General features: G+C 42.7%; 72 protein-coding genes, 1 rRNA gene, 1 pseudogene and 1 riboswitch (1 of these 75 cut by a window edge). Of the genes and pseudogenes, 50 read left to right on the top strand and 24 right to left on the bottom strand.

Annotation, left to right across the window (positions count from 1 at the left end):
* Positions 1–181 precede the first annotated feature (181 nt).
* From rrf to RSX31_RS16255, 4 genes are all read left to right on the top strand, one after another.
* Positions 182–298: ribosomal RNA gene (rrf, locus tag RSX31_RS16270) — 5S ribosomal RNA — on the top strand.
* 182 nt (positions 299–480) lie between these two features.
* Positions 481–1,320 carry a tyrosine-type recombinase/integrase gene (locus tag RSX31_RS16265; protein WP_315635205.1) on the top strand — a complete coding sequence of 280 codons (840 nt, stop codon included), beginning with the start codon at positions 481–483 and terminating at the stop codon, positions 1,318–1,320.
* A gap of 278 nt (positions 1,321–1,598) precedes the next feature.
* Positions 1,599–2,042, top strand: coding sequence for a hypothetical protein (locus RSX31_RS16260; RefSeq protein WP_148995521.1), 444 nt, complete (start codon positions 1,599–1,601; stop codon positions 2,040–2,042).
* 95 nt (positions 2,043–2,137) lie between these two features.
* Positions 2,138–3,946, top strand: a complete 1,809-nt coding sequence (locus RSX31_RS16255; RefSeq protein WP_315635204.1) for a hypothetical protein — start codon at positions 2,138–2,140, stop codon at positions 3,944–3,946.
* A 56-nt stretch (positions 3,947–4,002) separates the two neighbouring features.
* Here the strand turns inward: RSX31_RS16255 and RSX31_RS16250 are convergent, their stop codons facing one another.
* A complete protein-coding gene (locus RSX31_RS16250; RefSeq protein WP_315635203.1) occupies positions 4,003–5,157 on the bottom strand; it encodes a c-type cytochrome in 1,155 nt (384 codons plus the stop codon).
* A gap of 193 nt (positions 5,158–5,350) precedes the next feature.
* Between RSX31_RS16250 and RSX31_RS16245 the strand changes: the two genes are divergently transcribed.
* The 5 genes from RSX31_RS16245 to RSX31_RS16225 all read left to right on the top strand — a co-directional run bounded on the left by RSX31_RS16245 (position 5,351) and on the right by RSX31_RS16225 (position 10,880).
* Positions 5,351–6,181 (top strand): SGNH/GDSL hydrolase family protein, encoded by an 831-nt coding sequence (locus tag RSX31_RS16245; RefSeq protein ID WP_148995518.1) that lies wholly within the window; start codon positions 5,351–5,353, stop codon positions 6,179–6,181.
* 968 nt (positions 6,182–7,149) lie between these two features.
* Complete coding sequence (locus tag RSX31_RS16240) at positions 7,150–8,100, top strand: hydroxyacid dehydrogenase (protein WP_315635202.1); 951 nt, start codon at positions 7,150–7,152, stop codon at positions 8,098–8,100.
* Between the two features lie 121 nt (positions 8,101–8,221).
* Positions 8,222–8,566 carry a UxaA family hydrolase gene (locus RSX31_RS16235; protein ID WP_315635201.1) on the top strand — a complete coding sequence of 115 codons (345 nt, stop codon included), beginning with the start codon at positions 8,222–8,224 and terminating at the stop codon, positions 8,564–8,566.
* Between the two features lie 2 nt (positions 8,567–8,568).
* The gene (locus tag RSX31_RS16230) at positions 8,569–9,726 is read left to right on the top strand and encodes a UxaA family hydrolase (RefSeq protein ID WP_315635200.1); all 1,158 of its coding nucleotides are present in this window, start codon (positions 8,569–8,571) and stop codon (positions 9,724–9,726) included.
* A 77-nt stretch (positions 9,727–9,803) separates the two neighbouring features.
* Complete coding sequence (locus tag RSX31_RS16225) at positions 9,804–10,880, top strand: Ldh family oxidoreductase (RefSeq protein WP_315635199.1); 1,077 nt, start codon at positions 9,804–9,806, stop codon at positions 10,878–10,880.
* Positions 10,881–10,931: 51 nt separating this feature from the next.
* Here the strand turns inward: RSX31_RS16225 and RSX31_RS16220 are convergent, their stop codons facing one another.
* Positions 10,932–11,630 (bottom strand): FadR/GntR family transcriptional regulator, encoded by a 699-nt coding sequence (locus tag RSX31_RS16220; protein ID WP_148995513.1) that lies wholly within the window; start codon positions 11,628–11,630, stop codon positions 10,932–10,934.
* Between the two features lie 181 nt (positions 11,631–11,811).
* Positions 11,812–12,876, bottom strand: a complete 1,065-nt coding sequence (locus tag RSX31_RS16215) for a YeiH family protein (RefSeq protein ID WP_315635198.1) — start codon at positions 12,874–12,876, stop codon at positions 11,812–11,814.
* Positions 12,877–13,310: 434 nt separating this feature from the next.
* Between RSX31_RS16215 and RSX31_RS16210 the strand changes: the two genes are divergently transcribed.
* From RSX31_RS16210 to RSX31_RS16155, 12 genes are all read left to right on the top strand, one after another.
* Positions 13,311–14,309, top strand: a complete 999-nt coding sequence (locus tag RSX31_RS16210; protein ID WP_148995512.1) for a TRAP transporter substrate-binding protein — start codon at positions 13,311–13,313, stop codon at positions 14,307–14,309.
* 14 nt (positions 14,310–14,323) lie between these two features.
* On the top strand, positions 14,324–14,902 hold the full coding sequence (locus RSX31_RS16205) for a TRAP transporter small permease (protein WP_315635197.1): 579 nt from the start codon (positions 14,324–14,326) through the stop codon (positions 14,900–14,902).
* A gap of 18 nt (positions 14,903–14,920) precedes the next feature.
* On the top strand, positions 14,921–16,201 hold the full coding sequence (locus RSX31_RS16200) for a TRAP transporter large permease (protein ID WP_315635196.1): 1,281 nt from the start codon (positions 14,921–14,923) through the stop codon (positions 16,199–16,201).
* A gap of 264 nt (positions 16,202–16,465) precedes the next feature.
* Positions 16,466–19,540, top strand: coding sequence for a cell wall-binding repeat-containing protein (locus RSX31_RS16195; protein ID WP_315635195.1), 3,075 nt, complete (start codon positions 16,466–16,468; stop codon positions 19,538–19,540).
* Between the two features lie 284 nt (positions 19,541–19,824).
* Positions 19,825–20,385, top strand: coding sequence for a competence protein ComK (locus RSX31_RS16190; RefSeq protein WP_315635194.1), 561 nt, complete (start codon positions 19,825–19,827; stop codon positions 20,383–20,385).
* 256 nt (positions 20,386–20,641) lie between these two features.
* On the top strand, positions 20,642–21,541 hold the full coding sequence (gene murQ, locus RSX31_RS16185) for an N-acetylmuramic acid 6-phosphate etherase (RefSeq protein WP_148995501.1): 900 nt from the start codon (positions 20,642–20,644) through the stop codon (positions 21,539–21,541).
* 91 nt (positions 21,542–21,632) lie between these two features.
* Positions 21,633–22,991 (top strand): PTS transporter subunit EIIC, encoded by a 1,359-nt coding sequence (locus RSX31_RS16180; RefSeq protein ID WP_315635193.1) that lies wholly within the window; start codon positions 21,633–21,635, stop codon positions 22,989–22,991.
* Positions 22,988–24,016, top strand: coding sequence for a MupG family TIM beta-alpha barrel fold protein (locus RSX31_RS16175; RefSeq protein WP_315635192.1), 1,029 nt, complete (start codon positions 22,988–22,990; stop codon positions 24,014–24,016). The genes RSX31_RS16180 and RSX31_RS16175 overlap by 4 nt, the downstream gene beginning before the upstream one ends.
* 126 nt (positions 24,017–24,142) lie before the next feature.
* On the top strand, positions 24,143–25,909 hold the full coding sequence (locus tag RSX31_RS16170) for a LamG-like jellyroll fold domain-containing protein (protein ID WP_315635191.1): 1,767 nt from the start codon (positions 24,143–24,145) through the stop codon (positions 25,907–25,909).
* Positions 25,910–26,283: 374 nt separating this feature from the next.
* On the top strand, positions 26,284–26,409 hold the full coding sequence (locus tag RSX31_RS16165; RefSeq protein WP_315635190.1) for a hypothetical protein: 126 nt from the start codon (positions 26,284–26,286) through the stop codon (positions 26,407–26,409).
* Between the two features lie 317 nt (positions 26,410–26,726).
* Positions 26,727–28,193 (top strand): cell wall-binding repeat-containing protein, encoded by a 1,467-nt coding sequence (locus RSX31_RS16160; RefSeq protein WP_315635189.1) that lies wholly within the window; start codon positions 26,727–26,729, stop codon positions 28,191–28,193.
* Positions 28,194–28,371: 178 nt separating this feature from the next.
* Entirely contained in the window at positions 28,372–29,493 is a 1,122-nt protein-coding gene (locus RSX31_RS16155; RefSeq protein ID WP_148995496.1) for a sensor histidine kinase, read from the top strand.
* Between the two features lie 130 nt (positions 29,494–29,623).
* Here RSX31_RS16155 and RSX31_RS16150 read toward each other — a convergent pair whose 3' ends face one another.
* Entirely contained in the window at positions 29,624–31,390 is a 1,767-nt protein-coding gene (locus RSX31_RS16150; protein WP_397548104.1) for a M4 family metallopeptidase, read from the bottom strand.
* Between the two features lie 123 nt (positions 31,391–31,513).
* Here RSX31_RS16150 and RSX31_RS16145 point away from each other — a divergent pair, with 123 nt between their 5' ends.
* The 4 genes from RSX31_RS16145 (at position 31,514) to RSX31_RS16130 (ending at position 33,536) form a co-directional block, all read left to right on the top strand.
* The gene (locus RSX31_RS16145; RefSeq protein ID WP_315635187.1) at positions 31,514–31,639 is read left to right on the top strand and encodes a hypothetical protein; all 126 of its coding nucleotides are present in this window, start codon (positions 31,514–31,516) and stop codon (positions 31,637–31,639) included.
* Positions 31,636–32,322 carry a DUF4047 domain-containing protein gene (locus tag RSX31_RS16140; RefSeq protein ID WP_315635186.1) on the top strand — a complete coding sequence of 229 codons (687 nt, stop codon included), beginning with the start codon at positions 31,636–31,638 and terminating at the stop codon, positions 32,320–32,322. The genes RSX31_RS16145 and RSX31_RS16140 overlap by 4 nt, the downstream gene beginning before the upstream one ends.
* The gene (gene sipW, locus RSX31_RS16135; RefSeq protein ID WP_315635185.1) at positions 32,319–32,864 is read left to right on the top strand and encodes a signal peptidase I SipW; all 546 of its coding nucleotides are present in this window, start codon (positions 32,319–32,321) and stop codon (positions 32,862–32,864) included. The genes RSX31_RS16140 and sipW overlap by 4 nt, the downstream gene beginning before the upstream one ends.
* A gap of 69 nt (positions 32,865–32,933) precedes the next feature.
* Positions 32,934–33,536 carry a TasA family protein gene (locus RSX31_RS16130; RefSeq protein ID WP_148995492.1) on the top strand — a complete coding sequence of 201 codons (603 nt, stop codon included), beginning with the start codon at positions 32,934–32,936 and terminating at the stop codon, positions 33,534–33,536.
* A gap of 113 nt (positions 33,537–33,649) precedes the next feature.
* On the opposite strand, the gene RSX31_RS16125 is transcribed toward RSX31_RS16130, so the two are convergent.
* The 5 genes from RSX31_RS16125 to RSX31_RS16105 all read right to left on the bottom strand — a co-directional run bounded on the left by RSX31_RS16125 (position 33,650) and on the right by RSX31_RS16105 (position 38,544).
* Entirely contained in the window at positions 33,650–34,882 is a 1,233-nt protein-coding gene (locus RSX31_RS16125; RefSeq protein WP_315635184.1) for a helix-turn-helix domain-containing protein, read from the bottom strand.
* A 414-nt stretch (positions 34,883–35,296) separates the two neighbouring features.
* Entirely contained in the window at positions 35,297–35,887 is a 591-nt protein-coding gene (locus tag RSX31_RS16120) for an SCO family protein (protein WP_315635183.1), read from the bottom strand.
* A 65-nt stretch (positions 35,888–35,952) separates the two neighbouring features.
* Entirely contained in the window at positions 35,953–36,948 is a 996-nt protein-coding gene (locus tag RSX31_RS16115) for an aliphatic sulfonate ABC transporter substrate-binding protein (RefSeq protein ID WP_315635182.1), read from the bottom strand.
* A 68-nt stretch (positions 36,949–37,016) separates the two neighbouring features.
* Positions 37,017–37,772, bottom strand: a complete 756-nt coding sequence (locus RSX31_RS16110) for an ABC transporter permease (protein WP_148995489.1) — start codon at positions 37,770–37,772, stop codon at positions 37,017–37,019.
* A complete protein-coding gene (locus RSX31_RS16105; protein ID WP_315635181.1) occupies positions 37,756–38,544 on the bottom strand; it encodes an ABC transporter ATP-binding protein in 789 nt (262 codons plus the stop codon). Before RSX31_RS16105 ends, RSX31_RS16110 begins: the two co-directional genes overlap by 17 nt.
* A gap of 235 nt (positions 38,545–38,779) precedes the next feature.
* On the opposite strand from RSX31_RS16105, the gene RSX31_RS16100 reads away from it, so the two are divergent.
* From RSX31_RS16100 to RSX31_RS16080, 5 genes are all read left to right on the top strand, one after another.
* Positions 38,780–39,301 (top strand): RNA polymerase sigma factor, encoded by a 522-nt coding sequence (locus tag RSX31_RS16100; protein WP_148995487.1) that lies wholly within the window; start codon positions 38,780–38,782, stop codon positions 39,299–39,301.
* Positions 39,285–40,694 (top strand): hypothetical protein, encoded by a 1,410-nt coding sequence (locus tag RSX31_RS16095; protein WP_315635180.1) that lies wholly within the window; start codon positions 39,285–39,287, stop codon positions 40,692–40,694. Before RSX31_RS16100 ends, RSX31_RS16095 begins: the two co-directional genes overlap by 17 nt.
* Positions 40,695–40,921: 227 nt before the next feature.
* The gene (locus tag RSX31_RS16090; RefSeq protein ID WP_148995478.1) at positions 40,922–42,301 is read left to right on the top strand and encodes a Glu/Leu/Phe/Val family dehydrogenase; all 1,380 of its coding nucleotides are present in this window, start codon (positions 40,922–40,924) and stop codon (positions 42,299–42,301) included.
* A 127-nt stretch (positions 42,302–42,428) separates the two neighbouring features.
* The gene (locus RSX31_RS16085; protein WP_113970394.1) at positions 42,429–42,647 is read left to right on the top strand and encodes a DUF1659 domain-containing protein; all 219 of its coding nucleotides are present in this window, start codon (positions 42,429–42,431) and stop codon (positions 42,645–42,647) included.
* Positions 42,648–42,683: 36 nt separating this feature from the next.
* Complete coding sequence (locus RSX31_RS16080) at positions 42,684–42,902, top strand: DUF2922 domain-containing protein (protein WP_282138643.1); 219 nt, start codon at positions 42,684–42,686, stop codon at positions 42,900–42,902.
* 100 nt (positions 42,903–43,002) lie between these two features.
* On the opposite strand, the gene RSX31_RS16075 is transcribed toward RSX31_RS16080, so the two are convergent.
* Genes RSX31_RS16075 through RSX31_RS16060 form a run of 4 tightly spaced genes read right to left on the bottom strand, consistent with a single transcriptional unit; the run spans position 43,003 to position 46,261 of the window.
* A complete protein-coding gene (locus RSX31_RS16075) occupies positions 43,003–43,308 on the bottom strand; it encodes a PTS sugar transporter subunit IIB (protein WP_315635179.1) in 306 nt (101 codons plus the stop codon).
* A 12-nt stretch (positions 43,309–43,320) separates the two neighbouring features.
* Complete coding sequence (locus RSX31_RS16070; RefSeq protein ID WP_148995474.1) at positions 43,321–43,641, bottom strand: PTS lactose/cellobiose transporter subunit IIA; 321 nt, start codon at positions 43,639–43,641, stop codon at positions 43,321–43,323.
* Positions 43,638–44,930 carry a PTS cellobiose transporter subunit IIC gene (gene celB, locus RSX31_RS16065; protein WP_187443403.1) on the bottom strand — a complete coding sequence of 431 codons (1,293 nt, stop codon included), beginning with the start codon at positions 44,928–44,930 and terminating at the stop codon, positions 43,638–43,640. Before celB ends, RSX31_RS16070 begins: the two co-directional genes overlap by 4 nt.
* 23 nt (positions 44,931–44,953) lie before the next feature.
* Positions 44,954–46,261 (bottom strand): 6-phospho-beta-glucosidase, encoded by a 1,308-nt coding sequence (locus RSX31_RS16060; RefSeq protein ID WP_315635178.1) that lies wholly within the window; start codon positions 46,259–46,261, stop codon positions 44,954–44,956.
* Positions 46,262–46,483: 222 nt separating this feature from the next.
* Between RSX31_RS16060 and RSX31_RS16055 the strand changes: the two genes are divergently transcribed.
* The 5 genes from RSX31_RS16055 (at position 46,484) to RSX31_RS16035 (ending at position 51,098) form a co-directional block, all read left to right on the top strand.
* The gene (locus RSX31_RS16055; RefSeq protein ID WP_148970316.1) at positions 46,484–47,209 is read left to right on the top strand and encodes a GntR family transcriptional regulator; all 726 of its coding nucleotides are present in this window, start codon (positions 46,484–46,486) and stop codon (positions 47,207–47,209) included.
* A 20-nt stretch (positions 47,210–47,229) separates the two neighbouring features.
* Positions 47,230–47,931 (top strand): chitin disaccharide deacetylase, encoded by a 702-nt coding sequence (gene chbG, locus RSX31_RS16050; protein WP_148995472.1) that lies wholly within the window; start codon positions 47,230–47,232, stop codon positions 47,929–47,931.
* Positions 47,932–48,410: 479 nt separating this feature from the next.
* Positions 48,411–48,516, top strand: a riboswitch (SAM riboswitch).
* 70 nt (positions 48,517–48,586) lie between these two features.
* The gene (locus RSX31_RS16045; RefSeq protein ID WP_315635177.1) at positions 48,587–49,600 is read left to right on the top strand and encodes a methionine ABC transporter ATP-binding protein; all 1,014 of its coding nucleotides are present in this window, start codon (positions 48,587–48,589) and stop codon (positions 49,598–49,600) included.
* Positions 49,590–50,255, top strand: a complete 666-nt coding sequence (locus RSX31_RS16040; RefSeq protein WP_044338425.1) for a methionine ABC transporter permease — start codon at positions 49,590–49,592, stop codon at positions 50,253–50,255. Before RSX31_RS16045 ends, RSX31_RS16040 begins: the two co-directional genes overlap by 11 nt.
* Before the next feature lie 60 nt (positions 50,256–50,315).
* A complete protein-coding gene (locus tag RSX31_RS16035) occupies positions 50,316–51,098 on the top strand; it encodes a MetQ/NlpA family ABC transporter substrate-binding protein (RefSeq protein ID WP_397548103.1) in 783 nt (260 codons plus the stop codon).
* An 84-nt stretch (positions 51,099–51,182) separates the two neighbouring features.
* Here RSX31_RS16035 and RSX31_RS16030 read toward each other — a convergent pair whose 3' ends face one another.
* Positions 51,183–52,355: an SEC-C metal-binding domain-containing protein gene (locus RSX31_RS16030; protein ID WP_315635175.1), complete on the bottom strand. Its 1,173-nt coding sequence runs from the start codon at positions 52,353–52,355 to the stop codon at positions 51,183–51,185.
* Between the two features lie 267 nt (positions 52,356–52,622).
* Between RSX31_RS16030 and RSX31_RS16025 the strand changes: the two genes are divergently transcribed.
* The 7 genes from RSX31_RS16025 (at position 52,623) to RSX31_RS15995 (ending at position 66,254) form a co-directional block, all read left to right on the top strand.
* The gene (locus tag RSX31_RS16025) at positions 52,623–53,825 is read left to right on the top strand and encodes a M20 metallopeptidase family protein (RefSeq protein WP_315635174.1); all 1,203 of its coding nucleotides are present in this window, start codon (positions 52,623–52,625) and stop codon (positions 53,823–53,825) included.
* On the top strand, positions 53,822–55,144 hold the full coding sequence (locus tag RSX31_RS16020; RefSeq protein ID WP_315635173.1) for an amidohydrolase: 1,323 nt from the start codon (positions 53,822–53,824) through the stop codon (positions 55,142–55,144). Before RSX31_RS16025 ends, RSX31_RS16020 begins: the two co-directional genes overlap by 4 nt.
* Entirely contained in the window at positions 55,141–56,373 is a 1,233-nt protein-coding gene (locus RSX31_RS16015; RefSeq protein WP_315635172.1) for a M20 family metallo-hydrolase, read from the top strand. The genes RSX31_RS16020 and RSX31_RS16015 overlap by 4 nt, the downstream gene beginning before the upstream one ends.
* A gap of 3 nt (positions 56,374–56,376) precedes the next feature.
* Positions 56,377–57,687 carry a helix-turn-helix domain-containing protein gene (locus tag RSX31_RS16010; RefSeq protein WP_397541194.1) on the top strand — a complete coding sequence of 437 codons (1,311 nt, stop codon included), beginning with the start codon at positions 56,377–56,379 and terminating at the stop codon, positions 57,685–57,687.
* 194 nt (positions 57,688–57,881) lie between these two features.
* A complete protein-coding gene (locus RSX31_RS16005; RefSeq protein ID WP_315635171.1) occupies positions 57,882–59,411 on the top strand; it encodes an AbgT family transporter in 1,530 nt (509 codons plus the stop codon).
* A gap of 244 nt (positions 59,412–59,655) precedes the next feature.
* Complete coding sequence (locus RSX31_RS16000) at positions 59,656–63,627, top strand: cell wall-binding repeat-containing protein (RefSeq protein ID WP_315635170.1); 3,972 nt, start codon at positions 59,656–59,658, stop codon at positions 63,625–63,627.
* 173 nt (positions 63,628–63,800) lie between these two features.
* A complete protein-coding gene (locus RSX31_RS15995) occupies positions 63,801–66,254 on the top strand; it encodes a cell wall-binding repeat-containing protein (protein ID WP_315635169.1) in 2,454 nt (817 codons plus the stop codon).
* 564 nt (positions 66,255–66,818) lie between these two features.
* Here RSX31_RS15995 and trhO read toward each other — a convergent pair.
* The gene (gene trhO / locus RSX31_RS15990) at positions 66,819–67,784 is read right to left on the bottom strand and encodes an oxygen-dependent tRNA uridine(34) hydroxylase TrhO (RefSeq protein WP_315635168.1); all 966 of its coding nucleotides are present in this window, start codon (positions 67,782–67,784) and stop codon (positions 66,819–66,821) included.
* Positions 67,785–68,229: 445 nt separating this feature from the next.
* Here trhO and RSX31_RS15985 point away from each other — a divergent pair, with 445 nt between their 5' ends.
* On the top strand, positions 68,230–70,233 hold the full coding sequence (locus tag RSX31_RS15985; protein WP_315635167.1) for a penicillin-binding transpeptidase domain-containing protein: 2,004 nt from the start codon (positions 68,230–68,232) through the stop codon (positions 70,231–70,233).
* Positions 70,234–70,434: 201 nt separating this feature from the next.
* A complete protein-coding gene (locus RSX31_RS15980) occupies positions 70,435–71,505 on the top strand; it encodes an SDR family oxidoreductase (RefSeq protein WP_315635166.1) in 1,071 nt (356 codons plus the stop codon).
* 48 nt (positions 71,506–71,553) lie between these two features.
* On the opposite strand, the gene RSX31_RS15975 is transcribed toward RSX31_RS15980, so the two are convergent.
* The 6 genes from RSX31_RS15975 to RSX31_RS15950 all read right to left on the bottom strand — a co-directional run bounded on the left by RSX31_RS15975 (position 71,554) and on the right by RSX31_RS15950 (position 78,489).
* Positions 71,554–72,345: an SDR family oxidoreductase gene (locus RSX31_RS15975; protein WP_315635165.1), complete on the bottom strand. Its 792-nt coding sequence runs from the start codon at positions 72,343–72,345 to the stop codon at positions 71,554–71,556.
* Positions 72,346–72,360: 15 nt separating this feature from the next.
* Complete coding sequence (locus RSX31_RS15970) at positions 72,361–74,523, bottom strand: TRAP transporter permease (RefSeq protein ID WP_148995543.1); 2,163 nt, start codon at positions 74,521–74,523, stop codon at positions 72,361–72,363.
* Positions 74,524–74,538: 15 nt separating this feature from the next.
* Positions 74,539–75,012, bottom strand: coding sequence for a DUF1850 domain-containing protein (locus RSX31_RS15965; RefSeq protein ID WP_315635164.1), 474 nt, complete (start codon positions 75,010–75,012; stop codon positions 74,539–74,541).
* A gap of 42 nt (positions 75,013–75,054) precedes the next feature.
* Positions 75,055–76,053 carry a TAXI family TRAP transporter solute-binding subunit gene (locus tag RSX31_RS15960; protein WP_315635163.1) on the bottom strand — a complete coding sequence of 333 codons (999 nt, stop codon included), beginning with the start codon at positions 76,051–76,053 and terminating at the stop codon, positions 75,055–75,057.
* 152 nt (positions 76,054–76,205) lie between these two features.
* Positions 76,206–76,895, bottom strand: a complete 690-nt coding sequence (locus RSX31_RS15955) for a response regulator (RefSeq protein ID WP_315635162.1) — start codon at positions 76,893–76,895, stop codon at positions 76,206–76,208.
* Positions 76,879–78,489, bottom strand: coding sequence for a sensor histidine kinase (locus tag RSX31_RS15950; protein WP_315635160.1), 1,611 nt, complete (start codon positions 78,487–78,489; stop codon positions 76,879–76,881). The genes RSX31_RS15955 and RSX31_RS15950 overlap by 17 nt, the downstream gene beginning before the upstream one ends.
* Positions 78,490–78,563: 74 nt before the next feature.
* Between RSX31_RS15950 and RSX31_RS15945 the strand changes: the two genes are divergently transcribed.
* Positions 78,564–79,598 carry a DctP family TRAP transporter solute-binding subunit gene (locus RSX31_RS15945; RefSeq protein WP_315635159.1) on the top strand — a complete coding sequence of 345 codons (1,035 nt, stop codon included), beginning with the start codon at positions 78,564–78,566 and terminating at the stop codon, positions 79,596–79,598.
* A gap of 105 nt (positions 79,599–79,703) precedes the next feature.
* Here the strand turns inward: RSX31_RS15945 and RSX31_RS15940 are convergent, their stop codons facing one another.
* Together RSX31_RS15940 and RSX31_RS15935 are read right to left on the bottom strand one after the other, a co-directional pair.
* Entirely contained in the window at positions 79,704–79,898 is a 195-nt protein-coding gene (locus RSX31_RS15940; RefSeq protein ID WP_315635158.1) for a hypothetical protein, read from the bottom strand.
* A complete protein-coding gene (locus tag RSX31_RS15935; protein ID WP_315635156.1) occupies positions 79,882–80,004 on the bottom strand; it encodes a hypothetical protein in 123 nt (40 codons plus the stop codon). Before RSX31_RS15935 ends, RSX31_RS15940 begins: the two co-directional genes overlap by 17 nt.
* A gap of 174 nt (positions 80,005–80,178) precedes the next feature.
* Here RSX31_RS15935 and RSX31_RS15930 point away from each other — a divergent pair, with 174 nt between their 5' ends.
* The 5 genes and pseudogenes from RSX31_RS15930 to RSX31_RS15910 all read left to right on the top strand — a co-directional run bounded on the left by RSX31_RS15930 (position 80,179) and on the right by RSX31_RS15910 (position 84,346).
* Entirely contained in the window at positions 80,179–81,105 is a 927-nt protein-coding gene (locus RSX31_RS15930; RefSeq protein ID WP_148970296.1) for a manganese-dependent inorganic pyrophosphatase, read from the top strand.
* A 76-nt stretch (positions 81,106–81,181) separates the two neighbouring features.
* Positions 81,182–81,571: pseudogene (gene gloA2, locus RSX31_RS15925) on the top strand (SMU1112c/YaeR family gloxylase I-like metalloprotein).
* A gap of 415 nt (positions 81,572–81,986) precedes the next feature.
* Entirely contained in the window at positions 81,987–82,889 is a 903-nt protein-coding gene (locus RSX31_RS15920) for a helix-turn-helix domain-containing protein (protein WP_315635155.1), read from the top strand.
* 41 nt (positions 82,890–82,930) lie between these two features.
* Positions 82,931–83,818 carry a helix-turn-helix domain-containing protein gene (locus tag RSX31_RS15915; RefSeq protein WP_315635154.1) on the top strand — a complete coding sequence of 296 codons (888 nt, stop codon included), beginning with the start codon at positions 82,931–82,933 and terminating at the stop codon, positions 83,816–83,818.
* 66 nt (positions 83,819–83,884) lie between these two features.
* Entirely contained in the window at positions 83,885–84,346 is a 462-nt protein-coding gene (locus RSX31_RS15910) for a hypothetical protein (RefSeq protein ID WP_148970292.1), read from the top strand.
* Positions 84,347–84,685: 339 nt separating this feature from the next.
* On the opposite strand, the gene murB is transcribed toward RSX31_RS15910, so the two are convergent.
* A protein-coding gene (gene murB / locus RSX31_RS15905; RefSeq protein ID WP_148970291.1) for a UDP-N-acetylmuramate dehydrogenase crosses the window boundary here: on the bottom strand, positions 84,686–85,515 show its 3' portion. The gene runs 91 nt beyond the window's last position; only the last 830 of its 921 coding nucleotides appear in the window; its start codon lies off the right edge, out of view — the gene reads right to left on this strand; it ends in the stop codon at positions 84,686–84,688.

Raw genomic sequence — 85,515 nt, 5'->3', positions numbered from 1 at the left:
ACTAGGTAGATAGGTCAGAGATGGAAGCATGGCGACATGTGGAGTTGACTGATACTAATCGATCGAGGACTTAACCACAAAGAGTCATTTTTTAAATGAACAACAATTGGTCGATATTCGGCTTTCTTGACATCAATTCTTTATCTAGTTTTGAAGGAACAACCCTTCAATTGAATATTCGTCTGGTGACAATGGCGAAGAGGTCACACCCGTTCCCATGCCGAACACGGAAGTTAAGCTCTTCAGCGCCGATGGTAGTTGGGGGATCTCCCCCTGTGAGAGTAGGACGTCGCCAGGCAAATGTGAAGAAAGAGTAGCTCTTAGGAGTTACTCTTTTTTTGTCGCTTGGTTAAATTCTAATTTCAAAAAAAGGATTATTCCTCCCTCATTATACCCTTCTACGTTCGGAGAAGTTGACTTCTTCATCTATAAGTTCTACGATAATAGTAAACAAAGGCTTGATTCGAAAGGGTGGTACTCTTGCAAGGATCTTCTAGTACTACAATTGATCAGTTTTTAACATGGCTTGAACATGAAGGAAAATCATCAAATACCATCTCGACTTACCATCAGGAGCTTAAGAAATTTGAGAAGTGGCTTCAACAGAATCACAGAGAGTTAAAAGACATTACTCATCGTGATGTTCAGGATTACATTCTATTTTTAGAAGAAAAGGGTAAGAGTCCGATCACGACGGATAAAATCTTGGGAGTGATACGTACTTTTGCAAAATATTTAAAAAAACCTGACATTACGTTTGATATAAAGATTAAACAAGGAAGCAAAAAGGATGAGATCGAAACGCTGTCTAAGTATGAATGTGAAGCGCTTTTATCAGAAGTAAGGGAAAGTGAGAATGAAAGAAATATAGCGATTGTGTATATGCTGCTTCATACGGGGATACGGGTATCAGAGCTTTGTGCCCTTAATATAGCGGATATGGATCTGCAAAAGAAACAAGTAAGCGTTTCGGATACTCATGGGGATCAACGGATTATCCCTCTGTCGGAAGAAGCAGTGCATTCTCTTTCTGACTATATGGAAGCTATCCAACCACAGGAAGCATTGTTCGTTTCTAAATCGAATGAGCGATTAACGGAGAGATCGGTCCAATATATGCTTAAGAAGTTCCATATAAATGCGCAAAAGCTGCGCCATACATTTTGCCAGCATCTTATCGATCAAGGTGTCAGTCTTGAAGTGGTATCAAGGCTTGCCGGTCATAGGGATATTAATGTAACAAAGAAATATGCAAGGTCACAGGTACCTGAAGCAGAATTTGAAAATGCGATCCGAAGAACGTTTTCAAAGGATTGCTGACGATGATTTGATTGGAAGTGGCAAACTTGAGGAATCAATTGGCCATTAAAAGGTGGAATGCTCTACCGTAGCATGGAGTACAGTTTGGACTATGATGATCATAATCTGTTTTGTAAGATTCTTGTGAGAAGTATGGTCGGAGTAATTGAGCATTAACGAAAAGGAACTCTTTTATCAAACGAATGGTAAAGGGTTCTTTTTTTATTTGGATATGTGATTCGTTTCACAAGTGGATCTGGTAATATAAACAATATAAAAACAATCTCAGGTGATGTCTAATGAAAGATCTTTACAACAAAGCATTGGCGGCTTTCATATCGCCATTGTTTTTTGCTCTGTTTATGGGGTGGGCAATGTATACCCCTATGGAAGAAAGAGAATATGAATGTTGTTATATGAATTTTATTGATGGTTTTGTCATGACGATCATGCCTTCAATTCCCATCTATCTTGTGTTTGGACTATTAGGGGGTTATCTGATTGATAAGGTGACGGATGCTCTGAGAATTAAGCGTAGAGTATATTTGTTCCAACTCATGTTGTATATAATAGTAGCTGTTTTTCCTGGATTGTTCCTTGGCGTCACGTCAGATGGGTTAGGATTGACTATGGTTTTTGCCATTTATAGTGTTCCAGCTACACTCATCTACTACCATGTCTTTCTCTGCCTTCATCACTTTGAAAAGTTTAGTAACAAAAGAAGAAAAATGGAAGAAGCTTAAACAAGGAGTTTCCTTGTTTGTATGATGGGTTGTGCCAATGAAGAATGGTATAATAAGTGAATCTATTAAACGTTTTATGCGTATCAGGGGGCCTCATGTTTACTTCTATGTTTTTCTTACTCTTATTGTTTCTATCCCTAGCCGGATGGGGATTGTTTTTCCTATATAAGGTGAAGATTCATCCTGCCTTTATACCGTTATTTCTTTTTTCAAGTGTTACGACAGTACTTTTTGGAGCCGGGTTGATGAATGGTATGCCATCGGCGGCAAACTTCGTCTATTATTCCGGTTTACTTTTATGTTTGATTTATCTGCTATTATTCCTTATAAATAAGTTATCATTTAAACCTTTGGCGCATCCTTCGCTGGTGTTTTTCTCTTTGGCTGTTTTGTTTGTGATGGTTTACATGAGGGGGAGCCTCTTTTTAAACTATGATGACTTCAGCCACTGGGGGTTAGTGGTGAAGGAGATTGTAAGGCTTGATGGTCTGCCGGATGCCAGTACGTTGGTGACTTTTCAGAACTATCCACCTGGAAGCGCTGTATTTATTTATTATTTTCTTGAACGATTAGGATTCCATGAGAGTTTGGCGTTGATGGCGCAGGGGTTCATGACGATGGCTGGATTCACTGTTCTTTTCACGTGGAGTTCCTGGAAGAAACCGTGGACGGTTATTCTGCCTTGGGTCATTTCCTTAACACTCCTGTTAGTGAATGCAAAGATCTTCTACAGTTTATTGGTTGATATCATCTTGGGATCAGTCGCTTTAGCTGTTCCTATTATGGCATATTTTTACCGGAAAGATTGGAAAAGAATGTTGCTGGTGAATCTTCCAATCGTACTCTTTTTGATTCTATTAAAGGATAGCGGGAAGGTCTTCCTCCTGTTTAACGGCATTGCTATGTCAGGAATATTGATTGCATCACACCGGGAAGGGATTGAAAAGAGAATCGATAAGGTCATGCCATATGCTTCATTGGCTTTATTGATGGTTCTTCCTTTAGTGATGAATATACTTTGGCATACTTATACGATAAATGCTTATAGCGAGAGTTATGGGGATAATAAGTTTGCAATTACGGAGGATAAACTGAAGGATATCCAAAAATCGGATGAGTTCCTGGCAAGTTTTGATGGGATGATGATGAATGCTGCATTGAACCCCTTGTCTTCTCCTCATGTGATGTCATTATTGGTGATGAATCTGACCGCTCTTATATTAATTGTCAGTATGAAGCGTAAATTACCGAAGGAACTTGTATATTCTGTTGTCCAATTTAATCTCTTCTACCTACTTTATACTTGTTCTTTATATTATATGTATGTATATCTGATGCCGGAAAATGAAGCGTCCAGACTTGCAGGATTTAACCGTTATCAGTCGACCATTACCGTGTATGTAGGCGGATTGCTCATGACATCGATTGTGTATGTGTGGTCCAATTATGCGAAGTCCTTCAGACGGGTGACGGGTATCTTGTTGGCGGCCTGCTTCTTATTGCCCTACATCGGACACCTGGAAGTCCTGGTGACACGTCCGGAAGCACATGTTGAACTTCGGGGGGACGTGAAAGAGTTCTCTTCTCTGATTAAAACATCAGGGGTATCAGAACCTATGATTACGTATTATAGTCCGGGAAGTGCCGAGGACGGGGGATATTTCAGCTATTTGATCAAGTATGAACAATTGTCGATGAACTATTCTTTCATCAAAGGGGTTGAAAAAGAAGATCAGCTCGCTTACTTATTGGAAGTATTGATGAAATCGGATTTCTTGATGGTGCTGGAAAGTGATGCCTATTTGAAAGATGGGTTATCTCCGTATACAGACCATGAAATTTCGGAAGGTGTGTACCGGGTAAAACGTGAGAATGGTCAGTTTGAATTGGTGCCTGTGAATTAAAAAGCCAATCCATTGTGTATTAGACAATGGATTGGCTTTTTTATCCATACACTGGATTAATCATGTCCGTATTCTTCTAAGTTTATTAGGAAATCAGCCAATAGCCTCGCTTCGTCAGGAGATACAAGTCCAGCAGGCATATTATCATTCCCATTTTCCAAAATGGTGATTATGTTTTCTTCTGACATCCTTTGACTTAACCCGACCAAGCCAGGACCTGCTCCGCCTTCCAAGTAGCTTCCGTGACAACTGATACACGTATCTTTTATTATCTCAATTGGCAATCTTTCTCTCTGTGCCTGGACTTCTTCAGAGAACACTTCTTTTACACTGATGGTTTCATTCATGACTAAGCGATTGTTCTCTAAGGCTATAATCCGATAGGAACTAGTAAATCCTTTGATCATTTCTGTGCCGTCTTGATAAGTGATCTTGAATTCTTCATATGTATCGGCAGTGAATTCGGACGGGGTATTTTCCGTGATACGTTGAACTTGAACGGTGAGCACTTCTTCTTTCAAACCCCTTCGATTAATCGTCTTAACCGATTCCTGGCTTTCTTTATACATTTTTCCGTAAGGATCCAATAAAGGTTCGATGGATGAAAAGTCTTCCTTTCTGATTGCCTCCATACCTAATACAACATAATTTTCCACTAGTTCCCTTATGTCCTCATCTTTAACAGGTGGGGCTGCCGTATTTTCCTCTATTGGTTTAGCTTTGACGGGCTTAACGGTTTTCTTTTCTTCTTGAGCAGAGACTGTTTCTGATTGAATGGGTGCCTCGGACATCGGGGTTATATGGTTAGAAAAGTTATCGGATTGACTATCAAATCTTGCGAATATAGATTGAATGGGAGATTCTCCGAAGTTAACACCTCTCGTTTGAAAATAGGCAGTAGGGGAATAAATACTATCCCAATTTGCCGTTACATCTACTTTCACCACGAACCTTTTGTCATCAGGATGTTGATTAAAGAGAACTCTTATCTGCATATCCTTTTTCTTATAATCGGCCAGGTATTCGTTCAAAGTGTCTTCGCTAAAGAATCGATCATTCGCTTCAACATAGGATGCCACATCATAAGCAACTTCTTCAGCAGCGGGTTTTGCCACAAAGAGATAGAGCGACCATTCCAGTGCTTTAAGCATAACGAGTCCAAGGAAGAAGAAGGTAATCAGCCCTTTGGTTATATTCTTCATTATTGTCATCTTACTAGCTCCTGATATTCATAATATATTCCTGTTTAATATCGGCTACTAGTCTAATATGTTTATTTAAAACCCAAATAAAACCAATTATTTTGTCGTAACTTTTCGAACCTCCATCTACACGTATATACAAATTCTGTACTCTATCTCCTCTATCATATGATTCATAGACTTTACGTTATGGGGGATGAGTATGAGGAAGTTTTGGTTGGGGGTTCTGGCCATAGTCACATTATCTACATTAGCGGGCGGTAAGTACCATTGGGATCAAAGGGTTTCGGCTGTTCAGGTGAAAGGTCATACGGAAAAAGTATCGGGTTATCGAACAGGTATGAATATGGAAGAGAAGAAAGAAGAGGATGAGGAAAAAGTTGCGGCTGAAGAAGTGAAGAATAGACTGGTGAAATTAGACAAGTTGAATTATCTTCCGCCAGAATTAAAAGAAACGTTTAAGAAAAAGATTGAGGGAGACGAACCAGTCCACCTGATGCTTCTTGGCTCTTCTTCTACTTCTGGGAAGGAAGGGGCGTGGCCGAAAGAACTAGAAAAGGCACTGCTCGACAGGTACGGCCACGATTTGATAAAAGTGACATTGAAAGAAATCGCCGAAAAAACTTCCCAACAGGTTGTGAAGGAGGAATTACATAAACCACTGGCTGATATGAAGCCGGATATTCTCTTGCTGGAACCATTTCTACTGAATGACAACGGGGAAATAAGAATGTCGAACCGCATTAACAACCTTGAGACGATTCTTGGAGATTTCAAGAAACAGAATCCTGAAATCACATTCATCATCCAACCGGCCAATCCAATTGCAGGTGCTTATTACTACCCTCAGGAAGAAACTGATTTAGAAAAGCATTCCAGAGGGGAAAAATACGTTTATCTTAATCATTGGGATGCATGGCCGGATTACAATAGTAAAGAATTAAAGGACTATTTAACAGAGGAAAATATACCTAACGAAAAAGGAAATAAGGTCTGGCTCGATTATTTAATGAAGTATTTTATAAGGGGATAGCTCTCCGAGGTCTTCAATCCATTGCGGTTGAGGGCTTTTTTATTGATTGAAAAAAGGTCATTATAAGAATTAAAAAGTAGACGAAACAAGCGAGATCTTTCTACGTACTTAATTTTGATTCATGATAGTGTAGTTTCCGGAGCAGGTGTTCTTTCATTTTTTCATCAAGACAGTCCTGTATCAGGGTGTAATAGTAAGTGGCGAGAAACTTATGGATCATCTTCATTATGATCTTCACTCCCCTTATGCTTTTTTATTTTATTTTCCACTATAAAAGATCTCGAATATATAGGGATTGTTATTTATTTTTATTACAAAATTTGCAGGTGTAACGACCGGAACTGACAAAACCACTCCAAAAGGATGAGATTGCGGGTTTTGTCGATTGAAAGTAGGAGGAATATCCTGAAATCTTAGTAAACACCTATAATTGGATTGCCAAAATAGAGAGGTGAACGAACTTGAAAAAATTCTGAAACATTCTTTGAAAGTGTTAACCGGAGCACTGACAATGCATTATTGATGGTAGAAATGATAGCATTTGCTGAAGTGAAGGTCCCATCAAGAAGCACTTCATGGTATTTGGTGGAGAAGGTGCAGTTGAGATGAGAGTGGAGTTGTAGAAAAGTTAGTGGAGTATAAAGATGATTGAATCGATTCGAAAGGGTCCTGTGCTATTTTCACATAGTCCAGGACTTTCTCTTGTATGTTAAACGATCGCTTAACTGTCCTAACATTGCTGTGAGAGGGGTGGATTTGATTAATCAAACGTTTGTTTAAAAATAATTGGGAGGAAAAGTAAAGGTGCATTTATAGGAGGGGTTTTGTATTTAGGTAGAACCGGTCGGGAACATAAAGAATATTCAAAAAATAATTGACCAGGCAAACGCGAAGTGATTAAATGATAAGTAGATATTGGTTGGGTGACCAAACCATAATGTGGTGACTATCAAAAGGGAGGATTCTAAATGAAAGCATTGATCACAGAGTTAATCTGGAGAGAAGGAATTGAAGAGCTGAAGAATCAAGGGTTTGAGGTCGACTATGATGAAACCCTTTGGAACGATAGAGAAAGGTTGCTTCAAGTTCTTCCTTTATACGATGCGGTGATTGTAAGAAACCAGACAATCGTTGACGAAGAATTAATGGAAGCAGGCACCCGCATTAAGGCAATCGGCAGGCTCGGGGTCGGGTTGGATAATATTGATGTTAAACGGGCGAAAGAGAAAGATATTCCGGTAGTGTTTGCCCGTCATGCCAACGCAACTTCTGTAGCGGAATATGTACTCACAGCGATTCTAAGCTCATCAAGACCCCTCCATTTGGCAAGTTCCGATGTTCGCAACGGACAGTGGAATCGAAAGAAATATACAGGTGGGGAGCTTTATCAGAAAACCCTTGGATTGATCGGTCTTGGGGAAATTTCTCACCGTGTAGCGAAGCGCGCCAATGCATTTGGCATGAACATCATCGGGTATGATCCGTTCATCACAGAGTATGATCATGTGGTTTCTGAAACCGGTGTAGATGTAAAAGAAACCCTTCAAGAATTGTTGGTGGAATCAGATTTCATTTCCCTCCATGTCCCTCTTACGCCATCAACGCAGCATCTCCTTTCAACAGCTGAATTAAATAGAATGAAGCCATCTTCTTATGTTATTAATACTTCAAGAGGTGGCATCATTGATGAACAAGCCCTGGCTTCAGCCTTGCAGAATCAACAAATAGCAGGAGCTTACCTGGATGTACTAGAACGTGAACCGATACTGGGCTCACATCCTCTCCTTCTTTGTGAAAACGTCACCATCACTCCTCATATCGCAGGATTGACAGAAGAGTCCCAAGTCCGTACGTCCTTTTTAGTGGCAAAGGAAATTGGGAAAGTATTAAAAGGCGAGCGTTCTCTCTGCACCGTGTAAATTGTCGAAAAACAAATTCTGAAAATTTAAACAATCTCATTGACTAACAGATTGATAGGTGGTTTAATAAAGATATATTAAGTGGTTGGGTCACTCAACCAATATAAAAGGAGGCACCATAATGAGTCACAATAGTCAGGCAGGTACGGTTACGGAAAGAAATGCTCAAGATTCAAAAGCGGTGAGCACTCATAAGTTTCTAATCCATCACAATGGTGATCATGTAGGAGTTGCCACGTCACCGATTGCAGCAGGGGAAAAGGTTGTGGGAATCTTCATGGATGACAATTCAGAAGTGAAAGTCACCTCAAAAGGGGATGTTCCATTAGGCCATAAGATTTCATTGGTTTCTTTAAATAAGGATGAGCCAGTGTTAAAATATGGGGTTCAAATCGGTATTACAACGGAAAAATGGGAAGTAGGCGACTACGTCCACACTCATAACATTAAAACGGCGAGGTGGTAAGGATGGAACAAACATTATATGGTTATCGCAGAGAAAATGGTAAAGTTGGAATTCGTAATCACGTCATTATATTACCGGTGGATGACATTTCAAATGCTGCTTGTGAAGCGGTAGCGAGACAGGTCCAAGGTACAATGGCTTTGCCTCACGCGTACGGAAGACTTCAGTATGGACCTGATCTTGATCTGCACTTCAGGACAATGATCGGAACAGGTTCCAACCCTAACGTGGCGGCTGTGGTCGTGATTGGAATTGAAGAGAACTGGTCGAAGAAAATTGCTGATGGAATTGCTGAAACCGGAAAGCCTGTTTCGTACTTCTCCATTGAAGGAAACGGGGATTTAGAAACGATCCGGGCTGCTTCATGGAAAGCGAAGGAGTATGTTCAGTGGGCTTCGGAGCTTCAGAAAGAACCGGTAGAACTAAAGGACTTAACCGTCAGCATCAAGTGCGGTGAGTCTGATACAACGACTGGTCTTGGATCCTGTCCTACAGTGGCCCAGGCGGTCGATCGTTTGGTAGAAGCCGGTGCTACTGTATTCTTCGGAGAAACATCCGAATTGACAGGTGGCGAACATCTCATCCGCGATCGGATGGCGACGCCTGAGTTACACGAGAAATTCATGGCGGTCTACAATGACTATGTAGGTGAAATTGATTCCAAGGGAGTCGATTTATTAGGATCTCAGCCTACTCAAGGTAATATTGCCGGAGGACTTTCTACCATTGAAGAGAAAGCACTTGGTAACATTGCCAAGACCGGAACGAAAGAGGTTATTGGCGTATTGGATCCTGCTGAAGCACCGGCTAATGGAAACGGGCTTTATTTCATGGATACGTCCTCTGCAGCGGCAGAATGCATTACTCTCATGGCAGCCGGTGGAGCGGTCCTGCACCTTTTCCCGACTGGCCAGGGAAATATCATCGGCAACCCGATCGAACCGGTTGTGAAAATTACGGCGAACCCTATTACGGCGGGTACGATGAGCGAACATATTGATGTGGATGTGCAAGGACTCCTTTCTCGTCAAATTTCCTTGGAGCAAGCGGGAGATCAATTAATGGAAATAATTTGCCGTACGGTGAATGGACGACTCACTTGTGCAGAAGCATTAGGTCATAAAGAATTCGTCATGACGAAGTTATATCGCAGTGCTTGATTTCTTACTCCCTGCACATTTTATGTGTGGGGAGTCCATGTTTATGGAGAAAACATTATGATGAGAAGGAGCAGAAAATGACTACGTATGCTGAATCTGATTTACGTCAATTTTGCAAAAAGCTGTTAGAGGGAATGGGGATGATGGAGGATCATGCTGCAGTCGTGGCAGAATCCCTTTTAAGGGCTAATCTAGAAGGGGTGGATAGTCATGGTATCAGCAGGCTTTCCATCTATGCAAAACGGTTCAGCGATCAAAGGATCAACCTGAATCCAACCATTCAGATGGAGCAAAAAAGTCCTTCTGTTCTCGTAGTGAACGGTGATAATGGGCTTGGTCATGTCATCAGCTATAAGGCGATAAAAAAAGGAATCGAGATGGCAAAACAGAGCGGTGTAACAGCTATCGCGATTAAAAATAGCAATCACTTCGGGACGGCTTCATATTTTTGTCAACTGGCTTGTGAACAAAATCTTGCTTGTATCGGTTTCACAAATTCACCTCCTGGTATAGCTCCATGGGGAGGTAAGGAAGCTTTCTTCGGCACGAACCCTATGGCTTTCGGTTTTCCTACGGGGGATGATCAACCTGTCATTATTGATTTATCCACGAGCGTTGTAGCAAGAGGGAAAATCATTTTAGCAGAAAAACAGGGACAGACGATTCCAGAAGGATGGGCAATCGATGAAAAAGGGGAACCGACTAATGATCCGAAAGCGGCGTTGAATGGTTCTGTCCTGCCTCTAGGGGGAGCAAAGGGGTCAGCCCTGGCACTGGCTGTCGAAATATTGACTGGTCTCTTAACGGGGGCGGCATTTGGTCCGCATGTGAAGAGTATTTATGAGGATGAGGAAAAGGAAAACGCAAATGTGGGTCACTTTTTCATTCTCATGGATATAGAAAAGTTCATCAACCTGAATGTATTCTTTGATTCTATTAAAAACTTATTAGAAGAAATGAAAGCTGTCCCGAAAGTCACAGGAAACGATGAAATCCGTTACCCGGGGGAAAGAAGAAAAAGGGAATGGGATAAACGTCAACGGGAAGGAGTGCAGTTATCCGAAAGTGTAGTGGAAGAATTGTGCTCATTAGGCAGCCAATTTGGAGTTGAACTCCCTGCCCCATTGTCTTCTCAACAACCCATCAACAGATAACCCAAAAGAGCCGGCTTCCCAGGTGGGGAAGCCGGCTCTTTCAATGTGAGGTTAAAGGGAATCTATATTTTCCTTAATGGAATGTTCCACGCTCTCTATATGTTCTTTCATATATTTCTGTGCCAGATTAATATTGTTTTGTTTCATGGCTTCCAGTATCTTGGCATGCTCTTGGACCGACTGTAAGGCTCTGCCGGGAATTTGGATCGACTTGGTACGTGATTCTGATAATAGATCAATCAGGAAATTCATGATTCGGATGAGAACAATGTTATTTGAATTGTTCGCTAATGTTAAATGAAATTTATGGTCAAGCTCTGCCAGTCTTTCATAGTTCACTTCGCCAGCTCTCAGGATCTCATTGGCTTCTTCCAGGATGTGTTCTAGTTCACGGAATTGCTCTTCGTTGGAGTTTTCAATGGACCATTTTACCGTCCATTCTTCGAGAATCTTACGCACAGAGAAAAAATCATTAATTTGATCAGAAGATACAAAAAAGGCTTCTGTCATTTTTTGTATCTGATGTTCAGGTGTTGCAACGAATACACCTGTTCCGTGTTTCGCTGTTATATAACCGTAAGCTTCCAGGATCTTATATGCTTCTCTCACCGTATTCCGGCTGACGGAAAGCTCGATCCCCATTTCCCGTTCTCCGGGAATTTTGTCCCCGACTTTAAATTCCCCATCTTGTATTTTCTTCTTTATGCTATCTGCCACTTGTTCAGATATGCCTTTTCGATTTAATTGCATACAATCGCCCCTATCCATCTGTGAAATGGTAGCTTTTATCAGGTTGAGTAAACCCTCTTAGATTTGAAAATGTTCTGATTCTCATATGAATAGATACATGTCATGACAGGTATTATTCTGTATATTCAGTGTACCATGTCGAGTGGCTCAACCTCTAGTGAAACATTTGGCACTTTCCCTTTTACAACTTAGTAAGGAGAATCCCCAATAGTATTAAAGCAAAAGATCCTAGGACACCTGTGACCAGCACCTTAGAGCTTAGTTTCTTGAATTCCGAGAAATTGACGCTAAGGCCCAAACCGGCCATTGCCATGGATAAGAGTAAAATACTTAATGCGATAAGCATTTGTGTAAATGCGTCAGGAAGGATTCCCACGGTATTGATTAAGCACATGAACAGGAATCCGAAAATGAACCAAGGAACGGGTAAGTCCTTGAATGTCCGCTTTTGTGCAGGGGTTTTCCCGCTTTTTTTGGAGTAGATGGAGCCTAACACTATGGCAACAGGAATAAGAAGGGCAACTCTCCCAAGCTTAACCAGAATGGCTGTATCACTGCTGACGTCTCCACCAGGTGCAGCAGCTGCAATCACGTGGGCCAATTCATGGAGGGTAGCACCTGTCAAAACACCGTATTCATATGGATTGAAGCCGAGTACTGGGTATAAAAACGTATAGAATATCGTTACAATCGTTCCCATAATGGCAATGAATGCCACTGAAATAGCAGTCAGTTCCTTTTTTGCTCCTATCAGCGGCGCAACCGCGACTATGGCTGCAGCTCCACAAACGGCCGTTCCGACTGCAATCAAAGTAGAGAGATGACGATCAATGGACAGAAGCTTTCCCAGATACATCATAAAAACCAAAGTGAACACAATGACTACAACATCAATGATTACAATGGAGAAGCCGGCGGAAAGGATTTGTTCAAAGTTTAATCGTAATCCCATCAGGATTATACCGGCCCTTAATAGAATTTTGCTGCTGAAGGTGATCCCTGAGGCTGCATCTGCAGGTACTTCCATCAATCCCTTCCAGCTCATCCCGAGTAGAATGGAAAGGATCATCACTCCCATGACTGAGAAGATGGGATAATCGGCTATAATCCCCGCAAGTAAAGCAAGCACTAATGTTAAGATAACTCCTTTCATCCAACCCTTTTTCAAACGTAATGATTTACGCATCTTTCTGGATTCCAAGGAAACAGACGATTCTTTCGTCTTGGCAGCTCCAATCGGACTCACTTCAAAACCCCCTTATAGACTTATAAAATACGCGAATGGTACAGTGACCCAACCAATATATTTTAATTAAACCACTTTTAACTTGTTCATTCAACGATTATTTTTTTGTAAATCATGAAAAAGTATTGATTTTTTAGAAAATTGAAAATAAAATAAGTGGTAGTGGTTGGGTGACTGTACCTAAGTGTGGAAAATGCTAAAGTGTTCCCTAAGTCCCATTGTTTTTAAATTTGAAGGACTTGAAATGGACAGTCAAGAATACATAGCATGGAATTCCTTTATTAGGTTAATCTTTGTCACCCTTTGGACTTGAAGAAGTCATGATGATGGCTATGTCATGACTTTATGCTGAGGGTTTTTTAACATCTAGAATGTAATCATTTCATCTACAGAAAATTGTAAGGGTTTACATTTTGTTAGTAGGAGGGTGTTACATGAAAAAGTACGTGGCATTTCTAACCATCATCATGATGATCCTGGTAAGTGGATGTTCAAACATGGCAAAAGGAAATGAACGACCTGCAGAATATGTGCTGAGGCTTGGTCATCTGCAGACGGAAACGCATCCTTATCACAAAGGGGCGTTAAAGTTTAAAGAGCTGGTAGAAGAAAGATCGGACGGAAAGATTCAAATTGATATTTTTCCGAGCAGTCAGTTAGGGAACGGCCGTGATCAAATTGAAGGTGCCCAGATTGGATCCATTCATTTCCACATAGGTTCTGTCGCTCCTGTCACCAACTTTGCACCGAAGTTCAATCTTCTTAATCTTCCATACCTATTTGAAAGCAGGGAACATGCTTTCAAAGTGCTGGATGGTGAGATTGGAAACGAAATTGCCTCCGATTTGGAGAATAGAGGACTCATTAATCTAGGTTATATGGAAAACGGCTGGAGACATATGACAAATAACAAGAAGGCCATTAAAACGAGCGCTGATGCAGCGAATTTAAAGCTCCGTGTTCAAGAATCACCACCCTATATCTCATTCATCAAATCACTGGATTCAACTCCTGTCCCCATCCCGTTCGGGGAATTGTATACTGCTTTAGAGCAGCATGTGGTAGACGGCCAAGAAAATCCACTGGCTCAGATCTACCTTAATAAATTCAACGAAGTCCAACAATACTTATCCTTAACCGCCCACAACTACGATGCCGCCGTATTCATCATGAGTAAAACAACCTTTGACACCCTCCCGGAAAATCTACAAGAAGTAGTCGATGACGCTGCAAAGGAAGCCGTCCAATATGAACGACAGGCAGCTCTTGAAGATGAAAAGAAACTACTCGAGGATTTAAAGAAGACAGACATTCAGATTGAGGAAAATCCTGACAGAGAGTCATTCAGAAAAGCAGTTGAGCCTGTATACAAGGAGTTTGAAGAATCTATTGGAAAAGAGTTATTTGAAAAGATAGAAAGTCTAAGGGAATAAAAGGGGGCTATATGTTGAAACAGTTCATCTCTCAATTGAGTAATAGGGTAGATCGGATCAGTCGATGGGTTATGATAGGGTTCTTTATGGTTGCATTCGTTATCACGGTATATCAGGTTTTTTCCCGTTTTGTTCTTCAAAGCACAATCTTAAATGAAGCTTTGCCCATGGTTGACTTTTCAGTATTTAACTTGACATGGGCGGAAGAACTCATTCGTTATTTATTTGTGTGGATTGTATTTTTAGGTATAGGTATTGTATACAAAGCAAAAGGTCATGCCCAAGTGGAAATCCTGCATCATTATTTATCTGAAAAGCCCAAGAAGTATCTTCATTATTTTATGGAAGCGATAAACTCAGCTCTGTTTCTTTTCCTCATATTTTTTGGCGCGAGAATCCTGCAATATACGAATCTGCAAATCTCTCCCGCAATGGGGATCAACATGACACTCATCTACGTTACAGTACTGTTCAGCTCAATTATCTGCCTTATCCATTCTGTAAACAATATATATGATGTGAGACAGGGAAAAGTTGACGTCCAAGATGCGATGAAGGTAGAAGAAGTTCAGCAGCAAACAAATATAAGTTAATGAAAAGGGGGAGATAGTATGACTGTTGCCGTAGTAGCTCTTGGTATTTTGTTTCTTTTGATGCTGATAGGAGTCCCGATCGCCATTTCTCTCATCTGGGCTTCCGTAGCCGGATTTCTGGCAAGCATTTATTATGTACCACTGGAAGTCATTCCTCAGAGGTTGATCACATCGACGGATTCATTTCCACTACTGGCCATCCCGTTCTTTATGCTGACAGGAGAATTCATGATGTCGGGAAGCATGGGACGGAGGATTGCGGCTTTTGCCTTTGCAACGGTTGGCTGGATCCGTGCAGGCTTGGCACAGGTATCCACGTTAACGAGTATGTTTTTTGCAGGAATTTCAGGTTCAGGGGCTGCTGACACGGCAGCAGTCGGGAAGATGATGATCCCCATGATGGAGCAAAAGGGATATGACAAAGGCTTCGCTGCTGCTACGGTAGCGAGTGCAGGTACGATCGCAGTGGTCATTCCCCCTTCCATTCCCATGATCGTGTATGGAGTTACAGCGGGTGTATCAATCGGGGATCTATTTACGGCAGGGATTGTCCCGGGAATCATTATCGGTCTTTCCATCATGATGTTAAATTATTGGATTACAAGGAAGAATAACTACTCCGAAGAAGCAGGAAAGTTTGAATTCACTACGTTTAGGCGTACATTATTCGAAGGGGCACTTGCTCTCGTCCTGCCGCTGATCATCATTTTCGGGATTCGTGGAGGGATCTTCACTCCAACCGAAGCGGGTGCTGCAGCCGCGGCGTATGCGTTCTTTATTAACAAGTTCGTTTATAAAGATATGGATTGGAAGGACATACCCGAATCATTCCTTAGAGCGGGTAAGATGACGGCGATGGTCGTATTTATTATCGCAGCGGCCAACTTATTCGGATGGCTCTTGACAGCAGAACAGATTCCGCAACAACTAACCCAACTTGTGACAAGCATCTCGGACAATAAGTTACTCATATTACTCATGTTCAATATTATATTCTTTATCGCAGGCTGCTTCTTAAACGCTTCTGCTGCGATTACGATCTTGACACCGCTGCTTCTGCCGATCGCCATGGGAGTAGGAATCGATCCTGTCTTTTTCGGAGTCGTAATGGTTGTGAATCTTTCCATCGGGTTAATCACACCTCCAGTAGGATTAGACCTCTTTATCGTCAAAGGGATCGCAGATGTCTCCTATGATAAATTAATCCGGGCAGTCACACCTTTCATTATTGTCATGGTATTAGACCTATTACTCATCACTTACTTCCCGGCATTGTCCATGTTCCTGACCCAGTTATAAGGAGGGACGGACCTCTATTATTGATAGAGCCAGCCATTGTTCATCATGAACAGTGGCTGGCTCTTTTTTTGAAGGTTGTGCCTCCATTTGGTGTGGCGGAAATAAAATGATGGGTTAAATGGAGTAGATATTATCCTTAAAATAGTGACTTGAAAACCGGACGTGCACGACATATTTTTCCTTAAAATATAAAATATTTCCATTTAATGATTTCTGTGGTTTAATAGATTCTGTAGTTTAATTTTACATTGGTGGAGGTTCTACATGAAAAAGAGGATTCGTAGTTTAGTAGCTTTGGTTTTCGTTTTTTCGTTAATTTTCAGCCAGTTTTCCGTGATGGAAACCAAGGCGGAAGAGTCTGGTGTACCGAATGAGGAAGGAACGTTGACGATTGGGACACCGGTCGATGGGGAATTCGATGTCTCTGAAAACGTTCATTGGTATAAGGTTGATCCTTCTGAAAGTGAAATGACAGATTATACCCATTTACGAATGAAGCTTCAATCAGAACTGGAATTAAATGTGACGGTTTATTCCAGTCTGGAAAATGCTATCGATAATCGAGCCTTTGATCGATATATGGGTTATTCTTATCAGAATGAACCAGCGATCATTGACTTCCCAATTTCCTGGGTCGGTCCTTACTATATTAAGATTGAGTCCTATGGAACAGAAGAAGAGTATGCAGAGTTCGAAGAAGAGTTTGAAGATATGGTGATTCCATACACGATCAGTTACGATGGCATTACGTTACCTCCTTCTGATGAAGCCATTGCTGAGGAGTGTCCAGCGGAGTTAAGCACGAATGAAAGAGAAAATGGAAAAAGTATTTTAAGAGATTTACGTACCGTTCGTGAAACGGTCTTAGCGAAAACGGAAAAAGGTCAGGATTTGTCGGCTCTTTATTACAAAGCGGCTCCCTTTATCAGCTCGAAAATGGTCTTCAGTAAAACACTGCGAGATAACGTCTACCATGATCTTGTTCAATTAAAGGACTTGTTTGCCGATGTTGCGGCTAATGGCAGTGCAAGTTCATATAAAATCACGAAAGAAGATCAAAAAGCGATCAATAACCTGTACAATAATGCAATTGAATCGACACCTGGGTTCATCCAGGAGAAAATAGAGAACACAGGTAAAGAAGTAGGGATTTCAAAGCTTACGAATTCAACGGTTTCTTCGATTCTGACCAAAGCTGGTCTATCACCTACTAAGGCTGTCAGCAATCGTATAATCGTGAAATTAAAAGATAACAAAGATGCAGCAAGTATTCAGGGGAAGACCAAGTCAATGAGTGTTGAATCGATTTCCCCACTTAAGACGAAGGATTCATTCTTCTCCAATCTGTATATGATAGAAGTCGATGGCGACGGTTCCGATAAAGTATCTACCGCCTCATTAAAAGCTACTTCAAAAGAGATTGCAAAGCTGCCTGAAGTCGAGTTTGTTGAGCCTGTCCAACAATACAAAACACTGTCATCCGATGCTCAATATCCTTATCAATGGTCTCTACAAAATAACGGAGACAATGGTGGGAACCCCGATGCCGATATTCAGTACGAGCAGCTTCAGGAGCTTCTGAAAGAAAAAAATCTTGAAGATACAATCATTGCTGTAGTGGATACGGGTGTAGACCACACGCTGGCAGATCTGAGCGATCAAGTGCTAAAGAACGATGGCTATAATTTTGTCAGCCGCAGCTCAGACGCGATGGATGACCACGGTCATGGAACCCATGTATCCGGAATCATTGCAGCAGAAGCGAATAATCACTATTCGATGGCAGGAATCAATCCTCACACGAAGATTCTTCCTGTTAAAGTACTTGATGCTTCCGGAAGCGGTGATACAGAACAAATCGCTTATGGAATCAAGTATGCAGTCGATCACGGAGCCCAGGTCATTAATTTAAGTCTTGGCGGTTCTTACAGCCGTGTCATTGAATACGCATTGAAATACGCTCATGACCATGGAGTGACCGTGGTTGCCGCAACAGGTAATGACGGAATGGAAGAAATTTCGTACCCTGGTTCATCCAAATATGTTGTTTCTGTTGGAGCGACGAACAATATGGACCTTGTTTCAGATTACTCAAACTTTGGAAATGGGATTGATCTTGTGGCACCGGGAACAGATATTCCAAGTCTGGTACCAGATGGAAACGTGACCTATATGAGTGGAACCTCTATGGCGACACCACATGTGGCTGCCGTAGCGGGTTTATTGCTATCCCATGATGCTGCGTTAACTCCCGCTCAAGTAGAGAGAGTATTAACAAGAACATCTGTCGATATTACATTCGACGAAGAAGATAACCCAGGTAACGGCTATTATTACGAAGATGAGTATCCATATCCTGCAGAATTGATTCTTCCGGGTTATGATACTGTATCCGGCTGGGGAAGGTTGGATGCCTTAGGTGCCGTTACAGGAATCGATCAAGCGGATATAGGCAAGGAGAGAATTTTTGGAACTGATCGTTATGAAACGGCAGTGAAGGTTTCAAGTAACGGCTGGGAGCAATCTGATGTAGCGGTCATCGCAACGGGGCGTAATTACCCTGATGCATTAAGCGCCACACCTCTTGCTTATCACCACAACGCACCATTATTGTTAACCAATACGACAACCCTTCCTGAGTCGGTGAAGGACGAATTGAATCGCCTGAAAGTGAAAAAGGTGATTCTGGTTGGGGGTAAATCGGTTATTACAGCCAACGTCGAGAAAGAAGTAAAGGATTTAGGAATCAAGACGATTTCACGCATCAGCGGAGCCGATCGTTATGAAACATCCGTGAAGATCGCAGAACAGTTAGGTTTTACAGATCGAGCAGTCGTAGCAACCGGGCAAAGCTTTGCGGACGCCCTTTCCATAGCCCCGATAGCGGCTTCCTTGGAAATGCCGATTTTATTAACAAAGAAAAGTGGAACACCGGATTCTGTTCGCAGTTATATGGAAGAGAGCATGTTTGAGCAGTTCTACGTTATCGGCGGAGAATCAGCTATTCCGGAAACGGTTGTTGAGGAGTTCATGAACTATGAGCGATTAAGCGGAAGTGACCGTTACGAAACGAATAGCAGCATCATAAGCTATTTCGCTGGTGAATTGAACATGTCCACACCGTTCATCGCAACAGGTAAGAACTATCCTGATGCCCTGGCTGGTTCTGCACTGGCAGCGGTAGAAGGAAATCCCGTGGTGTTGACTCATCCGAAAGAGGCACAGTTTACAACGATGGATACTCTTGCTATGTTTGCTCCGGTTACTGATATGTATTACATTCTTGGTGGAGAAGGAGCTATTTCTGATTCGGTGGTTGAATCACTTTTGGCACAATAGTAAATTAGGAAGCCTCCATTCGATGCATCTATGTATCGAATGGAGGCTTTTTGATGCCTTATTATATCTGAATTAGCACTACTTAATTATACATTTCCATTCACTTTTTTCGACACTATCTCCCAGGAAATAATCCATTTCCTCAAATTATGAGATTTTTCTCAAAAATATACAAATATAAATGGAAATTTTCTGTCATTAGTATATAATAGTAATAAAGTCTCATATATAAGAAGATTCTGATAAATGAGACTTTATTAAAAAGGAAAAGGAAGGTGTTTTGATTGAAAGATTTAGAAGTGCTGGTTACTCGAAGGACTGTGGCGATTTGTCCTGCTTATGATGGGATTCATCGGTCAATTATGTATGACTTCTCGGGGAGAAAGACGTTCAGCAAAAAGTCAGTAATGGAGATTTTAGACGATTCCTGTATGGTTTACCGGTCTACATATGACGGCAGGATCAAAGCCGTCCGCCATGCTACCAAGTATTTACGAAAGACACCTCTTATGATCTGCCCGCAGGAATACATCTATGCGATACCCACAATGGCTCCAACCGACTATGATTGTATCTGGTTATTCTGCCAGCATATTGAGTCCATTTCCACTTCAGAAGGAAAAACATACATCCGGTTTACGAATGGCGAGCAGTTGGAAATCAACTGTTCGGAAAAAGTGATCACCAAACAACGTGAACGGGCGGCTGCCACCATGAATCACTTCGCAACCTTACCATCCCGCAGAGCTATAAGAAGGACCGAAAGCGAACTATATCTTCCAGGATTTCACCCAGGTATGCTTGATTCCACAGACATATCAAATGATTCACAGATCGATTATTGAGGGACGGACCTCTGAGTATAAAAAACGAAATCATTAAATAATGAAAAACAGGAGTAGGGTGATTATACCAACTCCTATTTGTCATTTTCTTTTACCTTTGCCCTTTCTTGAAAACTTCTCCTCTATTACCATAAACATTATTGGTCTATTCTAAAATAAAATTTCATACAATAAAAAATACAATTGAAATTTAATTTCAAACATGATTATAATAGAATTAATGAAAACGCATACAGATTTCTGGGAGGAATAACTTATGAAAGATCAATTTTTTGAATTATCAACAGAGAAGGTTAATCAGAATACGCTTGGAATCGATACAGCGAGTACAGGTGAGATTCTCCGCATGATGAATGAGGAAGATCAAAAGGTCGCTTCAGTTGTTCAAGAGGTGATTCCCCAAGTTGAAAAAGTAGTAGATGATGTTGTGAAATCCATCTCTCAAGGCGGGAGATTGATCTATATCGGTGCAGGTACGAGCGGCAGGCTGGGTGTGCTGGACGCGGTGGAATGTCCTCCGACCTTCAGTGTGAGCAGTGACGTCGTCGTCGGATTGATCGCCGGCGGGGAGAAAGCATTCGTGAAGGCGGTTGAGGGAGCAGAGGATGATGAAGAGTCAGGCGTATCGGACCTGAAAGAAATCGGGCTGACGCAGGCGGACACGGTCGTAGGGATTGCAGCGAGCGGACGTACCCCGTATGTCATCGGCGGTTTAAGGTATGCAAGGGAACTGGGTGCTACAACGGTTGCCCTGTCTTGTAATACAGGCTCGAAAATTTCTGCTGAAGCAAAGCATGCAATTGAAGTAGATGCCGGACCGGAAGCCTTGACCGGTTCCACTCGATTAAAAGCCGGAACTGCACAGAAAATGGTCCTCAATATGATTTCAACAGCGGCGATGATCAAGCTGGGTAAGGCTTATGGGAACCTGATGGTCGATGTGAATATCAGTAATTACAAGCTTGAACAGCGGGCGATCGGAATCATCGAGAGTATCACAGGTGCTGACAGAGAAACGGCAGCAGCAACTTTAAAGAAAGCGAACAACGAAGTGAAACCTTCCATTGTGATGATCACTCTTGGCTGTGGCTATGAAGAAGCAAAGAGCCGATTGGAAGACGCCAATGGTTATGTTCGATTAGCTATTGAAAAATAGGCTTTTTGTATAGGGGTACTTGTCCAGAAATCTTCATAGAAATAGAAGGGGAAACGGAATACAAAGCAAACTTGAAAGGGGAAGGTGAAAAATGACGAATAAAGAATTGGCTGGCTTTATTTTAGAGCGGTTTGGCGGTGCTGATAATATAGCAAGCTATGAAAATTGTATGACCAGACTGAGAGTGAAAGTATATAACGAAGATCTGGTACAAAAAGCAGACATCAAGAAGATCGAAGGAGTATTAGGATTTGTAGAAGACGAAACGTATCAGGTGATTTTGGGACCGGGTAAGGTTAACAAAGTGACAGAAGAGTTTGGCAAGCTGGTATCAGCAGGATCAGGTGATGTTGACCTGAAAGCTCGTGCTGCGGAACAAAAAGCGGATTTGAAAAAGAAGAACAGCACTCCATTTAAATTACTCCTAAGACGAGTGGCAAATATCTTCATCCCGCTGATTCCTGCGTTGATTGCGTCAGGATTGATCACAGGGTTTACGAAGTTCTTCGTTCAAGCCGGCTGGTTAAACGGTGAGTCACAGCTTGTGATGATGCTCTCCATTATAGGTAGCGGATTATTTGGTTACCTGGGTATCCTTGTCGGGATGAATGCTGCGAAAGAATTTGGCGGCTCAGCGGCACTTGGCGGGTTGGCCGGTATTTTGATCATCAACCCGGCCATTGGTGATGTGACGTTATTTGGAGAAAATCTGCTTCCAGGCCGTGGCGGACTGATCGGAGTATTGATTGCAGCAATTTTCATGGCGTTCGTGGAGAAAAATGTACGCAAAGTTATTCCACAGGCAGTGGACATTATCGTTACACCGACCATTGCGTTACTTGTCACAGGATTATTAACATACACGGTATTCATGCCTGTAGGTGGATTTATTTCAGATTTAATTACGAACGGACTCCTTTCATTGATTGAAATGGGTGGATTAGTCGCTGGATTTGTACTTGGCGCCACCTTCCTGCCACTCGTCGTAACAGGACTGCATCAAGGATTGACACCGGTTCATCTGGAACTGATCAACACAATCGGGGACGATCCGCTTCTTCCGATCCTTGCAATGGGTGGAGCAGGGCAGGTCGGAGCAGCTTTCGCCATCTTTATGAAAACAAAGAAGAAGAAGTTGAAGAGAGCGATTGGCGGAGCTCTTCCTGCAGGGATGCTTGGAATTGGTGAACCGCTTATCTTCGGTGTGACGTTACCGCTCGGAAGACCATTCCTGACGGCTTGTTTAGGTGCCGGATTCGGTGGAGCTTTCCAAGCATACTTTGATGTCGCGACATTTGCGATCGGGGTATCAGGATTGCCGCTTATTTTCCTTGTGAATGCAGGAGAAATTCTTTACTATACTATCGGACTTTTAATTGCCTATGCAGCGGGCTTTGCTATCACGTATCTGGTTGGCTTTAAAGACGAGATGGCGAGTGAGTTCGAATGATCGGAATCTCCGTCTATTTATCCGACGAAGGAGCCGAAGAGAGAATTTTTCGCGCTTCTTCATCAGGTATGAAGCTTGCGTTTACCTCTCTTCACATTCCTGAAGAGTCGGCGTATAGCAAAGAGCATGTCAGTCATCTTTTATCCATTTTCAAAAGGGAAGGGTTTGAAGTGTTTGCTGACGTATCGAAGAACACTCCCTCTTTTTTAGGATTGAGCCATTTTGAAGAGTTAAAGGAATTGGGTGTGACGGCTCTTCGGCTGGATGATGGATTTACCACGGACGAAATGATGGAGTTATCCCGACATTTTCAGATTGCCATCAATGCCAGTACGGTTGGGGCGAGGGAGGTTCAAGAGTGGATCTCATGCGGACTGGAAACAGGAAGCATGATTGCGTGGCATAATTTTTACCCTAAGCCAGAAACGGGATTGGATCAGGCTTACTTTATGAAACAGCAAAAACTGTTTGAAGCTCTAGACATCCCGGTTTATGCCTTTATCCCGGGGGACGGGGAAAAAAGAGGGCCGTTATACAAAGGTCTCCCAACTTTGGAGGATCATCGAGATCAAAACCCTTATATGAGTGCCATACAATTGAGGCACTGCGGCATCCAAGGTGTATTCATAGGCGACCCCGGTTGTTCCCAGGAACTAATGTGTAAGCTAGTGGAGTATGATCAAGAAAATGTAATGGAGCTTTCGTATGAGGGCAGCGGTGAAATCGAGGGGGAATATCAACTCAGACCCGATCCGGGAAGAGATGTGTATCGACTACTCGAAACAAGGACGAATGGCGATGTTCCTCCTTCAAATACCGTAGAAAGACCACGTGGCACCATCACCCGGGACAATAATCTGTATGGACGCTATAAAGGGGAAATGCAGATTGTCCGAAATGATCTGGAGAAAAACCCTGCTGTGAACACAGTCGGCAGAATTCGTGATGAAGACCTTGATCTATTGGAATTATTGGAGCCTGGTCAAAAGATCCGGTTGGTAAGAGGGACGGACCTCAGTCTGTGAAATACTTGTATAAAAAATCTTCTAATGATTTGTTCATTAGAAGATTTTTTTTTGTTTCAATAGGATACATCTTCTTTTCGACACGGTCCATACTAATTAAAAAACGCTTGTAAAGGAGGGACGACATTGAGATTAGACAAGAAACACATGCTATTCATAACGGGACTGGCTGGTTTGATGGTTCTACTTTGGGTGTTGTTCCCTCCTGTCATTTCCGGACGGGACATGGAAGAGAGAGGTCCTTCTACAACCATCGCCGCCCATTGGATCTTCTCGAAAGATCATATTCAATCCGGAACCATCACCGGGAAGGATCTGGTGATGAAAGACGTAAGTGGCAACACCAATCATCTCCGGTTAATTAACCTTGAAGGCTCCAATCAAAAGCTTCCTTTCATCCGCTGGTCGGAAGAAGATTACGAACAAAAGGATGCGGTTCAGACCTTGCAATTTACTCACAAAAAAAGTGACGCTGGTGGTCAATACTTTCAAACGGGCAAGGATGCCCCTTTGAATCATAATCGCTTTAAAAACGGATATACGATCGAGGTCTTATTCAAATTGCCGAAACAGTTCTCTCCGAAAGACCACGGTGGAATGGGCATTATGTCAAGGGGTGGAGAGCGCTCCAACTTATCAGTATCCGACTTTAAACAAGTCCAGTGGGAAAGTCATCCCTTAAATCTTCAACGCAGCGAGACAGAATGGTCCCTTGCCCTTGATAGTGAAGAAGACTGGTATCATGTAGCGGTCGTCAATGATGGGAAGAATACCAGCATCTATATAAATGGAGTGGCCGACTTCCGGCACTCAACTGCTGAAATGATCGGGATTGATTTGGCAAAAGGAAAGGGATGGAATATCGGGGCATCAGAAAAAGCAGACGCTTTGTTTGCAGGGAATTTACAGGAAATCCGCATAGCCGATCGATCTCTTCCCAAAAAAGACTGGCTTATCCAACATAAGTCCGGTGACCACGTCAAAAATGGGTCCAATCACTATCAATCATTACGAATGAAAAAGAAAAATTATTCCTTTCTTTTTGTTCCGGATCCACAAAAAACGGTACGTTATAAACCAGAAATTTTCAAAGAACAAATGAGATGGATTTCAAAGAGATATGAAAGGTTAAACATCGCTATGACCGCTTTCCTGGGAGACATGGTCGATCAAAGCGACTCGTTGGAGGAATGGGTCCACTCTTCTACAAGCGTCGCGATCCTCGACCAGAGAAAGGCACCGTATGTGACGATTGCAGGAAATCATGACTATGGTAAAGGAGATCCTTATCTTAAATATTATGGGTCAGGGCGTTTTTCGGACAAATCGTATTATAAACATTCTTCCCCAACTGGTTATAGTTCGTATTCCATCATTAAAGCGGGAAGCTATCATTACTTATTCCTATCCCTCGACATGGAACATATGAAGGAGGATATTCCCTGGGCAAAAAAGGTTCTAAAAGCACATCCAAAAACACCCACCATCCTTCTTTCTCATCAAATCCTCAACATAGAGGGGGGCACTCCCATAGAGACAGAGAGGGGGCTACTTGCCTGGGATGAACTGGTCCATCCTTTTAACCAGGTATTTATGACGGTCAATGGCCATCATCATGGCTCCACTCACAGAGTGAAACAAAATGCAGCAGGTAATCCCGTTTTACAAATGCTTGTCGACTACCAGTCAAGCTATCACGGGGGCAATGGCTGGATGAGGTTTGCAGAATTTGATGAAGCAGACGAGATGATTTCGTTTAAGACCTATTCCCCCTGGGTGGATAAACTACCGAGGCCGCAGAAAACGTATTTTGATGTGGCGTATTTAACAGGGGGGCGTGATCAATTCCAGATACCTTTTGATTTTGAGGAGCGGTTTGATTTTGCCAGGTGATTTACAAAAAGAGGATGAACAATCATCTAATTCATTACTCTATTTTATGATGTTAAATTTACTTAAGGGAAAATCCAAACTATGTAGTGAAATTCTAAATAGAGTTTCGCACTAGTTTGGATTTTTTCACTATATAATTTTCAATAAATGTTCCTGCCTCGAAAAAAATAACGCAACTCTTTAATTGTCCGATTGTTGTTATAGGTGTTTTTCAGACTGGCTAATTCTTCTTCAAGAGTAATGGCCATTTTAATAAAGAATATGAAAAAGTTGTCGATAAGTATTTTGTCTAATTGATAGACTATTCTGAAATTAACTATATAATAGAAGTATAGGAAATATATGTTAATAAGAATATGGAAGGGGGAAGTACTATGACTGGATATTATATGAAAGAAATATGGACACCATTAAAATTAGTAGGGGTGAAAATCTATAAAACTGAAGAAAATCGGATTTTTTTGAAGTTTTTCAAGAAAGCAAGAAAGCGTATTTTCTAAAGACATAGTATGTTATTCAATAGGTTTCTTTAGTAAAAAATAAGTATCATACTGTTACTCGTTAGGTTAGCTGATACTTGCGAATTTTCCAATCGTACATTACACAGTCAACCTTATCCAACTGCTCTTCATTTACTAACCTCACTATTTATACCAAAGCTCGTATATTAAATATTCCATTCTCCAATAAACCATTTTAAGAAGATTATTGAACTGAATTTTCACGTCTAGAATTCACCTTTCCAAAATAATATAGGTTTGTAAACTGCATATTGTTGAACGTTACATAAATTTTCAATCCGAAGGGGGCCGGGATTATGAAGAAAATCAGTATCGGTTTAATTGTATTTCTATTGATCTTCTGCTTTAGTGCTTCACCTTCTCTTGCCGCAGGTTCGTTTGATCACCCAACAATAAAGGAAGAAATTCAATCTCTCTCCAAGAAACAATCTTCAACGATACTTAATAACTCAACCTTCACTAGACTGAAAGAAAAGATGACAGGATTAAAGAAGTCCGATGAAATGAGATTAATGGGAGAGGTGTATGAACAGGAACCCAATGATTATCCTTACCAGGCTGACTATATCCGCCTCGACGACATCGTATATGGCACCTTTGGGTGGGCTGAAGACTTGGATTTTTATAGCTTAGATATTGATGAAACGCAAGATATGTATATTTACGGAACGACATTGACAACTTTCAATGATCTGGGATATTTGCTTTTCACCCTGGAAGGCGAGCCGGTTTATCCTGATGAATGGCTGGAAGATGGAAGCGATAATCTCCAGATTTATTATTCTCTGCCTCCAGGCTCGTATTATCTTGCAGCCACGGATCTTAATATGTTTGGCGGGGACGGAGTATATGGGTTAACCGCATTCACTGGGGAAGAAACCGTAGATAATGTGTATCGGATCTACGGAAAAGACCGGCACGAAACCGCCATTGAAATCTCAAAGGTTGGATGGCCTGACGGGGCCGAAACGGTTGTGTTGGCAAGAGACACCACATTCCCTGACGCTTTGGCAGGTGCCCCATTCGCTTATCAAAAAGATGCTCCGATCCTATTAAATCCAAAGGATAGCTTAAATGGCAAGGTGAAAGAACGAATAAAAGAATTAGGTGCTAAGGAAGTTGTTATCCTAGGTGGAGAGGGTGCAATATCAGCTAAAGTTGCAAAGGACCTAAAGAATAACGGATTGGATGTCCGTCGAATCGGAGGAAAATCACGATATGAGACTGCGGCAAACATTGCAAAAGAATTAGGGTATTACGATCAGGCAGTCATTGCATACGGTGGCAATTTTCCTGATGCCTTATCCATCGCGCCTTATGCTGCCTCCAATGGAATACCAATTCTGTTAAGTCCTACTGATGAATTAGCGAATGAAACGAAGGAAGCTCTGAAGTCTGTGACTGACACGATAATTGTCGGAGGGAAATCAGCCATTTCCGATGGAGTCCAAAAACAACTCGCTAATACGAATCCTGTACGGATTGCTGGTACCAATCGTTATGAAACATCGGTCAACATCGCTACACAGCTTGAAATGCCAGGAGACATCATCACGGTTGCGACAGGTCAAAACTTTGCCGATGCATTGACTGGGTCCGTACTTGCTGCTAAATACTACGAACCTATCATCCTTGTAGAAAAAAATAAAGTTCCCGACCCGGTTCGAAAGTATATTTCAGATAATGGAACGTGGTACTACACTGTTCTTGGAGGGGAAGGTGCCGTTTCTCAAAAAGTTGTAGAGGAGCTCAGCGGTTTATAGGTTATATCAGCAAGACCAATGATCACGCCTAGGGCGGTCATTGGTCTTATTTTTTATCCATTTCAGGAGTCTGCAACTGTATTAAATACCAAATGACTATCATCCTGTCCTTCTTTTTCTGTTATGATGATATCAACGAATATTTCGACAATAACCGGAATGAAGGGACTGCCATTCAATGACTAGTGCTTCTGCCATGCTAATAGAATTTCTTGAAAATCATTCAGACGAATTTTTACATAATTGGCGAAAGAGTATCGTCATTTCAGATAATGATTTATATAAAGAAGAAGTGTTGAATAACGGGGTGAAAATGTTTCAGTTAGTGAAACGTGCGATCGAAACGCCCCTCAGTGAAGAGGAAATCACCTATCTCGCCTATAAGACCGCCCTGGAGCGGGTGAATGCGAATGTGAATATAAGTGAGTTTGTTTATAACGTGAATGTCGGGAAAAGTATCATTATCAAGTGGGTGAGTAATTCCGGAATTGAACTTCGGGACTTGCAGCCCATCATTGAAGAAATCAACGCGCTTTTCGACCGCTTCTCCTACTTGGCCGTTAGAAAATACACGGAAATTAAAGAGCAGCAGCTCCAGGAAAAGGAGTTGTATATCGATCAAACCCATAAAGAACGTTTGACGATCCTGGGCCAGATGAGCTCAAGCTTCGTCCATGAATTCAGAAACCCGCTCACTTCTATTATTGGGTTTACTAAGCTTTTGCAGAACGGCTATCCCGACCTACCGTATCTCGATATTATGCAGCATGAGCTGGAGCAATTGAATTACCGGATCTCCCAATTCCTCCATGTATCGAGAAAGGATTTGATTGAGAGTACAAGGGAAGAGATCATCCTGACAGATCATCTGGAAGAGACCATTGAATTTCTGTATCCGAGCCTACTGGATGGTGATGTATCCATCGACTTTCAATGCGATGCAGCCATAAAGGTACTGGGGAACAGGGATGAGCTTAGACAGGTTTTTCTTAACCTCATCATGAACTCCATCGACGCTCTTCAGGAAGTGGAGGGACAACGTCAAATCACGATTTCATGCGAAGTGGAAGCAGGTAAGACAAAACTTCAAATCTCCAATAATGGTCCCCGGATTAAAGAAGAAACAATAGAAGCCATTTTCGAACCTTTTTACACGACAAAAGACCTCGGAACGGGAATCGGTCTCTATATTTGTAAAAAGCTGATTGAAAAGCATGACGGGGATATCCGCTGTCAGTCGAACGATGAGTGGACGACGTTTACGATCGGGATACCTGTGGAATTTAATGTAGTTATATAATCGTGTACCGGTTAACGGTGCCAGGCTCAAAAGATTGTTTTTGGGCCTGGCACCATTTTTGTATTAAAGTTAAAAAAACTGAACCGGCAGAATCAAGTCCCGCCAGATCAGCTCTAAATTCCACTCTTACTTACTCCACACCCACCGCATCATAAGCCGCTTCAACAGCCTTAACCTCTGCAGAAGACTCACCATTTCGGTCAGGATACAGGTCTCTCGCAGCCTGCACAGCGGCTTGTCTCATTTCACTGAAGCCTGATGAAGCTGTCAAATAAAGAGTCAAAGCTCGGTAGTAGATTTTCTCTGCCTTCGCTTTGCCGACTCCCGTCACCGTTACACCATGGTGTGTTCCACCATCGGTTAACAAGTAAGCAGCTTTATTGTTGATGGAGCTGTTGATATGAACGCCGCCTTTATCCAGTTCCCCTAAATAGCGATCGTCATAGTGATCAGGATAGTAGCCTGACTCTGTATATCCACCGATGTAAACAGAAGCGGGATCCTTCATGTCACGAAGGCCGTCACCTGGTGTGTTCGGCGTCCAAATATCTTCTCCGAGCAGCCACAGGTCGTCGCCTGTTTTGTTTTCTACGAATGCACCCAGGATATCTGCAATTGATTCGTTGATCGCACCGGATTCGTTTTCATATATGAGATCAGCTGTTTTATCGATGACACCGTGAGTCATTTCATGTCCGATGACATCCAGTCCGCCTGAAAGGGAGATCATGCGCTCACCGTCGCCATCACCGTAAAGCATTTGCTTCCCATTCCAGGCAGCATTGCTCCATTTTTCCCCGATGTGAACGGTGGAAACAAGCTTCATCCCATTGTTATCCAACGAATTACGTTGAAATTTAGTCTTGTAGTAATCATATACTTTCCCTGCATTCACATGGGCAGAAACGGCAGCCGGATCATAGAAGAAGTTTCTTGGACTTGTTACTTCAAACCCTGTTAATCCTAATAAAGCTGAAAGGAGGATGAATGTAGTCGGTGGCATCTGATTTGCTTTAAATGTGTGAACACCATTGGCGCGAGTGCCGTCGAATAGATAATGGGATCCATTCGACAGATCCTTTACAGCATTGAACGTATGAAGGTTTCCAAAGATGTCCATCCCTCTCGCTTGAGCCGGTTCTGCGACAGGAGGAAGTGCTCTCGCTGAAGCTTTAACAGAACTTGTTGCTGTAGCTGTTGGGCTCGCTTTAAAATCTTTTGTTGCTTCTTGAATTTTATTGAAGTGATTGATGACTTCGCCGGTGGTCGCATCCACAAAGTAGTGGAAATAGCCGGGAGCCGGTACGGATGTCGATGCTTTTACTAAATAAGATAGAACATATTTTCCTTCATGGGGGTAGATGATCAATTCCGACTCGATTCCATCAAAGGCATCGACTTTACCGATTTCACCATCAATGCTTGCCTTCACTGTTGCCAGTGCTTCTTCTTTAGAGATAGCTGCTTCTGTTGAGACTGCCGACTTTGATAGATTTTTAGAAATTTTACCGAAGAACGCTTTCACATCATTGTTTGAATCAAGTGCGATTGTTTGTTCAGAACCATATACAGGAACCCCGCCCAACTGCTCGACTGTTCTAAAATGATAGGAACCTGTTTGTTTGTCGGCTTCTTGTTGGATGATCTTGAATTGATCCTTCACCGCATCAAGGGATACGATGGTTTTCGCTTGTGGATTGACGACCTTCGCTTGTAGGAATTGATACAGCACATCTTCTTTCGATAATCCTTCAGGGGCATCCCACGCCTCTACCTCTACTATGTAGGAAGGACTGCTCTTCACTTGATCATTCGCCAGCACGTTGTAGCCTGGTGCTGCAAGACTTCCAAATGCAATGGAAGTCGCAATCAACACTGGCAGTGCTCTCTTCTTCATCTTCTTTTGTTTCAAACCAATCACCTCTCCGAAAAAGTAATGTAGAACATCTCCAATTATTCAGAATAATCAAACCTCGGTCAATTGGGTTAATGGGATTGGCTCTATAGAGGGGTTTTTAGATTGAATCTGACATTCTTACTGAAAAAACGACCCCGATTCGACAAGAAAATGACCCGATTTACAATCCTCGCAGGCTCTTATACGATTAGTACCAATGAAGCAGTCAAGGAGGCGTCGGCGAAATGAATGGACGTTTCAGTAAGATCGTCATTACAGGTCTATTAATATTGAATCTATTACTAACCGTTCACTTAATGGGAGAAACGGAAGCTTCCTTTTCGAGTCAGAAGTCGCCTGAAACCATGACGTTTTCTGCGGCATTCGTGTTTCCTTCAACTATTAAGCAGCTCGAGAAAAATGCAAGATACCATGTCAGTGAGATTGAGAAACTTTATAGGGGATATCAGGAGTTGAACCAGGATGAGGCCCTTCTTTTAAAAGAAACATTGGTTTCTCTTGATCAAGAGTTACAAAGGCTCTATAGGGAGTTAGATGGTTATTATCAACAAGCTTTAAAGGACCCGGAAGAGTTCAATTATGCAATAAAAGGATTTGGTCGGGTGGACAAGCTGATAGTGGAATTGGATTCTTCAAAAAGATTGTCCCAACTACAATCATATATAGAGAGTTTGAAAGAGGAATCTCAACAAGAGCCTCCCAAGCAAGTTGAGGAAGAGAAGGTTGAGCCTCCTGAACCCGAGGCCGAAGTTGATCAGGATTTTACTGGTGAAGGAGAGTCTGAGCCGGCAGTCATTGAAACTGAATCCGAACCGAAGACTGACACAAACGAAGAAGGAGTAGAATCAACTATTGAAAACTCTCAAACTACTATCGAAAACAACCATGAACCAGGAGGCGGGTCACTATGAAGAAAGTATTCTTAATACTCAGAAAAATAATAGTCGGCATATCATTTTTCCTATTCTGTTCACTTGCTTTCATCGTTCTATCATCAAAAGCATCAGGTGTTGAGCCTACCATCTTAAACCATCAATTTAAAGTCGTTCTATCAGGTTCCATGGAGCCAACCTTTCAGACAGGATCCATCATTGTAATTGAGAAAGCCAAGAACAATGCTGCCTATAAAAAAAATCAGATCATCACCTTTCAATCCGAGGATAAGTTAATCACCCATAGAATCATCGATACGAAAGAGAGTAACGGGCAAACCTTGTATATCACAAAAGGGGACAACAATGACGCCCCGGATCGGGATTATGTGCTATCTCAAAACATCGTAGGAAGCTACAAGGATTTTACCATTCCATACTTAGGCTACATGGTAAACTATGCTTCATCCAAAATCGGATCTGCCCTTTTGCTTTTTATCCCGGGGTTACTGCTGGTCTTATCAGCGGCAAGGTCCATCTTTGTGACATTAAAGGAAGTCGAAATGAAGACCACTGGTTGATCCTATTATTTGTTGACAGAGGCAAATAGTAGATTAATAAATAGACACCGCAAAGGGAGGAAGAAAAACATGAGTTTTGCAAAGAAGGTAAGCAAGGGAGTATTAACGGCAGCATTAGGATTTTCATTAATGGGTGGAGGTACATACGCATATTTTAGCGATACAGTTGAGACTCAGAATACGTTCGCAGCGGGTACATTGGATCTGGCCGTGAACCCGGAAGTCGTCGTCAATGTGGAAAACATCAAGCCTGGTGATGAAATCCAGCGTGAATTCACATTGGAAAACAATGGAACATTGGATATCTACAAAGTGCTACTGGGGACGAGCTATACAGTTGACGATGCCATGCTGAATGGAGCTGCAAACGCAGATGACATGGCCAAGCATATCAAAGTCACCATCATGTACAATCAGGGAAGCGCGTATTCACCGGTAGTGGAAACCTCCCTATATGAACTGAAAGATCAAACACCGGATCTTACGGCCATGAATACATTCGTAGGCAGTGAAGTCGTTCCTGATGGTATTCCGGCGGGTGGCAAAGAGAAAATCATGGTCCTGTTCGAATTCGTGGATAACGGAGAAGACCAAAATGAATTCCAGGGAGACGCCCTGCAAGTGAATTGGACGTTCAATGCGGAGCAAGGAGAAGGGACGCTTCATGAATAAGTAATCTAAAACCCTGGGAGGGATTCCAGGGTTTTATTTTTAGTGTCTGTACCAGGTTTAAATCCAGCAAGTTGTACCTGGTACACTTGTTATGACATGTGTGCTTGGCGCCGCTATCTCATTAATAGATTCGATAATTGAACCGCTTTTTTAAACTCCTCGGATTCTACGTAATATTCATAGAGTACCTTCCCGAATCTTTCAATCAACAACACATTCTTCGTTTCAAAAAAATAGGGCAGTGCTTTGTTTTCGAGATAAGAAAAGTAGTCATCGCTCTTATTGTCCATACGGAGAGAAAAAAGTTCAAATAAGATAATGAATAGGGTGCTGTTTGCGCTTTTGCTTTCTGATAAACCGTGCTGGATGTGTTTCTTTATCAATTTTGAATGTACAAGATTTCCTTCGATGCAGGCATCCGTATAATTACATAATCGCCGCAAATAAGGCATAGACCCTTTTTCAGCCAGGTCCAAAGCTTCTTTAAAGCATTTTTTGGCAAGGGCATATTCTTCACGATTGTAATACTCATACCCTAAGTTATTTAAGAGAGTCCCTTTTTGATCTGAATACCCAAGTGAATCACTGTCCTGAATCAGGCTCTGATACCTTTCCACCAGATCTTCAAATTCGAGATACATCTCACTGCTGAGCTGAAGGAGCATTAAGGACTCAGCCTTGATTGCACCGGAGTAATTATTCGTCTTTTTAAAATAACTGAGGGATTTACCGGCGTGAAAGTAGGACATTACTTTATTTCCGATACAGTGATAAGCAATCGATATGTGATAATGGCATTCTTCATTTTTGTATTCATCCATATCTATCTTCTTTAAAATTTGCACGGCTTTTTGCTGATTTTCTTCCGTACTGTCTTTAATATAAATAATGCCTTGAACGTGATGGAGCAGATTGGTCTCATAGGCTGTGAGAGGGCTTGAACCCCTTTGGATGGAATCCAGAATGTTCGAAGAAAGGTCATCTTTATTATGTAGAATATAGTACCTCGCCCTAAGTAAGTGATAATAGACTCCATATTTCGAGGACTCAAGAAACGGAGACTTTTCAAGTTCGGATTTCATTTGTTCCACAAGATTCATCCTCCTCATGATGATGCTATTATGCCAGAGCTGAAGCTGCTTTTCGACTTGGTGAAAAGAGGTGATTTCGTGATGAATATCGATTCCCAGACGCTCTGAAAAGAGTGAGATAATGTCGTCTGAATAAGCCGTTTTACCCCTCTCGATCTTACTGACATGCGTCGTTGTGCATATCCCTTCCCCCAATTGAGACTGGGTGAGACCTGCTTTCTCCCTATAAAATCGAATAATTTCCCCTGTGTGCATGGGGAACCCCTCCTTTTAAAAATCCCTTTATAACTAGTATTTGGTAGGGTGAGGTGTTTTTCCTGCTTTGGGCGTAGTGGTGAAACTTAAATGAGTGGTATGGCATGGGTTTTGGTGGAATTTGGGTTGAGGGAGGAGGTAGGGAAGCATCAAGAATAAAGATTAATCGACATGAAGGATCAATTATTCGATAAACGGATCAATTATTCCCAATTCCAGATCAATTATATGAAATAAGGATTGAAAAAACCAGATAAGGATTAATCTACCGTGAAAGTGGATTAATCCTTATGGATATGTGGAATTATCCTTCTAGTTCAGACGGTTTTATCCAGAAATAGTGTTTAATTACATAAGAAACCAACTTAAATACGTCATTCCATATAAAAACCTCCTCGATTTAACTCGAAAAGGTTACTTCAACTTCTCAATATCCTCAATGATCTCTTCATATGGAGGATTGGACACCCCTTCATATTGCTTCAGCAGAACCCCATTTTCACTCACTAAATAAAATGAAGTTCCATGAACAAACTGATCAGAGCCTTCCACTTGGGCAGCAGGAGTTTTAAAGGAGATATTGGCGAAGGATTCAATCTCGTCACGGGAGTATCCCGTTAAAAAACTCCAATTCTCATCATCCATTTCATAGCGGCCGCTATATTCCTTCAACACTTCAGGAGAGTCATGTTCGGGATCCACACTAATCGAAACAAGCTGGACATCATCATCAAATCCCGCTTCACTTATCTTCTTTTGAAGCTTCGACATATTCGCCGTCATAGGAAGGCAAACGGTATCACAATTCGTAAAGATGAAATCAGCAATCACAATCTTTCCCTCATTCAGCTCACCTAAAGACGTAGTCTCCCCATTCTGATCCACGGCAGCCAAATCACCGACCTCTACCTTCATAGGAAAAGACTCTTCAACATTTTCACCCTGGCAGCTAGCCAAGAAGAAAAGAGACAAGGCAACCGTAGCAATCATACATTTAAATCCCACTCCACTTCCTCCTTCTGAAACAGAGGTCCGTCCCTCACACCAGAAGAGGGACGGACCTTGTCAGGTTAGTCTATGAATTGTTTGTCAATCAAATCAGTGAATTCCGGTTTTTCTTTCAGGAACTTCAGTTCATAGGATGAGTCGGCAAATGCTTGAACGGCATCTGAGTCCACTTTGTAAGTGAAACCGATTCGTTCCCATGCCTGATCGACGACTTCTTTGCTTAGTTCTTGGCCGGTTACGTCTTTCACATCTTTAATTGTGATTTCTTTTGCTTCTTCCGGATTTTCTGCGATGAAAGAAGTTGCTTCTTTGTGAGCGTCTACGATTTTTTGAATGGTATCCGGGTTTTCTTTTACGGATTTTCCAGAGGCTACAAGTACTGAAGCAGGAAGTGTTTCACCGAATGAAATTTCGTCATGATCGATGATGATGTTGGCACCTGTTTCCTGTTGAATCACAGCTGCCCAAGGTTCCGGCGCTACGGCAATATCGACTCTCCCTGATTTTAGCATGTTGGCATATTGTGCCGGGTTTCCTGTTACGTGTTTCATGGTCCCACCGATACGCTGAGATTCAATGCCATGTTCTTTCAAGAAGGTTTCGACCTGAACATCATGTGTGCAACCGACTGCGGGGGTGATGAAGGATTTACCTGCGAAATCGTCCACGGTCTTCACGCCGCTTTCCTTACTTGCCAGAACCACCGTTCCACCAGTAGATCCCCCACCGATGATTTTCACGTCAGCCCCTGTCATGTAGTTGTTCATGGCTGGACCAGGTCCGACAAGACCCGCATCAATTTCGCCTGTTTTCAAAGCGGTCATAAACGATGAGCCATCCGGGAAGGTTTTATATTCAATCTTTGTACCGTCACCCAACTTCTCTTCATAAAATCCTTTGTCCTTCGCAACCATAGCGGGAACGTGGTTAATATTAGGGAAGTAACCGATGACGACCTTCTCGCTTACGTCTCCGCCTGAGCTTTTTTCAGTACCGCAGCCTGCCAAAACACCTAGGAATGTAAAGAAAATCGTCATGAGTAGAAATGATTTTTTCATTTTGTAACCTCCTGTTTTTATTAATGAGGCAGTTGATCATTACCTGCCGCAATTTTTTTCGTCTATGATTAAGACTCCAATCCCCAACGCTTTATCACTGATTTTTCAATGCGCTGGAAGATCAGTTGATCCACGATCGCTCCGATGACTCCAATGATGATCATGACGGCAATGACCAGGCTCATGTCACCAAAGTCTGATGCGTATCGGAGAGTGTAGCCGAGTCCGGGACCGGTACTTAATAGTTCTCCGGCCATTAAAGCTCTCCAGGCGAAGGCCCATGCAAGGCGTGAACCGGTGACCACATAAGGAATCGATGCCGGGAAGATGACTCGAATGAATAAGTCCAAACCTCTCGATCCCATCGTTTGAGCCGCTTTCAAAAAGAGGGGAGAGACGTTTTTTATGCCCATTCGAATGTTGAGGGCCATGACAAATGTTCCACCGAGAATGACGACGAAAATGACGGCTTTTTCATTGAGGCCGAACCACATGATGGCTAGTGGCAGCCACACAATGCTCGGTACACTCTGGAATGCCAGCAGTAAAGATCCCAGAGTTTCGTCGGCCGTTTTGGATTTGGCGAGAAGAACGCCGATGCTGGTTCCGATAACGAGCGAAATCCCCAATCCGATGAATAAACGCTTGAAGCTTGCAATAAGGTCAATGATCAAGGTTTGATCGGCAATCCCAGTAAATAGGGCCTGGAAAACGGAAGTAGGAGAGGGGAGGACAACTTCCGTCCATAATCCGAATCGTGATCCCGATTCCCAGAGGCCTATAATGAGGGCAAAAAAGATGATGCGTTTAAGAGCTGTGTTCATAGGCCAATTCCTCACTTATCACTTTATCGATTTCCTTCTTTAAATAGCTCATGATATGTTCTTCGATTTTTACCATTTCTTCTTTATGGGCATCCCGTGGACGGGGGATATCCACTTTGATATCTGCCAAGATCGTACCTGGGCGGGTACCCATGACGATGATCCGGTCTGAAAGCTTAATAGATTCCGAGATACTGTGAGTGACGAACAGGACGGTTTTCTTTGTTTCCATCCAGATCGTTTCAAGCTGATGGTGAAGGCGGGAGCGCGTTTGTTCATCCAGTGCGCCGAATGGTTCATCCATAAGAAGGATTTCCGGGTTCATGGAGAGAGCACGTGCAATGGCCACCCGCTGCTGCATTCCCCCTGAAAGCTCATGAGGGTAATGATCCTGATAGTTTCCCAGCTGGACCATATGTAAGTATTTTGCGGCTTGTTGTCTTGCCTCTTTCTTAGACATTTCTTTTTTCAGAGGGAAGGTCACATTGTCACGCACATTCAACCATGGAAAAAGTGCCGCTTGCTGGAAAACCATCCCCCGGTCTTTTCCGGGTTTTTTAATCGGATTTCCATCTACAAGAATCTCTCCCGAAGTCAAGGAGGTCAGTCCTGCCACGATGGAGAGGAGAGTGGATTTACCGCATCCTGAAGGTCCCAGGATTGAAACAAACTCACCCTTATCTATCCCGAGAGTAATCTCCTTCAGTACATCGGTTGGTTCTCCTGACTTATCGAGGTATTGCTTATTGAGATGGTTGATCTGTATAAACATGTCATCACCCTTATCTTATAATTCATATTAGTTTAGTCGGAATATAAATAATACAATTATAGTATATTGGGGATGGTTGTCAAGGTTTCCTTTATTTTGGAGGAGAAGGATAAATGACGAGCTTGTCAACCCTCAAGAGCATTTTGTAAATAAAATGAAAAAATATTCAAAAAAGTGAAATATATGGTGGATCACTATCGTCTAATATATAAAAAGAAAAAAGCGGGGGAATGAGATGTCCAACAATAGATTGGTCGCAGATTGGTTTCGGCTTTACAGTGATCCTATATATACATTCTTGGTATATCGAATGGGTTCCACTGATGTGGAAGATCTTGTTCAGGAAGTATTCATTCGGGCATTGAATTCCGTGGATTCGTTTGAAGGAAAAGCGAATCCGAAAACATGGTTATATTCCATTGCCAGGAATCTTGCCCTCGATGAACTTAGAAAGCAGAAGAGGATTAAATGGTCCATTACTTCTTTTTCCCAAAAAGATCATGAAGCCGCTTCTTTAGAAACACCAGAATCTCTTTATTTTCTAAATGAAGGAAGTCGCGAACTTCTAACCACTATTCAGAAACTTAAATCTAATTATCGGGATGTATTGGTTTTAAGAGGAATAAATGGCATTGATGTAAAAGAAACGGCCACTATTCTAAATTGGACGGAGAACAAAGTACGGATCACCTATCACCGTGCGTGTAAAAAGCTGCAATCCATAACAGGAGGATATACAAATGAAGAATCAAAATGAAAACAATCTATCAAAAAAGCTTCCCCGGCTTCAATTAAATGACGAGTCGAAAGAACGGATTCATACAGCCATACTTCATCATGAACCTTCTCCGTCTTCACGGAAGAAAGGTTGGAAAGAGGGCAGGTTTAAAAGCTTTGCCGCTGCAGCTGTAGGGTTGCTGGTTTTTTCAATCTTGACGGTATATATCATTTCCGAAACAGACAAAGATAAAGCAAATCAGTTATTCGCTGACGCTGAGAAAAACATTCAAGCGGTTTATGAAGAAATGGAATTGAACCTGCAAGAAACGGAAGAAGGCGGATTACTAAAAACGATTGAACCTTCAGAACTAAAGTCGGCTCAAGTTTCACTCCGAAATGCTGAGAAGGAAATTTTAGAAAGTAGCGAAGAGAAGGAAGGGGATCTTCGTCAACATTTAATCCCCATGATGAAAGAAATAGAGGATTATAACCAAACCGTTCCCGTGGCCAATGGGCTTCAACAGAACATTAATGATGTGAGCAGTCTCCTGGAGAAAAGTCCTTTAGAAGAAAAAATGACAGAAAAGGTAGCTTCCATAAAAAGTGAACTGGCAGAAAAATTAAAGGCATTCCAAAAACTTGAAAGTTCATCCCTTAGAGCGTTTTTTACTAAACAATATTCCACACAGGTGAATCGTATTGCTCAAACTTTCAATCAATATCAAGAAGTACAAGAAGAAATCCAAAACCTAAAAGATATTGCAGAAGAACAATCTTTAAACGAACAGGATTTCGAACAACAAGCAGAGAGAGTGATGGAACAGGTTAACCTTTTGCCGGATAATCAGACAGCTGCTGATATGAAAGAAGAAATACAGTCGGCAAAAGATACGTTCTATCAGGTGAAAAGAGAGGTGGAAGACAAAAAGCGCCTTGAAGAAGGGGCGAGTCTTGAAAAGGAACAGGACGAAATGAGAAGTGCTTCTTCAGGTGATAAAGCGAATGATGGTACAAACGAAGACAGCCCTGAAGACGAACTTTATCCGATGGAATTTACCATGACTGACTCTAATGGACATACGTTTAAACTAAGTCGTGATTTCGATATCCATAAATTCGGTAAGGGATATGATGAAATAGCGAAAAAATACGGAGGACGTTTCTATTACACTCCAAACTCAGATATGTCCTATGTATTTATTGACAGAAAGATCATAGCGACCGTTTCTCTCGTGTCTGCAGCTGATGTGGAATATAAAGACCTCTTTATCGATTTGATGTCACTTCGATCAAGAAAATATACAAGGGATCAATTCGCATCCATTGTAGATACAGTCATTCAGAGTGGTGAGCCTTATAAAGTTGAGGAAGGGGACTCGGGGGAATTACTCTCGGTGAAAAATGGAATGTTGGTTTATCATGGATGGTGAGTGACTTATGTCAGAGCTGATGGATTTTTTCTATTCTCATTGATTTAAAAAGCAGTCATTAAATCGTGATATTGAGAACCACACCTTTTGGGATAAGGTGTGGTTTTTTCTGCTTGGCGGTTGGTCCCGATTTGAGAGTTTATGAATAGTCGTTTTTAACCAGGGGTGACAGGGTAACACTATAATAAATACCATTATTTTCTTCAAACCAATAGGAGGGACCAGATTTGATCAGCCAAACGAGAGATATTGTTCAGAAGTCATTGGATGCTTTATTAGAGGACGAGGCTTTTTTACCCGAAGTGAAGGGTGAGACAAGAAAGAAAGCGTTTACGTCGCTGACTTCCATTTTGTCGACACCGAACCACGTACATAAATCGTATTTGAGGATTCCGTTGGAGGATGAAAAGGTGGTCAGGATCCCGGCTTTTCGTGTCCAGCATAATAATGCCCTGGGGCCATATAAGGGAGGGATACGTTTTCATGAGACGGTGAATGAGGAAGAGGTCGTGAATCTCGCTTCCTTGATGACGTTGAAGAATGCCCTTCATGACGTTCCATTCGGTGGAGGAAAAGGCGGGATCATTCTGAATCCCCGTGAGTATACGGAAAAGGAGCTTCATCTGATCGCGAGGAAGTATGTCCAGTATTTCAGCGATGTCCTTGGCCCCGATAAAGATATTCCGGCTCCCGATATGGGATCAGGGGAACGTGAAATGGACTGGATGATGGCGGAGTACAAGAGTATCCGGCCGGGGATGCCTTATAGAGGGAGCTTTACGGGGAAGAGTGTTGTGAACGGGGGATCGTTGGGCCGGAGAGAGGCGACGGGAAAGGGCGTCTTCTTTACGTTCCGCTACCTCGTTCATGATTTTGTAAGGGAACAGAAGAGTCTATTAACGAAGACGGATAATGTCTTTGCGAAAACGGCACTCGATTTCGAGGACCGTCCCTTGACGATTTCAGTGCAGGGGTTCGGGAATGTAGGGTCGGTTGCGGCACTTGAAGCCTATCAATCCACTCATATACAGAATAAAGTGGTGGCGGTGAGTGACCGGAATGTGACGTTGTTCAATTCGGATGGTCTTGATATTCCGGCTTTGGTTGAGTTTACGATGAAGAATAAAGGAGATCTTCCCACGAAAGATGAACAGTTGAAGGAAATCGGTGTGAAGGCTGAAATCCGTGGTCGTGAAGAGGTTCTGTACCTGGATGTTGACGTTCTGATGCTGGCGGCGTTAGAGGATCAGGTGCACAAGGATAATGCAGAAAAGGTGAAAGCAAGAATTATCGTGGAAGGGGCCAATGCTCCAATCACAACGGAAGCTGATGAATATTTAAGTGATAAAGGAGTCATTATCATCCCTGATATCCTGGCGAATGCCGGAGGGGTCATCGTCTCCTACTTCGAATGGCTGCAAGGACGTGAAACACAGTTCTACACAGAGGAAGAAGTATTCAACCTCCTCTACGACAAAATGAAATCAACCATGGACACCGTCCTGCCGCTATTCTTCGGCGACCCATTCCCACTGCGCCAAAACTGCTACATCCACTCCGTCATGAAACTATCCACGGTTCTATACAGACAAGGGAAACTTTATTAAGAACGAGGGACGGACCTCCATTCCTAGGAGCTGGTACTAGGAGTCGAGGTCCGTCCCTCTTTTTTCAAACGGGGGTGTCCTTCACTCTCCCTATCCCCTATATAAAGGGTGAAAGGAGGTGAGGCACATGGCAACAGCGGATTTGAAATCTACGAGAATACGACTGGCTTACAATGATGGTCTGGATGAGAAGGGGAATCCTAAGATTGTGTACAAATCGTACAGCTACATCAATGCACTGGCAACGGCAGATGAGATGAACAGCGCAGCTTTATCCGTGGCAAGTCTTTCATCAAAAGGATTAAACAACATCGAGAAGGTCGAAACCTTTGACATTAACGAGTAAGGACAATCGATAGTTCCATAGAAAGGAGGAGGCAGCATGGCAAAAGTATTAGAACTGGAATTTACAACCGAAACGGGGAAGTCAGCTAAACTATCCATCAATGACCCGATCGAACCGATTGATACGGTGGCGGTGAAAGCAGCGATGGATAACCTGATCGCGACCAATGTGTTTGGAAGTTCGAACGGGATGTTTGTGAGTGTGGAAGGAGCACGGGTAGTCGAGCGAAATGTAACGGATTATGATGTGATGTAATCGAATGAAAGTGTCCTCCTTAATTGGGGGACACTTTCTTCATGTTATTTACCTTAAAAAAAGAGTAACCCATTACAGGTCACTCTTAATCGCGAAAATATTACTTCCCCAATAAACTCACAGCCTGTTCCAACACTTTCTCACCATTCATCATCCCATAAGACATCCCATCTATCACATCCACCTTAATATGATGGGGCTCTGCTTTTTCAATGATTTTAGATGATAGATAGCGGACTTGGGGCCCGATGAGAATCACATCAAGTTTATCTAAGTGATTGCTTAAGTCAGCTTCAGAAGTAGCATTAATGGTGGCTTCGAGGCCTTTTTCTTCAGCGGCTTTGCGCATTTTTTGGACTAACATACTCGTTGACATTCCTGCCGAACAGACCAGCATGATATTCATATGAAGCACTCCTTACTTGGTTTGATGGATTTCGATGATTTCCTGGGCCAGTTCTTTGACGGTGATGGCGTTCATGAGATGATCCTGGGCATGGATCAATAGAATCGTAGGATTCTGTGTGTCGCCACTTGCTTCTTTTTGAAGTAACTGAGTTTGATAGTGATGGGCCTGATGAACTTCATTCGCTGCCTCGGCCATTTTTTCCTCTGCTGTTTCGAACTGTTTTTTCTTGGCGGCTTGCAGGGCTTCCATGGCAGAGGACCGGGCGTTTCCAGCGTGTAAAATGATATGAAAAGATATTTCTTCTAAGGTCATTTGTTGTTCAGCATTCATGCGATTTTATCACTCGTTTCGGTGGTTTTCTTTAATTGGGCACGTTCAGATGCGAGCAGGAATGGGATGTACATAAGTGTAGCGATTGTCAGGTTCACAAGTTGTAGCACGATTCCACTCCAAGATCCACCCGTTACAAGGTAACCACTGATGATAGGTGGTGTCGTCCAAGGAACAATCGCGACGGTTTTGGGTACAATTCCTAAGCTCAGTGCCAGGTATGATGTAACTGTCAATACGACAGGTACCAGTAAAAACGGGATAAACATAAGCGGGTTTAACACGATCGGCAGACCAAAGATGACCGGTTCATTAATATTGAATACTCCAGGTGCAGCAGACAATTTTCCGACTGTGCGGTAATGCTTCGTTTTCACCACAAGGAAGATGGCGATGATCAAGGCGATCGTCGTACCGGATCCACCCATGTACACGTAGGCATCGAAGAATGGTTTCGTCACAATGTAAGGAACGTCGAAGGCACTCATCCCGTCTGCGAAGAGCTGCTGATTTTTCTCAATTAACGGTAGATAGATCGGTTCGATGATCGGACCTAATATGTTCGTACCATGTAAGCCGAAGAACCAAAGGAAATGATTTAAGAAGGCTACAACTATGGCTGATGGCAGTGAGTTGGATACAGCTTGCAGTGGTTCCTGAACCACCGTGAACACGATTTCAAAGATACTTTTTTCTGCAAAAGAAGTTAAGAGAGCTTGAATAAGACCAACAAGAATCAAGATAATCGTTGCAGGAATCAGGGCTTTGAATGATTTTACGACACCTTCCGGCACACCATCGGGCATACTGATCGTAAACTTGGAACGAATCAACACTTTGAATAATTCTGTGACAAGAAGGGACGTGATCACGGCGACGAATATCCCTTGTGCTCCGGTCCAGGCATAGGAAATCCCCCAGTCTTCCGTTACCGGCGTAAGGATGATGAGTGAAGCGATCGATACCAATGCTGCAGATAACCCATCGATATGATAGGACCTGGCTAAATGATAACTGATGGATGCAGCGACGAGCAGTCCGAGGATGGCGAATGATCCATTCCACATATTCCCCCCGACGGATTTCCAGCTTTCACCGAATACAGAGACCATAAAATTTTGAAAGGCATCAATCGGCAAATTATTTAATAAGACAGCCAAAGATCCGACGATGATCAGCGGCATGATCGAAACGAATCCATCACGGATGGCGACGAGATGTCGTTGTGACCCGATTCGTCCTGCAATCGGCATAAACTTGCTTTCCATAAACCCCATTACTTTACTCATTTCTCTTTCCCCCGTTTACTAGATTAATTGAATTGCGGTAAAAACTCTTTGTGAGCTTCCAATAATTCATCGACTAGTTGTCTTGCCACCCCTTCGTTCTGTACTAGCGGATTCATTACCATGGCCTGGTAGACATGATTGTACTCACCGGACATTGCTGCCTGAATGACGAGCTCTTCGAACGCTTTCATCTGTTGGATGATCCCTTTAATTGATGAAGGAAGCGGTCCGATGACGATTGGCCGAGGTCCGTCCCCCGTAATGACTGCGTTTACTTCAATAACAGCCTCGTGGGGCAGGTCCGGGATGGTTCCGTTGTTCAGTGTGTTGACGGTTTGGATGTCTCCTGAGTTGTTGTAAATGCTCGTCATGAGGCTGCAGGCAGCATCACTGTAGTAGGCACCTCCTCGATTTTCCAGTTCTTTTGGCTTTTCATTTAACTCTTCTTTCATATATTGTATGAAAAGTTCTTTTTCAACTTTTCGAACAACCTCTGCCCGTGTACCGTTTTCTCTATAAGCTTGAAGGTCCTTTTCCAACACAGAGTCCCGTTGGAAATAGTATTGATGATAAGGATTGGGAAGCATCCCGAGTGCTTGTAAAAATTCCTTCGACCAACCGAGGGAGACGATGTTGGCCGGTGAGTAATCCACTTCTTGATGGATCAGTTTTTGCAGAACCTGATCGGTGACATCCTGACCATTGACCCAAACCCTTTTTCCAAACACAAAATGATTCATCCCTACAAATTCAATCTGTACTTCATTTGCAGAACAATTCATCATCTCGGCGACGCTGTTTTTCATGTTGAAAGGAATATTGCACACCCCGATGACTTTACTATGTGAGCTGTATTTAAGCAGGGCTTCTGTAACCATGCCTGCAGGGTTGGTAAAGTTAATAAGCCATGCATGGGGACAAATCTGTTGGATGTCATGACAAATTTCCATTAGGACCGGAATGGTACGCAAGGCCTTGAATATACCGCCTGCTCCATTGGTTTCCTGACCGATGACGCCATGACTTAAGGGGATACGTTCATCTTTTTCCCTGGCTGAGAGACCGCCCACCCTGATTTGTGTTGTCACAAAATCAGCGCCTATCAAGGCATCCCGCCGGTTAAGAGTCCATTCCAATTCAATCGGCACACCTGCTTTTTGGATCATTCGACGAGCAAACTGCCCGATAATCTCAAGCTTCTCTTTCCCTGCTTCGATGTCTACAAGCGTTATGTCTGTGACAGGAAAAGATTTGTATCGGTGGATGAACCCCTCGATAATTTCTGGTGTATAGCTTGATCCGCCTCCGATTATGACCACCTTTAATGACATTCTGTCGATCTCCCTTCATTTTGAAAGCGATTTCTATTTTTTTATAATGTATCATACAAATTTTTGCTCGTCTATATATTGTAATGACAAATATGAAATTTATGACTGATTTTTATTTAATTGTAATAACAAATTGTTTTTATGATAAAATGAATAGGAATAGAGAATTGATCGTGGATGTGTTATAACAAATATAGGAAGAAAGTGGAAGGGAGAAACAGAATGAAAGAGACACAAGAAGCAAAGGCCCTGCATTCGCATGTAAAAGAAGAAATCATCCACATGATTAAAAATAAAGAGTACGCTCCGAATACAAAACTGCCGACAGAGGCGGAGTTTTGCGAAAAGTTCAATGTCAGTCGTACGACGATCCGGACGGCGCTCCAGCAGCTGACACTTGAAGGTTACGTGTATCGCGAGCAAGGAAGAGGAACTTTTGTCGCAGAAGAGAAAGTCAGTCAAATCCTGTCCTCGACGATCGACAACTACACAGAGCAACTGCGATTACAAGGTAAGAAACCTAAGATCAAGGTACTAAGCATGAATGTCATCCCGGCAGAATCAACAGTGGAAAAAGCGTTGGAATTAAAGAATGGAGATCCCGTCAATCGTTTAGAGAGGATCCGATATTCAGACGGTCTGCCCCTGCAATATGAGGTGGCCTATCTGCCCTGGTACAAGACGCCCGGGCTTGATAAAGACGAATGTGAAAGATCTCTTTACAAGCTCCTGGAAACACAGTTTGAGATAAAAATTAAAAAAACCGTCGAAACGATCGAGTTGTTTTTAGCAGATGAACGAGTGGCAGAAAAGCTCGAGGTGCCTGAGGGGACACCTTGCTTTATGATTGAGACGACGGCTTATGTAGAGGATGGATCGGTCATCGAATTTTCCAAAGCGATCTTCAGAGGAGATAAAGCGAGCTTTCTTGTAGAAAGAACCTATTAGCGAAAAGGGGATGGGGGATTATGAGGAACGTGATCATCAATGCAGATGATTTTGGTTTATGCCGGGGGGTGAATTACGGCATCGTTGATAGTCACCGGTTTGGCATCGTCAACTCAACAACGATGCTGGTCAATATGCCGGGAACTCTGCATGCGGTGGAATTGGCGAAGGTTTATCCGGAATTACAGGTTGGGATCCATTTAACGCTGACATGCGGAAGACCAGTTTCTGGCGGAGTACCATCTCTTCTTGATGAGAGAGGCCTTTTCCGTTACACCAGCAGGATTTTTGAAGAAAAAGAAATCAATGTGGATGAGGTTGAAATGGAGTGGGAGGCTCAGATGGATAAATTCCTATCATTCGGTCTGCCCCTTTCTCATATTGACAGTCATCACCATGTTCATAGCTTTCGGCCACTGATCCCGGTGGTGAAGAGGTTGTCGGAGCGCTTTGGGGTTCCGGTCCGGAATGTGCCCTGTGATGGGTTAGACGCAATGAATGTGTTAACCGATCGGTTCTCGATGGACTTTTATGGTGACGGAGTGTCGGTTGAAGGATTGAAGAGGATATTGGACAGCAGGGATGAAGGTGAGACGCTTGAGATTATGTGTCATCCGGCTTATGTTGATACATACTTGAAAGGGAATTCGTCTTATTGTGAGCAGAGGTTGAGGGAGTTGGATGTGTTGACGGGGATTAAGGAGTGGGCGTCTAGTTTTTGATTGGTTGATTGGGAGATTAGAATGTTTGATGTGAGTTGTTATGACAAATGGGGTGCTGCTATGGAAGGTAGTGCCTTTTTCTATTGGTAATGGAGATTCGTCCCATTTGGAGGTGGAAAGGAATGTTTTTGGATAGTATGTATGGTTTTGAGATGGTGTTAAGGCAGGATTTTGACTGAGATCGATGTGAAATACATGGATTGATAGGATAAGAGAAGTTTTATTATCGACTTTTCATGATATATTATCGACTTTTGTCCTTTTATTATCAACTTTAGGAATATATTATCAACTGTAAAAAAAAGGACCATCACCACGACCATATCAAACCAAAGTTCCCCTACACAAAAAATCCCTCCCCTAGTGCACCAACGAAGATAACGCTTACATAAAAACAACTGAAAAATTCCCTATTGACTTCCATTCACATACCCAGTATTATCCTCTATAAGATAAAAATTTAGAAAATTACATACTTTCAATTATCCAGAGTGACCGAGGGATCAGGCCCTATGACGTCCGGCAACCTCCAGTATTGGAACGGTGCTAATTCCTGCAGAATGATTTCATTCTGAGAGATAAGTCGAGATAAACAGGCGATGCTTCTTTCAGTTGAAAGAGGCATTTTTTATTGTACAAAAAAGGGGTGTGCACATTGATCGAGATTCGAAATCTAGTTAAAACCTACAGTACAAAGAAGCAAACGGTGGTCGGTGTCGATAATGTTTCCGTAAAGATTGAAAAGGGTGAGATCTTTGGAATCGTCGGATACAGTGGAGCGGGGAAGAGTTCACTCATTCGCTGCCTGAATCTATTAGAAACCCCTACATCAGGAGAAATCATCATTGATGGACAGGATTTTACGAAGCTCACGTCCAAACAATTAAGACTCGCCCGTCAAAAAACGAGCATGATTTTTCAACATTTTCACCTGATCAAATCCAAAACGGTGTTTGACAATCTGGCGTTTGCCTTGAAAGCAGCTAGTGTACCGAAAGCGAAAATAAAGCCCAGGGTTGTCGAGCTTCTGGAGATGGTCGGTCTATCGGACAAAGCGGACGCGTATCCGGCCCAGCTCAGTGGAGGACAAAAGCAAAGAGTCGGGATTGCGAGAGCCCTTGCGAATAACCCATCGGTTTTACTTTGCGATGAAGCGACATCGGCACTCGATCCGAATACGACGAAATCGATCTTGAAGCTATTGAAAAAAATCAACAAAGAACTGGGTTTGACGATCGTACTCATCACCCACGAGATGGAAGTGGTGAAAGAAATCTGCGACCGGATGGCCGTGATGCAGGATGGAAAGATCGTGGAGGAAGGTCCGGTTTACGACCTGTTTGCAGAACCGAAGCAGCCTTTAACGAAACAATTCATTGAAACGATCCTTCAATTTGAACTCCCTCCGCACCTTGTGGAATCAAGGAAAGGAAAGCTGATCAAAATCCAATTCAAAGGATCGATCGCAGAGGAAAGCGTCGTATCGGAAGTGTTCCAGAAATACAAGGTGCGAGGCAATATCCTTCACGGCAAGATTGAATATATTCAGGAAGTGCCACTGGGGATTTTTATCATGGAACTGATCGGCTCCCATGACGAGATCGAAGCCGCGATCCGGTTCATCACGCTGAAGACGCAGAGCTTGGAGGTGCTTGAGAATGCTGCCTGATTCATTGACTGCGATTTTACCAGAATTGAATAAAGCCTTTTTTGAAACGGTATATATGGTGGGGATTTCACTCGGAGTTGCGATTTTAGTGGGATTACCGCTCGGGATTCTTCTTTTCGTAACAGACAAAGGCTTGTTTTTACAAAATAGTTTGATCAAAAAGGTCGTTGGATTTGTCGTCAATATGGTGCGGTCGGTTCCGTTCATCATTCTATTAGTCGCACTCTTACCATTAACCAAACTGTTGACCGGAACCACGATCGGACCGACGGCAGCATCCGTATCACTCTCTGTTGCGGGAATTCCGTTTTTTGCGAGAATGGTAGAAACATCATTGCGTGAGATTGATAAAGGTGTCATTGAAGCCTCGGTTTCGGTTGGGGCAAGCCCTTGGATGATCATTAAGGACGTGCTGTTACCGGAAGCTCGTCCAGCGGTGATTCAAGCAATCACGATTACAACGATCAGTTTAGTTGCCTATTCTGCCATGGCCGGCATTGTCGGTGGAGGGGGAGTCGGGGACCTGGCAATTCGCTTCGGGTACTACCGATATGACAACACGGTGATGATCACGACCGTCGTCATTTTAATTTGTTTGGTTCAGCTCATCCAATATACGGGTGATGTGTTTGCACGATTAGTCGATAAACGATAACTACTCTAGGGGGAACAACAAGTGAAAAAGTGGATTTTATTCGTAGCATTAGCGGTAACAATGAGCATTCTTGCAGCTTGCGGCGGGGACGAAGCAAGTTCAAGCGCAGAAGATAAAAAAGAGGTAACCATCGGAGCGACATCCGGACCATACAGTGATATGGTGACAAAAGCGATCAAGCCAGGACTTGAAGAAAAAGGATACACGGTGGAAGTGAAAGAATTCAGTGATTACATCCAACCGAACAACGCGCTGGCCCAAGGAGATCTGGATGCGAACCTTTTCCAGCATAAAATCTACATGGAAACCTTTGCGAAACAACATAACATGGATTTATCCGAAGTGATTGTCGTACCAACGGCTCCAATGGGAATCTACTCACAGAAATTTAATTCGATTGAAGATATCAAAGAAGGCAGCGCCATTGCCATTCCAAACGATCCGACGAACGCAGCCCGGGCGTTTCAGATTCTGGAGGATGCTAAGCTGATCACGTTAAAACCGGATACAGATCCATTGACGGTGTCAGAAAAAGACATTGCTGAAAACGTGAAAAACCTGCAGTTCAAACCAATCGAAGCAGCCCAGCTTCCAAGGGCCGTTGACAGTGTGGATCTATCTGCGGTTCCAGGGAACTACGCACTTGCTGCCGACATGGACTTACTTGATGCACTTCAGCTGGAGGACATGCCTGATCAGTATCGAAACCGAGTGGTTGTAAATACGAAGGACGTTGACTCACAGCTGGCGAAAGACATCAAAGCAGTCGTCGAAGCAGACCAATTCGAGAAAATCATCGACGAAGAATTTAAAGGCTTTGGTAAGCCTGAGTGGATGGAGTAGAGGGACGGACCTCTAGTTGGAATTTTTAATATAAGAAAGCGATAGGGACGGGCTTCCGCAAAATGCGGAGGTCCGTCCCTTACTTTATAGACAACACTTCTTATATTTTTTTCCGCTGCCGCATGGGCAAGGGTCATTGCGTCCTATTTTTTCTTCGTTTATGATGGGTTGTGGAATTAGCGCGGCTGGCTCATTCAACATTTCAAGCTCCATTACCTCAAGCAAGTGTCTCCATTCTGGAAGTTTGGGGTGTTGGATGCCATTCATGACGCAATTGACATATAGTGATTCTTCTAAACAAAGCAGCCCATCTTCATACCCTGTTTCAATTAAACCTTCTATCTTGGGGAAGGCTTCTGTTGATAAATGTCGACATAGATTATCTGCAATGATTGTTTTGGCAGTTAGGTCATCCGCTTGATCAAACAGACTGAGTAATGCCTTTTCAGCTTCTTTGGTTTTGATCCTTCCCAGTACGTCCAGAGAATAGAAGTAGGTGTTCCCGTAGAGTGCTATTTTTTCAACTTCTTGTACGACAAGGTCCGTCCCTATTTTGACCAGGGAATTTGCAGTTTCCTCAAATAAAAAGTCGCCTTCCTCTTCATTTTTGAAGAGACTCACTAATTGTGGGACTACACTTTCTTCGTGTAATTCACCGGCCATGTAGACGTGATAAATCCCTTCAAATCCGAAAAACGCATCTTCATCCATATTGTTCTGAAGTCCATTCTGTACTTCCCAGCTTTCAATGCCGCCTTTTTTAACCAGCTCTTTAATGATTCTTTTCCCATGATCATAAAGGGCTTGATCAAACTCATTCTCATCCAAGTAGGCCATCACGTCAGCTAACGCCATGTAGAGCCCTTCTATAGTTAAAGAAGGAAGCTTCTCTACTTCTTTTAACTGTTCCTCACTAACATATTGCTTTACTCTATTTCTGTATGTAATTAATAATTCCGTGCTGGCGTTTTTAACTAATTGAATGTAGAACAGTCGGTTGTTATCCTTTTTACCCATGACATCTAATCGATTTACTACTTCTTTCAGGCCTTCTTCATTAAGGGGTAAGTATATTAAATTAGGAAGAATGGGGGAAGAATATTCTGATACCGGTCCCCGATCAACGGCTTTCAAACCAGTCAAAAATGTATTCCCATCCGCTAAATAAGTACCCTCCAGCATTTCTATCGCATATCTCTGCACAAACGGATCTTCACCCAAAAAATACGGTTCGACTCTTTCAACAAAACGATTCATCCAACCATCCTTTATCATTATAATTTCTTTAAGTGTAAAGGGTGGGGGTGGAAAAGGAAAGAGGGACGGACCTCAAACTCAAAGCTAGAACAGAAAAAGGTGATAGGGACGGACTTTCCGCAAAATGCGGAGGTCCGTCCCTATTCTTTATAAAAAAACTTTCCCATCCACATAGGATTTTCCAACTTTATATCGAATATATCTATTAACGGTATTATTAAGGAACTTTTCCTTAAATAATCATTCGACCGAAAAAGGAGATTTTTCATGAAGTTAAAGCAGCTTGTCCAATCAGTAGAGAATGAAGTCATTGAATTACGCAGACACCTTCACCAATATCCTGAGGTGAGTGGAGAGGAATTCGAGACATCGAAAACGATTCAGAAAAAATTAGCAGAAGCGGGAATCCCTTTTAAAACGGGCTATGCCAAAACAGGAGTGCTCGGCATCATACAAGGAGAAAAGCCGGGAGGCACGGTCGCATTAAGGGCGGATATCGACGCTCTGCCAATCCAGGAGGAAAGTGATCTATCCTACAAATCCACCATCCACAACAACATGCATGCCTGCGGTCACGATGCCCATACAGCCATGCTCGTTGGTACAGGAAAAGTATTGAATCAACTGAAAACGGAGATCGCAGGCACGATTCTTCTTGTCTTTCAGCCGGCGGAGGAGAATGCCCCTGTAGGAGGTTCTCAGCAAATGATGGACGACGGAGTATTCGACGAATATACGCCTGACGTCATTTTCGGGCAGCATGTTTGGCCGGATCTGCCTGTCGGGGAAATCGGAGTTCTCCATCATGAAATCATGGGGGCTTCGGACCGCTTTAAGATTACTGTTAAAGGTTCTGGAGGACACGCGAGCATGCCTCATCAGTCCAATGACGCCATCATTATTGCCAACAACCTGATCACTCAGCTTCAAACAATCGTGAGCCGAAATACGGACCCCATTGATTCAGCCGTCCTCACCATCGGGAAAATCGAAGGAGGCTACCGTTATAACGTAATCGCGGATGAAGTCACCCTTGAAGGGACCATTCGAACCTTCAAACCGGAAGTGAAAGAAATGGTGAAAAGTCGTTTCCACTCCATCATTGAGGGTGTCGGAAAAAGCTTCGGGGCCTGCATGACCATCGACTATTTAGATGGATATCCCGCGACGGTCAACACACCCCGATGGGCGGATGAAGTGCGTAACGCTGCCCAAAAAGTACTTGGGGAAGAAGCTGCACCAGTGGTCTCACCGTCTCTTGGAGGAGAGGATTTCTCCCGTTTTCTGAAGAAATTTCCAGGTACCTTCTACTGGCTGGGAACATCTGTGAAGGATACAGAACCGCAATACCCACTCCATGATCCTAGATTTAAATTAAATGAAAGTGCATTGCCTAAAGGGGTTGAAGTGATGGCCCAGCTTGCACTGGATGCCTTGAAAAAGCTTGAAAAAAGGAGTCTTGAAAGATGAGAACTGTTGAACATTTTATCAATGAAATATCACCGTCACTCACTGCCTTCAGACGCACCTTCCATCAGAAGCCTGAACTGGGATTCACTGAATATGTAACCACCTATCTGATCGGAAAAGAATTAATCAATCTCGGCTTCACGATCCACCTAGGAAAAGATGCACTGGAGTCCACGGAACGAATGGGGGTTCCTTCACCCAACGATTTAACCAAACAAGAAGAACTTGCCATAAAAGAAGGCGTGGAAAAGAGCTGGCTAGATAAAATGAAAGGCGGACATACAGGATTGGCTGCCACATTCGATACAGGTAAGCCCGGTCCTCATACGGCATTCCGATTCGATATCGATGCTCTGCCCATCAAGGAATCGGATGATCCTGATCACCACCTCCCGACAAAAGAAGGCTTTCGTTCCCAATATGAAAGCGTCATGCATGCCTGCGGTCATGACGGTCATGCTGCCATCGGCCTGGGTGTGGCAAGCTTCCTGTCGGCATACAAAGACCAGCTCTCTGGAAGGTTTACTCTCCTCTTCCAGCCAGCTGAAGAAGGTGGACGGGGAGCAAAAGCCATGGTGAAAAAAGGCTGGTTGGAGAATGTCGATTATTTTGCAAGCGGTCATATCGGAATCCGGGATACGAAGCTTGGACGAGTGTATGCCACGACGAATTCTTTTCTCGCTTCCTCCAAAATCAACGTCACTTATAAAGGCAAAGCGGCCCACGCAGGTCTCGAGCCTGAAAAAGGGAAGAATTCTTTATTGGCAGCGGCTGCAGCAAGTCTTCACCTTTACAATATCCCGCGCCATTCTGACGGGGCGACCAGGATCAATGTCGGGAAGCTTCAAGGGGGAGCAGGCAGAAACATTATTGCCGATGAAGCTCATCTTGAAATGGAAACAAGAGGGGAAACGACTGCTATCAATCGGTACATGCAGAAAGAAGCCCTGCGTATCCTTCAAGCATCGGGAAATCTTTATGGTGTGGAAACCGGAATCGATGTAGTGGGCGAGACGGTTGAAGCAGCATGTAACCCTGAATGGATTCAGTGGTTAAAGGAAGTGGGCGAGGAAAGTCCATTTATATCCGAAATTCATGATGGTTTACCTTTAAAGGCATCAGAGGATGTTACCTATATGATGAATGAGGTGCAAAATCAGGGTGGCAAATCAACCTTCATGGTATTCGGAACCGGATTGAAAAATGGACATCATCATCATCAATTTGATTTTGAAGAAGGGGTATTAACCGTGGCAGTGGATGCCTTCGCACGTCTTATCTTAAAATTATCCCACCAAAAAGAGGAGGTTACGAGTTGAAAGAATGGTTAAGAACAACTCTAGAAGCATTAAATCTGGTTGACACCATGGAGCAGCCCGATGGATTTACGAGATTAGGATATTCCAAGGAAGAGACTGCTTCCATGAATGTGTTTCGCAGCGTTGCAGAAACATTGGGGCTATCCGTACAGAGGGACCGGGCAGGGAACCTATTTGCCAGGTGGGAAGGGACTAACGACCAAGTTGTCATGACCGGATCTCATCTTGATACGGTTGAAAATGGAGGAGGTTATGACGGGGCAGCCGGTGTCCTTTGTGGACTGGGAGCCGTGAAAGCATTAAAAGACGGTGGTTTCAAACCCCATCACTCCATTGAAGTGGCCTGTTTTGCCTCTGAAGAGTCAGCACGTTTCGGCGTTTCTACCCTGGGAAGTAAGAGCGTGGCAGGAATTCTTGATAAATCAGTAGAAAACGTAAGAGACCGCCACGGAGTCAGCATTAAAGAAGCCGTGGAATCAACGGGCCTAGACTGGTCATCCATTGAAAAAGCTGAACGCTCCCGAGAGGAAATCCTCTCCTTCATCGAACTTCATATTGAACAAGGGACCCAAATCGAAGATCATGGTGCTCAATTCGGAATTGTCCGGGGGGTAGCCTGCCCGATCCGCTTGAAGGTAAAGGTGGAAGGAATGGCTGGTCATACGGGAACTACTCCGATGGGGAAACGGACGGACGCCCTTGTGGCTCTTGCTCCCCTTATTACATTTGTTTCCCAAGAGGCGGAAGAGATATCAAGGCGGTCCCAGAAACCACTAGTAGCAACCGTCAGCACGATGAACGTAAAACCGAACGTCATGAATGTCATCCCGGGTCATGCAGAAGCGGGAATCGATATTCGATCCGTCGACGATGACCTGAAGAGATCCATGGCCGATAAAATAATTGAACAGTGTCGAAGCTTAGAGAATGAATTTAATGTTACAATCAACATAGAAACTCTTGTAGATAATCCTTCTATTCTATTAGATGAAATGCTGACAGCCAGAGTCAAACAAGCAGGGGAATCCCTGGGGTACAACACGTTCGAAATGGATAGCGGGGCAGGGCATGACGTCATGAATATGGCAGCGAAATGGCCTTCTGCTTTAGTATTCATTCCCTGTGAAAAAGGGATCAGTCACCATCCAAAGGAACATAGCTCTTTAGAAGACTTGTATGCAGGAGTCGAGATTCTAGCTGAAGTATTGCGGCAAGAAGCAGGTGAATAACAGTTGATGATAAAAATTGGTGTCATCGGTCCGGATGATTCGATTCAGCGGATCAATCATGTGGCCACTCATTTTGACAATATAGAACTTATGAATTTTCCATATCACGGGGTGAATGAAATAGAAGAAATTCTTGAGAAGAACCGCGGTCTAGTAGATCAATGGTTCTTTTCGGGACAATCCCCCTTCTACTATGCGCTTGAAAAAGGATGGATCACGGAAAAGGAAGGGAGCTTTCCTCCCTTACATGGATCCAGTTTCTTTGGAGCATTATTAGAAGCGCAAATGAAAGAACAGACTCTATTAAATAAAATTAGTATAGATACAATTTCAAAAGAGGAAATTGAAACCGCGGTTCAATTTCACTCATTTGATCAACTAGAAATTTCAACTTATCCATATGAAGGATACCGGAGTGCTGATGAGCTGGTTGACTATCACCGTTCACTCTACGAAAAAGGAGAAATTGAAACGGCGATCACGTGTATTCAAAGTGTTCAGAAGCGCCTCACTGAAGCAGGCATTCCTTGTTACCGTGTCGTACCGACGAATTTGTCCATCCGGATGATTTTGCAGTATTTATTAGAGAGGGCACAATCGAGGAAATATCAAAAATCCCAAATTGCCATCGTTGGAATCGAAGTCATCTATTCCACCCAGACCTTGGACGAGTCCCATTTTTCTTATAAAATGAAGCATCAAGAGCTGGATCTGAAACGCAATCTTCTTGATATCGCCCAAAAGATCAATGGTTCCATGGTTCAATTAGGGGACGGATTGTTCTTCGTTTATACAACGAGGGGGGAACTCGATCTTCATGAAAAGGAGTCGGTTTTCACTACTTTGACTCAGGAAGTGAAGGCCCATACAGACCTGGATATCCGTGTGGGGTTAGGGTTTGGTGTGACCGTGTTAGAAGCTGAGCATCATGTCCGTCTTGCTTTTCAACATGCGAGAAAGCACGAATCTTCCATCGTCATAAGTGTCAATGAAGACAAGACGGTAACGGAAATTCTTCCATCGTCGGAGTCCATTACATACGCTCTCAACAACTTGGGCAATGAATGGAAGGAAGTCTTTAAAGAGGCTTCGGTCAGTTCAGCCATCGTCTCAAAAATCCTTTCTCTTTCCCGTCATTACGACAAAGAGGAAATCACATCCCAGGATCTTTCCCGCTGGCTGAAAAGCACCGAACGGAACGGACGCAGAATCCTTACTGAAATGGAACGGATCGGGATTGTGGAAATCAGCGGCGAAGAACAAAGCGGCGGCAGAGGAAGACCTAGGAAGTTATATCGCTTCCAACTTAAATAATTGGATCCTAGAAATCCCTTACTCGATCTATGAGTAGGGGATTTTTTATCTTCATCTATTCAGTAATCCGTAAATTTAAAATTTTCTCATAAATATTAAAAAATAAGAAGGATTTATACAATCGATATCGAAATACTTATTAACGGAAGTAAAAAGGAATTATTCCTTAAAACATTATTTGAAGGAGTGACCTCATGACAAATCCCAATTTAGAGCCGAATTCACCTAAAAAGGAGAAGGGATATCTTCGAATTTTAGGTGGAATCGAAAAGGTAGGGAATAAACTCCCTGACCCATTCATGTTGTTTGTGTACTTATCTGTCTTTATTGTTTTATTTTCCTGGTTTATTTCAAGTCTGGGTGTGACGGTTATACATCCGAAAAATGGAGAAGAGTTAGCGATCAAGAGCCTCGTCTCCGGAGAGGGACTCCAATACATCCTGACCTCCATGCTCGATAACTTTACAGGCTTCGCTCCACTCGGCCTCGTACTGGCGATGATGCTCGGGATTGGATTGGCGGAAAAGGTAGGATTACTGGAAACAGCGATCAAGAAAACGGTTTTGAACGCTCCAAAAGGATTGATTACATACGCCGTTATTATGGTAGGGATCATGGGGAACCTGGCGTCAGACGCAGCCTTCGTTATCATTCCTCCACTCGCCGCCATGATTTTCTATACGGTGGGAAGGCATCCTCTGGCAGGACTTGCTGCCGGATTCTCCGGAGTAGGAGCAGGTTTTACGGCAAACTTTATCATTACCGGAACCGATGCGCTACTCGCAGGGATATCAACCGAAGCTGCCAAAGCATTCGAAGTAACGGTCACACCGGTGGATAACTGGTACTTCATGATTGCATCTGTCGTCCTTCTTACAGCTGTAGGCGCTTTTGTAACAGAAAAAATTGTAGAGCCGCGTTTAGGGACATACAAAGGAAAAGTAGATAAAACATTAGAAGAAGAGAGTCCTTTAGAGGGAAAGGGACTCCGAAATGCAACCCTGGCAGGATTAGCCTTCATCGTCCTGTTAGTCGTCTCGATTGCCTGGCCGGACTCTCCGATGCGAAATGAAGATGGGGGACTCATTCCTTCTACCTTCTTATCCGGAATCATTCCCATCACGCTCTTCTTCTTTATCGTGATCGGGGTTACTTACGGGGTGACTGTGAAAAAAATTCAGTCGTCAAGAGACGTACCCAAGTATATGACAGAAGCCATGAAAGACATGGGCGGTTATATCGTATTAATCTTTGCAGCCGCACAGTTTATCGCTTACTTTGACTGGACGAATCTAGGGACATGGGTAGCCGTCAGCGGAGCGAATTTCCTCGAATCGATCAATATGACGGGACTCGCCGCCATTATCGGATTTGTCCTGTTGACAGCATTATTGAATCTACTGATCTTCAGTGGATCCGCTCAATGGGCATTGGAAGCACCGATCTTCATCCCGATGTTTGCGACACTTGGATATAACCCGGCGTTTGTACAAGCCGCCTATCGTATTGCGGATTCATCAACGAATATCATCACCCCGATGAACCCGTATATCATCGTGATACTCGCCTTTATGAAGGAATACGATAAGAAAGCGGGCCTTGGAACCTTGATTTCACTGATGCTTCCTTATACGATAGCGTTCTTATCGGTATGGATCGTGTTACTTCTGACTTTTGCGTTATTAGGTATTCCGTTTGGTCCAGGAGTAGGGGTTTATCTGTGAAAAATAGTAAGGTTATTCCCATTTAACTAAAAAATAATCATAAACCCGGTTCAAGAGCTGTTAATCCGCTCCAGAACCGGGCTTTGTCAATTTTTATAGTTCAAATTTACTTAATATTAATGTAAGCGCTAACAAAATTTCAGTTAATTTACCCTATTTTTACACTATTATGACAAATCCTGTTGTATACTGGTAGATGGTGGCGAATCTACCACTTTACTAAACTACGAACAGGGGGAAGAAAATGAACGGGAAAACAATGAAGCGTCAATTGTTAAGTGTAACAGTTGCCTCCAGTATGGCTTTAAGCTTGTTTGCGCCTCCTCTAACTCAGCACGTATCCGCTGCAGACGAGGCACTTCAGGACTTAATCATTTCTGAATATATCGAAGGATCCAGTTACAATAAGGCCATTGAACTATATAACGGTACTGGTGAAGCAATTGATTTATCGAATTACTCCTTGGAATTACATAGCAATGGTGCGGCGACCACCGATAAGATTTTACCGTTATCCGGGACACTCGATGCAGGAGAAGTTTTCGTGATTGCTCATAAAGATGCAGATGCTGAAATTCTTGCCCAGGCTGATATTGTGGATAGTTACGTGATTAATTTTAACGGTGACGATCCGATTACCTTAAAAAAGAATGATAACATTATTGATTCTATCGGTCAGACAGGTGTAAAGGTCAGTTTTGCAGCTGATGTCTCTATTACTCGCAATGATTCTGTTTTGACAGGAGATGTAGACGTAACCGATGCATTTGATCTATCCGTAGAATGGACTGATCAAGGCAAAGATGTATTCAGTGATCTCGGAACGCATCTATCAGATGAACCGGCTCCTGAACCGACACCTATTGAACTATCTACCATCGCTGAAGCACGTACAGCTCCTAAAGGTACGGTTGTTAAAGTACAAGGTATTGCGACTGCATCCTTTGAAGCAGGCGGACAGACGAACCTGTTCATCCAGGATGGTACTGCAGGTGTCATCGTCCGTGGCAGCGGTCTTACTGCCGAGCCGGGTGACGAAGTAGTTGCTGAAGGAAAACTTAGCGATTATTATGGCATGCAGCAAATTGAAGCGACTGCTTCAAACGTGGAAATTACAGAAGAAGACAAGGGCGTTCCGTCACCAGCCTCTCTTATCTCTACAGACCTCTCAGCTGAAAATGGTGAAGATCACGAAGGAATGTTTGTTGAATTTACGGATGTGACAGTGGAATCCAAAGACGGCAACGGTAATTTCACTGCAACAGACAGCTCTGGTGAGTTCGTTATCAAACCAAATGATAGTACGATGCTTGAAGTCGGCAAAACGTACGAAATTCTTCGCGGGGTGGTTGATTATAACTTCGACGAATATAAACTGGTCCCCCGTAATACTTCAGATGTCATTGAAACCGCCTTCTCTGTAACCGCTGATCCAGCTTCAGGGTCTGTTGTAGATGGAACGATGGTTACACTTCAAACGGCAACTGAAGATGGATCCATTCATTACACAATGGATGGAACGGATCCGACAGCTTCCAGTCCAGAATATACCACACCGATCGAACTTACTGCAGATGTCACAATCAAGGCAGTTGTTGTAAAAGAGGGAGACACAAGCGGTGTTTCCACTTTCACTTACAAAATCCTTAAATCTGCAGATGGTTTAAGCATTCACGATATTCAAGGAGATTCCCATACCTCTCCTTACGAAAATATGACCGTCTCTAACGTTCAAGGAATCGTGACAGCGAAGGCAGGTTCCAATGCATTTTATATGCAGGAGGAGACACCGGACGATAGTCTGGCGACTTCTGAAGGAATCTATGTTTATGCAAAGGGCAATTCTGTCAAGGTCGGAGACAAAGTAAATGTGGCTGGTCAGGTAAAAGAGTGGAGAGAAGATGGATATGATGATGCTAAAGATCTTCTGACAACTCAAATCACGGCATCAGCCGTTACTGTAGAATCTTCAGACAATACAGTACCTGCTGCCATCATGATGGGGGTAGATCGCGTACCGCCGACTGAGATCATTGAAGATGATGAAATGACCTCTTTCGATCCCGAAACTGATGGACTGGACTTCTATGAAAGTCTTGAAGGAATGCTGATTGAAATTCCGAATGCCACGATTACAGGTCCGGTAAAATATGATGAACTCCCTGTAGTGGTTAACACTAGTGAAGATCAACTTCGCACAAGAGCGGGGGGAGTATTGATTTCTCCTGAGGATTATAACCCTGAGCGCATGTTGATCGACGTGGACGGCATGAATATCAATGTGAAAACAGGTGATATGCTGGATGGTTCCGTTACCGGAAACGTAAGCTATGATTATAGCAACTTTAAGATCCGTCCAACAGGAGCTTTCCCTACAGTAGTTGATGGGGGAACAGCGCAGCAAGTAACATCGATCACTCCGGTAGAAGAAGATCTGACGATTGCTTCTTACAATATTGAAAACTTTTATGCTGGAATTGAAAAAAGTAAAGTTGAGAAGATTGCTGACTCAATTGTTTCGAATATGAAAACGCCTGATATTATTGGCCTGGTCGAGGTTCAGGATAATAATGGACCAACAGATGATGGTACGACAGATGCAAGTGCATCATACGAAACAATCATCAAGGCCATTGAAGAAGCTGGCGGACCGTCTTATGAATTCACCGATATCTCTCCTGTTGATAAAACAGATGGCGGGCAGCCTGGTGGAAACATCCGTGTAGGTTTCATCTACAACCCTGAACGTGTCCAATTGACTGATAAAGAAGCCGGGGATGCGGTGACTTCCGTGGGTGTTGATGAAAATGGACTTACTCATAACCCTGGTCGAATCGATCCGACTAATGAAGCATTTGACGACTCACGTAAAGCCCTTGCAGCCGAATTCATGTTTAACGGTGAAAAAGTAATAGTCGTAGCAAACCACTTTAACTCCAAAGGTGGAGACGGCGCATTATTCGGTGCAGATCATCCTGTTGTGCTTGGTAGTGAAGTACAGCGACTTAAACAAGCCGAAGTACTGAATGATTTTGTGAAGGATGTGAACGAAAAGGTCGAAGGTGCAAACGTTGTGGTTCTTGGTGACCTGAACGACTTCGAATTTTCTGCTCCAATCAATACTCTCGAAGGGGACGTCTTGACCAATATGATGGAAAAGCTTCCTGCAGAGGAACGCTACACGTATATTTATCAAGGAAACTCTCAAGTTCTTGATCATATTCTAGTGACGAATAATCTGGCAAAGACAACGATGATCGATAGTATCAACATCAACTCTGATTTTAGTGAAGAAGATGGTCGTGCGAGTGATCACGATCCTGTCCTGGCTAAGATTCAGTTTGAAAATAAGGTAGAACGCATTTCTGGTGACGATCGTTACCACACAGCTATTGAAATATCGAAAAAAGGCTGGGAGTCCGCAGACACAGTGGTCATTGCCAGAGGCGATCAATTCCCGGATGCCCTTGCAGGAGCTCCACTTGCTTACAAACATGATGCACCAATCTTATTGACGCAGCAAGGCAGTTTGAACGCTGAAGTACAAGATGAAATCAAGCGTTTAGGTGCGAAGAAAGCGATCATCCTTGGTGGCGAAGGTGCTGTATCCAAGTATGTTCAATATCAGCTTAAAGGATTAGGTTTGAAAACAGACCGTATCACAGGAGACGATCGATTTGAAACAGCGGCAAATATCGCTGCCAAATTGGATGGAGATCCTGAAAAAGCGATTGTAGCAAATGCCTACCAATTCGCCGATGCCCTTTCTGTTGCTTCTTATGCCTCACAGAATGGATATCCGATTGTACTATCCGCTCAAGACAAGTTGTCAAAAGCCTCTAATAAAGTATTAAAAGACATTGACGAAAAAATCGTGGTTGGAGGAGAAAATGCAATCAGTACTGAGATTTTCGACAGTTTTGAAGAAGCGACCCGTTATAGTGGCTTGAACCGTTACGAAACATCTGCTGAAATTGCGAAACACTTAACTCCTCAAACTAACAAGGCAATTGTGGCAACAGGGACTAATTTTGCCGATGCTCTTGCAGGTTCTGTCCTTGCAGCAAAAGAAGGTGCTGAAATCCTTCTTGTGAAGAAAGAGGAAGTACCAGAAGATATTATGGAAGCAATTGATATGGATGATATTTCTAACTTTCGTGTTATTGGTGGGGAAAATGCCGTTAGTGAAGAAGTTGTAAAACAACTCAAGAAATAGATTATGGAAAAATGGCAGGGGGAGTCCTCCCCTGTCCTCATATGTAAAAAGAACCAGATTTGTTTTAATATTTAGTAAAATTATCACATTTTTTCATAAAATTACTATATAATGGGCTTTGTGGATGAGGTTCCGACAAAAACCTACAAAAGAACGGGAAGGGATTAACCAAAATGAATATTAAAAAACCTTTATACGGTGTATTATCAACTGCAGCTCTGGCCGCTGCGATTTTTGCAGTATCTCCTGCAACTTCAGCTTCAGCAGAAGGGGAAGAGTTTGATTTAACGATTATGCATACCAACGATACGCATGCTCATGTGGAAGGCTATCCACGTTTAGTGACGGCAGTAAATGAGCTGCGCACTGAAAAAGCGAACTCTTTACTTTTAGACGCCGGTGATGTATTCTCAGGGACTCTGTATTTCCGACAATACCTTGGACAGGCAGACCTTCACTTTATGAATGAGCTTAAATACGATGCAATGACACTTGGTAATCATGAATTCGATAAAGATTCCAAAACTCTTGCAGACTTCATTAAAAATATGGAATTCCCGATGGTTTCATCCAATGTGGCTGTTACAGGTGACAAGGATTTAGAGCCACTTTTCAAAGGCGAAATCGGTCAGCCAGGCGATGGTGGTAACGTCTACCCTGCAATGATCAAAGAAGTAGATGGAGAGAAAGTGGGAATCTACGGATTAACGACTCCAGATACAGAATTCATCTCTAACCCTGGTGAAAATGTCGTATTTGAAGATGCAGTTGAAAAATCAAAGGCTACAATTGCGATGCTTAAAGAAAAAGGAGTCAATAAAATCATCGTCCTTTCTCACCTGGGATACTCGAATGACTTAGAGTTAGCCGAGGAAGTAGAGGGAATTGATGTAATCGTTGGTGGTCATTCTCATACTGTTCTTGACGAGCCTGTGGTTATTGAGAAGGAAGAGCCGACACTGATTGTTCAAGCTGGCGAATACTTGAACCTGCTTGGATTATTGGATGTAACATTTGATGATGAAGGTGTAGTAACTAGCCATGACGGAGAAGTGCTGGACCTTGAAAGCTATGAAGAAGATGCAGACGCACTCGCGAAGGTTGAAGAGTTCAAAGCGCCTCTTGATGATTTGAAAAAAGAAGTTGTTGGGAACACGAAGGTAGCTCTTGATGGAGAACGTGCCGATGTACGTCGAAAAGAAACAAACCTAGGAAACTTAATCGCGGACGGTATGGTTGCGAAAGCGAATGAATTCGTGGAAACGCATATCGGTCTTCAAAATGGTGGCGGGATCCGTGCTTCAATCGATGCCGGTGAAATCACTCTTGGGGAAGTATTGACCACTATGCCATTTGGAAACAACCTGGTCACTCTTGATTTAACGGGACAAGAAATTATGGATGCCCTTGAGCACAGTGTATCCAGAGTTGAAGGGGAAGACGCACCAGGTGAATTCCTTCAAGTTTCAGGGATTAACTTCAAGTATGATGTAAGCAAGCCTGCCGGGGAGCGAGTATGGTCCGTAGAAGTGAAGACAGACAACGGATTTGAAGAGATTGACCCTGAAATGATGTACTCTGTGGCAACAAACGCCTTTACTGCAGATGGTGGAGACGGTTATACAATGTTCAAGGAAGCGAAAGAAGATGGCCGCATGACAGAATTATTCGTGGTCGATTTTGAGGTGTTCACTTCTTACCTTGAAAAGAACAACCCTATTTCACCAGCTGTTGAAGATCGAATCGTACAAGAAGAAGCACCGGAAGTAACACGTCTTACTGGTGATACTCGATACGAGACAGCCGTTGAAATTTCGAAAAAAGGTTGGGAAACGTCAGATACAGTTATCCTTGCCCGCGGCGATTCATTCCCTGATGCCCTTGCAGGAGCACCTCTTGCCTATAAACATGATGCGCCGATTTTGTTAACTGAAAATGGGACATTAAATGCAGCTGCAAAAGCAGAAATCCAGCGCCTTGGTGCAAAGAATGTCATTATTCTAGGTGGAAAAGGTGCTGTGAGTAACTATGTGAAATATCAGCTTGAAGGAATGGGACTTGATGTTGATCGTATCGGCGGAGATGATCGCTGGGAAACGGCTGTGAACATCGCTGCTAGTCTTGGGGGATCCCCGGAGAAAGCAGTAGTAGCAAACGGCAAGAACTTCCCTGACGCTCTCGCCATCGCTTCTTATGCAGCGAGCAATGGATACCCGATCCTATTGACGGACTCTGATAAACTTCCAGCTGAAACAAATAAAGCTTTAAAAGGAATCGGCAGTACGATTGTAGTCGGTGGAGAAGCTGTAGTAAGCAAGGACGTATTGGAATCACTTCCTGAAGCGACACGTTACTTCGGTCAAGACCGTTACGGCACGGCAGCGAAAATCGCGACAGACCTTAATCCATCTACACAAGTATACGTGGCAACTGGAAAGAATTTCGCAGATGCATTAGCCGGTTCTGTACTTGCGGCAAAAGAAAATGCTTCTATGCTATTAGTACATCCTAATGACCTGCCTTCTGTCACTTCTGATGCAATTAATGAATTAAAAGCGAAGGATTTCCATATTCTTGGCGGTGAAAATGCTGTAAGTGAGACAGTAGCAGAAAAATTAATGAAATAATTTTATCAAGAGAAGAGCCATCGATATATCCGATGGCTTTTTCTTTTTCATAAAAACAGATTTAGATGATCTTCGCTAAACACAAAAGGAGTGATTAGCGTTGCGTCTATTATTGGCATTAATCTATTCTAGTTTTGTATTTATCCTGACTTGTACTCAGAATATCACCAAACTTAACGTTGAGGGACCATCTCTTCTGATACGGATAGTATGAGATTCTTTGATTTTCAATCATATCCATTTCATAGCCAAACTTATTTATGCCAAAAGTCAGGGTATTGCATCGCCTTTTACTTTCTTGCATTCATAATTCCCCTTACTAGCTGGAAGGGTTCTAGTGGAATTATTCTTTCAGTCGCTTTTGGGCTCTTTACTGAAATCGCACAACTTTGTTTCTCAAAGACAGATTGCTTGATGTAGATATGATGTACTTGAAATTTCACAATATTTCATTTTAGATACGGCGGTCAATCAATAAATCAGGTTACTTTCCTAAAGAAACAAAGTGGATGAAATGCAAATAAAAAAACTGGCTGATTTCAGCCAGTTCTTATCAGGTATACATTAGATCGTCGCAGTTTCTTTCTCGTTCTCAATCACAGCCAAACGCTCTGCCACTTCTTCCTCCGTCAAACCATGCTCTTTAATGTAGCGGTTTTCAAGGCTCTTGCGGCATTCATCAGAGCAGCTTCTCATATACTTATGCTCGTTTTCTTCAGAGCAAAGAATTTTTCGGTTACAAGGAGGGTGCGCACAGTTTACATAGCGCTCACAAGGTTCACCTGTGTAGTAGTCTTTCCCGACAACGACATGCTCTGTCTGGTTGACTGGAACACCGATACGCTCGTCGAATACATAAAGCTGACCGTCCCATAGCTGACCTTTCACTTCAGGGTCTTGCCCGTAAGTGACGATTCCGCCATGAAGCTGTGCTACATCCTCAAAGCCTTCTTTCACTAACCAGCCTGAGAATTTTTCACAGCGGATACCACCCGTACAATACGTGATGATTTTCTTGCCTTCCAGTTTATCTTTATTATCACGGACCCAATTCGGAAGATCGCGGAAGTTTTTGATATCCGGCTTCACGGCTCCTCTGAAGTGTCCCAATTCATATTCGTAGTCATTTCGTGCATCAAGAAGGATCGTATCTTCCTGCTGGATTTGTTCAAAGAAATCCTTTGGGTCAAGGTATTTACCTGTGAGTTCATTCGGATTTACATCATCTTCAAGACGAAGTGTCACTAACTCTGGACGGTGCTTCACTTTCAATTTCTTGAAGGCATGACCATCAGTTTCGTCAATTTTGAACACAGTGTCCGAGAAGTGAGGATCCTTTCTCATCGCTTCCATATAAGCATCTGTCTGTTCAATCGTGCCGGAACATGTTCCGTTGATTCCTTCAGATGAAATCAGGATACGTCCCATAAGGCCAAGCTCCTCGCACAATTCTTTATGCTGGGCCGTAACCTCCTCGGGATTCTCAATGGCTACATAGTTGTAATACAGTAGTACTCGATAATTTTTCATGTTTATTTCCACCTATCGATATATATTTGCAAGATATAATCTTAGGATTCTGTTCCTTATTACTCTTACGATGTACTATTATAACAAATTTTTAAAGAAATGCATTATGTATGGGTGAGAAAAGCTGGGGATTGTGAGGAAAAGGTGGTGGATTTTGGGTTCTAGGCTGGGAGATTGGTACTCATACCGACTTTGGCGGAGTCTAATATGCCATATTTGAGATTTATCTGCCGTGTTTCGGATTTGCGTGCCATTTTATGAATTTATCTGCCAAATATCAAATATATCTGCCACTATTCAAATTACGACAAATTCCGCTGCCTTTCAGGTCATCATCATAACTAAGAAATACAAGCATATAGATACAATAAATTTGAAAATATTTGTTATTTTTGAAAGAATTAGAAGTGAGATGAAAAGTCTAATATAGGGGTTGTCGGTACATATGTATAGAAAAGTCATTCTGGTTTGTCTCTTTGTCACTTTCAGTCTGTTGGTTGCCGGATGTCAAGAGAAGCCAAAGCCTGATGATCGCTTGCAGGAATACGTCGATCTTTGGAATAAAGAAAAATTTGAAAGTATGTTCAACGAGTATCTAAACTCTTCAACTAAGGAGTCGTTTAAGAAAGAAGATTTCGTCACGAGATACAAGGACATCTATGAAGATTTAGAAGTGAAGGATGTAAAGGTATCTTTTAAAAAGCCGGAAAAAGAAGTGGACTGGGACAAGGAAACAAAAGCGGGATTTCCTTTGAAAATCACATTCAACACTTTGGCTGGTAAGGTGTCCTATGATAAAGAAATCACTTTAACCAAAGAAAAACAAGGTGAAGATGAAAATTGGTTTGTAGACTGGGAGCCTTCTTTTATCCTGCCGGAAATGGAAAAGGGAGATAAAGTAGGAGTGGAAAGTATAGCCGCTAAGCGCGGGGATATACTTGACCGGAATCAACAGCCCCTTGCGATGAATGGAGAAGCATTTGAATTGGGGATCGTACCGAAAGAGTTTAACAAGAGCGACTTAAAGAAGCTTTCATCCCTGCTTGATATGTCAGAGGAATCGATTCAGGGTAAGCTTGATCAGAGCTGGGTGAAACCGGAATTTTTTGTGCCGATTAAAAAGATTGCCCTCAGCGAACGACCTTTAGCTCTGGAAGTAATTGAATTAGGAGGTCTGTACTCTAAACGGGTGCCTGCAAGGGAATACCCATATGGGGAAGCGACCGCCCACCTGACTGGTTATATAGGGAAACTTACAGCAGAAAAGCTGGAGAAACTAAAAGCTGAAGGCTATACAGCTCAATCATTGATGGGGCTCAGCGGTGCTGAAGAAGTATATGAAGACCAATTAAAAGGAAACGACGGACAGCGCATTTACTTGAAGAAAGAAGAATCTGAGGAAGTAGTGACCGTTTCAGAACAACCGGTAGAGGATGGTAAAAACATCACCTTGACCATCGACGCCGAAATGCAAAAGAAGCTTTATGAACAAATGAAGAGTGAAGCAGGGACAGCGGCAGCCCTCAATCCTCAAACCGGTGAAGCATTGGCACTGGTCAGTACACCAGCCTATGATCCGAATGATTTTGTATTGGGCATGTCCTCTGAAAAGTACAAAAAGTTGGCGGACGACCCTAAAAAGCCATTACGTAATCGTTTTCCCATTGCGTATTCACCTGGATCAACCATGAAGGGCATCACTGCTTCCGTTGGATTGAAATCCGGAAAGCTGGATCCAAATAAGATTTATGATATTACCGGGAAGAAGTGGCAAAAGGATGATTCTTGGGGAAATTACCGAGTCGTCCGTGTCTTTGATAATGAGAGTAAGGTGGACTTGGAAAGCGCGTTGAAATTCTCGGATAATATTTATTTCGCAAGAGTCGGGTTGGAAATGGGGGCAGAAACCTTTATTGCCGGTTTGAAGGACTTTGGTTTTGGGGAGGAAATTCCATCTTCTTATCCAATTTATAAATCACAAATCTCCAACGACGGAACCATCTCCAAAGAAGTCCAACTGGCTGATTCAGCCTTTGGTCAAGGGGAAGTTCTCATGAGCATCGTTCACCTGGCCAGCGCCTATGGCGGAATCATCAACGATGGAAATATGATGAAGCCGAGACTCTTAATGGACGAGGAACATGAAGTGTGGAAAGAAAAATTGCTGACGAAAGAGCAAGCAGATATGCTCAAGACCGATCTGCGAAAAGTAGTCACTGAAGGAATTGCCGGAAAAGCGAGTGTAAAAGGGAAAGCAATCGCCGGTAAAACCGGTACGGCAGAAATCAAGGCAGAACAGGGAACAACCGGGACTGAAAATGGATTATTTGTTTCCTATGATCAAAATGACCCGACGATGGTGCTCGCCGTGCTTCTTGAAGACGTAGAAGAAGCAGGAGGCAGTACGCATACGGTAGAAGTGACGAAAAGATTTTATGATAGCTGGTAGTCCAAAAACGGTGAGCAGGAATATGCTCACCGTTTTTTTATTTGAGAGGGACGGACCTCTGGATCTGGAATAGAAGGTCCGTCCCTCCGTTTCATTTTGACATCATGTTCCAACTCTCTCATTAACCACGATTCCGCTTTCAATATGTGCTATGATAGACAAAATGGCCCTAGAGGTTGAAATTCAACAGGAGTGATCAATTTGAATTTGTTTTTAACGGGATCGACAGGTTTTCTTGGTGGGAGGCTCATCAAGAACCTTTTACAACATAAACGTAACGAAGTCTATATTCTAGTAAGAAATGTAGAGAAGGCTGAAAGATTAAGAGATTCCTTTCAAATGGCTGAGCAAAAGAGAATTCATATTTTCCAAGGGGATATCACCATTCCAAATGCCGGCTTGAGTAAGGATGATCTTGAGTGGTTAACGGGGAAGATCGATGCGGTTTATCACCTCGCTGCCCTGGTGAAGTTTGATTTGGAATTGCGTGATGAACTGTTTGCTGCTAATTACGATGGGACCAAGCATATCCTTGAATTGGCTTCCATTCTGCAAGTGAAAAAGTTTTATTATGTGAGCACGGCTTACACGGTCGGAAAGCTTGCAGAAGGGGTGGAGGAGCTTTATCCGGCAGAGGGAGAATTCCATAACCCATACGAGGAAAGCAAAGTGAAATCGGAGCATCTTGTTTTTTCTTATCGAGACAAAATGGATGTGTCCATTTTCCGCCCGGCTATTATTGTAGGAGATTCTAAAACGGGGGAAGCGGACTCTCAATTCACACTGTACGGATTCATGCGTGCTCTCGGGGTGTTTAAACGTAAGACTGCAAGACGCCGGGGGGAAGAACGGACCTATAGACTCGTGGCGGCGAAAAATGGTACTTCCAATCTTGTTCCCGTGGATTATGTGGCGGACATTCTAAGCCTTGCTCCAGAAAAAGCCCAAGCGAACAAAATCTATCATATTACGAATCCGGATCCTCCTGAGAACATCGAGCTTTTGAAGATGTTAAAAGAAGCACTTCAATTTGAGAACTTATCGGTCGTTGAAAACACGGGTGAGTATGAGTTAGATGAAGAGGAAGTAAAGCTTAATAGCTTGATTGATGTGTTCAAGGTGTATCTGGCAGGGGCGTTGACGTTTGATGATCGCAATACTCAAGACCTGATGGAAGGTACCGGGGTATCCCATTTGGATATGTCGAATGAGACCATTGAGATGATCATACGGACGGGTTGCGAGCCTAACGGTGGGAAAGTCACTGTATAAATAGAATAAGCAAAGCCCCAATGGTAATAGCCATTGGGGCTTTGTTTTTTATAGTGCGGTAACCAATCCGCCATCAACGACAAGGGATTGACCGGTTAAATAAGTGTTGGCGTCTGAAACTAAGAAGGTAATGGCCCGGGCAAATTCTTCAGGCTCGCCGTACCTTCCCATCGGAATAGCTTTTTCACTTTGCTTCTTAAATTCCTCAATAGAAATATTTTGTTTATCTGCGTTTAATTGATCCAACTGAGCCACTCGTTCTGTTGCGATCCTACCAGGACCTACCGTGTTGATGAGAATGTGATCCTGGGCCAGTTCCCTTGATAAGCTCTTTGATAACCCGACGATTCCCGTTCTGAAGGTGTTGGATAGAATTAGACCATCAATTGCCTGCTTCGTGGAGGAAGAAGCGATATTGACGATCCGTCCGCCCTTATTCTTTTTCATATGGGGAATAACCTCTCTGATGGTACGGATATAGCTAAGCAGGTTAAGCTCAAAGGCATATTGCCAGTCTTCATCATCGAATTGCTGGAAGCCCCCTGCAGGTGGACCTCCTGTGTTGTTGACGAGAATGTCAACTCCTCCGAGTTTATTTACCCCTGTTTCAACGAGTGCTTGAATGTCTGCTGGTTTCGTCATGTCACATGTTGCAAAATAGACTTGGTGATTCCCTGACAGTTTAATGATCTCTTTTGCAGTAGATTGAAGCTCTTCTTCATTTCGGCTGGAAATAAGCACGTGAGCTCCTTCTTTTGCAAGCTCGAGTGCCGTTGCTTTTCCTAATCCTTTACTGGAAGCAGTGACGATCACTGCTTTATTTTTTAAACCAAAATCCATTAAAATCCACCTCGTTTAATTGGGAATATCGATCTCCTTATTCATCGGTTTACCCTTTCCTTGGTAATTCCAAAACAGAACAAAGACGAAGACGGTGAAGCCAATGATATCCGTCATCCAGCCAGGATAGATCAGGAGAAAAGCGGCTGCTGCACTTATCAAGCGCATACTGACAGGGATTTTCTTCTTGAAATAGCCCTCGATGGAAACCGACAACAGGAACACTCCGATAACAGATGTAACGGTCAGGACAAGAATACTAGTAACAGATGCGTCCACCATAAGCATTTCGTGGGAAAACACAAACATGAACGGAACGATAAATCCTGCAATGGCAAGTCTCATCGCCTGGAATCCGGTCTTAGTCGGATCACCGCCACTGATGCCTGCTCCGGCAAAGGCTGCCAGGGCGACAGGCGGCGTGATATTCGCAAAGATTCCAAAGTAGAATACAAACATATGAGCAACAAACACGGCCGTTTCCGTCGACCCGGCCAATTCACGGAACAGTGGCAGCTGTAAAAGGATCGGTGCTGCCATGGTGCTCGTGATGATATAGGTTGGGATACTTGGTAAGCCCATTCCAAGCACGATGGAAGTAACCATTGTCAGCAGTAACGTAATGACGAGCTGAAGGAGCGGGCTGTCGATCATTTCACCAATACCGACAATACTGTTTGCGAGCTCCAGTGCAACTCCAGTCAGTGAAGCAACTCCGACAACAATTCCAACGGCACCGCAGGCGACTGCAACCGGAATCGTCGTTTTCGCTCCTTCTTCCAATGCTTGTACGCAATCCTTTAACCCTATTTCTTCGGCTTCCAGGTTTTTTGTTTTCCTAACGAGATTGATGACTAATGGAATCACCACAATCAACAGAAGTTCCCACCATCCGTTTTTCAGGGGAGGGATGCCTTCTCCTGAAAGGAGGCCATTGACCTGTGGTTGGAAAATGAAAAATACTCCTAGCACGGTTGATAACGTCAGAACCTGCTTCGAACCGGAAATGATAATCGTTGCCAAAATCGACCAGAAAGCAGCGTAGAATGGTGTTTTTCCTGAGAATAATAAGTACAGGAGAATCACCATCGGGATGATTAAATGTCCTCTTTCGGCAAGCACTGCTTTCACGGACGGCAACTCTGACTTCGGTACTCCGTGCAATCCGCGCTTGGAAGCTCTAAAGTGCACCTGAAGCAGGATGCCGATGTAGAATAGCAGTGCAGGGATGATACCTGCCATGATCACTTTGGTATAAGGAATATTCAGATTCTCTGCCATAATGAAGGCGGCTGCGCCCATGATTGGAGGAAGGATCTGACCGCCGACACTTGCCGCTGATTCGACCGCCCCTGCAAATTCTTTCTTATAGCCGATTTTTTTCATCAATGGAATGGTGAAAGCCCCGGTTGTCACGACATTGGCAACAGCCGAACCATTAATGGAACCGAGAAAGCCACTGGCGATAACCGCAACTTTAGCAGGACCGCCTTTTGTATGACCAGCGACTGCCAGTGCCAGGTCATTAAATAATTTCCCCATGCCTGAGCGGCTAAGGAATGCTCCGAATAAGATGAAGAGAATGATGTAGCTTGCCGATACACCGATCGCTGTACCAAGGATCCCCTCCGTAATGTAAACAAGCTGGGATATCATTTTCTTTGTCACGGTCAATGTGATTTGAGAATTCAATTCCGGATAGATGGCCAGCTTTACATAGAGGCCATAGATTAAAAATCCAAGGGCAAGGAGGGTCAATCCCCAGCCTGTCACACGCCTTGTCAGTTCGAGAAGAAGAACAATGACGAGTATTCCGACGATGAAATCGGTATCGTTGATTTGTCCCCCCATTTTAATGATGCGCTCTGCACTGAATAACATATAAATGCCAACGAATAAGGACAACGCGCTTAAGATATAGTCATAAAATGGAACAGGGAGGCCTTTCTTTTTACTAATAAAAGGGTACAGGATAAATCCAATGGCCATTAAGCCATATAAGTGGATGCTTCGCTGCTTTACATCGACTAATGCCCCTGCATAAGACGTGTATAAGTGGAAGAGTGCAATCCCGGCTGCCACTACTAAAATAAATAGACCGATCACCTTGGGGTACTGGCTTCTCGTATTTCCCTCCCGGTCCAACTCTTCCACAGATGTGTTCTTTTGTTTTCTCATCATGAGTCACCTCGCTTAATCTTTAACAATCATATAAATCAGTTCATACATAGGGACGGACCCCACGGATAATTGGTAGGACCGCTGAGAATCGAGTACTAGAGTTCGTGCATTTAATGAAATTCGATGATTCGTATTCTTACCTGTCTGGAAGCGCAATGAGGTTCCAATCGGTTGATGGATATTCGTCATATACACCCAGCCATCTTTGATATAGGTGTCTTCGCCTGCGTTATCCGGGACACCGGCACCAAACGTTTTGAAACGGGTGGAGGTCAAGTTGATGGTATTATCTTTAATGTGGAAAAATTCTTCCCAATCTTCTTTTTCAACAGAATGTGTCCAGCGGATGGAAACTTCCTTTTGGTTGAAAACAGGCTGCACTACTATATTTTTATTCTCATAGGATAAGACGATCGTGTTCATCGGGACAATGGCGAGAAGGGTAAGAAGGAGCAGGGCGGAGAAGCCCAGAATTCTTTTTCTCATAGATAGAATGAAAAGGGCACCAGGATTGATGCCCTTTCTCTATTATTCCAGTAATCCTTTTTCTTCATAAAACTTCTTCGCCCCCGGGTGCAGGGGAGCAATGAGGCCCTTCGCCATTTCATCCCGGTTCACTTCTTTAAGCGGTGCAACCGCAACTGCGTCTGTTCCTAAGTAGTCGTAATAACGTTTTGTTAAGTCGTATACTGTGTCTTCACTTACATCCTTCGATACAACCAGCATATTTTGAATCCCGACGGTTTCAACCTTTGAATCCAGGTTATATTTTGCTTCGTCTCCTGACTCAATCGTAAATGTTTTATAGAACGGATATTTCTCCATTAGCTTATCAGCAAGATCTCCTTTGATTTCAACAAACGATACATCATTTTGCTGCATAAGGTCTGTAATATTACTGTTCGGTACACCTGAAGTGAAGAATGCAGCATCAAGTGTGCCATTTTTCATTTCCTGAACAGAATCCGCGTACCCTGTGTGGGTGACTTTTTCAAGGTCATCATACGATAAACCGGCCGCTTCCAATACTTTCTTCGCGCTTTGTTCCACGCCGGAACCTACCTGACCGACTCCCACTTTCTTACCCTTTAAATCTTCAATACTCTTAATTCCGCTATCAGACATAGCGACTACCTGTACAACGTTTTGGTACATGCCTGCAAGAGCCTGAACCTCTACTTTATTGCCTTCGAACTGTCCTTTTCCTTCAACTGCATCATATGCAACATCGCTCATGACAATTGCCATTTGATTAAGACCGTCTGTAATGTTCTGGATATTGGCTACAGAAGCTCCTGTCGATTCTACTGTTACATTCCCGATCGATTCACTTTCCTCGAAAATCGGTTTTAATGATCCGCCAATCGCATAATAAGCACCAGACGTTCCACCTGTACCAAATACGATTGATTGGCTGGAAGAATCATCGCCACTGCTTGAATCGCCGCCGCTTGCGCCATCACTGCCACATGCCGCCAATAGTAATGAGATGATGGCTACCATCGAAATCCATTTTAATCTTTTCATCGTTTCGTCCTCCTTTAAGTTACCTATTAAATATGGTAACGCTTACATATAAAAATGAGAATATTTAGAACTTAAAGGACGTTTTGGTCTTTTTGGTCCAGGAATGTGGTTGAGGAAAACAAAAAAAGAATGAGGCGTGCCCTCATTCTCACTTACTGCCATTGATATCGATTGATCGGGCGTCCAATACCGCCATACTCGATCATGATTTGAACCTGTCCTGATTTCTGTAAGTAGTCTAAATATCTTCGGGCTGTTACACGGGCAATGCCGATTCCTTCAGCGGTTTCTTCTGCTGATAAGGGGCTTTTCTGGTCTTTTATAAATTGTATGATCTGCTGTAACGTTTGCTGGTTCAATCCCTTAGGTAATTCTTCCTTAACTGAAGGGGATTCAATGGGAGAGGGAACACCCTGAAGCTGATCTAATTCCTGCTGCCCCACGGATCCCTCTCCAGCCATTTGATGTTTAAACATTTGGTACTTTTCAAGAGCTTGTTTCAATCGTTCAAACTTAAAAGGCTTAATGATATAATCGAATACTCCTAATCTCATCATCGTTTTGATGGTTTCTTTATCCTGTGCAGCAGATATGACAATCACATCCACGTCTGTATCATGACTTCGGAAAGCTTGTAACGTTTCAAGACCATTTTGTTTAGGCATAAAGTTATCCAGGAGGACAAGGTCGGGCTGATAGAAAGAAACCTTCTCCGCCCCTTCCTGTCCATTCCCCGCAATGGCACACACTGTAAAGCCGGGTACACGTTCTATGAACATTCGATTGACTTCCTGAACCATTGGATCGTCTTCAATAAGTAATACTTTAATCGGTTCCTTCATGAATGTTCCCTCCATTCATTGGTAAAGTGAGTTGGAATATCGTCCCTTCACCCGGGGTTGACTCCACTTTAATATGACCATCTGCTTTTTCTATAATGCTATGAATCAAGTAGAGGCCGATGCCTGAGCCATCTTTTCCTTTGGTAGTGTATCCTTTTTGAAATAAGTGGGGAAGCTGTTCTTCGGTCATTCCTGCCCCATTATCTTCTATTTCAATATGAAAAGTGTCCGGGGCTTCTTTTAAGTAGATATGAATGACTTTGGTATATTCTCCCGAATCTTTCAGGGCATAAAAGCTATTTTCAATCAGGTTACCTAAGATGATGACAAAATCATGTTCATCGAGAAGAGGGGGGAGGGATTCCAGGCAGCTGTCGGGGTCTATCTTTACTTCTATCCCCATTTCATTTCCTCTCCGGATCTTGCCTAATAGTAATCCTGTCAAACTGTCAAGCTTGATTTGCCGAGTCAGGGTGGCGGTAAGGTGTTCCTCTTCTTGAGAGGATTGAAAGATATAATCGAGAGCTTTCTCTCCTTCTTCTAATTGAATCAGACCGGCAACGGTATGTAATTTATTCTGGTGTTCGTGGTTTTGGACCCTCAATGCCTCAACGAACTCCTTCACTCCAGTCAGTTCTTCTGCCAGTTGAGTCATCTCCGTTCGATCCTGAAACACGGCGACGGCCCCGACAATGCCTCCGTTTACCAAGATGGGGACCCTGGTACTTAGTACAATTTTGTTCTCTAATCTCATTTCTTCATGATAAATCGGTTCCTTCTTGTGTAACACGTCCGGTAATTTTGAAGAAGGAAGTACCTCTTGAATGGATTTTCCGGTTGGATCTCCATTTAACACCAATATGTCTTTGGCTTTCTCATTAAAGACGGTGATCCTTCTTTGATTATCAATGGCAATGATGCCTTCATTCATGGCTTGAAAAGTAGCGGTCCTTTCCACCAGGAGTTTTCCAATTTCGTGAGGTTCCAGCTGAAAGGTATCTTTCTTTATTTGTCTTGCTAATAACCAAGAACCTATGATTCCGAACAGGAGAGTGATGGCACCTATAATGATAAGTTCATTTTGAAGATTCCTCATTATATCGAGTGTAGAGGGGAGCAGTATGCCTACAATGACCACACCGATTTGTTGGTGCTGATCGTTCATGATCGGAACAAACCCCCTGACCGCCGTACCGATTTCCCCCTTAGCTGTCGTCACATAACTATGCTCGGCAAAAGCAGGGCCTTCATCCTTTCCTGCAGAGATGGTCCCAAGCTGCTCATCGGACGGGTGTGAGTAACGGATCCGGTTCATATTGAGGACGACGATGTAGTCAGAGCCATTTACAGTCCTGATATTTTCTACAATGGGCTGGATTTCACCCCATCCTCCTGAATCCTCGAGATGGCTCTGCACGGTAGGAAGATTAGCTACCGTCCTGGCTGTTATAAGTGCCTGGTTTCCCAACTCTTCTTTCTTCATTTCAATCGCTTTTCCGACAAATATAATAAATCCAATGATGAGCGCAAACAGGACTACACCAAAGGATAATATCGTCATTTTCCACCGGATGGGCATTTGTTTTCGATTCATTCTGAATATTCCTTCCTCTTCATTCAAAGTTATTGTACCATTTTTAGTAGAACGGAGAGAGGGGAGGTCCAATCATGAGAACATTTTTCTTTATAGGGTTGTTCATTATAACAGGAATTGCTACAGCCTATTTTGTTGGATTTCATTCTCAGGCCGGCTTTTCCCCGGAATATGATGACGATCAAGAAAAGCTGAAAGATGCTATCGTCATTAAAGTCAGTCATGTTGTTTCTGAGAACACACCGAAAGGAAAAGCAATCAGGCGTTTTAAAGCACTGGTAGAAAAGAATACCAAGGGAAAAGTGAAGGTTGAGATCTACCCGAACGGCTCGCTCTATTCGGATATCAGTGAATGGAATGCTCTTAAAAATAATAATGTTCAAATGATTATCCCTGCCACGTCGAAAGTCTCTGCCTATGTTCCAGCGTATAGTGTGTTCGATTTACCCTTTGCGTTTAATAGTTATGACGATGTTCAACGGGCATTCGAGGGGAATATAGGAGAGGTATTACTTGAAAAGGTAGAAAAACAAGAAAACGTGAAAGGAATTACCTTTTGGTATAACGGATTTAAACAAATCACCAATAGCCAGCGAGCCTTGATCAGGCCGGGTGATTTCAATCGGCTCCACTTCCGTACAATGCCGGGTGAAGTGATAAAAGATCAATATCAAAGGATGGGGGCTGCCGTAAGTCACCTGCCTTTTAATAAAACATACGAGAACTTAGAAGTAGGATTTATAGATGGACAGGAAAATACCATTTCGAATATTTACTCAAAGAAGCTTTATGACCATCAATCGTATCTTACAGTCAGCAACCATACTTACTTAGGCTATGTTGTATTAATGAACGAAGAATTTTGGGATGAGTTACCTGAAGAGTACCGGGTAGAAATTGAAGAAGCGATGAAGCAAACGACGGAGTGGATTCGCAGGCATTCGATTGAAATCAACGATGACCATATGCGTGAATTAAAGAGAAATACTGATTTGGATATCCACATTCTGTTGAATTCGGAAAAAGAAGAATGGATGAAGAAGCTTGATCCTTTGTATGAGGAATATGAAGATGAAATTGGGAAGGAATTAATGAGGGAGATTGATTGAAAAGTGGTCAGGTATATGGTGGTGCCCGATATATATTTTTTTACAGTTGGCGATTAATGATGGAGTTTATCCATGAGGAAAGAGTGGGAGTGAAAGGTTCTGAGGTTATTGCTCCATCCCCACCCGTCGTTTTACTTTAGGGAGATCTTTTTTGTGATCCCAGTTTTCCTTTACCAGAATCGTGATGTTATCCAGGGTATCTTGCTGATTTTCTTCGAGGAGGGTCATTCTGGATTCGAGCTTGTCCATGCGTGTTTCTAGCCCACCCATACGGCTTTCGAGTTTATCCATACCTTTCAAGCTTATCCATCCGAGTTTCTAATTGCGTCATACGTGCATTCATATTGTCTTCAAAACGTGTCATTTGCCCTTGCAACTCTCTTATGGCTTGTAATGCCTGATCCATACTATTTATCACCTCCTTGTCCTCATAGTAACACAGAATTTGGGAATATTGCCTTCATAATCATTGGAAAAAATCTTTCCCAACGGATACGGTTTTGCTTTTAAATATGGTAATATAAGAAAATGTATAGAGAGAAATCAATGATCACCATTACATATAGTTAGGAGAATGATGATGAGTAAAACACTTATTTTCGGACACAAAAATCCAGATACAGATACGATTACATCAGCACTTGTATATGCTGATTTGAAGACAAAAATCGGTATGGACGTGGAGCCAGTACGCCTAGGTGACGTGAACGGTGAAACACAATATGCCCTTGATTATTTTAACGTTGACGCACCTCGTTTGGTTGAAAAGGTTGCCGGTGAAACGGATACGGTTATCCTTGTTGACCACAACGAGCGCCAGCAGAGTGCGGAAGATATCGAAGAAGTACGCGTTCTTGAAGTGATCGACCACCACCGTATCGCCAACTTCGAAACGGCAGATCCTTTATACTACCGTGCAGAGCCGGTTGGATGTACGGCGACAATCTTAAATAAGATCTACAAGGAAAAAGGAGTAGAGGTAACGAAGGAAATGGCTGGATTGATGCTTTCAGCAATTATTTCGGATTCCCTTTTATTCAAATCTCCAACTTGCACAGATGAAGACGTAGCAGCAGCGAATGAACTGGCTGAAATCGCTGGCGTTGATGCTGAAGTCTACGGATTGGAAATGTTAAAAGCCGGTGCCAACATGAGCACGAAATCAGTTGCGGAGCTTGTAACCCTTGATGCGAAAGAATTCTCGATGGGTAACGCGAAGGTAGAAGTGGCTCAAATCAACGTGGTCGATGTGAACGATGTATTCGGTCGCCAGGCAGAAGTGGAAGCAGCGATGGAAACAATGATCAAAGAAAAAGGGTTGGATCTTTTCCTACTGGTTGTGACTGACATCCTGGAAAATGACTCAACGGCATTGGCTCTTGGAAGTAAAGCTGCTGAAGTGGAAAAAGCATTTAATGTAACACTTCAAAACAATACAGCGCTGTTAAAAGGCGTTGTATCACGTAAGAAACAGATCGTACCTGTGTTGACGGATGCGATGAAATAAATGGTTGTCGGAAAGAAGCAGTTTATGTGACTGCTTCTTTTTTTTTTAATAAAATATAGGAGGTGCCTGTCACCATATGAACTTTAGAAAAATACATCACATTGCTATCATCTGCTCTGATTATAATAGATCAAAAAACTTCTATGTCAACAAACTGGGCTTTGAGGTCATACAAGAGGTTTACAGAGAAGAGAGGAATTCTTACAAGATGGACCTCGCGTTGAATGGGGAATATGTTATCGAGCTATTCTCCTTTCCCGCTGCTCCAGCACGTCCAAGTTATCCAGAAGCACGAGGGTAGCGTCATTTAGCATTGGAAGTAGAGGATATTGAAGAGACTGTAAGACTTCTTAAAAAAGAAGGTATTGAAACGGAGGAAATACGAATAGACCCTTACACTCATAAACGATTCACTTTTTTCGAAGATCCGGATGGTCTCCCCTTAGAACTCTATGAAAGAAAGTAGAGGTCCGTCCCTAAAAAAAGAGCACTTCCCATAAAGAGAAGTGCTGTCCAAAGGTATTGTAATTTGTCGTTAAGATAATTAAAACATAAATAGAATAACTTTGAATTATGGATGTAGAACGATTCTCCTTGAAAAATGGAGGAGTTTCTTACGAATATCTTCTTTTTCTATATTAATATAAAAATATTAATATTTTTGCTTGTCGCTAAGTGTCTAAAAAAAAAGAGCACTTCCCACAAGGAGAAGTGCCATCAAAAGGTATTGTAATTTGTCGTTAAATATATTAAAACATAGATTTTAAATGCATGTATTGGCGATTATTAACCTTAAGAGGAAATATAAGCGGATATACCTAAAAAATTTGCATGTTTCCTGTTAAAATATAAAAATATTAATATTTTTTGGAGGTGGGTTTTTGGACTATTCTGTCATCGGTAAAAAGATCAAAGAGTTGAGGAAAGTCGTGGGTTTGACTCAGGGTGAACTGGCAGACGGAATTTGTACTCAAGCCCTGATTAGTCGAATAGAAAAAGGGGATATTTATCCGAGTGCTACGTCTCTATATCAAATTACCAAGAAACTTGGTGTCGATGTGAATTACTTTTTCGAGATTGGTACGACTCCCCGCCTTGAATATGTAAAAGAAGTTGAACGTCAACTAAAGAAGTTAAGAGTGAAATTGAAATATGATGAAATCATCGAGATCGTACAAACAGAAGAGAAGAATCCTTTATTTCTAAAAGATGAAACAAACCTTCAGCTTCTCTACTGGCATAGGGGAATATATGTGAATGAGGTCGATCAAAACAAAGAGGAAGCCTTGAGTATTTTAGAGAAGGCACTCTCCCTGACATATAATAAGAAAAAGGCCATGTCTGAGCGTGAAATGAATATTTTTATCAGTATGGGGATACTGGAATTCAGTCGTCACAATTATGATCGGGCAATAGAAATTTATCAAGGTGTAAATGATGCTTTAACATATAACGACCAACTTCACGACAAGTCCATTAAAACGAGGCTCTTATATAATATCGCCAGGGTATTGACGAGGCTCGGAAACTATCATGAGTCTATCCAGTATTGTGAAGAAGGTATTCGGTGGATTATTCAAGAAGAAACTTTATATGGATTCGCGCAATTAAATTATCATATTGGGTATAACCTGGAGTTGCAAGAGAGATATCAGGAAGCGCTGCCTTATCTAGATAAAGCAGCGATGCTTTTTGATATACAATACAACCCGAAGTTATCCAATTTTATCAAAGGGAATATAGAAAAAATAAAAGAAAAGATCGAAAATGAATTTCAGGCTTAATCACTTTCTTACTTAATAGTACTTCTAGGGAGGCTGGGCTCGTGGATTACTCCATCATTGGTAAAAAGATAAAGGAGCTACGTCAGGTTGTTGGTATAACTCAAGGAGAATTAGGAGAAGGGATATGCACACAGGCACTTATCAGTCGGATTGAAAAGGGAGACATCTATCCCAATGCCACTTCACTTTATCAAATTTCCAAAAAGCTGGGCGTGGATGTGAATTATTTCTTTGAGATAGGAACAACCCCCCGTCTGGACTACATAAAGGAAGTTGAGCGCCAATTGCGTCACTTAAGAAAAAAACACAGATATAAAGAAATGATCGAACTGGTGAGAGCAGAAGAAAACAATCCACTTTTTAAAGAAAGGGAAAACCTTCAACTCCTTTATTGGCACAAGGGAATCTATATATTTGAGATTGAAAATAATCAGGATGAAGCCTTTCAACTGTTAAATGAAGCCTTTTCTCTTACGGGAGACAGTAAAAAAGCGCTTTCGGAAAGGGAAATGGAGATTCTCCTAACCATCGGAGGTTTTTATGTAGGGACAGAAGATTATGTCAAAGCTCTTCAATATTATGATCAAGTTAGGGATGCTATCCATACTACTGGACAACTAAGCGATAAATCAATTAAAACCCGATTGCTTTACAATAAAGCAAGGGTATTGACAAGATTAGGAAAATATAGAGAGTCGATTGATCATTGCAGGGAAGCAATCAAGTGGTGCATTGAAGAGGAACACTTATATGGTTTAGCACAACTACATTATCATTTAAGCTACAATTTCGAGCTGAAAGAGAACTACGAACAAGCATTTTCTTATATAGAAAGATCAATAATGATGTTTGAGATGCTTGGAAATGATGAACATAAGACTTTTCTGACTGATAAGAAAGAGCAATTATACCTCAAGACGCTGTCATAATATTTCTGTTTCATACATTTAACATGTCCTTCATAAGCATGATTATAGATGAGGAGTGTTGGATGTATGAGAAGGAAAAGCCCTGTTCCTCTATTTATCGGAGCAATCGTTGCCATTTTTCTTGTAGTGGCTCTGTTTATGTTTATTGGAAAAACCCAGGAACCTGATTCACCCGAAGAAGTGATCGAAGAATTTTACAATTTTGAAAAAGGCGGTGACTTCGGTAACGCATGGGAGTTGTTTCATTCCGAAATGCAAAATAAGTTCCCCAAATCCTCATATATCCAGACGAAAAACCATGTATTCATGGGACATATGGGGGTCGATGAGTTTGAGGTGGAGGTCGGCAGTATTGAAAAGGAGAAGGAGTTTACGTTTAACGAAGAAGGGCTTCAATTTAAAAATGTCCGAAAAGCGGAAGTGAACTTGTATTTTGATAGTCAGTTTGGTGAAATGATGATCACACAAACCTGTTTTGTAGCCATAGAAGAAGGAGAATGGAGGGTACTATGGAACTATAACTTCTAATGTAATGATTAAAATGAAATTTTTCACTGAATTTGGTTTTATCTAGAATTTTTCGGGTAAAAAGAAACTAATATTTTTCAAAGGAGGGCATTAGTTGTGTCGCTACTCTATTTTAAGGCTCGAGAAGCTTATGAACTGGATGCGAAGGTATCTCAATCCCAAATCACGAGATTGAGAGAGTTTCGCAGAACCAAGCCCGCCCCTGTTGCCAAAAAAAGATAGCTAATGGTTCCTAGAAAATTGGAATTTAGCCCCTGCTCAGTCTAAATTTATTTAGACTGTTTTTTTTTGTTTAAATTAACGCATAAAAAAGTCAGGAATCCAATGATTCCTGACTTTTTATTCCAAATCTTCTCCGATGATGCGTACTTCCCGTTCAAGTTCCACATCAAATTTTTCTTTCACTGTTTTTTGAACGTGTTCAATGAGTGAAATATAATCAGAGGCTGTCGCATTGTCTTTATTCACGATGAAACCGGCATGCTTCGTGGAGACTTCAGCGCCGCCAAAGTTCGTTCCTTGAAGCTCACTGTCCTGAATAAGCTTACCTGCGAAATATCCTGGTGGTCGTTTGAAGACACTTCCGCAAGATGGGTATTCTAGTGGCTGCTTCGATTCCCGTTTATCTGTGAGATCATCCATAACGGCCTTGATCTCTTCGTAGTCGCCAGGCTTTAAACTGAAGGTCGCTTCCAGTACAATATCGCCTTTTTCAGAAATATTGCTGTGACGGTAATCAAGCTCTAATTCTGCGGCTGTACGTTTTACCAGGTTCCCTTCCCGGTCGACGACATGGCAATAATCCAGTACATCTTTAATTTCTCCGCCATAAGCCCCTGCATTCATGAATAGTGCGCCACCAACGGTACCTGGAATCCCACAGGCGAATTCAAGTCCTGATAATTTCTCAGCTAACGCGCGTCTCGATACATCAATGATGGCTGCACCACTTTGAGCGACAATCAGTTGATCAGTCGTTTTGATGTCTTTAAAGTTTTTCAGATGAAGAACAATTCCACGAATTCCACCATCTTTTACAATCAAATTCGATCCGTTACCTAACAAGGTAAATGGGACATCCACTTCATTTGACAGCTTCACGATATTTTGAACTTCTTCATAAGTGGTTGGCGTTAAGAAGAAATCAGCTCTTCCGCCTAACTTCGTGT

Origin of the sequence: Rossellomorea yichunensis (assembly GCF_032337515.1) — a bacterium.
GTDB lineage: Bacteria > Bacillota > Bacilli > Bacillales > Bacillaceae_B > Rossellomorea > Rossellomorea yichunensis.
The sequence above is the reverse complement of the archived record's forward strand: the minus strand, read 5'-3'. Positions and strand labels throughout refer to the sequence as shown.

Bases quoted from the DNA above. Each gene is read 5' to 3' on its own strand.
- RSX31_RS16260 (WP_148995521.1), top strand. From the start codon at position 1,599: ATGAAAGATCTTTACAACAAAGCATTGGCGGCTTTCATATCGCCATTG.
- RSX31_RS16255 (WP_315635204.1), top strand. From the start codon at position 2,138: ATGTTTACTTCTATGTTTTTCTTACTCTTATTGTTTCTATCCCTAGCC.
- RSX31_RS16250 (WP_315635203.1), bottom strand. From the start codon at position 5,157: ATGACAATAATGAAGAATATAACCAAAGGGCTGATTACCTTCTTCTTC.
- RSX31_RS16245 (WP_148995518.1), top strand. From the start codon at position 5,351: ATGAGGAAGTTTTGGTTGGGGGTTCTGGCCATAGTCACATTATCTACA.
- RSX31_RS16240 (WP_315635202.1), top strand. From the start codon at position 7,150: ATGAAAGCATTGATCACAGAGTTAATCTGGAGAGAAGGAATTGAAGAG.
- RSX31_RS16235 (WP_315635201.1), top strand. From the start codon at position 8,222: ATGAGTCACAATAGTCAGGCAGGTACGGTTACGGAAAGAAATGCTCAA.
- RSX31_RS16230 (WP_315635200.1), top strand. From the start codon at position 8,569: ATGGAACAAACATTATATGGTTATCGCAGAGAAAATGGTAAAGTTGGA.
- RSX31_RS16225 (WP_315635199.1), top strand. From the start codon at position 9,804: ATGACTACGTATGCTGAATCTGATTTACGTCAATTTTGCAAAAAGCTG.
- RSX31_RS16220 (WP_148995513.1), bottom strand. From the start codon at position 11,630: ATGCAATTAAATCGAAAAGGCATATCTGAACAAGTGGCAGATAGCATA.
- RSX31_RS16210 (WP_148995512.1), top strand. From the start codon at position 13,311: ATGAAAAAGTACGTGGCATTTCTAACCATCATCATGATGATCCTGGTA.
- RSX31_RS16200 (WP_315635196.1), top strand. From the start codon at position 14,921: ATGACTGTTGCCGTAGTAGCTCTTGGTATTTTGTTTCTTTTGATGCTG.
- RSX31_RS16195 (WP_315635195.1), top strand. From the start codon at position 16,466: ATGAAAAAGAGGATTCGTAGTTTAGTAGCTTTGGTTTTCGTTTTTTCG.
- murQ (WP_148995501.1), top strand. From the start codon at position 20,642: ATGAAAGATCAATTTTTTGAATTATCAACAGAGAAGGTTAATCAGAAT.
- RSX31_RS16180 (WP_315635193.1), top strand. From the start codon at position 21,633: ATGACGAATAAAGAATTGGCTGGCTTTATTTTAGAGCGGTTTGGCGGT.
- RSX31_RS16175 (WP_315635192.1), top strand. From the start codon at position 22,988: ATGATCGGAATCTCCGTCTATTTATCCGACGAAGGAGCCGAAGAGAGA.
- RSX31_RS16165 (WP_315635190.1), top strand. From the start codon at position 26,284: ATGACTGGATATTATATGAAAGAAATATGGACACCATTAAAATTAGTA.
- RSX31_RS16160 (WP_315635189.1), top strand. From the start codon at position 26,727: ATGAAGAAAATCAGTATCGGTTTAATTGTATTTCTATTGATCTTCTGC.
- RSX31_RS16155 (WP_148995496.1), top strand. From the start codon at position 28,372: ATGACTAGTGCTTCTGCCATGCTAATAGAATTTCTTGAAAATCATTCA.
- RSX31_RS16150 (WP_397548104.1), bottom strand. From the start codon at position 31,390: ATGAAGAAGAGAGCACTGCCAGTGTTGATTGCGACTTCCATTGCATTT.
- RSX31_RS16140 (WP_315635186.1), top strand. From the start codon at position 31,636: ATGAATGGACGTTTCAGTAAGATCGTCATTACAGGTCTATTAATATTG.
- sipW (WP_315635185.1), top strand. From the start codon at position 32,319: ATGAAGAAAGTATTCTTAATACTCAGAAAAATAATAGTCGGCATATCA.
- RSX31_RS16130 (WP_148995492.1), top strand. From the start codon at position 32,934: ATGAGTTTTGCAAAGAAGGTAAGCAAGGGAGTATTAACGGCAGCATTA.
- RSX31_RS16125 (WP_315635184.1), bottom strand. From the start codon at position 34,882: ATGCACACAGGGGAAATTATTCGATTTTATAGGGAGAAAGCAGGTCTC.
- RSX31_RS16115 (WP_315635182.1), bottom strand. From the start codon at position 36,948: ATGAAAAAATCATTTCTACTCATGACGATTTTCTTTACATTCCTAGGT.
- RSX31_RS16110 (WP_148995489.1), bottom strand. From the start codon at position 37,772: ATGAACACAGCTCTTAAACGCATCATCTTTTTTGCCCTCATTATAGGC.
- RSX31_RS16105 (WP_315635181.1), bottom strand. From the start codon at position 38,544: ATGTTTATACAGATCAACCATCTCAATAAGCAATACCTCGATAAGTCA.
- RSX31_RS16100 (WP_148995487.1), top strand. From the start codon at position 38,780: ATGTCCAACAATAGATTGGTCGCAGATTGGTTTCGGCTTTACAGTGAT.
- RSX31_RS16095 (WP_315635180.1), top strand. From the start codon at position 39,285: ATGAAGAATCAAAATGAAAACAATCTATCAAAAAAGCTTCCCCGGCTT.
- RSX31_RS16085 (WP_113970394.1), top strand. From the start codon at position 42,429: ATGGCAACAGCGGATTTGAAATCTACGAGAATACGACTGGCTTACAAT.
- RSX31_RS16080 (WP_282138643.1), top strand. From the start codon at position 42,684: ATGGCAAAAGTATTAGAACTGGAATTTACAACCGAAACGGGGAAGTCA.
- RSX31_RS16075 (WP_315635179.1), bottom strand. From the start codon at position 43,308: ATGAATATCATGCTGGTCTGTTCGGCAGGAATGTCAACGAGTATGTTA.
- RSX31_RS16070 (WP_148995474.1), bottom strand. From the start codon at position 43,641: ATGAATGCTGAACAACAAATGACCTTAGAAGAAATATCTTTTCATATC.
- celB (WP_187443403.1), bottom strand. From the start codon at position 44,930: ATGAGTAAAGTAATGGGGTTTATGGAAAGCAAGTTTATGCCGATTGCA.
- RSX31_RS16060 (WP_315635178.1), bottom strand. From the start codon at position 46,261: ATGTCATTAAAGGTGGTCATAATCGGAGGCGGATCAAGCTATACACCA.
- RSX31_RS16055 (WP_148970316.1), top strand. From the start codon at position 46,484: ATGAAAGAGACACAAGAAGCAAAGGCCCTGCATTCGCATGTAAAAGAA.
- chbG (WP_148995472.1), top strand. From the start codon at position 47,230: ATGAGGAACGTGATCATCAATGCAGATGATTTTGGTTTATGCCGGGGG.
- RSX31_RS16040 (WP_044338425.1), top strand. From the start codon at position 49,590: ATGCTGCCTGATTCATTGACTGCGATTTTACCAGAATTGAATAAAGCC.
- RSX31_RS16035 (WP_397548103.1), top strand. From the start codon at position 50,316: ATGAGCATTCTTGCAGCTTGCGGCGGGGACGAAGCAAGTTCAAGCGCA.
- RSX31_RS16030 (WP_315635175.1), bottom strand. From the start codon at position 52,355: ATGAATCGTTTTGTTGAAAGAGTCGAACCGTATTTTTTGGGTGAAGAT.
- RSX31_RS16025 (WP_315635174.1), top strand. From the start codon at position 52,623: ATGAAGTTAAAGCAGCTTGTCCAATCAGTAGAGAATGAAGTCATTGAA.
- RSX31_RS16020 (WP_315635173.1), top strand. From the start codon at position 53,822: ATGAGAACTGTTGAACATTTTATCAATGAAATATCACCGTCACTCACT.
- RSX31_RS16005 (WP_315635171.1), top strand. From the start codon at position 57,882: ATGACAAATCCCAATTTAGAGCCGAATTCACCTAAAAAGGAGAAGGGA.
- RSX31_RS16000 (WP_315635170.1), top strand. From the start codon at position 59,656: ATGAACGGGAAAACAATGAAGCGTCAATTGTTAAGTGTAACAGTTGCC.
- RSX31_RS15995 (WP_315635169.1), top strand. From the start codon at position 63,801: ATGAATATTAAAAAACCTTTATACGGTGTATTATCAACTGCAGCTCTG.
- trhO (WP_315635168.1), bottom strand. From the start codon at position 67,784: ATGAAAAATTATCGAGTACTACTGTATTACAACTATGTAGCCATTGAG.
- RSX31_RS15985 (WP_315635167.1), top strand. From the start codon at position 68,230: ATGTATAGAAAAGTCATTCTGGTTTGTCTCTTTGTCACTTTCAGTCTG.
- RSX31_RS15975 (WP_315635165.1), bottom strand. From the start codon at position 72,345: ATGGATTTTGGTTTAAAAAATAAAGCAGTGATCGTCACTGCTTCCAGT.
- RSX31_RS15970 (WP_148995543.1), bottom strand. From the start codon at position 74,523: ATGAGAAAACAAAAGAACACATCTGTGGAAGAGTTGGACCGGGAGGGA.
- RSX31_RS15965 (WP_315635164.1), bottom strand. From the start codon at position 75,012: ATGAGAAAAAGAATTCTGGGCTTCTCCGCCCTGCTCCTTCTTACCCTT.
- RSX31_RS15960 (WP_315635163.1), bottom strand. From the start codon at position 76,053: ATGAAAAGATTAAAATGGATTTCGATGGTAGCCATCATCTCATTACTA.
- RSX31_RS15955 (WP_315635162.1), bottom strand. From the start codon at position 76,895: ATGAAGGAACCGATTAAAGTATTACTTATTGAAGACGATCCAATGGTT.
- RSX31_RS15950 (WP_315635160.1), bottom strand. From the start codon at position 78,489: ATGAATCGAAAACAAATGCCCATCCGGTGGAAAATGACGATATTATCC.
- RSX31_RS15945 (WP_315635159.1), top strand. From the start codon at position 78,564: ATGAGAACATTTTTCTTTATAGGGTTGTTCATTATAACAGGAATTGCT.
- RSX31_RS15935 (WP_315635156.1), bottom strand. From the start codon at position 80,004: ATGGATCAGGCATTACAAGCCATAAGAGAGTTGCAAGGGCAAATGACA.
- RSX31_RS15930 (WP_148970296.1), top strand. From the start codon at position 80,179: ATGAGTAAAACACTTATTTTCGGACACAAAAATCCAGATACAGATACG.
- RSX31_RS15910 (WP_148970292.1), top strand. From the start codon at position 83,885: ATGAGAAGGAAAAGCCCTGTTCCTCTATTTATCGGAGCAATCGTTGCC.